Annotated in this window: 73 protein-coding genes and 1 pseudogene; 53 read left to right on the top strand and 21 right to left on the bottom strand. The window is 50.2% G+C overall.

The annotated features are described in order from the left end of the window. The 6 genes from AB4Z33_RS10840 to AB4Z33_RS10815 all read left to right on the top strand — a co-directional run. The coding region (locus AB4Z33_RS10840) for an aminoglycoside adenylyltransferase domain-containing protein (protein ID WP_442049940.1) at positions 1-546 on the top strand (546 nt) is incomplete at its 5' end. An 84-nt stretch (positions 547-630) separates the two neighbouring features. Next, positions 631-1,899, top strand: a complete 1,269-nt coding sequence (ligD, locus tag AB4Z33_RS10835; protein WP_442049939.1) for a DNA ligase D — start codon at positions 631-633, stop codon at positions 1,897-1,899. Positions 1,900-2,015: 116 nt separating this feature from the next. Then, complete coding sequence (locus tag AB4Z33_RS10830; protein WP_442049938.1) at positions 2,016-3,170, top strand: glycoside hydrolase family 88 protein; 1,155 nt, start codon at positions 2,016-2,018, stop codon at positions 3,168-3,170. A 189-nt stretch (positions 3,171-3,359) separates the two neighbouring features. Then, on the top strand, positions 3,360-6,701 hold the full coding sequence (locus AB4Z33_RS10825) for a DUF5107 domain-containing protein (protein WP_442049937.1): 3,342 nt from the start codon (positions 3,360-3,362) through the stop codon (positions 6,699-6,701). A gap of 36 nt (positions 6,702-6,737) precedes the next feature. Beyond that, entirely contained in the window at positions 6,738-8,714 is a 1,977-nt protein-coding gene (locus tag AB4Z33_RS10820) for a glycoside hydrolase family 2 protein (protein WP_442049936.1), read from the top strand. 35 nt (positions 8,715-8,749) lie between these two features. Then, entirely contained in the window at positions 8,750-11,062 is a 2,313-nt protein-coding gene (locus AB4Z33_RS10815; RefSeq protein ID WP_442049935.1) for a beta-galactosidase, read from the top strand. A 154-nt stretch (positions 11,063-11,216) separates the two neighbouring features. On the opposite strand, the gene AB4Z33_RS10810 is transcribed toward AB4Z33_RS10815, so the two are convergent. Next, the gene (locus tag AB4Z33_RS10810) at positions 11,217-12,161 is read right to left on the bottom strand and encodes a helix-turn-helix domain-containing protein (protein ID WP_442049934.1); all 945 of its coding nucleotides are present in this window, start codon (positions 12,159-12,161) and stop codon (positions 11,217-11,219) included. A 113-nt stretch (positions 12,162-12,274) separates the two neighbouring features. Between AB4Z33_RS10810 and AB4Z33_RS10805 the strand changes: the two genes are divergently transcribed. The 7 genes and pseudogenes from AB4Z33_RS10805 to AB4Z33_RS10775 all read left to right on the top strand — a co-directional run. Continuing rightward, entirely contained in the window at positions 12,275-13,561 is a 1,287-nt protein-coding gene (locus AB4Z33_RS10805) for a cellulase-like family protein (protein ID WP_442049933.1), read from the top strand. A 20-nt stretch (positions 13,562-13,581) separates the two neighbouring features. Then, positions 13,582-15,180 carry a response regulator gene (locus AB4Z33_RS10800; RefSeq protein ID WP_442049932.1) on the top strand — a complete coding sequence of 533 codons (1,599 nt, stop codon included), beginning with the start codon at positions 13,582-13,584 and terminating at the stop codon, positions 15,178-15,180. Further along, positions 15,134-16,969 (top strand): sensor histidine kinase, encoded by a 1,836-nt coding sequence (locus tag AB4Z33_RS10795; RefSeq protein ID WP_442049931.1) that lies wholly within the window; start codon positions 15,134-15,136, stop codon positions 16,967-16,969. Before AB4Z33_RS10800 ends, AB4Z33_RS10795 begins: the two co-directional genes overlap by 47 nt. 105 nt (positions 16,970-17,074) lie before the next feature. Next, on the top strand, positions 17,075-17,989 hold the full coding sequence (locus AB4Z33_RS10790) for an ABC transporter permease (RefSeq protein WP_442049930.1): 915 nt from the start codon (positions 17,075-17,077) through the stop codon (positions 17,987-17,989). Positions 17,990-18,021: 32 nt separating this feature from the next. Continuing rightward, entirely contained in the window at positions 18,022-18,906 is an 885-nt protein-coding gene (locus AB4Z33_RS10785; protein ID WP_442049929.1) for a carbohydrate ABC transporter permease, read from the top strand. A 96-nt stretch (positions 18,907-19,002) separates the two neighbouring features. Beyond that, a complete protein-coding gene (locus tag AB4Z33_RS10780) occupies positions 19,003-20,586 on the top strand; it encodes an ABC transporter substrate-binding protein (RefSeq protein WP_442049928.1) in 1,584 nt (527 codons plus the stop codon). Positions 20,587-20,731: 145 nt separating this feature from the next. Then, positions 20,732-21,427 (top strand): annotated as a pseudogene (locus AB4Z33_RS10775) (Gfo/Idh/MocA family protein); the annotation flags it as partial. Here the strand turns inward: AB4Z33_RS10775 and AB4Z33_RS10770 are convergent. Continuing rightward, complete coding sequence (locus AB4Z33_RS10770; protein WP_442049946.1) at positions 21,315-21,974, bottom strand: AraC family ligand binding domain-containing protein; 660 nt, start codon at positions 21,972-21,974, stop codon at positions 21,315-21,317. The pseudogene AB4Z33_RS10775 and the gene AB4Z33_RS10770 overlap by 113 nt on opposite strands. A gap of 196 nt (positions 21,975-22,170) precedes the next feature. Here AB4Z33_RS10770 and AB4Z33_RS10765 point away from each other — a divergent pair, with 196 nt between their 5' ends. Further along, on the top strand, positions 22,171-23,109 hold the full coding sequence (locus AB4Z33_RS10765) for a hypothetical protein (RefSeq protein ID WP_442049927.1): 939 nt from the start codon (positions 22,171-22,173) through the stop codon (positions 23,107-23,109). A gap of 74 nt (positions 23,110-23,183) precedes the next feature. Here the strand turns inward: AB4Z33_RS10765 and AB4Z33_RS10760 are convergent, their stop codons facing one another. Further along, positions 23,184-24,095, bottom strand: coding sequence for an aldo/keto reductase (locus tag AB4Z33_RS10760; protein WP_442049926.1), 912 nt, complete (start codon positions 24,093-24,095; stop codon positions 23,184-23,186). 90 nt (positions 24,096-24,185) lie between these two features. Continuing rightward, positions 24,186-24,560: a winged helix-turn-helix transcriptional regulator gene (locus tag AB4Z33_RS10755; RefSeq protein ID WP_442049925.1), complete on the bottom strand. Its 375-nt coding sequence runs from the start codon at positions 24,558-24,560 to the stop codon at positions 24,186-24,188. Between the two features lie 210 nt (positions 24,561-24,770). Here AB4Z33_RS10755 and AB4Z33_RS10750 point away from each other — a divergent pair, with 210 nt between their 5' ends. Next, positions 24,771-25,310: an NAD(P)H-dependent oxidoreductase gene (locus AB4Z33_RS10750; RefSeq protein WP_442049924.1), complete on the top strand. Its 540-nt coding sequence runs from the start codon at positions 24,771-24,773 to the stop codon at positions 25,308-25,310. Positions 25,311-25,391: 81 nt separating this feature from the next. On the opposite strand, the gene AB4Z33_RS10745 is transcribed toward AB4Z33_RS10750, so the two are convergent. After that, on the bottom strand, positions 25,392-25,829 hold the full coding sequence (locus AB4Z33_RS10745) for a MarR family transcriptional regulator (protein ID WP_442049945.1): 438 nt from the start codon (positions 25,827-25,829) through the stop codon (positions 25,392-25,394). A gap of 201 nt (positions 25,830-26,030) precedes the next feature. Here AB4Z33_RS10745 and AB4Z33_RS10740 point away from each other — a divergent pair, with 201 nt between their 5' ends. Beyond that, on the top strand, positions 26,031-28,502 hold the full coding sequence (locus tag AB4Z33_RS10740) for an ATP-binding cassette domain-containing protein (RefSeq protein ID WP_442049944.1): 2,472 nt from the start codon (positions 26,031-26,033) through the stop codon (positions 28,500-28,502). Between the two features lie 60 nt (positions 28,503-28,562). Beyond that, the gene (locus AB4Z33_RS10735) at positions 28,563-30,068 is read left to right on the top strand and encodes an MDR family MFS transporter (protein ID WP_442049943.1); all 1,506 of its coding nucleotides are present in this window, start codon (positions 28,563-28,565) and stop codon (positions 30,066-30,068) included. Between the two features lie 88 nt (positions 30,069-30,156). On the opposite strand, the gene AB4Z33_RS10730 is transcribed toward AB4Z33_RS10735, so the two are convergent. Further along, positions 30,157-30,885 carry a YceI family protein gene (locus AB4Z33_RS10730; RefSeq protein ID WP_442049923.1) on the bottom strand — a complete coding sequence of 243 codons (729 nt, stop codon included), beginning with the start codon at positions 30,883-30,885 and terminating at the stop codon, positions 30,157-30,159. Between the two features lie 171 nt (positions 30,886-31,056). Here AB4Z33_RS10730 and AB4Z33_RS10725 point away from each other — a divergent pair, with 171 nt between their 5' ends. Both AB4Z33_RS10725 and AB4Z33_RS10720 read left to right on the top strand, forming a co-directional pair. Next, a complete protein-coding gene (locus tag AB4Z33_RS10725) occupies positions 31,057-31,740 on the top strand; it encodes a response regulator transcription factor (RefSeq protein ID WP_442049922.1) in 684 nt (227 codons plus the stop codon). Beyond that, the gene (locus AB4Z33_RS10720; RefSeq protein WP_442049921.1) at positions 31,725-33,131 is read left to right on the top strand and encodes a HAMP domain-containing sensor histidine kinase; all 1,407 of its coding nucleotides are present in this window, start codon (positions 31,725-31,727) and stop codon (positions 33,129-33,131) included. Before AB4Z33_RS10725 ends, AB4Z33_RS10720 begins: the two co-directional genes overlap by 16 nt. On the opposite strand, the gene AB4Z33_RS10715 is transcribed toward AB4Z33_RS10720, so the two are convergent. After that, positions 33,128-33,973 (bottom strand): helix-turn-helix domain-containing protein, encoded by an 846-nt coding sequence (locus AB4Z33_RS10715; RefSeq protein ID WP_442049920.1) that lies wholly within the window; start codon positions 33,971-33,973, stop codon positions 33,128-33,130. The genes AB4Z33_RS10720 and AB4Z33_RS10715 overlap by 4 nt on opposite strands. Before the next feature lie 118 nt (positions 33,974-34,091). Between AB4Z33_RS10715 and AB4Z33_RS10710 the strand changes: the two genes are divergently transcribed. The 6 genes from AB4Z33_RS10710 (at position 34,092) to AB4Z33_RS10685 (ending at position 43,667) form a co-directional block, all read left to right on the top strand. Beyond that, positions 34,092-36,344 (top strand): FAD-dependent oxidoreductase, encoded by a 2,253-nt coding sequence (locus tag AB4Z33_RS10710; protein WP_442049919.1) that lies wholly within the window; start codon positions 34,092-34,094, stop codon positions 36,342-36,344. Positions 36,345-36,409: 65 nt separating this feature from the next. Then, positions 36,410-37,954, top strand: a complete 1,545-nt coding sequence (locus AB4Z33_RS10705) for a response regulator transcription factor (RefSeq protein WP_442049918.1) — start codon at positions 36,410-36,412, stop codon at positions 37,952-37,954. Continuing rightward, positions 37,912-39,771, top strand: a complete 1,860-nt coding sequence (locus AB4Z33_RS10700; protein WP_442049917.1) for a sensor histidine kinase — start codon at positions 37,912-37,914, stop codon at positions 39,769-39,771. The genes AB4Z33_RS10705 and AB4Z33_RS10700 overlap by 43 nt, the downstream gene beginning before the upstream one ends. Positions 39,772-40,339: 568 nt before the next feature. Further along, complete coding sequence (locus AB4Z33_RS10695) at positions 40,340-41,242, top strand: ABC transporter permease (RefSeq protein WP_442049942.1); 903 nt, start codon at positions 40,340-40,342, stop codon at positions 41,240-41,242. Continuing rightward, positions 41,236-42,096 (top strand): carbohydrate ABC transporter permease, encoded by an 861-nt coding sequence (locus AB4Z33_RS10690; protein ID WP_442049916.1) that lies wholly within the window; start codon positions 41,236-41,238, stop codon positions 42,094-42,096. The genes AB4Z33_RS10695 and AB4Z33_RS10690 overlap by 7 nt, the downstream gene beginning before the upstream one ends. A gap of 32 nt (positions 42,097-42,128) precedes the next feature. After that, positions 42,129-43,667, top strand: a complete 1,539-nt coding sequence (locus tag AB4Z33_RS10685) for an extracellular solute-binding protein (protein ID WP_442049915.1) — start codon at positions 42,129-42,131, stop codon at positions 43,665-43,667. 50 nt (positions 43,668-43,717) lie between these two features. Here AB4Z33_RS10685 and AB4Z33_RS10680 read toward each other — a convergent pair whose 3' ends face one another. Continuing rightward, entirely contained in the window at positions 43,718-44,515 is a 798-nt protein-coding gene (locus tag AB4Z33_RS10680; protein ID WP_442049914.1) for a helix-turn-helix domain-containing protein, read from the bottom strand. Between the two features lie 120 nt (positions 44,516-44,635). Here AB4Z33_RS10680 and AB4Z33_RS10675 point away from each other — a divergent pair, with 120 nt between their 5' ends. Beyond that, complete coding sequence (locus tag AB4Z33_RS10675; RefSeq protein ID WP_442049913.1) at positions 44,636-45,451, top strand: phytanoyl-CoA dioxygenase family protein; 816 nt, start codon at positions 44,636-44,638, stop codon at positions 45,449-45,451. Between the two features lie 36 nt (positions 45,452-45,487). Continuing rightward, positions 45,488-46,489: a glycoside hydrolase family 43 protein gene (locus tag AB4Z33_RS10670; RefSeq protein ID WP_442049912.1), complete on the top strand. Its 1,002-nt coding sequence runs from the start codon at positions 45,488-45,490 to the stop codon at positions 46,487-46,489. Between the two features lie 46 nt (positions 46,490-46,535). On the opposite strand, the gene AB4Z33_RS10665 is transcribed toward AB4Z33_RS10670, so the two are convergent. Continuing rightward, positions 46,536-47,429: a helix-turn-helix domain-containing protein gene (locus tag AB4Z33_RS10665; RefSeq protein WP_442049911.1), complete on the bottom strand. Its 894-nt coding sequence runs from the start codon at positions 47,427-47,429 to the stop codon at positions 46,536-46,538. Between the two features lie 124 nt (positions 47,430-47,553). Between AB4Z33_RS10665 and AB4Z33_RS10660 the strand changes: the two genes are divergently transcribed. Next, positions 47,554-48,333: a phytanoyl-CoA dioxygenase family protein gene (locus tag AB4Z33_RS10660; RefSeq protein WP_442049910.1), complete on the top strand. Its 780-nt coding sequence runs from the start codon at positions 47,554-47,556 to the stop codon at positions 48,331-48,333. Between the two features lie 66 nt (positions 48,334-48,399). Here the strand turns inward: AB4Z33_RS10660 and AB4Z33_RS10655 are convergent, their stop codons facing one another. Then, positions 48,400-49,200, bottom strand: a complete 801-nt coding sequence (locus AB4Z33_RS10655) for a DeoR/GlpR family DNA-binding transcription regulator (RefSeq protein WP_442049909.1) — start codon at positions 49,198-49,200, stop codon at positions 48,400-48,402. A gap of 236 nt (positions 49,201-49,436) precedes the next feature. Here AB4Z33_RS10655 and AB4Z33_RS10650 point away from each other — a divergent pair, with 236 nt between their 5' ends. Then, a complete protein-coding gene (locus AB4Z33_RS10650) occupies positions 49,437-50,198 on the top strand; it encodes an arylamine N-acetyltransferase family protein (RefSeq protein ID WP_442049908.1) in 762 nt (253 codons plus the stop codon). A 169-nt stretch (positions 50,199-50,367) separates the two neighbouring features. Here the strand turns inward: AB4Z33_RS10650 and fabI are convergent, their stop codons facing one another. From fabI to AB4Z33_RS10635, 3 genes are all read right to left on the bottom strand, one after another. Then, a complete protein-coding gene (fabI, locus tag AB4Z33_RS10645) occupies positions 50,368-51,147 on the bottom strand; it encodes an enoyl-ACP reductase FabI (RefSeq protein ID WP_442049907.1) in 780 nt (259 codons plus the stop codon). A gap of 78 nt (positions 51,148-51,225) precedes the next feature. Next, positions 51,226-52,290 (bottom strand): phosphatidylglycerol lysyltransferase domain-containing protein, encoded by a 1,065-nt coding sequence (locus AB4Z33_RS10640; protein WP_442049906.1) that lies wholly within the window; start codon positions 52,288-52,290, stop codon positions 51,226-51,228. A gap of 135 nt (positions 52,291-52,425) precedes the next feature. Continuing rightward, on the bottom strand, positions 52,426-53,967 hold the full coding sequence (locus tag AB4Z33_RS10635) for an FAD-dependent oxidoreductase (RefSeq protein ID WP_442049905.1): 1,542 nt from the start codon (positions 53,965-53,967) through the stop codon (positions 52,426-52,428). 128 nt (positions 53,968-54,095) lie between these two features. Here AB4Z33_RS10635 and AB4Z33_RS10630 point away from each other — a divergent pair, with 128 nt between their 5' ends. The 8 genes from AB4Z33_RS10630 to AB4Z33_RS10595 all read left to right on the top strand — a co-directional run bounded on the left by AB4Z33_RS10630 (position 54,096) and on the right by AB4Z33_RS10595 (position 66,510). Further along, entirely contained in the window at positions 54,096-54,950 is an 855-nt protein-coding gene (locus AB4Z33_RS10630; protein WP_442049904.1) for an MBL fold metallo-hydrolase, read from the top strand. 134 nt (positions 54,951-55,084) lie between these two features. Then, on the top strand, positions 55,085-56,641 hold the full coding sequence (locus AB4Z33_RS10625) for a response regulator transcription factor (RefSeq protein WP_442049903.1): 1,557 nt from the start codon (positions 55,085-55,087) through the stop codon (positions 56,639-56,641). 17 nt (positions 56,642-56,658) lie between these two features. Continuing rightward, entirely contained in the window at positions 56,659-58,431 is a 1,773-nt protein-coding gene (locus AB4Z33_RS10620) for a cache domain-containing sensor histidine kinase (protein WP_442049941.1), read from the top strand. 181 nt (positions 58,432-58,612) lie between these two features. Further along, positions 58,613-59,914: an ABC transporter substrate-binding protein gene (locus AB4Z33_RS10615; protein ID WP_442049902.1), complete on the top strand. Its 1,302-nt coding sequence runs from the start codon at positions 58,613-58,615 to the stop codon at positions 59,912-59,914. A 188-nt stretch (positions 59,915-60,102) separates the two neighbouring features. Next, positions 60,103-60,918: a carbohydrate ABC transporter permease gene (locus tag AB4Z33_RS10610; RefSeq protein WP_337103404.1), complete on the top strand. Its 816-nt coding sequence runs from the start codon at positions 60,103-60,105 to the stop codon at positions 60,916-60,918. After that, on the top strand, positions 60,911-61,735 hold the full coding sequence (locus AB4Z33_RS10605; RefSeq protein WP_442049901.1) for a carbohydrate ABC transporter permease: 825 nt from the start codon (positions 60,911-60,913) through the stop codon (positions 61,733-61,735). Before AB4Z33_RS10610 ends, AB4Z33_RS10605 begins: the two co-directional genes overlap by 8 nt. Before the next feature lie 59 nt (positions 61,736-61,794). Next, positions 61,795-64,842, top strand: coding sequence for a glycoside hydrolase family 2 TIM barrel-domain containing protein (locus AB4Z33_RS10600; RefSeq protein ID WP_442049900.1), 3,048 nt, complete (start codon positions 61,795-61,797; stop codon positions 64,840-64,842). A 195-nt stretch (positions 64,843-65,037) separates the two neighbouring features. Further along, positions 65,038-66,510, top strand: a complete 1,473-nt coding sequence (locus tag AB4Z33_RS10595; RefSeq protein WP_442049899.1) for a glycoside hydrolase family 5 protein — start codon at positions 65,038-65,040, stop codon at positions 66,508-66,510. Positions 66,511-66,689: 179 nt separating this feature from the next. Here the strand turns inward: AB4Z33_RS10595 and AB4Z33_RS10590 are convergent, their stop codons facing one another. Beyond that, complete coding sequence (locus tag AB4Z33_RS10590) at positions 66,690-67,043, bottom strand: winged helix-turn-helix transcriptional regulator (RefSeq protein WP_442049898.1); 354 nt, start codon at positions 67,041-67,043, stop codon at positions 66,690-66,692. A gap of 144 nt (positions 67,044-67,187) precedes the next feature. Here AB4Z33_RS10590 and AB4Z33_RS10585 point away from each other — a divergent pair, with 144 nt between their 5' ends. The 3 genes from AB4Z33_RS10585 (at position 67,188) to AB4Z33_RS10575 (ending at position 70,245) form a co-directional block, all read left to right on the top strand. After that, on the top strand, positions 67,188-68,243 hold the full coding sequence (locus AB4Z33_RS10585) for an LLM class flavin-dependent oxidoreductase (protein ID WP_442049897.1): 1,056 nt from the start codon (positions 67,188-67,190) through the stop codon (positions 68,241-68,243). Positions 68,244-68,339: 96 nt separating this feature from the next. Beyond that, the gene (locus AB4Z33_RS10580; protein ID WP_442049896.1) at positions 68,340-69,518 is read left to right on the top strand and encodes a MalY/PatB family protein; all 1,179 of its coding nucleotides are present in this window, start codon (positions 68,340-68,342) and stop codon (positions 69,516-69,518) included. 109 nt (positions 69,519-69,627) lie between these two features. Further along, a complete protein-coding gene (locus AB4Z33_RS10575; protein ID WP_442049895.1) occupies positions 69,628-70,245 on the top strand; it encodes a DNA-3-methyladenine glycosylase family protein in 618 nt (205 codons plus the stop codon). 6 nt (positions 70,246-70,251) lie between these two features. On the opposite strand, the gene AB4Z33_RS10570 is transcribed toward AB4Z33_RS10575, so the two are convergent. Genes AB4Z33_RS10570 through AB4Z33_RS10560 form a run of 3 tightly spaced genes read right to left on the bottom strand, consistent with a single transcriptional unit; the run spans position 70,252 to position 72,245 of the window. Continuing rightward, entirely contained in the window at positions 70,252-71,073 is an 822-nt protein-coding gene (locus tag AB4Z33_RS10570) for an SPL family radical SAM protein (protein WP_442049894.1), read from the bottom strand. Beyond that, positions 71,066-71,626: a methylated-DNA--[protein]-cysteine S-methyltransferase gene (locus AB4Z33_RS10565; RefSeq protein WP_442049893.1), complete on the bottom strand. Its 561-nt coding sequence runs from the start codon at positions 71,624-71,626 to the stop codon at positions 71,066-71,068. The genes AB4Z33_RS10570 and AB4Z33_RS10565 overlap by 8 nt, the downstream gene beginning before the upstream one ends. Beyond that, positions 71,616-72,245: a bifunctional transcriptional activator/DNA repair enzyme AdaA gene (locus AB4Z33_RS10560; RefSeq protein WP_442049892.1), complete on the bottom strand. Its 630-nt coding sequence runs from the start codon at positions 72,243-72,245 to the stop codon at positions 71,616-71,618. The genes AB4Z33_RS10565 and AB4Z33_RS10560 overlap by 11 nt, the downstream gene beginning before the upstream one ends. A gap of 163 nt (positions 72,246-72,408) precedes the next feature. Here AB4Z33_RS10560 and AB4Z33_RS10555 point away from each other — a divergent pair, with 163 nt between their 5' ends. Further along, the gene (locus AB4Z33_RS10555; RefSeq protein ID WP_442049891.1) at positions 72,409-74,358 is read left to right on the top strand and encodes a stalk domain-containing protein; all 1,950 of its coding nucleotides are present in this window, start codon (positions 72,409-72,411) and stop codon (positions 74,356-74,358) included. Positions 74,359-74,430: 72 nt separating this feature from the next. Here the strand turns inward: AB4Z33_RS10555 and AB4Z33_RS10550 are convergent, their stop codons facing one another. Beyond that, complete coding sequence (locus AB4Z33_RS10550) at positions 74,431-74,877, bottom strand: tellurite resistance TerB family protein (RefSeq protein WP_337098446.1); 447 nt, start codon at positions 74,875-74,877, stop codon at positions 74,431-74,433. Between the two features lie 169 nt (positions 74,878-75,046). Here AB4Z33_RS10550 and AB4Z33_RS10545 point away from each other — a divergent pair, with 169 nt between their 5' ends. From AB4Z33_RS10545 to AB4Z33_RS10520, 6 genes are all read left to right on the top strand, one after another. Then, the gene (locus AB4Z33_RS10545) at positions 75,047-75,463 is read left to right on the top strand and encodes a BlaI/MecI/CopY family transcriptional regulator (protein WP_442049890.1); all 417 of its coding nucleotides are present in this window, start codon (positions 75,047-75,049) and stop codon (positions 75,461-75,463) included. Next, the gene (locus tag AB4Z33_RS10540) at positions 75,460-76,332 is read left to right on the top strand and encodes a M56 family metallopeptidase (RefSeq protein WP_442049889.1); all 873 of its coding nucleotides are present in this window, start codon (positions 75,460-75,462) and stop codon (positions 76,330-76,332) included. Before AB4Z33_RS10545 ends, AB4Z33_RS10540 begins: the two co-directional genes overlap by 4 nt. A gap of 50 nt (positions 76,333-76,382) precedes the next feature. Continuing rightward, a complete protein-coding gene (locus AB4Z33_RS10535) occupies positions 76,383-77,099 on the top strand; it encodes a DUF3105 domain-containing protein (protein ID WP_442049888.1) in 717 nt (238 codons plus the stop codon). A gap of 167 nt (positions 77,100-77,266) precedes the next feature. After that, entirely contained in the window at positions 77,267-77,881 is a 615-nt protein-coding gene (locus AB4Z33_RS10530) for a TetR/AcrR family transcriptional regulator (RefSeq protein ID WP_442049887.1), read from the top strand. A 112-nt stretch (positions 77,882-77,993) separates the two neighbouring features. Then, positions 77,994-79,178: a YhgE/Pip domain-containing protein gene (locus AB4Z33_RS10525; RefSeq protein ID WP_442049886.1), complete on the top strand. Its 1,185-nt coding sequence runs from the start codon at positions 77,994-77,996 to the stop codon at positions 79,176-79,178. Positions 79,179-79,306: 128 nt separating this feature from the next. Beyond that, on the top strand, positions 79,307-79,564 hold the full coding sequence (locus AB4Z33_RS10520) for a hypothetical protein (RefSeq protein WP_442049885.1): 258 nt from the start codon (positions 79,307-79,309) through the stop codon (positions 79,562-79,564). 669 nt (positions 79,565-80,233) lie between these two features. Here the strand turns inward: AB4Z33_RS10520 and AB4Z33_RS10515 are convergent. Together AB4Z33_RS10515 and AB4Z33_RS10510 are read right to left on the bottom strand one after the other, a co-directional pair. Continuing rightward, complete coding sequence (locus tag AB4Z33_RS10515; RefSeq protein ID WP_442049884.1) at positions 80,234-82,153, bottom strand: eCIS core domain-containing protein; 1,920 nt, start codon at positions 82,151-82,153, stop codon at positions 80,234-80,236. A 392-nt stretch (positions 82,154-82,545) separates the two neighbouring features. Further along, on the bottom strand, positions 82,546-83,448 hold the full coding sequence (locus AB4Z33_RS10510) for a helix-turn-helix domain-containing protein (protein ID WP_442049883.1): 903 nt from the start codon (positions 83,446-83,448) through the stop codon (positions 82,546-82,548). Between the two features lie 161 nt (positions 83,449-83,609). Between AB4Z33_RS10510 and AB4Z33_RS10505 the strand changes: the two genes are divergently transcribed. Beyond that, positions 83,610-84,686 carry a Gfo/Idh/MocA family protein gene (locus AB4Z33_RS10505; RefSeq protein ID WP_442049882.1) on the top strand — a complete coding sequence of 359 codons (1,077 nt, stop codon included), beginning with the start codon at positions 83,610-83,612 and terminating at the stop codon, positions 84,684-84,686. Positions 84,687-84,716: 30 nt separating this feature from the next. Next, entirely contained in the window at positions 84,717-85,553 is an 837-nt protein-coding gene (locus AB4Z33_RS10500; protein WP_442049881.1) for a sugar phosphate isomerase/epimerase family protein, read from the top strand. A gap of 172 nt (positions 85,554-85,725) precedes the next feature. On the opposite strand, the gene pdxR is transcribed toward AB4Z33_RS10500, so the two are convergent. Further along, positions 85,726-87,171 carry a MocR-like pyridoxine biosynthesis transcription factor PdxR gene (gene pdxR, locus AB4Z33_RS10495; protein ID WP_442049880.1) on the bottom strand — a complete coding sequence of 482 codons (1,446 nt, stop codon included), beginning with the start codon at positions 87,169-87,171 and terminating at the stop codon, positions 85,726-85,728. A gap of 143 nt (positions 87,172-87,314) precedes the next feature. Between pdxR and purM the strand changes: the two genes are divergently transcribed. The 4 genes from purM to AB4Z33_RS10475 all read left to right on the top strand — a co-directional run. Beyond that, entirely contained in the window at positions 87,315-88,373 is a 1,059-nt protein-coding gene (gene purM, locus AB4Z33_RS10490) for a phosphoribosylformylglycinamidine cyclo-ligase (protein ID WP_442049879.1), read from the top strand. Between the two features lie 242 nt (positions 88,374-88,615). Further along, positions 88,616-90,997, top strand: a complete 2,382-nt coding sequence (locus tag AB4Z33_RS10485) for a glycoside hydrolase family 95 protein (protein WP_442049878.1) — start codon at positions 88,616-88,618, stop codon at positions 90,995-90,997. 42 nt (positions 90,998-91,039) lie between these two features. Then, entirely contained in the window at positions 91,040-93,883 is a 2,844-nt protein-coding gene (locus AB4Z33_RS10480) for a glycoside hydrolase family 3 C-terminal domain-containing protein (RefSeq protein WP_442049877.1), read from the top strand. Between the two features lie 259 nt (positions 93,884-94,142). Then, the coding region (locus AB4Z33_RS10475; protein ID WP_442049876.1) for a cache domain-containing protein at positions 94,143-94,902 on the top strand (760 nt) is incomplete at its 3' end.

Raw genomic sequence — 94,902 nt, 5'->3', positions numbered from 1 at the left:
GATCTAGGAAAACCACACGCTGATAGTGCTCCTTTATTAACCTACTATAATAAACAAGTGCATTCAAACGGTTATGGTTCCGATATCAATCCAATTACGTGGTGGGTTCTCAAAAATCATGGCATTAAGATGTATGGTTCGGACCAATCCTTTCATTATGATATAGCGACAGAAAATTTGGTCAGATACGTAATTGATAATTTAAATACGTATTGGATTAGCTGGATCGATCGATTAGACGAGATTTCGATTACGCAGTTGGATGAGGCCGTTGAATGGTGTACGCTTGGCATGCTTCGGCAGCTCTATACATTGAAAGAGCATCGTATAAAAAGCAAGGTTGAAGCGGGTTATTATGGAATGACAGTTATTCCGCAACAGTGGCATGGGCTGCTACACGAAGCCATCAACATAAAGCGCGGTATTCCCGATCGTTATTATCATTCGAATGAACAGCGCTTGGCCGACCTTGCGGCATTGCTTCGTTATATTCATCTAGAAGCGAATCGTGTCTTTGAAGATTGGAATGATTTGTCGCATGAATGAAAAATGTATAAATTTTGCTGTCGATGGGGATCTACTATACGTACATGGATGACTAAAACCTACTAGTCTATTAAGGAGTCGCGTATGGCAGTTGACAGGAGCAAGGCATCATTATTTCTTAAATCGAACGGACCGTATAGCGGTCTGTTTTTTATTGCCGGGTATGATGAAACGAATCAAAGCTTTATGGCAGCGCTGCAAGAGAACACGAATATTGTTGAAGTTGGATCATTCAGTTACGGACTTCGTCCAGAGGAGAAACAAACGCTTATTCAGACGATTATGGCGAACCGGATCGACGCGGGGAATAGCGGTGTGATTCGGATAAAGCCAAGCATTTGCGTTGAGCTGCAGTTTGAGTCGATGCTGAACGATCGGTTGACGCTGCCGATCTTCCGCGAATTTCGCCTATCCGCCGACTGGACCGAATGCACATGGAACAAGCTCATTATTGATAACGCTGCCGTTCATGGCGAAGTGAAGCTAACCAATCCTGCCAAGTGGTTATGGCCTGATGCTCGCATCGACAAAGAAGAGTATGTCGCTTATTTGGTTCGGATTTCTCCTTTGATGCTGCCTTTCTTGCGCAATCGGACACTAACGACGATTCGGTATCCTCATGGGGTGCCTGGGGAATCTTTTTATCAGAAAAATCGTCCGGATTACGCCCCAGACTTTGTCCGAAGCCATGTCGAAGGTGACATCGATTATATCGTATGCGATGATCTCGCAACGCTGTTGTGGCTGGGCAATCAAGCTGCGATCGAATTCCACATTCCCTTTCATACGATCGGAACGGAGCATCCCATCGATATTGTGTTCGATCTGGACCCGCCCAGCAAGGATAAGCTATCGCTTGCCGTGAAAGCGGCCTTAGAGATGAAAGCGGTATTCGATGGTTTCGGTATCGTAAGCTACCCTAAATTAACGGGTGGCAAAGGGATGCAGATCCATATCCCGCTTGGCCCACGTTCTGGTCTAACTTATGAGGATACAAGAGTGTTTACGCAGTTTGTTGCGCAGTATGTTACGGAGAAGCACGCGACAGACTTCACGACGGAACGGTTAAAGAAAAACCGCGGAAATCGGCTTTATGTCGATTATGTCCAGCATGCCCCAGGGAAGACGATGGTATGTCCATACTCCCCGAGAGGCAGCATCCAAGCAACGGTGGCAGCGCCAATGTATTGGGATGAGGTGAATGGGCGGCTTAACGCGGAGGCATTCACGCTACGCACCGTGCTGGACAGACTAACGGATAAGGCATGTCCGATGCTTGATTTCTGGAAGCAGGACAATTCTAGTGTGCTGACACAGCTCATTAGGCGGCTAAAAGAAACCGGAGGCTCATAAAAGACCGCAAGAAAACAATATTTTCGGTTAACATACCTACATTATTAGCGGATTTAGGGAGCTATAATGTGCCTATGACAGACAACTATACCTCATAGGAAAGAAGGTTAATCAAAATGTTGGTTCCAACTGAACGACAAGATTGGCTGCAAGAAGTCATCGCTAAAATTACGGCTAAGATGGATTGGGTCAGCGAGAAATCGAAACATAAGATTCCGTACACGACTATTAACGGTACGCATGACGATAGATCGGCGGATAATCCATCCGGTGCGGATGCAGACGGCATCAACTGGTGGACGAATGGTTTTTGGGGCGGCATGATGTGGCTGATGCACCATGAGACGGGCAATGAGAAATACAAGGAAATCGCGCAAATATCCGAAGTGAAGCTCGATCAATGCTTCGAGGATTATTATGGTCTTCATCATGACGTCGGTTTCATGTGGCTGCCAACGAGTGTGGCCAACTACAAAGTAACGCAGAACGCCGATTCCCGCCGAAGAGCGCTTCACGCAGCCAACCTGCTGGCAGGCCGCTTCAATCTGGCGGGAGGATTCATCCGCGCGTGGAACGATCTGAACGAAGGCGATACGAGAGGCTGGGCGATCATCGATTGTATGTTCAACATTCCGTTGCTGTATTGGGCAACAGAGGAAACGGGCGATCCGCGTTTCCAACAGATTGCCATGAGACATGCGGACACGGCAATGACGGCTTTCGTTAGACCGGACGGGTCGGTGAACCATATCGTTGAGTTCGATCCTTTCAATGGCGGTGTCGTTAAGACTTACGGCGGGCAAGGCTACGAAGAGGGTTCGTCCTGGACGAGAGGCCAGACTTGGGCGCTGTACGGCTTCATGATGAGCTATATCCATACCGGCAAAGAGGAATATTTGCATACGGCTAAGCGAATCGCTCACTACTTCATGGCTAATATTCCTGCAGACGGCGTCATTCCGGTTGACTTCAGACAGCCAGCCGAACCGAGGCTGGAGGACGATACGGCTGAGGCGATTGCCGCTTGCGGACTGATTGAGATCGCGAAGGCGGTGGGGCAATATGAGCAAGGTGTCTATCTGGATGCGGCAGTCAAGCTTCTGAAGACGCTCGAATCACGTATCGACTGGACGGAGGCATCGGATAGTTTGGTGCAGAAGGGTTCAGCGGCTTATTACGCCAAAGCGCATCACGAGCCGATTATTTACGGAGACTATTATTTCATGGAAGCGATCTTTAAGCTGAAGGGCAATGACTTGTATTTGTGGTAATGCACATCATGAAATAATAGTCATACATGTAGACGACACTCCGGAGTGTCGTCTTTTTTTCTGTTCAAAATCAAAATATAATCCATCACATTCCGAATATGGTGAATGGTTCGATGCCTCGTTATCCTGTAAAGTTATAGGTATTGAAAGTCAATCATTCAGCTGAAATGCTTATAGGGAGTGAGTTTTATGAGTCAGGAAACGGTGAATTGCCGCGTATGGGAAGAAGTCGTCGAAATACCGACTTACGGAGTTGGTAAACCCGATAAAAATCCAATGTTTCTAGAGAAACGAGTCTATCAAGGAAGCTCTGGACGCGTATATCCGCATCCAGTCATCGATAAGATCGAAGATGAGAAGCAGCTCAAGCCATATAAGATTGTCGTATTGGAAAACGAATATTTGCGAATTGAGATTATGCCGGAAATCGGCGGCAGAATTTATCGGGCTGTCGATAAGACGAACGCATACGACTTCGTGTATTACAATCAGGTTATCAAACCTGCGCTTGTAGGCCTTGCGGGACCTTGGATCTCCGGCGGCATCGAGTTTAACTGGCCGCAGCATCATCGTCCGAATACGTTCGGACCGGTGGAATACAAGATGACCGAAAATGAGGACGGCAGCGCAACCGTATGGGTGAGCGAAATTGACCGTATGTACGGCACGAAAGTGACGGCTGGCTTTACGCTTCATCCGGGTAAGGCTTATTTGGAAATTCATGCCCAGCTGTACAACCGGACGCAAGAACCGCAAACCTTCCTTTGGTGGGCTAACCCGGCTGTAGCCGTGAACGATCATACCCAGTCGGTATTCCCTCCAGACGTTCACGCGGTCTTCGACCATGGCAAACGTGACGTTTCCAAGTTTCCGATCGCTACGGGCACGTATTACAAAATGGATTATTCGGAAGGCGTCGATATTTCGCGGTATAAGAACATTCCCGTTCCTACTTCTTATATGGCCTACAAGTCGGATTACAATTTCGTAGGCGGCTACGATCATTCCGTGCAGGCGGGCTTGCTGCATGTCGCCAACCATCATATTTCACCCGGCAAGAAACAATGGACGTGGGGGAACGGCGAGTTCGGCCAAGCATGGGATCGAAGCTTGACCGACGAGGACGGACCGTACATCGAGCTCATGACAGGCGTGTATACCGACAATCAGCCTGACTTTACATGGCTTCAGGCGTTTGAAGAGAAATCGTTCAAGCAATATTTTATGCCTTACAAAAATATCGGGGTTGTCAAAAACGCGACAATAGACGCGGCGGTCAATCTGGAGATAGACGCGGCAACCGGAATAGTTACCATTCAAGCTTACACGACGTCCTCTATTGAAGGGGTGACGATTGAGCTTGTCAGCCGGAATCGAAATTACGTTAAGGAATCGGCAGATTTGTCGCCGAGCAGCACGTTTACGGCAACGGTTCCGCTGCACGCGGACGACGAGGAGCATGACCTCAGGCTGACGGTGAAGGATGCTTCAGGCAAGTTATTGGTCGGCTATCAACCGAAGAAACAACAAATCGAGGATATTCCAGAAGCGGCGAAGCCATTGTCTGAGCCGAAGGATATTCGGACGAATGAGCAGCTTTATTTGGCCGGTCTACATTTGGAACAATACCGTCACGCCACATTCGAACCGGAAGCCTATTACTTGGAGGGCTTGAAGCGAGACGAATCGGATATTCGAATCAATGTCGCGTACGGTACGCTGCTGCTCCGTAGGGGATTGTTCGCGAAGAGCGAAGAGCATTTCCGTAAGGCAGTTTCAAGCCTGACCTGGCGCAACCCGAATCCTTATGACAGTGAAGCGTATTATCAGCTTGGCGTGTCGCTCAAGGAACAAGGGCGCTTGAAGGAAGCGTTCGCCGCATTTTACAAAGCGGTGTGGTCAGCTGCTTGGCAAGATAGCGGATACTTCTCGCTGGCCCAGATCGCCGCGGAGAATGGTTCGTACGAAGAAGCGCTCGAGCTGGTCGACCGTTCCTTGGTTCGGAACGCGCGCCATTACAAGGCAAGGGATCTTAGATCGGCACTGCTGAGACGTCTTGGCCGATTGGACGAAGCGAAGGCTTCCGCAGTGGAAACGATTGGGCTCGATATCGCCGACTTCGGCGCTTATCATGAATGGTTCCTAGTTAGCAGACTTGCAGGAGATCTGAAGGGTGCCGATCATGCGCTTCGCGAGCTGTCCGCGCTCTTGCGCAATGATCCGCATAACTATATTGCGCTGGCTTCCGATTACGCTGGGGCAGGACTTTATGAAGAAGCGATAGAGGTATTGCATTTAGTCGCGCCTGATGAACAAGCAAACGCATACCCAATGATTCATTATGCGCTAAGCTACTGTTACGCTAAAATCGGGAAAAACGACCTTGCATGGAAGCACTTGAACGCGGGCGAGACCGTTTCACCCGAATATTGTTTCCCGAATACGCTGTTCGACCTTACGGTATTGGAATTCGCCGTTCGTCTTCAGCCGGACTCGGCAAAAGCTCGTTATTTCCTAGGAAATTGGTACTACGACAAGAAACGCCCTGAAGATGCGATCGAACAGTGGGAAGCATCCGTAGCCATTGATTCTTCGTTCTCTGTTGTACAGCGGAACCTCGCGCTTGCCTATTATAACAAGCAAGGCGAGCCGGAGAAGGCCAGAGTCTCGTTAGAAGCGGCATTCGCATGCGACAAGAAAGATGCTAGGGTGTTCTACGAATTGGATCAGCTGTATAAGAAGATTCAGGTGTCGCCAGAGGAAAGGCTTGCTAAGCTGAAGCTGGAGAACCGGTTGGTTGAAGCTCGCGATGATTTGTATATCGAATTCGTGTCGCTTCACAATACGCTGGGCTTCTATGAGGAGGCAGCGGAGCTGCTCGCAGCGCGCCAGTTCCACCCTTGGGAGGGCGGCGAAGGCAAGACGCTTGGTCAATATATCCAAGCTCATGTCGAGCTGGCGAAGCTGGCGCTCGGAGAGAAACAGTTCGCAGAGGCGGAACGGATACTGCGCAAGGCGCTTGAAAATCCGGTTAATCTAGGCGAAGCGAAGCTTGAAGGCGCGCAGGAAAACAATATCCATTATTATCTTGGCTGCGCGCTTGAGGCGCAAGGACGGCAGAAGGAAGCAATTGCAGCTTTCACAGCCGCGTCGCAAGGGCTCGAAGAGCCGGCGAGCGCCATGTATTATAATGACCAGCCGCCTGAGATGATCTTCTATCAAGGATTGGCGTGGTTAAAGTTGAACAATACGAAAGAAGCAAAGCTGCGCTTCAACAAGTTGATCGATTTTGCCGAGAAGCATATGTTCGATGACGTGAAGATCGATTATTTTGCCGTATCGTTGCCGGATTTCCTTGTATTCGAAGAGAATTTGAACCATAGAAACCGCATCCATTGCCGTTTCATGCTAGGGCTTGGTTTGCTTGGCTTGAATCAGAATAGCGAAGCAGCTCAGGCATTCGATGAGGCGTTGGCGTTGGATCGAAATCATCAAGGTGCAGCTATTCACCGGAAGCTGACGCTTGCTTAACATCGCATCATGAAAAGATAGAAGGAGCGAGTGACGATGTCATACCGTGAAAGTGTCCCGTTAACAGACAATTGGCGTTTCCGCGTTGATCCAGACGGCATTGGATTGCGTAATCATTGGTACGCCGATAAACTCGATTCGGCAAGAGAAGTAAAGATTCCTCATACATGGAATGTGGAGGACGGCTTAGAAGAGTACCGAGGGACGGCATGGTATTCATATCATTTGGCCGTTCCCACTGAGCTGGAAGGGAAGCTGCTTCGGCTGCAGTTCGATGCGATTTATCGGGATGCGACCGTATGGCTGAACGGAATTCGGGTCGGAGAACATAAGCATTCCGGTTATACGACGTTTATCATTGACATTACGGAAGCAGCAAAACCGGGAAACCATAATGTATTAACGGTGTCCGTTAACAACGAGAACAGTGATCAAGCGCTCCCGATGTCGAACAGCTTCGACTGGGCGGACGATGGCGGCATCATTCTTGGTGTATCCTTGATCATAACGGGTGCCGCAGCGATCGATTATGCCAAAATCATCGCGAAGCCGGAATTTGAGGGGGCAAGCGTCACCGCTTCTCGTGGTACGATCAGCGGTCAAATCAAGCTGTGGGATAACGGTCTGCCTTCCGACTTGCTTCCAACCGTTCATGTGAATGTCTTGTATCAGGACAAGCTGATTGCATCGGAAGCCTATCCGGTCCGCATCGAGAATGGCTGCTTTGCTATAAACGAAATAACGATAGATCAGATTAAGTTATGGCATTTCGATCACCCCCATTTGTATACGTTGAAATTGATGCTTGAAGCAGATGGTACGAACACGGATGAACTTTCGATCCCTGTAGGATTCAGGGAAATCAAGAATGAAGGCAGCAGACTTCTGCTGAACCGCGAACCGGTCCGATTAATGGGGGTAGAATGGATGCCGGGCTCGAATCCCCATATCGGAATGGCGGAAACGGTGGAGGACTTTATTCGATCGCTTGAACAAATCAAGAACGCGAACTGCGTCATTACAAGATTTCATTGGCAGCAGGACAGCAAGCTGCTTGACTGGTGCGACCTGAACGGGTTGCTTGTACAGGAGGAAATTCCGCATTGGCAGCAGCCTGATGAGCCTGATGATGCGCTCCTTCCCGTTGCCCTCCAGCATGCGGCGGAGATGATAACGAGACATTTTAATCATCCTTGCATCTACGCATGGGGGATCGGCAATGAAGTGAACGGGCAATCGGCGCAAACCGTCGCTTACATGAACAACCTAAGAACGCATATCGAACGAATGGACAACACGCGGTTTATTAACTATGTGTCTAATTCCATCCATACCGTCCTTTCCAAAGACGCGACGGGCATCGGCGACTTGCTGATGTGGAACGATTATATCGGCACTTGGCATGGAGAGCTGGACGAGTCCGAAGTGATTGACCGAATTAACGCCGCCTATCCGGATAAACCGTTGACGGTAGCGGAGTACGGCTTATGCGAACCGGCATTCGAGGGAGGAGATCCCCGGCGAATTCAAATCTTAATGCAGAAGACGGAAGAGTATCGCAAGCATGACCAAATTGCCGCGCTCATCTTCTTCAGCTTGAACGATTATCGCACGCAGATGGGAGAGGAAGGCGTAGGGCGATTGCGTCAGCGGGTACACGGGACGACGGATGTCTACGGGAAACCGAAGCCGTCTTATCAAGCATTGCGAGAGATCGGAGCGCCGATAACGGTTAAAGTTGAGAGGGCACAGGAGACCGAGGCTATCAGACTCACACTGTCCGTTCGTAATGACATCCCTTCCTATAGCGTTTCAGGTTATATCCTTAAGGTGATGATGGCGGGGGCTGAATGGCAATCGCTATTCATTCCTTCTCTCTCGCCTGGCGAGCAGTGGACAATAGAATGGTATGAGCAAAGTGCTGAGCAAGCGGACAATATCCGTTACGAGATATTCCGTCCTACCGGATTTAAGGTCATAGAGGGAACCCTGTCAGAGGCATTGGAATTATAAAAATAAAACATGGAAATATGGGAGGGAATATAGGTATGGCGACTTATAAGCTGAATTTGGATGTACCGAACAAGGCGATCACACCTGGAAAGCTGGCAAACCGCAACGCCGTGAATCCAAAAGGGGATACCTTCGATTTTACAAACTTTTATATGACATGGAACGGCAAGCCGATCGTGCCGGTCGTCGGCGAGTTCCACTTCTCGCGATTTTCTTACCTGCATTGGGAGGAAGAGCTGCTAAAGATGAGAGCCGGCGGAGTCAATATCATCGCCACGTACGTATTCTGGAACTACCATGAGGAGGAAGAGGGCGTATTCCGCTGGGACGAAAGCCGTAATCTGCGTCATTTTATCGATTTATGCGCCAAGCATGAATTACGCCTCATCCTGCGAATCGGACCGTTCTGTCACGGCGAAGTAAGAAACGGCGGCATACCGGACTGGGTATTCGAGAAACCTCTAGAAATTCGTTCCAACGATGAGCGTTACTTGTTCTTCACAAGACGTCTGTATCGTCAAATTGCTAAGCAAGCGCAAGGCTCGTATTTCGCCGAGGGCGGCCCGGTTATCGGCGTACAGCTCGAGAATGAATACATGCATTGCGGAGCTCCGCTGGATTCATGGGGATATAAGGCTGGCGTGTTCATGTCGTCGGGCAAAGGCGGCAACGAGCATCTGGCCGAGCTTCGCCGGCTTGCCGAGGAGGCGGGTATAAAGCCTGCGTTCTATACGGCTACGGCATGGGGAGGCGCAGCGGTGCCCGAGACGGATACGCTGCCTATGCTTGCCGGATATGCGTATACGCCATGGATACCGAATCAGCCGCCGAGCGGTGAATACATTTACCGCGATTTGCATGTGAAGCCTTCGGAAGCCGTGAATTACGAAACGCAGGACTATCCGGTCGCTTATTGCGAGATGGCAGGCGGTATGCAAGTCAGCTACACGGCAAGACCGAATGTAAGTCCCGAGAGCGTGGAAGCGATGACGCTGGTGAAGCTGGCGAGCGGCAGCAATCTGCTAGGGTATTATATGTATCACGGCGGCTCCAATCCGGTCGGCAAACATGGCTACCTGAATGAATACGGCTTGCCGAAAATCACATACGATTATCAGTCGCCTCTTGGCGAATTCGGCAGGGTTGGCAAATCGTATGATCGCATCCGTTCGCTCGCACTTTTCATGGAAACATTCGGCTCGATCATCGCGCCAATGGGAACGGTTCTTCCCGAGGGACAATCCGACATTCATCCAGAGGACAAGCAATCTCTTCGTTGGTGCGTTCGTCAGAAGGACGGTTCGGGCTTCCTGTTCCTGAACAACTTCCAGGACCATCTGGAGCTGCCCGATCGCGAAGACGTTCGGATTGAGCTGGAGACGCCGAAAGGTAAGGTTTCGTTCCCGCATCAAGGCTCGCTTACGTTGAAACAAGGAGTTAGCACGGTACTTCCATTCCATCTCGAAATGGCCGGCGTACACATTGTATCTGCGACGATACAACCGCTTACCGCTATCGAGAACGGAAATGAGCGCGTGTTAGTCTTCTATGCGCAGGATGGCTTGGAGCCCGAAATCGTATTGAACCGTGCAACGACGGCGCAAGTGTCGCAGCCATCCGCTGTGATTACGCTCGAAACGGATGTCATCGTCGTTAAGCCGCTAGTCGGCAAGCAGCATGCGCTGGAAGTTACTTTGGCCAATGATGAAACCGTTCAAATACTCGTTCTGACAAGAGAAGAAGCGCTTCAGGTTTATAAATTCAAGCTATGGGGCGAAGAGAGGCTGTTCATCAGCGAAAGCCGTCTCTATACGAAAAATGAACGGTTGATGATGACTTCTGAAGGGAAGGAACAGTGGGAGATAAACGTATTTCCTCCAGTACCCGAGGAGGTGTCCGCGGATCATGGCCTATTGTCTACAGGACAGGCGGGGGTGTTCCAGTCGTATCGGATTGAGGTTGAGGCTTACGAGCCGAGCATCCGTATCGAGCATCCGCAGGAGCGAAGCGCAATCGTTGAGATCGATCCGAACTGGCCGAGTCAAGTGTCCGATCTATTCCTGCAAGTGGAATACGACGGGGACGTTGCAGCTGCCTACTTGGACAACCGGCTCATAACGGACCATATTCACTACGGCGAAGTTTGGCCGATCGGCTTGAAGCAGTTCAAGGACGATCTCGAGAACCGTCAGCTCCATCTTGCGATCACGCCGCTGCGCAAAGGAACGGTCCATACGTTCGTGAATCAAGCGTTAGTCGAACGGTTCGAAGGCGTGGAATTGGCCGTATTCCATCAAATACAGCCAGTACCTTATTACGGCGCTGCTCTCTACCGCAAAATAAAATAGCAACCGAACAACAAGAGGGACACCCCTAAAGCCACTAGGCTTATAGGGTGTCCCTTTTATTCTATTAACCGTTCGGCTTTATAAGAAATAGAGATAGTTTGTATACCTATTCAGCTCTATTCGGTCATGCGGCTGTCAGTGGGGGCGAGGCGGCTCAACCTTTTGGTTGATTACGGTATTCGGAAGGAGAGCAGCCGTTCATTTTTTTGAACAGTCTCGAGAAGTAATACGGATCCTTAAAGCCGAGCATCGTGCTTATTTCTTTGATTGAGGCATTCGACAGATCCAGCATCTGTCCAGCCCGTTGTATCTTCATGCGCAAGTAGTAGTCGACTGGCGAATAGCCGGTGGACTGCTTGAACATAAAGTTGAGATGCTGCTTGGATACTTGGACGTGACGCCCGATATCGTCCAGCGTAACGGAAGACTCCAAGTGCTCGCTTAAATATCGGATCGCTTTCTCGATATGGCCCTGCGATTTGCTGTCTTCCCTGCGGGCAGCGATCGAAATGACGAAGCTGAGCAAATAGCGAATCGTTTGCGATACTTCCACGAGATGGACCAGCGAGTATGACTTGGACGATAGCAAATCGTAGCATTGGTGATATAGCTCGAGAAACTTCGTTTCGTCTCTTGCCGGCAGAATGACCAGTGACGGCGACGCTTCAGCATCCAGCAGAAGCAAGAAATCGGCGATCTGCGTTCCGCTTAGGTGAAACCAGTAGATGGTCCATGGATTCTCGTCATCTGCACCGTATGCATGGGGGATGCCAGCCGGAATGAAAATGAACTGCCGTTCCGTGATGCGGATTCGCTCGTTGTCTTTCGTTTGAACCCAGCCTGCTCCGCCGGCGCAATAAATGAAAATGTAGGTGTCGCATCCCGTCGGCCTTTCACGGAAATGATTATGGGCTTGGTGAAAACAGCCAATATCGGTAATATACGCCTCTCTCGTGAGCGGATGGGATTTCACTTCATCGAGAACGTAGTGAGGCAGAACGTACAGCTTCTCCCAATCAAAGCTCGTCGTCATCTGATCCATGATCCACCTGTCCTTCGTTAGACCTCTAGCATCAATAATAAGAATATAATCTATCATTAACAGTGGATTGTCAATTGTTCGGTGCCCAATCCTCCTGTAAGCTTTGAATAGAATGCGATAAGCATACATTTGCTAGATTATTTCTTTTGTTATAAAGGAGCGAAAATCATATGAACGAAATTATGAAACGCCTGCCGCGAAAGCTAACGATAACGATGTGGGATTTCTCGTGGTATACGATGACACTGCCAGGCGAACCGTATAGTGATCTTGCTGCAAGATTCGAAGAGGCCGTAGAAAGAGGCTACAATACGATCCGAATATGCGCGATGCCGTTCATGCTGTTCACGGCGGAGGGGAAGCGGCCCGGTCCGCTGAAGTTCGGCAATCTCGGCGAGGTGGGCCAGCGTACGCGCTGGTATAATTGCCGCGGCGGAGCCGAGCTGGACGGACATGCCCATCTGCTTGAGCTGTTCAAGCAGGCGAAGGCGCATAACTGCTACATTATGTTGTCTTCCTGGGAATATCAGCAAAGCCCGAGTTTCCTTGCTCATCCTGAGCTGCGCGACCAACTGGCCGCCATACCGCCGGAGGAGCGCTTCATGGCAATAGCGTCGTCTATGAATCAACTCATTCGTTATATCAAAGAGGAAGGCTATGGGGGGCAAATCGTATATGCAGAGCTTCATAACGAAGTGGAGTTCGGCCAATTGACCGCCGTCGGAACGAGCCGTGGCATCCCTGAATCGAATACGCCCGAGCTTGTCGAGGCGATGCAGCCTTATATCGAGGAGGCGGTCGGCTATTTGCGGGAGCAGCATCCCGACATCCTGATGACGGCGAGCTATACGCTGAACGAAGCCTACCCGAAAGCATACGTCGCCCGCAATATGCAGGTCGCGCACTATCATTTATATATCAAAGGCGTGCTTAACGAGCTGATGGACGCAGCGGGATTGAATGACGAATCGACGCCGTTTCCGAATCCCTTCGTCAAGTCGCTGTTAAGAGAGGATGCGCCGCCATTTGATCGATGGACTCTCCCTGAAGGACAAGAATGGCGAATGGAAGGCAATCCGGTAGGAGTGAAGCTCATCTATTTGCATGATTGGTCCGATCCTGACCAGTGGGATTTATACTTATACGATCGCTATGGCGCCCATAAGGAAGCGATGCTGCAGAAGACGGATTTCCGTTTCGAGGAAATCCACGATTGGGTGCGGCATTACGATATTCCGATCGTGATCGGCGAAGGCTATGTCGGCTATACGCCGCTTCATGCCGGCTTCGAGGAAGGGCCGGTCGGGAAGTTCATCGCTGAATATGCCCTTCGCAAAGGGATGAAGCTTGGCTTCTGGGGCATGACGTTATGCTCGAACTGTGCGCCTCATCATCCGTTTTGGAGCGATATTGCATGGCAGCGCAAGTGGAATCAGTTTATTTTGGACTCGGAATAACAGCACAGGGGGAACGGCTAATGGAAATGAAGCTTCTCATTATTGACGACGAGGTGCGGACGAGAGAATTTCTTCATCATCGCATTGGATGGGAATCGCTTGGCATAACGATGATCGAGTCGGTCAAAAACGGGATGTTGGCACTGGAGCTGGCGGAGAAATGGCTGCCGGACATCATTCTTTGCGACATTCGCATGCCGAAGATGGACGGCATCGAATTCGCGAGGCGGCTGCGGCTGCTGGATTCGGATGCCAAGCTCATTTTCCTTAGCGGGTTCTCGGACAAAGAATATTTGTTTTCCGCCATCCAATTACAAGCGTTCCAATTCATAGAGAAACCGATTAATCCGGCGCGAATTCTGGAGGTCGTCGGCGATGCCGTCCGTGCCCGCAGGGCGGATGTCGACAAGAAGACGGAGGGACTCCGATTGCAAGCCAGCTTCGACGAGAACCTGCCGATTCTGCGGCGGGAGATGGTACGGAAGCTTGTTACGGAACCGAATTCTCCGCATATACTGCCGGCTCTTATGGATCGCGATACGTTTCTCCTGCCGGCCGATGGGAGCTTCACGGTAGCGGTTGCACCTTTGTTTTGGCGCTTATCGGATATTCCGAAGGAAGCTCGGATCGTGCAGGAGGAGCTGCTTAGCGCCTTGTCCAAAAGCGGAGAAATGCTCGAATGGCGCTCGATCGCCGGCTTTGATTCGCAGAACTGGCTTATTGTCATTATGCCGGGACGATATGGATCCGCTTACACGGCAGGCAGGGAAAGGCTGGAGCAGCTGATGGATCTGCTTAGACGCTGTCTCGGTCCCGATATTTCCTTCCTTATGGGCGTCGGACAACCGGCACTGCAGTTGCTCGATATCCCGCATGCTTACCGCACGGCGGTTGATGCGGGCAATTTGCAATTTTACAGGCCTTATGGCGAGATCGCCTTTCCTTCGGAGGAGCGGCTGAACGAGCCGCTGGATACGGATTGGGATGAGCTGAAGAGGTTTCGCGAAGCGGTTCGCAAGGGCGATGCTGCCGAGGCAGGCCGCATTATTAAGGGACTGACTGAGAGAGCGAGGCAACGCAAGGATCTGGACATTATACGGGTGAAGGACGTATACTTCCAATTTCTTCTTATCGTACTGGAGATCGCGCTTCAGCAGGGACTGACCGACAAGGAGGAAGGCGGGGAAAGCCGCTATATTTGGAAGGAAATCGACGTTATACCGGATCTGGACCGACTCCATCAATACGTGCTCTCTTTCCTTGACCTGTTCGATCGGGACGAGGGTACGGGCAGCGCAGGGAAGATGAGAGAGATCGTCAAGTTCATTCATGCCAACTATCAGGAGAAGGGCTTCGGTATTCAGATGATTGCCGATCACGTTGGATTAAGCGAAACGTATTTATGCTCCTTCTTTAAGAAACAAAGCGGTCAGACAATCAAGGAATTTATGACGGGAGTACGGGTAGAGAAAGCGATGGAGCTTCTCGCCGATCAGGAGCTGAAGCTCTACGCGATCGCGCAGGCTGTTGGCTTCTCCGATCCGAACTATTTTACGACCTTCTTCAAAAAATATGCCGGCTGTACGCCAACCGAATACCGTGAAAGGCTGGGACATTGAGATGACGAGGCTGATGCGTCTATGGTCGGATCTGGGCATTCGTTACAAGCTGTTCGCAGCCGTTCTGTTCGCGGTATTCGTTCCGTTTATACTGCTGCTCTACATTCATCTAAGCATGAGCGCCAAAGAAAGCAAGGCGCAGGCCGATATATCAGCAATCAAGACAATGGACGAAACGAAGTCCTACCTCGAGTACAAAGCCAATTCGATTCATGAGGTGCTGAATTTTATTTCCTTCAACGATCTGATTCAGCGCGAAGCGGGCAAAACGACAGGCTACGCAGACGTCAACGAATGGTCGATGGATGCGAACCGCGTCGATAGGGTGCTGCATCAATTCCCATACAATCAGGATATAGAGAACGTGCGGCTTTACTTGCAGGCGGGGCTTGCCGGCGAGCCCGGGAACGACGACTACTTGAGGATGGATCATATTGCCGATCGGGTGTGGCTTCGGAAGTTCAAGGAATCGAGACAGTATTTCTCATGGGTGCCCGCATCGGTATTGGATCGGGAAGCCGATGACAATCGAATCGTAATTATGCGCAAAATTCCGGAGGAGCACAGCGTCATCAGCTTCTCCGGTCTTGCCAGCGCCCAAATTCATGTATCCTCCCTTCGAAGCGTGCTCGATCACGCGAAATTGACTCCTCATACTTCTGCTTTTCTATTCAACGAACGAGGCGATTTGTTAAGCGCAAGCACGGAAGCGAATTTAAAGGCAGAGGATGTTTTACGAATCATAAGCGATAACAAAAGCATCGGAGAAGACACGTATCGATGGGGCGAACGTGTCAGCTATCAGGGCAAAGAACTGCTAATAGGCGCTACATCCGTACAAAATACGGCGATGAGGCTAGTCGTTGTCGTACCGGAAGCGGATATATTGGCGACGATCTATCATTCCCGCAACCGTCTCCTATCGATCTTTCTGATCGTTATTCCGTTCGTCCTGCCATTATCGTTTTTTGTCGCAGGCTCGTCTACCCGCAGGATGAGGCAGTTAAGCCGCCATATGCGGAAGATCAAGGACGGCAACTTCCATGCGGCGCAGCTTCCCGAAGGTCGAGACGAAATCGGGGAATTGATTCAAACCTACAACACGATGGTGCAAAATATCGGCAAGCTGATGGACGAGACGTATCAGCTGGGCCGCGAAGTGAAGAACAAGGAGCTTAAAGCGCTTCAGGCGCAAATCAATCCTCATTTCTTATATAACACGCTGGATTTGATCAATATTATGGCGATCGAAAGCGAAGAAAAGGATATTTCCAGCGTCGTCGAGGAGCTGGCGGTGTTCTATAAGCTGAGCCTCTCCAACGGACGTGAAAAGATTACGCTCGGCAATGAAATGAAGCATGTCGAGGCTTACGTTCACATCCAAAATATGCGTTTCGGCGGAGGCATTCAGTTAATTGTGGATTTGCCTGAGTCGCTTAAGGAATGCGAAGTGCCAAAGATCATCCTTCAGCCGCTCGTGGAGAACTCAATTCTTCACGGCATTCGCGAGAAAGATTCGGAGAACGGGATCATTAAGATTCAAGCGGAAGCCAAGGACGGATTTTTACAGCTGCATATCCGTGATGATGGCATCGGAATGGACGAGACGCGAATGGCAGGAGCTCTTGCGGGCAAGAGCAGCAAGCATACCGGCGGCTTCGGCGTGCGCAATATTCAGGAGCGTATCGCCTTGTTGTTCGGAAGCGACTGCGGGCTTAGCTTCGCCAGCACAATCGGAGAGGGGACGACCGTCACGATCAGATTGCCGCTTGCGAAGACCAGCTTGTAGCAGCGCAGATTTTCGAAGATGATCGTAACTTTGTCCCGTAGGTTTCACATTCGCAGGGCGGTAAACTTAAGCCATAGCTGATAGAAACTTACGGATGGTGATTGCATGAAACAAGTTTTTGGAGAATTCCGAAGGCATTGGCCGCTATACACGATGTTCATTCCGATAGCGGTTTATTTTTTGATATTCGCTTACGCGCCTATGGCGGGCATTGTGATGGCTTTCAAAGATTTTAACTACCGCGAGGGCATATTCGGAAGCCCCTGGAACGGTTTTGAGAACTTTGAGTACTTCTTTGTTTCGGGCAAAGCGTGGATCGTTACCCGCAACACGATTTTGTACAACGTTGCTTTTCTCGGGCTGTACACGTTGTTTTCAATCGTAACGGCTATATTGCTCTCTGAAGTTGCAAAGAAGTTATTTAAGAAAATATCGCAAACGATGTTGTTCCTTCCTTATTTCATCTCCTGGGTAACCGTATCGGCATTCGTATACAACTTTCTGAACTACGAATACGGCATTGTTAACGTTTTGTTCAGGAAGTTCGGCCTGGATGCCATCGATATTTACTCGACGTCCTGGTATTGGTTCATCCTGCTGCCCTTACTGTATGTATGGAAGTGGGTAGGCTACGGCAGTATTCTTTATTTGGCGGCAATTGTAGGTATCGATCAAGAAGTATACGAGGCAGCTACGATCGACGGCGCTTCGCGATGGCAGAAAATAACGAGAATTACGATTCCGCTGCTCAAGCCAACGATGATTATTCTGATCCTGCTAGGGCTTGGCCGCATTATGCGGGGCGAATTCGATATGTTCTACCAGTTGATCGGGAACAACGGCTCGCTGATGGACGCAACGGATATTATCGATACGCTTGTCTTCCGCTCGCTAGTGAATACGCAGGATTTCGGCATGGCCTCATCCGTCGGCTTCTATCAGTCGGTTCTTACGCTGATCATTATATTAACGGCGAACTATCTCGTCAGACGGTATGACAAAGACCAAGCGTTATTCTAAGCAAAGCTATCCTAGACAAGCGGGTGATAAAAATGGAAACGAATAAGCTCAATTCTTCGCCGGTGTTTTCCTCGATTGCTTACATCGTTATCGGCGTCATTTCATTAATAACCTTTATTCCTTTCGTCGTTCTCATAGCGGGTTCGTTCTCCGCCGAGAGTACGGTTCTGAAAGAAGGCTTTTGGTTCTGGCCGCGTGACTTCTCGCTGGATGCGTACGCCTTCATCTTCCGGTATCCTGCGGAGGTACTCTCCGCTTACCGTGTTTCGATCATGATTACAGTCATCGGAACGGCAATTGGCCTCCTGTTCTCCACGATGGCAGCTTACGTGCTGTATCGCAAAGAAGTAAAGTATCGCAATGCGCTGGCCTTCTTCCTGTTCTTCACGACGCTGTTCAACGGGGGACTTGCTCCGTTCTACATTCTCGTAACGAAGTATTTGGAGCTAAAGAACACAATGGGCGTTTTGATCCTTCTTCCGATGTTCAATGTGATGTTCGTCCTTATTCTACGCAGCTTTATTCGCGGATCGATACCGGAACCGCTAATCGAGTCAGCTAAGATCGACGGAGCGGGAGAGTACAGGATCTTCTTCCAGATGGTGCTTCCGCTGTCGAAGCCGGCGCTTGCCTCCATTGGGCTGTTCACGGCACTGGCGTATTGGAACGATTGGTGGACGGCCATGATGTTTGTGGACAAGGATCAACTTATTCCATTGCAATACATGCTATACAAAATGCTGTCCTCGGTGAACATGTCCTCTCAGATGGCGCAATATGCCGGGGCGGTCGACCAGCCGAAGGAAACGTTCAAGCTGGCCATGACGGTTATCGCAACAGGCCCGATTCTGCTCGTATTCCCGTTCGTGCAGAAGTATTTCGTCAAAGGCGTAACGATCGGTGCCGTGAAGGGCTAAACCATCGGCAACGTGAGAGACCAGTTTCGTTCGGTATGAATCCGTTACGCGGATTGATATAGCTTGCCAAACAACTTTCAAGGGGGAAATAAGAAAGTGAAGAAAAAGCTGAATTTAGGAATATTGACGCTGATGATGGTTGCGCTCTTGCTGTCGGCTTGCTCCGGCAACAATGGCAATAACGCTCCAGCGACGAGCGACAATGCGGGAGGCAATGAAGCAGCAAGCGGCATCGACAATTCGAAGGAAGTTAAGCTTAGCATGTACCTGCTCGGCGATGCTCCGAAAGGGATGCCTGAAGTGCTGACGGAGCTGAACAAGAAGATGAAAGAAGATATTAACGCGACGCTTGATGTTAATTATATCGGATGGGGCGAGGTGCAGTCGAAGTATCCGCTCGTGCTCGCTTCGGGCGAAGACGTGGACATTATTTTTGCAGCCGATTGGAACTTCTATGTACAGGAAGCAATGAAAGGCGCTTATATGGAGCTTAATACGGAGCTGCTTAACAAATATATGCCTCAGCATATGGCGAAGCTGGACCCGCTTGCGCTGAAGGCGGCGGAAATCAACGGCATTCCGTATATGGTTCCTACCGCCACCCCTGACCGCAAAGCGTCGGTCGCGCTGATCCGCCGCGACTTGCGCGAGAAATACGGCATAGCCGAGGTGACGAAGCTTTCCGAACTTGGACCTTATTTGGAAGCGATCAAGAAAAACGAACCGGATATGATTCCGCTTAACTTGGACAGCCAATTCGATCTGCCAACGCCGTTCCTGTACTTGACGAACGAGAAGATGGCGTATACGCAGCCGCTTGATTCGGGCAATCCGATGGCACAAGGCATCGCTTATGATTATGAAGATACGTCAGGTGCCGTATTTACAACGGTCGAGGAGCCATTCTTGAGCGCGGGCAAGTTCGCAGCGAACATCATGAAGGATTGGTACGACAAAGGTTACGTGAACAAAAATCCGTATGCAAACAAGACGCGCTCCAAAGACAACTTCTGCGAAGGCCTGTCCGGCGTTGCGTTCGGCAACTCGCTTGACGTAGCAAGCGTAACCGAAACGTGCGCGGCTAAAGGCATCGAAGTTGATATCATTACAGCGGTGTCTCCGCAAGGACATGCGCCGCAGAACACATGGCTCAACAATGGTCTAGCGGTAGCTGCCAACTCCGACAATCCGGAACGCGCCCTTCAGGCGATGGATTTGATCATGCATGATCCGGAGTATGTATACTTGACTACCTTCGGCATCGAGGGCAAAAACTATGTCATTACGGAAGACGACAAAATTGCTTTGCCTGAAGGCGTTACGTCTGAGAACAATACGTTCCCTGCCGATTCCAGCGGCTTCTGGTTCGTCAACAAAGATCTGATCAAGCCGATGGCTAACTGGCCGCAATCATATATCGATCACCGAAATACGGTCGGCGAGAAGCTGAAGCCGCTGCTGTATGCAGGCTTTACCTTCAATAGCGAGAACGTGAAGGCACAGATCGCGAATATCGCCAACGTATCGACGCAATACGGCAGTCCGCTCTTCATCGGCGCGGTGAAAAATGTCGATGAGGCTTACGTGCAACTGACCGAGAAGCTGAATGCAGCCGGCATCGATAAAGTGAAAGCGGAAGTCGAGAAGCAGGCGCAGGAATACTTGAAAACCATTCAATAGCTAATAGACAGTCCCGGAGCAGCCGATGCAGCTCACGGGATTGTCTGCATTCCTCCGCAAAGTAGCGGTATTTTTACGCAATATGAAGTCACAATTCGGGCGGTGTCCTTGTTACGATATAAGCATCAAATCCATTGGAGGTTAATATGAAGACAAAGCATGGGCCCAAATCGAGAAGTTCGGGCTTGAGGCCAAAGGCTATAAAAACTATCAGGATTTGCTGGCGGAAGATATTGATCTCGTATCCATCTGTACGCCTCCTTACACGCATGCTTCTCTGGCGGTCGATTATATGGAAGCGAATAAGCACGTGCTCGTAGAAAAACCGATGGCCTCCTCCTTGGAGGAATGCGATGTAATGAATGATGCTGCCCGCAGAACCGGGAAAATATTGTCCGTCGTTGCGCAAAACCGTTTCAGAACGCCGATGATGAAATTAAAATCGGTTCTCGACAGCAAGCTGATGGGCGAAATCGTGCATGTTCAAGTAGACTCTTTCTGGTGGCGCGGTCATTGCTATTATGATTTGTGGTGGAGAGGCACTTGGGAGAAAGAGGGCGGAGGGCCGACGCTAAACCATGCCGTACATCATATCGACGCGATGCTTTGGATGAACGGCAGGCCGAATCAAGTGCAAGCTTTCATGAGCAACGTATCCCATGACAATGCCGAAGTAGAGGATCTGTCAATCGGTATGCTCAAGTTCGATAACGGGGCTTTGGGGCAAATTACGAGCTCCGTCGTCCACCATGGCGAAGAACAGCAGTTGATATTCCAAGGAGCCAAAGCCAGAGTGTCCGTCCCTTGGAAAGTAACGGCGTCGACTTCGCTCTCCAATGGATTATCGTGCTGCCCGTGCAATCCTTGAATAAATGAGACAAGTGATGCGGAGATAGGTGCAAATCCGTGCTCATCTTCTCCAGCCACTCCATGATCTTCTCGGCTTGGTGCGGTTGACGGGTTTGCGGCTCCGCCTGCGAATCCAAGCGCCGGCTCTCGTACAGAGTTCTGAAGGTACGGAAAAAAGCGATCAGGAAAAGAGAGAACTCCTCGAGATATTGATCCTTGGACAAGCTCTTTATCGATTCTTGCAGACTTAGCAAAATATGCGATAGCCGCTCCATCTCCTTAGGTTCGTAATACCCGGGAGTGGGCGGCTTTCCTTTGTGAAATTGCTTTAAGAAAGCATGTAGAGCAGGCCAATTCTCAAAGAAGGCTTCATATCGCGACGGCTCGAATTGAATGACGGAGCGTACGAAGGGCGTATTTTCTCCAATTACCGTTTGCACATGATGCAATTGGAAGGGCTGGAATACGCAGATCATGCCGGGCTTAATCTCGTAATTCCGCTGATTGACGATAATCGAGCCCTGGCCTTCATGGATCATCAAAATTTCGACTTCTAGATGGGCATGAAATACGCCTTGGTATTGTTCTTCGTAGCTGCTTTTGCGTTCATATGAAAAGTACAATGGCGCCATGCGCAGATCGGTTCTCACTCGGATATCTCTCCTGTGCCGCAATAAATTGTTCTATTTATAGTTTATGTTTATTATTTCAAAAAACAAGAGGCGAGGAATCACTATGACCACTACATGGAGCGAATACATAGAACAAGGCTATACGTGCTTAATCGGTGACAACGAACGGATAATCGTTCGTATCGTTCCGGAACGGGGAGGCAAAATCATCTCACTCGAGGATAAGCGCTCCGGCAAGGATTGGATTCATCATACGGATCGTCCCTGGGAGGAGCTTCGTTATGGCATGTCCTGGGGCGAAGGGGATCGGGGGGGATGGGACGAGATGTTCCCGACTATACTAGCTTGTCCCTGTCCTAACGAGCCTTGGACGGAGAAGCAATTTCCAGATCACGGCGAAGTATGGTGTATGCCATGGAACCTAGAATTTGATGGCGATCGGCTAATTCTGTCTGTCGAGGGCGTTCAAGTGCCCTATCGGCTGACGAAGACAATCGCGCTTGATGGCAATGAGCTGAAGATCGATTACCGGCTAGATAATACTACGCCGCATGTGTTCTCTTATTTGTGGGCAGCCCATCCACTATTAGCCGTTAGTCCCGGCATGAAGCTAGATACCGAGCCATCCAGCGGCAATATTCAGATCTCATACTCTCATCTTGATAGAATCGGTAAACAACTGGACGTGACGAGCTTTCCTATAGCTTCGACAAATAACGGAGCTGAAGTTAACCTGTCCGTTATGGAGGACGGCTCAACCTTGGCGGCGGAGAAATATTATTTCACGGATGCTTTGCAGGACGGATACGCAAGCTTGGCGGATCCAGTCACAGGCGATCGCATTACATTCCGCTTCTCTACGGAGGAAAATCCTTATTTGGCCATATGGGCCAACTACGGCGGCTTCGACGATTACACGTTCGCCATCGAGCCTGCTTCCGGCTATATGGACAGCGTTGATTATGCGCATCGAATCGGCAAAGTAAAGCAAGTACAAGGATATTCGACGAACCATTGGACGCTTAGTGTAGCGTTGGATTAATAGGGATTGCCTATTAAAAAAGCTCATTCCACATGGCCCATGTTGGCCTAGGAATGAGCTATTTGGGTTGTTGCTTACGCGATGGTTAATGCTTTGCGTCCGATCGCATCAAGACGCTTCTTCGCTTCCTCATACACATCGTCAGGCAATGGCCCCATCTCGGCATAGCGAATATTTTCCGCCAAATGATTAGGATTCTTCGTTCCGACGATCGTCGTCGTCATGGACGGATGAGACAAGGTGAAACGAAGCAAGAAGCCCGTTCGCTGTTCGCCATGCTCAAGCAGTTCGTCAAGCTTTGCCTCCTCCCATGCGCTCCAACGGTCTGTCGATCCGCGCCCGACTCCCGGCTCGACTTGGCCAACGCCGCCTCGGACGATGATTCCAGCTCCGGTGCCGGCAGCTTTCGTTACCCAATCTTCATGCTCTCTTTCCAAGGCTGAGTAGGGAAGCTGGAACGTATCGAATGCGTCCCATTCGACAAACGGGGGCAGGTTGGGGAGATAGGAGGACACGCCGATATAACGAACCTTGCCGCTTGCTTGAATTTCCTTCAGAACATCGACCAGTTGGCCTTCCTCGGCCTGCTGCGGTGTTGGGCCATGCAGTTGGAGGAGGTCAATATAATCCGTTTTCATTCTTGTCAAACTCGTGTCTATATTATGCAGCAGGTTGTCGCGCGTCCAAATATGAGAGGTTTCGTCATGGTCGCCGCGATCGGTGACGCAGCAGCCGCATTTCGTGGCGAGAATGTATTCATCACGGCGATGGCTGATGAAACGGCCGATTAATTCCTCGCTTCTACCATAGTCGTAAGAGGTATCGATGAAGTTGATGCCTAAGTCCAGTACGGCATTCAAGATGCGCTCCGCGTCAGTATCCTCGAAAGGCCTTCCGCTCCATACGCGTGGACCTCGAATTTCCATAGCGCCGTAGCTAAGTTTCGTTACCGGCAGTCCTGTCCGGCCAAGTAGAGCTTTCTCCATTGTCGTATACGCAGCTCCTTTTCTTCCAAATATAAGAAAGATAAGTTCGTTTTATCACAAAAACGATAGACTGGCAACTAAACTACGAAACTATTTGTTGGCGCTGTTGATTGGCGAGAGAGCAGCCTCATCATCGCTTTGGTTATTCGTCTCTTTCATATAATCGATATGGGTAAAGCCCCAACCGCACATATCGGCCAGCACCTGATGAAGCGAACGGCCATGCTCGGACAGTTCATATTCGACCTTCGGCGGAATTTCCTGATATACCCGGCGAACGACAAGACCGTCGCGTTCCATTTCGCGAAGCTGGCTCGTCAGCATGCCTTGCGTAATATTCGGCAGCAAACGCCGCAGTTCTCCGAATCGAAGCGTTCCTTCATTCAGCAATAGGAATAAGATAAGCGGCTTCCACTTGCCCCCGATGACTTGCAGCGTAGCGATGATTCCGTTCGTTAGTCCCATTACGATCCACTCCCGACTGTCTGGTGCTAAGACTGATACTTGCATTTTAACAGATGAATCCCGTTATTGTGGAGTACGATTTTCCAGCGTACTAAGTATGGTTAACCGTACCAAGTACGTAAAAACTGCGTACTTTCCTAAACTTTGCATCGAGTCCATAATGGGGGTGTAGATCGCGATTCTGCAATTATCGAACAAAGGATGGTTGTTATGAACATAATGATTATTGCCGTGCATCCCCATATTGGCGAATCTCGGGTTAACCGGGCGCTGGCAGTTGCTGCCATGGAGGAGACGAACGTTACGTATCGCGATCTAAGCGCGGAATATCCGGGCTGGGACATCGACGCGGAGAAAGAGCATCAACTGCTGCTTGCGCATGACCGTATTGTGCTGCAGTTCCCCCTATATTGGTATAGCAGCCCGCCGCTCTTGAAAAAATGGTTCGACGACGTGTTAACGTACGGATGGGCATACGGTCCTGGCGGAAATCATCTCCACGGCAAAGAGTTCGCGATCGCGACAACTGCCGGAGGCACATGGAATTCATACCGATCCGGCGGCGACAATGAATATACGCTTAGCGAGCTGTTCCGGCCGATCGAGCGGACGATCAAGAGATGCGGAGGCACCTATTTGCCGTCGTTCGAAATCTACGGTGCAATGGAGATAACGGATGATCGGCTCAAGCAGGAAGCGGCCAATTACGTTCGATTTATCCAATCTTCCGCACTTGCGCTCGCGCATTAGTATGTGATTATACTAAACAGCTCTGCTCTCCTTAATGGAGATGCAGGGCTGTTTTTGGTAGCCGTAGATAGAACGACGGGGTTAAGACGTTGATTTGCTGCGTGCGATGGAGCTGAGCGCAGTCATTTGCTCCTCTATAACGTTACTTGCTTTGTCTAGAAACTGCGTGATGAGTGTGAGTTCTTCGTCTGAATAAGTGGAGGCCAGCTCCATCATGGCATCGTTAAGCGGCATGTAAATATGGCTGACGTCTTCCTTCTCTTCGTATATCGGAACGATTATGACTTTGCGACGATCATTGGGGTCATTCTGCCTGCGGACAAAGCCGTTCTTCTCGAGCCTGTCGATTAGCGCGGTAACGCTGCCGGTGGATAGGCCGGTTAACTTGGAAAGCTCGCCTGCCGTAATGGGACCTCTTTCGCGCAAAATATCGACGGACAGAAAATCGCTATTGTATACCTTGAGCGCTGCAGCAACGTTTTGTTGATACAAGACGGTACGACTTCCGAGTCCCCGCATGCGCTGAGCGAGCTGCTCCTGCAGATGAGTTGTTGGCGTAGGTTGTTGGCTTGACAAAAGAACAAACCTCCTCTTAAGATATAAATATCTTGATAAACGAGATATTAGGTAGTAGAGATATTTGATGAACCGAACAATTAAATACATTCTATACTAAACGATCTTTAAGTGCAAAATAAAGCGAGGGAGGCTTCATTTTTGATGAAAGAAATGATCATGATCAAAGGTGCGCGGGAAAATAACTTAAAAAATATAAATGTATCGATTCCAAAGTACAAGCTTGTCGTTGTTACCGGGCCGTCAGGTTCGGGCAAGTCAACGTTAGCGATGGATACGCTCCAACGGGAATGTCAAAGGCTGTACTTGGATTCTATGGGGATGACGTCCGATTCCATCAGCAAGCCGAAGGTGGATGCGATCGAAGGTTTGTCGCCCTCTATAAGCGTTGGACAGCATGTGACCAATCGCAATCCGCGTTCGACGGTCGGGACGGTGACGGATATTTATACGTTCGTCCGCTTTATTTTCGCTAGACTAGGCGAGAGGATATGTCCACATTGCAATGAACTAATTGCGCCCTCATTCGAGCCGCAAGGAGCCATCACGGAGGAAGACGATTGGATGGAGCGTCAGACGACAGGCTGCCCGCATTGCGGAGCGCAGCTTGAGAAGTTAGGCATGTCGCACTTCTCCTTCAATAAACCGGAAGGCGCTTGCGAGTCATGCGGCGGTCTTGGTCATGTGGCCAGTATCAATGAAGCGGCGGTCTTTAGCCCAGAGCTAAGCTTGCGCGAAGGAGGCGTTGCCTCGCTGAACGGCGTTCATCGCGATATTCAGATTCGCATACTTGCAGCGGCTGCTAAACATTATGGTTTCGAGCTCGATCCCGATCAGCGATTGAAGCACTATGGTGAGGTGCAGCGGGATTTGCTCTATTACGGCGTGGAAAGCGAAGCATTCAAACGCCATTATCCGAATGTGAAGCCTGTCCAGGGTACGAAGTTCGAAGGCGTCATCCCTGGTCTATGGCGGCGCTATAAGGAGAAAGAAGCGGACGCGGGCACGCAGGAAAAGGAAGGCGGCTTCTTCCATGAACAGCAATGTCCGGCTTGCCTCGGCGCACGATTGAAACAAGAGGTGCGTCAAGTTCGCGTGGCAGACGCATCGATTACGGATGTATCGGACTGGTCGCTTGGCGAAGTATACGCATGGACGAATGCGCTGCAGCATACGATCCCGTCAGAGGGGCTGCATCTGCTCGAACCGATTCTTCACGACATGCCAATCCGGCTAAAACGGATTATGGATGTCGGTCTTGGTTACCTCTCGCTGAACCGTCAGACGGTAACGTTGTCCGGCGGTGAAGCACAGCGTCTACGGCTCGCCTCGCTGCTTGGGTCGGGTCTGACCGGAGTGCTGTATATTCTCGATGAGCCGACGACGGGGCTTCATCCCCGCGATACGGTCGGCCTTATTCGAGTACTGCAAGAGCTTCGCGATCTAGGCAATACGGTGCTCGTGATTGAGCATGACGTCGAAATGATGCGAGCGGCCGATCATATCATCGATATCGGACCGGGGGCTGGCCTGTACGGCGGCACCGTTGTAGGCGAGGGTAGCTTGGAAGACTTATTGACAAGCGAGTCTTCGGTCACGGGCGCTTATTTGAGGGAAGAGAAGCAGAGGGCAGCCGCTGCTACTTCCGCTTCTGATCGCTTGCGCAGGAAAGGCAATGGCAAGCAGATTACGATTAAGAATGCGAAGCTTCGCAATGTGAACATCCCGGAAGTCCGTTTCCCGCTGGGGCAACTGGTGTCCGTAACGGGGGTATCGGGTTCCGGGAAGTCAACGCTCGTATTCGATATTCTCGCAGAAGAACAGACGGGGAATACAATCATTTTCGATCAGACGCCAATGGGAAGAATGCAGCGTTCGAATGTCGCAACGTATACCGATGTATTCACGCATTTGCGTCAGCTGTTCGCGGCTTTGCCGGAGGCTAAGAAGCGGAAGCTCACTTCGAAGCACTTCTCGTTCAATACGCCGGGAGGGCGCTGCGAGACATGCCAAGGCTTAGGCGTGTTGACGGTAGACATGAACTTCATGCCCGATCTAGAGGTGAAGTGCCATGACTGCAAAGGCAGAAGATTTACAGACGATGTGCTGGAAGTCCAATATGCAGGGTATTCGATCTCCGATTTGCTCAATATGTCCATACAGGAAAGTCTGCCCATCTTAAGCTCGGAGACGAAGATTGCAGCGCTTATCGCTATGCTTTGCGAGGTGGGGCTCGGTTATTTGATATGGGGTCAGTCGGTCAAAACATTATCCGGCGGTGAAGGTCAACGAATCAGGTTAGCGAAGGAGCTGAGCAAACCCTCGAAAGATCATACGCTGTATTTGCTGGACGAGCCGACAACCGGTCTCCATCCTTCGGACATCAAGCGGCTGCATGTGCTGCTCAGCAAGCTCGTCGATTCGGGCAATACCGTTGTCGTCGTTGAGCATAGCTTGGAGCTGATTCGGGAAACTGACTGGGTGATCGATATTGGCCCGGAAGGCGGCTCAGCAGGCGGCATGCTTGTAGCCGAAGGCACGCCTGAGCAAGTGGCTGAAGTGAGTGCTTCTTATACGGGACGGTTTTTGAAGCAAATGCTGGCAGAAGGCATGTAAGGTAGAGATAAGACGCAAGAGTGCGTGGAGGGAGTAAGCAACGTGGTTAAAAGAAACAATATGGGGATCATCATTGCGGGTCTGCTGCTGGCCGTCCTCATGGGATCGATGGACAATACGATCGTGGCAACGGCTATGGGAACGATCGTTGGAGAACTAGGCGGTTTTGACAAATTGATGTGGGTAACTTCCGCTTATATGGTAGCGGAGATGGCCGGCATGCCAATCTTCGGCAAATTATCGGATATGTACGGCCGCAAGCGTTTCTTCATATTCGGTATCATCGTGTTCATGATAGGCTCTGCGTTATGCGGCACTGCGGAGACTATCGTGCAGCTTAGCATTTATCGCGCGATTCAAGGGATCGGCGGCGGCGCTGTATTGCCGATCGCGTTCACGATCATGTTCGATGTCGTGCCAGCAGATAAGCGCGGCAAGATGGGTGGGTTGTTCGGCGCCGTATTCGGTTTATCCAGCCTTTTCGGACCGCTGTTAGGCGCTTATATTACGGACTACATCAATTGGTCGTGGATTTTCTACATTAACTTGCCGCTCGGCCTTATTTCGTTCGGCCTGATTACGTTGTTCTACAAGGAATCTGTCGAGCATTCTAAGCAAAAAATCGACTATATGGGCGCATTTACGCTTGTAGCCGCGATCGTCTGCCTCATGTTCGCGCTTGAGCTTGGAGGCAAGGAATACGCTTGGGACTCCGGCATGATCATCGGATTGTTTTTGGCTTTTGCTGTCCTTATCGTTGGTTTCGTCTTCATCGAACGCAGTGCGCAAGAACCGATTATTACGTTCGGCATGTTCAAGAACCGTCTCTATTCGACAAGCAATATGATGGCTTTGTTCAGCGGCGCAGCTTTTATTACCGCTTCGGTCTATATTCCGATCTTCATTCAAGGCGTTATCGGCGGATCGGCAACGAATTCGGGGCTTATTTTGCTCCCTATGATGTTAGGCTCGGTCGTTACTGCCGCTGGAGGCGGTTCGTTGCTTACGAAGTTTAAGTATCGCTCCATCATGATCGCGACATTAACGCTGCTTGTCATAGGCATCGCACTTCTGACGACTCTTACGCCAGATTCGTCGCGTTTCATCCTTACGATCTTCATGATCTTGATCGGTCTCGGCATTGGCGCATCATTCTCCGTGCTGAGCAACGCGGCGATTCATGGCTTCACGGCAAGACAGCGCGGTTCTGCGAGCTCTACGCTGAACTTTACGAGGGAGCTTGGAATGACGCTGGGCATTACAGTATTCGGCATTATCCAGAGTCATATCTTTACGAATAAGCTGGCTGCCAAGTTCAGCAGCGGCGGTGAAGTGCCGGACGGCATCGATCTAGGGGATCCGAGTCAAATTCTTACTCCGGCGACACGGGAGCATATTCCGACCCAAGTTCTCGATCAGATCACGGAGGCGTTGTCCTCGTCACTCGTTCAAACGTTCGCATGGGCTATTATCCCGGCGGTCATCGCGCTTCTTGCAGCACTAGCTATGAGCAAGGAAAAGTTCGATCCGGCAACGGAACTAGAAGAGTATGTAGCTGGACATTAGAGTGCAATTAGTATTCTATACGTGAATAAGAAGCCTTTGGTACCGCTGCTGGAGCGACACTAAAGGCTTCTATTTCTATTCGGTTAAATTATGCTTGGGCCAATATTAGTTCAAGCTGAACAGATAGATCGTTTTCCGTTTCTAATACGACAGTGTGCGGGCTGGCCATTCCGAAATCAGCGAACGTGACTTTCGTAGTGCCGGACAGTAGAAGCTGACCGTTCTGATACATGGCGTTGGAATCAAAAGTAACTGCTTTCTCGACACCCTTAACCGTTAAAGTTCCTTCGATAGTTAGCGGAACGGCTGTGCCTTCCGTGAACTCGGCTGCTTGAGGCGTGATAGCCGTTGCCGTGAATGTCGCTTCCGGGTACTGGCTAACGGCGAGCAGGTCGTCGCGATCCTTGACATGACCGTCACGCTGGCTGTTGCCGGAATCAAGAGCCGTCATATCGAGGACGCCCTTACCTGCCATTTTCGACGTGTCGTTCAAGTCTACGGTCCATGAGCCGCTTACCGATTCATTAACGAAATTGACCGTTTCCTTCGATGTCGTGACTGACCAATATACTTTTGAGCCACTAGCAATGCTCCATTCTCCGTTAAGCTCGTCCACCGATACGGCGGCACCGGCCGTAACGCCTTCGCCAGAGCCCGTCTCCTCAGAAGCATTTGCATTGTTTTCCGCGGATGGAGTCATGACCGATTCGATCTCTACATTGTTGCCGAGATAGTCGTTCATTAGCGCGTATCCTCCCACGCCGATGACAATGACCGCCGCGATGACGCTTGTCCAGATGATTCCTTTTTTCTTCATGATTTCCCTCCATTTATGGACTGATGCCCTCTATTTAAGTTCATTGTAACGGACGAATAAGTCGGGAAGATGTCGGAGCATGAACGGGGAATTTCATTGTTTCGACGGCATTGCCGCATGACCCGACTGTTGCTACAATAGAGGGCAACGATCATGAGAGGGGCGTATGGTGTGCAAACGATTATGGTTGTCGAAGATGAACCGGCCATTGCCCGCGTGCTGACCGTTTATTTGCGCAAAGCCGGCTTTGCCGTTGCATTGGCCGCGGATGGGCGACAGGCTTTGGACTTATTCGCAGTGGAAGCTCCCGCGCTCATATTGCTTGATGTCATGCTGCCGCATATGGATGGCTTTGAAGTGCTTCGCAAAGTCCGCGAGACGAGCAGTTGTCCGGTAATTATGTTGACGGCGCGAGGCGGCATAGACGACAGGTTAAACGGTCTGAACGGCGGTGCCGATGATTATATGCCGAAGCCTTTCATTCCGGAGGAGGTCGTTGCCCGGGTCCAAGCGGTGCTGCGAAGGCCGGCGCATTGGACGGACGGGAGCAGACAGAGGCGCTTCGGGAGCTTAAGCATCGATTTTCTAGCACAGTCCGTATCCTTGAACGGCGCCGAAGTCATGTTTATGCCGCGTGATTTGGCGGTACTGCTATTCCTAGCGGAAAATCCGAATCGGATCTATACGAGAGAACAACTTATCGAATATGTATGGGGCGCGGACTATGAAGGAAGCGATCGTGCGGTTGACCTGTCGATCAAGCGGCTGCGTCAGTCGTTGTCCCATTGGCCGTCCGAGCAAGGCGAGATTCGGACGTTGCGCGGAACGGGGTATCAATTATGGATCGAAAAGTAAAACAAGCTTCATTGTTGTCCTACTGGACCATGCGATATTTTATTATACTGCTTGTTGGACTACTGCTTCTTGCCGCCGCCGCAATCTGGTGGACGAACCGAGAGACGCTGGACAGCCGTCTGCAGACGGTTGAGCTGCTCGCGCAGGAAATTGCCGATCGGCTGAATGGGGCGGAAGGAACGATTGAGGTACCGGACAACTTGGGACCATACATTGACAAAAGGTCGCGCTTCTTCAAGCTCGGGCCGGGCATGTGCGTTATCGTGACCGATACGGAAGGCAGGCTGCTCTATTCGAACGATCCTTTGACGCAAGAGGATTTGAGGACAAAGCTGAACGACAGGCTCGATAAGGCGAAGCAGCCAGGAATGAAAGCGATCATAGCCCCGATCGAACATGACGGAAGCAAGATTGGTCAGGTAACGCTTCTCCAGCCGACCCAATCGTTAACCCATATTCCCGAACTGAAGTGGGCAATCGGTCTTCTGCTCGTCAGCTTGACAGCGCTCGGCTGGCTGACGATCTATTTGCTATCGCGCAAGCTCGTCCGTCCGATACGCAATGTTGCGTCGGCGGCCCGAGAGATCAGCTTAGGCCATTACGACGTCCAGCTGGAGGCAAACGCGAAGGAGCAAGAGCTGAACGAAATGATAATTTCGTTCAAGGAGATGGCTGGCCGGCTCAAGCAATTGGAGCATTCCCGCAACTTCATGCTGGCCGGCTTGACGCATGAGCTGAAGACGCCCGTTACTTCGGTGAAAGGGCTTGTCCATGCCGTGAAGGAAAAGGTGGTGCAGGGCGATGATGCCGACGAATTTCTGTCTATCGCTCTCGAAGAGACAGGCAGACTGGAACGGATGGTTGCCGATCTGCTTGATTACAACGCCTTGGAAGCTGGGCTTGTACACTTGAACCGCGAAGATCTCGACGCTGCGGTGTTGATACCCGAAATTATTTACCAATGGACTCTGCATCAAGACGTGACAATTGCCGAGCCTTCATTGTCGCTGCCAGGTCAGCCTGTTCGGATCATAGGCGATCCGCTGCGCATTCAACAAATAATGGTTAATTTGCTCAATAATATCGTACAATCCCGTCATTCGGATCGTTCGCTTAGCGTTCGTGTCTCCCTAAGCGCGCGAGAGGATGGGTTCGCCGAAATCGTCGTTGCCGACAACGGCCAAGGCATCCCGCAGCCGGAGCAGGATCTCATCTTCGAGCGGTTCTTCCGCGGCGAGAACAAGAAACATACCGTACGGGGCCTCGGACTGGGCCTCACGTTCAGCAGGCTTCTAGCGCAAGCTCAGGGCGGGCAGCTTTCACTTAGAGAAAGCTCCGGAGAAGGCAGCGTATTCGTGATCATGCTTCCGATTGCCGTATATAGGGCTTAGACCCGGTTTGTTTTACGGTAAGCGGAAGGGCTGATTTTCATCATCTTCGTGAACACGCGGCTGAGGTAAAAACCATTGTTGAAGCCGCATGCCAAAGCGATTTCTTCTAAATTGAGCTCAGTATCGACGAGCAAAGATTTCGCTTGCTCCAGTCTAATATGACTTAAATAACGCGAAGGGGTCATCCCCGCGCTTCTGGTGAAACGGCGGGTGAGCTGAACGGGACTTATACCCAGCTCGTCCGCAAGCACCAGCATGCTCATATCTTCAAAGGCGTTATGCCGGATATAAAGCTGCGCTTGTTCCATCAGAGGATCGGCAGGCTGCATATCTTCGTTGACCGACCCGGCAGCTATTGATTGCAGACAAAACAGCCATATATCGTTAAGCGCATGATTTTGCCAATAGATTCGCTGATCGATCTGTGCGGCGGCTTCGTCCTGTCCCTTGAAATACCTCAAATTATCGGCAAGCCTTTCCTTATGCGTGACGGCAGGCTTGTAGGCGGAAGCCGCCAAACGAAGTCGGACATTGTGCTCATCCTCTTGTCCTTCATTACCAAGCCCTCCCGATAGTGAATCTAAAGAAAATCCGATGAAATGAAAGGACGCCGCATGGATAACCTCGCGATGAAAATCGATGCCCGGCGGGCATATTATGACGTCGCCCATCTGCGCAATCCCCTCACTGTTTCCAATCCCATAACGAAAGCTGCCACCCTCCACCGCAAATAGAACCCAATGTTCGTAAGTGTCTACGCTGTATTGAAACTTCTCTTTATGATTCCAAAAGACATGATGCAGCAGCGTTGGCGATAGGACGGAGCTTCGAAAAGTCATCATCCCTGCACTCAGCCTCCTATGTGAAATAAAGTATATGCTTATATGATAGCGCAGTGCATGTTAAATAACGACCCCCTAGGGTTAAGATGAAAGTAATTCTTGACTTGGGGGGATTCGAATGAAGCTTGAATCAGTAAAATCTGACATTACCGTTATTGGCGGAGGCTTGGCTGGCGTATGCGCTGCCGTTGCAGCCGCGCGCCTCGGACAAACCGTGTCGCTCGTGAACAACAGACCCGTACTTGGGGGCAATTCCAGCAGCGAGGTTAGGGTGTGGGTATGCGGCGCTACGGCGCATGGTACGCAGCGTTTCGCAAGAGAAACGGGCATTATGGGCGAAATGTTCGTCGAAAATCAATTCCGCAATCCCGATGGCAATCCTTATTTATGGGATCTCGTCGTATTAGAGACGGTTCGCGCCGAGCCGAATATTACCTTGTTTCTTAACACCGATGTGCACGAGGTGGAAGCGGACGGTGCGGAAGAGGAGCGCGTCATCAAGTCCGTTACGGGCTGGATGATGGGCTCCGAGCGTAGAATCCGGTTTGAGAGCGATATATACATCGATTGTACAGGGGATGGGCTTGCGGGATTTTTGGCAGGCGCCAAATACCGGATCGGCCGCGAGGCTAGAGACGAGTACAACGAGGACTGGGCACCGGAGACGCCTGACGATATTACGCTTGGCAGCACGCTCTTGTTCTATACGAAGGAGGCCGATCGGCCGGTCAAGTTCATTCCGCCGAGCTTCGCGAAGGATATTACCCAAACGACGATCCCGATGAAGCGGGTCATCCGCAGCGGCGATTCGGGCTGTCATTATTGGTGGATCGAATGGGGCGGCGAGCTGGATACGGTGCATCAAAATGAACGAATTCGGGATGAGCTCTGGTCAGTCATCTATGGAATATGGGATTACATCAAAAACTCGGGCAATTTCGATGCAGAGCGTATGACGCTGGAATGGGTGGGATCGATTCCAGGCAAACGGGAGTACCGCCGTTTCATTGGCGACTATATGCTGAACCAAAACGATATTATCAAGCAGGAACCGTTCGCCGACCGCATCGCCTTCGGAGGCTGGTCGATCGATCTGCATCCGCCGCAAGGCATGTATTCGACGGAAAGCGGTTCGAAGCATTTATTTTCGGATGGGATCTACCATATTCCATTCCGGAGCCTGTACTCCAGCAACGTCAGCAATCTGCTGTTCGCAGGCCGCGACATCAGCGCAACTCACGTCGCATTCGGAACGACGAGAGTCATGGCGACCTGCGCCGTCATCGGCGAAGCAGCCGGAAGCGGCGCCGCGCTGTGCGTTCAGAAAGGGATATCGCCGCGTGCGCTACACCGTGACCATATGAATGACCTGCAGCAGACGATGCTGCGGCAGGATGCGTCGATTATCGGGATCGCGGCAGACGATCCTTACGATCTCGCCAAGTCGGCCCGCATTACGGCTTCCAGCACGATGACCCAAGTTGCGCTAAAGGATTCGTCTTATAAGCACCCGCTGGACAAAGATCTCGGGATTCTGTTTCCCGTGAATCCATCGCTTGAATCGGTGGAGCTGCTGGTCGATGCAGCGAAGTCAGCTACCCTTGAAGCGGAGCTGTGGCATACGGGCAAAGGGGAGAACTACGTGCCGAAACAAATGGTGACTTCCGCATCGGTGACCGTATCCGAAGGCGACGGGCAGTGGGTGAAGCTGGATCTGGCTTGGAAGCCCGATGCGGCTTGCAATGCATTTCTCATTATTAAGGCGAACGAATCGATTGCGGTCCACGGATCGGATCATGCGATGACCGGCGTGCTGTGCTTTGAGAAGGGACCGAAACCGATCGTCTCCACGCTTCTTGAGGATCGTCAGCCGGATCAGCCGGTCGTACAGTGGAGCATGCGCAATTGGAACCGCCGTCCGCTATGTCTGCAGGTTACGCCGAATACGGAAGCATACGCTGCCGCAGCGGTGACTGACGGGTATATTAGGCCGTTCGCCGGTCCGCATTCGTGGATGTCCGAGCCGATGTCCTCAGGGAAGCCGGAATGGCTGCAGCTAGAGTGGGCTGAAGAGCAGTCGATCGCCGAGGTTCACGTCACGTTTAATGACGACGTTAATGAAGATTTAATCAATTTGCACCATCATCGCACAACTTTCGAAGCGATTCCCGAGCTCGTCCGAGCTTATCGGATAGAGGCGCTCATCGGCGAGGAATGGGTCACAGTGGCTGAAGAGAAGCATAACCATAAACGCAAAAAAGTGCATAAGCTGAGCCGTTCCGTAACGTCGCGAACGATTCGATTATGGATCGATGAAACGAACGGAGGACCGCGCGCGGAGGTTGCCGAAATTAGAGTCTATGCTCTATAATGGGGAAAAGTAATTGACAGCGCTTTCATTTCATAAGCATTTAAGACTTGAAAGGAGAGGATATCATGGCCGTGAAGCCGCTTGGCGTATTGATCGTCGACGATGAAATTCCTCTGCGGCAAGAGCTTCGCATCTTTCCCTGGGAAGCGTGCGGCGCCGAATGGATCGGCGAAGCGAGCAATGGTCAGGAAGCCTTGCAGCTATGCGCCGACTGTGAGCCTGATGTCGTTATAACGGATATTACAATGCCGGTTATGGATGGCATTGCTCTCATTCGTGAGCTCCGGAAGCGTCACCCGAGCGTTCAAATCATCTTGTTGACCTGTCACAGCGATTTCCATTATGTACAAGAAGCGCTCCGTCTCGGAGCGCTTGAATACATTTTGAAGGTATCGATGGAAGAAGAAGAGCTTAAGCTGGCGATGGACAAAGTGAGAGCTGCGATCATCAAGGAGCGCATGGCGCAGGGGCATGCGAGAAGGGAGCAAAGGCAGCTGCAAGCCGCTTTATTCGGCAAGCTGCTTCACGGGCAAGTGCCGTCCAGCTCCGACTGGCAGCCAATGGCGCTTAGCGCAGATCGCTCGATTCGATTGGTACGGCTTCAACTGGACATTCCTCCACTAGCCTATCTGCAAGTGAAGGAGACGGTTCAGCAGTGGCTGACCGAGCGTGAGAGTAAAGATCCGAACTGGCTGACGTGGCTTACGGTACGGGAGCGGGAATATTTTATTGTAATCGAAGGGGGGCATCGTTCTGAAACAGTAGTCGATGAGTTGCAATCGGATGTTCTGCATTTGGCAGAGCTGATAAACCGGGAATCGACGGTGCTGGAACGAAATGCAACGGCTTACGCTCTTGTAAGCGAATCGGTCACATCCAAAGAAGGACTTGCGGAAGCGCTGGCTGTCTCCAGTGAATGGAAAGATGCGCTCTTTTACGATCGATGCCCGGACGAGAGCACCGTGTTCGCTGTACAATCAAGGTCGCTGACGGAAATGACGGATAACAAAGCGAAAGGAATGGGTGAGCTGCTTAGAAAAGCGTCACGGTCGGCCGAAAGCTTGAAGGAATGCTTACAGAGTGAATTCAGAGATTGGTGTATAGCAGAACGCGTGAAGCCAAGCCAACTGAAGGAGCGGGTCATCCATTGGCAGATTGAATGGCATAGGCAACAAGATGGCGCCGAGCTGAACGCAACGCGAATTAGTCAATTGATGGATGCAGGAACGTTGACCGAGATGATCGCCAGCCTCGTACTGGACATGGAGACTGCCGAGCTTGGGAAATCGCGTTCGCGCTATGAGATTCGTTCGGCCGTGCAATGGATCAAAGACCATCTGGGAGAGCCGATCTCGCTGCCCGTCATTGCGGAGCAGGTAGGTCTAAGCTCGCATCATATCAGCAAACTGTTTCGCGAGGAAACGGGGAGTACGGTCAATCAGTATATTACCCGTCTCCGCATGGAGAAGGCGATCGAGCTTCTAAGGCATTCGAACAAGAAAGTGTACGAGGTTGCGGAAGAGGTCGGCATTCCGAGCTATCGCTATTTTACCGTTACGTTTCGGAATTGGACCGGGGTGTCGCCGACGGACTACAAACGGAATGGCTGAAGCAGGGGAGAGAGAACGGGCGCGGAGGAAGGGTGGATATGACGAAGCTGTTTCACTGGTATGCCAGCCTTGGTCTCGCTACCAAGCAGTTTATTTATTTGTTCATCGTGACGCTGCTGCTCGTTCAGGTGCTTGCATGGCGCAACCTTAACGAGGCGGAGAGCTTGCTTCAGAATCAGGTCATTCGCGATGCCGAGCTGCTCGTCAGCCGGACGAACCAATATATCGATGCAAGCCTGGACAATGTGGAAAATATGCTGCTGCTGCTCTCGACCCGCGCCGATTTGCTGGAGAGCGGGAATGAGGGGGCGGCGGTCGAGACGCTTCGCAAATTCGCGGGCATTAACAACTCGATTGCCAGAACGCTGTTCATGATTCGAGCCGATGGGCAAGTGTTCGCAAGCTCGCAGGTCGTTTACGACATCATCGGCAATCCTAGACTGAGCCAGCTTTATGAGCTGGCGCTTATGAACTACGGGGCCATTAACGTGAGCGAGCCTTACGATTCGCCGATGTCGGGCCGTACGCTTGCATACGTATTGCCGATTGCCGATGCCGGCAATAAGGTGAAGGGCGTTGTGGTCGCCGAACTTAATCTTGATTTGCTCACGGAGCGCATTGCGCCTATGATTTATCAATCTTATATTTTGTTCACGAAGGAAGGGAGCGTCATTAATCGGCTTGATTCCCGGGATAAGCTCCTTCCCTTCCAAACGGCTTCCTATCCGCCGAAGCTCGAGGAAAGCTTTCGCGGGCAGCTCGTAGGTCTCAAAGTAGGCGTTAGCGGCATCGAAGGGGATTCCTTGAATCCGCTCGTCGCCGTGAAGTCGACCAAAAACCGTCTAGGCTGGACGCTCGCGGCGTTCATCGAAGAGGATTATTTCTATCAGGACCTGCAGAAGTTGAACAACAACTATCGGACTGCAAGTATCGTATGGATTATAATGCTGCTGCTCAGCGCGTATCTGCTCAGCCGATCGTTCACGCATCCGATCCGTCGGTTCGTCGAGAAGATGGACCGACTTAACGACCTTCAGGTCGTGGCGAAGCTGCCTGTCACGAGAAGGGACGAAATCGGAAGGCTTACGCAAAGCTACAATGCCATGCTTGAGCGAATTCAAAGTTTGCTCCAGAAGACAAAGTCGGCGGAGGAGCAGAAGAAGGAATACGAGCTGAAGATGCTGCGAAGCCAGATTGCGCCCCATTTTCTGTATAACACGCTTGCCTGCATTAGCAGTTTGGCCAAGCAGCAGCGCATCGACGAGGTACGCGACACGATCCGTTCGCTGGTTAAGCTGTTAAGCTTCAGCTTTGACAAGCAATCGGAATACGTAACGCTTGCGGATGAGCTGGAAGGGCTGCGCATGTACATGCATATCCAGCAGGTGCGCTATGGAGATCAATATCAGTTTAGGATTGATATTAATCCTGACCTTCTGCAGTACCGCATTCTTAAGCTTACGCTGCAGCCGCTCGTGGAAAACGCGTTGTTTCACGGATTAACGCCGAATCACGGCGGTTTTATCGTCGTCAAAGGCGGGCTTGAGAACGGAATTCTAAGGCTATATGTTCGCGATAATGGGATAGGCATTGCGCGGGTGAAGCGGAGCAGGCTGTTACTGGAGGATCAGGACGGCGGGCAGCGTTCGGTGTACCGATTTACGGGTATCGGCTTGCGGAACGTGCATGAGCGGATTCGGATCCATCACGGTGAAACGTACGGCTTGCGGATTGGAAGCGCGGTGGGGAAAGGCACCGTCGTGCGCGTCGATATGCCCGTCCTGACGGAAAGCGACGAGCAATTAGGCATTTGGTAAATGAGAATCGATTGCGGATTTGGGAACATAAAAGGAGATGCACGTATAGCCTTTGGCTATTCGGGCATCTCCTTTTGTCTCATCTGTTGATCGTTGTCTGTATTCCATTAACGGATTACTAATTAGTCCATTTATATGGTTTTTCATCCAAGACCAGTCAAACAAGACGGGATTTGAAAAACTTATACGATATATCGTACAAAAGTGAATAGTCCATCCGCGCGGCCGATGATTTTGTGCGATTTTTCGATCAAATGCCTTGATTTAGCCTATCCGTAGCTTGGTTTATACGATAAATCGTACAACTATTGGGTAGTCGCAGTTAATCTTGAACACCTAGCCTTTTGATTGTATTGAATCCATTCAAAGCGCAGCACACCTCTAAATGATCCAAAGTGGCGTCTGAAATGCGTACATTTTTTACGTTTTTGTGCATATCGAGGAAACGCTCCGCCCTTTATACTTACCTTATTGGAAGCGCATTCACACTAGGAGGGATACGATGGAAGCCAATCATAGCCTAACGCCAGCCCCTCGGATACGGCCATCTCCGCGGACCAAGCTGCTCATGATTGCAAGATTGGCATGGCGGTTTAAAGCCTTTTACGTCATGCTTCTGCCCGGCATTATTTATTTCGTTATATTTCGGTACTTCCCGATGTACGGCGTCATTATCGCCTTCAAGGATTTTGCGATCCTGGACGGCATAACGGGCAGCTCGTGGGTTGATCCGTGGTATAAGCATTTTCAGAGCTTTTACGAGTCGCCTTATTTCAGCCAACTCTTGAGCAATACGCTGTTGATCAGCCTCTACAAGCTGGTATGGGGGACGCTTCCTCCGATCGTGCTGGCCGTGCTGCTGAACGAATGCCGCGTTCGCTGGCTGAAGTCGATCGTTCAGACGCTGACTTACATGCCGCACTTCTTGTCTTGGGTCATTATATTCGGCATTCTTCTGACGCTCTTCTCCCAGAACGGCGGCCTCATAAACCGCTGGATCGTGGAAGCGGGCGGAACCTCGATTCCGTTCCTGACCTCGACAGAATATTTCCGCAGTATACTGGTTGGTTCGGAGGTATGGCAAAATCTCGGCTGGGGTGCCATTATTTACTTAGCCGCGATGGCAGGCATCGATCCAACCCTCTACGAAGCGGCGAAAGTGGACGGCGCGAGCCGGCTGCGCATGATCTGGCATATTACGCTGCCGGGCATTAGAAGCATTATCGTCCTTCTGTTCGTTCTGAAGCTTGGCCATCTGCTTGACGCCGGCTTCGACCAAATCTACATCCTGTACAATATACAGGTGTACCCGGTCGCGGACATTATCGATACATGGGTTTACCGAACCGGTCTGCAGCAGCTTAATTTCAGTTTGGCATCGGCAGTCGGATTGTTCAAATCGGTCATCGGGCTCATCCTCGTACTGGGCGCTAACCGCGTGGCGAAGAAATGGGGTGAGGGCATATGGTAAGGAGCCTCGACGATAAAATTTTCAACACGATCATATATGTTATTCTCGGACTATGCGGACTTGGCGCCATTCTGCCGATCCTGTATGTCGTATCGGTATCCATTACGCCTTTCGGGGAAGTGCTGCGCAACGGCGGTTTCATATTGTTCCCGAAGGAAATTACGTTTTCCGCTTACCGCACGCTGCTGACGGAGTCCAACATTCCGAAGGCATTCCAAATAACCGTCCTCATTACGGTCATCGGAACGGCGGTCAATCTCGTCTTGACGGGGCTGATGGCATATCCGCTTAGCCGCCGGAATTTGCCGGGAAGAAACTTTTTTCTGCTCATGATCGTATTCACGTTGTTGTTCAGCGGTGGACTTATTCCGACCTATCTGGTCGTGAAGTCGATGGGGCTGCTCGATTCCATCTGGGCGATGATTTTGCCAAATGCGGTGTGGAGCTTCAACGTTCTTATTATGAAAAGCTTTTTTGAAGGGCTGCCGGAGGAACTGTTCGAGTCGGCCCGAATGGATGGAGCCAAGGAGTTCCGCATCCTGCTGCAAATCGTTACGCCGCTTTCCGTTCCCGTCTTGCTGACGGTTGGATTGTTTTACTTGGTTGGTCACTGGAACGAGTTTTTTCAAGCGATTTTTTATGTGACCGATCGCACGCTGTATCCGCTGCAGGTCGTCGTCCGAGAAATTCTGATGCAAAGTCAGCAGCCGCTGGAGAACGCGGAAAATATGATGCCGACGCAGACGATGCAGATGGCATCCGTCATGATTGCCAGCTTGCCGGTCATCGTGATCTACCCGTTTCTTCAGAAGCATTTTACAAAAGGGATGCTGCTTGGTTCTATAAAAGGTTGACCGATGAAACCATTCAGAGAGGGGTTAAAATCATGAAGAAATTAGGGACTTTGCTAGTAGCCGTTTCATTAGCGGGAGCTTTGCTTACGGCTTGTTCGGGGGGGAACGGCAGCGATAATCCGGGAAATAATTCGGGCGGCGTTACCGCCAAGCCAGGAGCGGAAACGGAGCAGCCGAGCAGCAAGCCGGTTAAGCTCGATATTATCGAGACGGGGAACAATCTGCCGTCGCCGGATAAAGACATGATTAAGCAAGCACTGGATAAGGCGCTGAATATCGACCTGAATCTGACGGTGTACCCAGCTGCAGACGATTATAATAATCAATTGAACGTTCGGATGTCCTCGGGCAACTTTCCCGATCTGTTCATGGTCAATCGCCAGCAGCTCATACAGTTCTCCAAACAAGGGCTGCTTCTCGATCTTACGCCATACATGGATAAGTTGGAGCAAACGGTAGCGTTCATCGGGGAGGATAGCGTCAAGAAGGGGACAGTCGACGGAAAAGTATACGGCATCTCCAAATCTCCTCAAATCCCTTATAACACCTTATGGATCCGCAAGGATTGGCTCGATAAGCTGAAGCTGGAAGTGCCGACGACCGTGGAGCAATTGGCCACCGTAGCGGAAGCGTTCACGAAAAACGATCCGGACGGAAACGGCAAACCGGACACCTTCGGACTAACGGGAAGCAAGCTGTTCGCGTTCTCGACCGTCTTCGGCGCATTCGGCGTCGGCATGCCGGGCAACTTCTACGAGAAGGACGGCAAAGTCGTCAATTCGCTGCATGAGCCGGCAATGAAGGATGCTTTGGCCTTTATTAAGGAAATGATCGCGTCTGGCTCCGTCGATCCCGAGCTGCTCGCGAATAGCGGCTTGCAACATCAAGAGAAGGCGATCAAAGGGCAGGCGGGCATCGTTTATCTCGACTGGCCGAACATGACGAAGGAGCAGTTCGTGGAACAGATCAAAACCGTTAATCCGAATGCGGAATGGCTGCAAATCGCCGCTCCGTCAGGTGCAGGCGGACAATTCGACGGTTCATGGGACATCGGCGCGGCGCCTGGCCGTTACGCCATACCGAAAGCGCTCGAGAAGGATCCGGAGAAGCTTCAGCGGGTGCTCGATCTGCTCAACTATATTTCGAATCCGGACGGGGGCTCGCTGCTCGTGCAGTTCGGGGTGAAGGATACTCACTTCACGCTGGAGGACGGCAAGCCGAAGATGACGGACAAAGCGGGCGAGGTCGGCCATTCCTGGCTGTACCAATTCACCGGCAGACCGGAAATGGAATATTTGCAGGCGAAGTTCGCCGCGCAATCGGCTGCAATCGAATTCGCGAACGATCAGCCTCGCATCGAAGCGTTGAACGGATTCATCGACAATCCGGAGGGGTATAACCCAGCCGATGCGGACCGGTATATGGAAGAGGAGATCGCGAAGTTTATTTACGATAAGCGTCCATTGACCGAATACGATGACTTTATCAAGACGCTGGAAACTTCCATGAACTACAAAGCGTTCGTGGACAGCGCCATGGAGCAGCTAAAAGCACTCGGTTACGGGAGCTAAATAGCGAGAACGAAAGCCGACCTCATTCGATGCAGGTCGGCTTGTTTTTTTCATATGTTATGTGTTTTTCGGTACGATGAAGGATTGACGCCGCACAGCTTTTTGAAGCTTTTGCTCAAATGATGTTCGTCGGTAAATCCGCAATGCTCGGCGATTTGGGCAAGGGTAAGCGTAGAGTGTACAAGGAGCTGCTTCACCTTGTCCATTCTAAGATTAGCCGCGTAAGCGCCTGGCGTTATACGGAATTCGCGTGTGAACAGTCTTGTCAGCTGCACCTGGGTGAGGCCAAGCTCCACAGCAATTGACTTTAGCGAAATGCCGAATTCGGCTTGCTGCTGAAGCAGATGCAGGGCTCGTCCAAGCGTCGGATCCTCGCTGAACAATGACTTCGCAAGCTGCTCGGATTGCTCGATCTGAAGCAAGTAGAGAAGATCCTTAAGTAAGTGTTTCTTGTACGTACGACCAATTCCAGCTTGCAAGTATTGGGCTTCGCGAAATTGGGAGAGGGTGGACAGGAATCGTTTGTTGTTCATGAGCCGCAGCTTGCCGATAGTTGGGAAATCCACCGCATGCTGCGGTGCTTCTGGGGAAGCGATCCATTGAAACCCCATGAGATGGAACGATAAACCGTTCGTTTGCCGGTAGAAGGTTAGATCGGGCGGGCATAATACGAGGTCATCCTTAACCGCCCTTCCGCTTTGGCTGCCCATTCTGTAATCAAAGGCGCCTTCTTCGACGACAAACAACGCCCAGTGATCATACGTATCATGCGTTTTCTGAAATTGAGGCGTATCCTTCACGTAGACATGGTATTGCAGATCGGGCTCCAGAAATCGGCTGAACTCCATAGCGTGACAACACCTTTTCGCAAAGTGAAATTATTTACAAGTAAAAGTAATTTTTCTTACATTATAACATGATCGTTGGACATATATAATTAAATTAAATACAAGTAGGAGGTATGAAGGATGAAAACAGCCCAATTGGAATTACCCAAATTAATGGAGCAATTTCACGAACAAGGGTATTTGGTTATCCCGGATATTTTGTCTCAGGAACAGGTGAATCGGCTGAATGCCGCCATCGACGAAATTGTCTTGACGGAACCGGAAGCGCTTTCGCATAATATCTATAACAGCGTAGAACGCCATGCCGAGATCGCAGCATTAATCGATCAGCCTGCCATTCTTCCGTTAATCGTTAATTTGCTTGGCCATAACATTCAGCTTCACATTTCGCACCTCACGATCAGACAACCGAATCCAAGCGAAGCCCAAACGGCGACGCACAGCTTCATCGATTGGCATCAAGACGGCCCGCATCCGCAGTTTCCCGTCATTAACGGCTTGACGGCAACCTATTATATTAAGGTTTGCTATATTTTGAGCGATATGTCGGAGCCGGATCGCGGCAATACGAAGGTGATTCCGGGCAGTCACAAACAGCCGTATAATCCGAATCATAAGGATGTGCGCCAGCAGCTTGACGGCGAGCTTCAGGTATGCGGCAAACCGGGCGACGTCTTCGTGTTTGCCCAAAACCTGTGGCATGCAGGCTCGCCGAACCACTCCGCGTTCACGAGAAGGCAGCTGTTCCTCGGCTACAGCCCGATCTGGATGCGTCCTATCGACTATCATTCGGCGTCGGAAGAGCTGCTGAAGGACGCCGATCCGATCCGCCGCCAGCTGCTTGGACAGATCAGCGACAACAAATTCAAGTATTACGTTCCTGAGGATTCGATGGTACCTCTCAAATCTATGCGGATCCATCCATCCTCGCAGTAGCGATCACAATCCATTCGAATGGGAAGGATGAACGAGATGACCGTATTCAATGCCGCTTCCGATACAGCAAATCCGCAATCAGGCCATAAGCTGGCCGATATTCCGGCCCATGATCCGTTCGTCGTTGCCGATGACCAGACAGGCACTTATTACTTGTACACCGGGGGAAGTCCGCGCTTGCATGGGATGAATCGTTACGGCGTCCTTGCTTACAAAAGCCGGAATCTTACCGAGTGGGAGGGACCGTACGTCGTCTTCACCATTCCCGACGGCGCGTGGGCGCATCCGCAGCATGGCGCGTGGGCGCCTGAGGTACATGCTTATAACGGGCGCTACTATTTGTTCGTTACGCTTCACCATAATGACAAGATGCTCGAAGGCGAGGGACATGGCGGTTATCCGCTCCAACGGCGAGGAACCGTGGTTGCGGTATCCGATTCCTTGGAAGGTCCGTTCGAATTAATGGATTCCGATGAACCGATCGCGCCTTCCGAGCATATGACGCTGGACGGATCGCTGTATATCGACGAAGAAGGCAGCCCTTGGATGGTCTATTGCCATGAATGGGTACAGACGGCCGACGGCACGATCGAAGCGGTCCGGCTGCGTGACGATCTATCGGGCCGCTCGTCAGAACCGATCCATCTGTTCGATGGTTCCGCTGCCCCTTGGGACAATGGCGATCATCCGGCAGACCGCTCGCAGCGCTCCATGTATGTGACGGACGGCTGCCAATTGTACCGCACGTCTGGCAATCGGCTCGTGATGTTGTGGTCTACGTACGAAGCGGGAAGCTACGTCCAGACGATCGCGCGTTCCGTCAGCGGCAAGCTGGAAGGACCTTGGGAGCAGCTGGAGCCTCTCGTTCGCGATGATAGCGGACACGGCATGCTGTTCCGCAATTTCGAGGGCAATTGGATGCTTATCGTTCATTCTCCGTTCAAAATGCCGGATTCCCGGTGCAAGCTGTACGAGATGACGGATACCGGCGAAACGTTTGTCGTGAAATCGCCGATACACGCCGCCAGATTCGAGTAAACGGTCAAACGGTTGAGCAGTTCGAGGTTCTCAGTCCAACAGAACATTAAGGTTGAACGAATAAGGCGTTTCTCCGGCTTGCTTCGCGATAGGCGGCCGGGGGGACGCCTTTGGCTTGCGAGAATGTCCTTGTAAAGTAATGGACGGTAGAAAATCCGACCTGATCGGCGATTTCCTTGATCGGTATTTCGGTATCGCCGAGTAGCTTCTCCGCGGCGCGAATCCGCTCCAACCGAACGGTTGCCGTGAACGATTCGTGGATGCCCGAAGCGAACAACCGGGACAGATGCCGCTCCGAAATGCTCAGGTAACGGGCAATTTCCGGCAGCGATAAGCTGCTTGCCAGATTGTCGCGAATGTACAGCTTGGCCCGCCGGATCAAATGCGCGGCGTTGGTGCGAGGTGACGGCATCTCGGCCTCATGCTCCACGGGACTGAACAAATTCGGGAAAGAGGCAAGCAAGGAGCTGGCAAGCGGAGGAAGCACGGATGAGGGAAGCATTCCGTCCGATTCGCTCTGTGCAAGCATCGATTTCCATAACTGAATGATCGGCGAACGTTCCTTCTTATCCAGCCATACGGCGCCGCGTTCCAACCTTTCATAATAACGGCTGAATTTCTCTGCGCTGGAATGCTCTTCGATCGGCTCGAAGGTTACGAACAGCAGGTCGAGGCCGTTCACGTCTTTGATTTGATGATAGATTCCCGGCCTGGAGCAGAAGGCCACCCCTTCGTACAAAGGATACGTTTGGCCTTCCTCTGTGTAAACGCCGGAGCCGCCGTCGACATAGCATATTTCGAAAAAAGAATGTTTATGGACGACGTTCGCCGGCAACTGCTGCTCCGCTCCCCAATAATAAGTATGAAACGTCAGTTGATCGCCTTCCAGCACTCTTGGAATCCGGTTCAATCGATCGACGCTGACTTGCCAATTTATCATATTCAGGTTTTCTCCTTTGGCGTAATATTGCAAAAAGATGTCCTTCGGCTGCAAATACGTTTTGACTATAGAATACCTATAATAAAGACAGATTAGCAACCTTCACTCACAAAGGAGAATGAATATGATTACGAGCCAAGATGTACAATTTTACAAAGAAAATGGTTATTTGCTAGTGAAGGGAGTATTCTCTCAGCCGGAGGTTCTGCAGATGCGAGAATCCGTTGAACGGATTATCCAGCGTGCCGCGCGAGCCAAGGCGGATGCCAACCATGCTTGGCAGGGAGACTTCTTGCCGCCGGAGCAGCTGAAGAAGCTTGTATTGAAAGGGTTCCATGACGTGCATTATCATGATGCGGCGTTTACCCGTGCTGCGACCCATCCTAATATGGTAAGCGTATTGAACGGAATTATCGGGCCTAACGTGCAGCTGCACCATTCGAAAATGCTCGTGAAGCCGCCGGCGAACGGCGCGGCATTCCCGATGCATCAGGATTATCCGTACTTCCCGCACAGCAATCATTCCATGCTGGCAGCAAGCGTTCATCTTGATGATGCCGATATGGAGAACGGCTGCTTGTGCGTCGTTCCCGGTTCGCATAAGCAGGGTGTTCTCCCGCATATCGGAGTTCATTACCTGAATCATAAGGAGCATCCGATCTCGTCGGGAACGCCATGCCCGGCCGAGGCGGGGGACGTGCTGTTCTTCAACTACTTGACGATTCACGGCTCCGATGTCAACCGCAGCGAGCGGACCCGCAGAAACGTACTGTTCCAGTACCGCGACGCGGCCGATCTGCCGACGGAGAATGTGCACTTCGATTGGGGCATGGGCTTAATGGTAAGCGGCGAAAATCCGGACTTCAACAATGTGAAGCCGAACTATCGGATCGTCGAAGAGTAATTAAAAACGGCAGTGCGGGAAAGTCATCCTGCACTGCCGTTTAGATGTTCTACGGCATAATTCATCTCATTGATTGATTTCATCAGAAGCCTTGTCGGCGTAGACGACAGTTGCGACCTTCTTCTCGATCTCCTTCACGGCCGTTTCTGATGAGGCAACATCGGTTAGAACGATGTCGATTTCCTCGATTGGTATAGAGGAGATGAACATCCGATGTCCTACTTTCTCATGCGGGGCCAAGCAGATATTTCTGCGAGAGACTCGCGCGACTGCTCGGGCGAATGCCGCTCCTTCAGGCGTAGCCGTGCTTAATCCGACGGCGTCCAAGCTGCCGCCGGTCACGAAGCCGATGTCCAGCGTGAACTTGCTGATCATTTCGATAGCGATCGTGTCGATGATGCTGCCTGCCGACTCGGCTCTTAATCTGCCCCCGATGAGGTAAGCGGCGATGTTCTCCTTCTTACGAATCGCCTCTGCGATCTTGATCGAATTCGTAACGACAGTGAATGGGATATCATCGCGCAAATATTTCAACATGCCATATTGAATGCCGGCACCGCCGATAAATACGGTGTCGTTCTCGTGAATATACGAGGCAGCCAGCTTGGATATCGCGTTCTGATGCGCTTCGCCTTCGCCGTAACGTCTGGCTTCCCCTTGCGGGAGAGTGCGAACTTTAGGTGATTCGGCGAGAGGGATCGCCCCGCCGTACGTTTTCTGAAGCGTGCCTTGATCTTCCATAATCGTTAAGTCTCTTCGTATGGAATCGATGGACATCTGGAACTGCTCCGATAGATCTTTGGCGATAACGCGTCCTTCCGCTTGCAGCAGTTCCAAAATTTTTTGTCGGCGTTGTTCTGCTAACATGGCTGAACCCTCCCGTAATATCCTCTAATATTTACCATCTTTCAGGATAATGATATTCCTGTTCTATCTGTTTTGTCAACAAATAACTTCATGTTCATTCGGTTTCATTAATGTTTATTCAGTTTTCGGTGATGAGCCGTCATGAAGTCATCGATCAAACAATCAACCAACTTCGAATTGAGCTGTGGTAATATATAGTTGCGAACAGTCGACGATGAAAGGTGGAGGACATGCAAATGGAGTCAAACGTGATTGCTTATTTGAATCGGATCGGCATCGAAGGTCCTGCAGCACCAACGCTTGATATGCTTAGCCGACTTCAATACGCTCATCTTCATCACATCCCTTACGAGAACTTGGATGTAATGAATGGCATACCAATATCGCTAGAAATCGAACGTTTATTCGATAAAATCGTTACCCGCGGTCGGGGCGGTTATTGTTTCGAGCTTAATGCCTTGTTCGGCTGGTTGCTTGACAGGCTAGGGTACCGTGTGACGAACTATTTTGGTCGATTTTGGAGAGACGAGGAGGTCGTGCCCTCGAAGCGTAGACATCATATCCTGCAGGTAGAGATAGATGGGGAGAAATATATCGTGGATGTGGGCGCAGGGGCAGCTGCACCTCGCTGGCCGCTCATGCTGGTTACCGATACACCGCAAGTACAGCAGGATGAAAGCTATCGATTAATGAGAGATTCCATTTACGGATGGATGCTGGAAGAGAAGAAAGGCGAGGAGTGGAGGGGGATCTATTCGTTTACCGAAGAGCCTACTTTGGCGATTGACTTCGAGACCACTTCCTATTGGTGCTCGACTAGCCCGGACTCGAAATTCAAGAAGGCTTCCATGGTTGCGATTCGAACGGAGAGTGGTCGCAACACGATTGCAGGCGATGAATTCCGTATTTTCAAAGCGGAGAGCTTTAACTCATTTGTACCCGATTCGCAGGAGCAATACAAGTTGAGCTTGAAACAATATTTCGGAATAGAACTATAATCGGTCGTGGGCTACAAATTCCAATCAAACGGTCAAACGTAAGTCGAAACCCTAATTAGGGTGGATGAAATCCAGCCAAATGGACTACGGATCGATTGGCAGGAGAGAATGAGGTAAGCGCATCAAAACAGGCTGTCGCAAAATTAGCGACAGCCTGTGTCATGTGAGCTTAATAACCGAGAATGTGATATCCCGAATCGACGTGAAGAACCTCGCCTGTAATGCCTCGCGACAGCTTGCTTAACAGGAACATGGTCGCATCGCCAACTTCATCCTGATCGACGTTCTTGCGGAGCGGCGATTTGTCTTGAATCGTCGAGAACAGATCGGTGAATCCAGCTACGCCGCCTTTGGCAGAGAGTGTGCGAATCGGTCCGGACGAGATCGCATTGACGCGGATATTGTATTTGCCGAGATCGTCTGCCAAGTATCTTACGCTTGCTTCCAGCGCAGCCTTCGCAACGCCCATAACATTATAGTTTTTTACGACGCGCTCCGCGCCGAGATAAGATTGAGTAACGATGCTGCCGCCCTCTGTCATGAGCTTCTTGCATTCCTTAGCCATCGCGACGAGCGAATAGGCGCTAATATCTTGAGACAAGTGATAGCCCTCGCGAGTTGTATCGACATACTCGCCTTGCAAATCTTCCTTCTCAGCGAATGCGACAGAGTGGGCAAGACCGTGAATAACGGGTACTTTCGCCTCAATCTCGCGGAATGCCGCAGCGATACTCGCATCGTCTGCCACATCGCAAGACACGCATAGCAGCGGCTCGATTCCGTTGGCCGCGAGCAATTGCGTCAATTTGTTAAAGGAACGTTCCTTCCTATATGTGAAAATCAAGTTAGCCCCCGCCTCGTGCAGCGACTTCGTAATTCCCCAAGCAATGCTTCGTTCGTTGGCGATACCCATGACGATAATATTTTTTCCGGTAAGTAATCCTGACATTGAATAAAACCTCCAAGTGCTGATGATCTGATCGCAATATGCGCTGCAATGAGTATAACACATGATTAGTACCTAGTATTAATCAAGATTATAGTTTCTGGATCTTCGTGATACGAGACGTTTGAACGGGGACTCGAGCGAAAACAGCTTGTCAGGGCAAGGCGAATGTACGAGAAGCGTCAGCAGCAAAGCAGAATAGGGCAAGGTTGCAGGAGCTCCGACGAGGTAGACATCCTTCCATTGCGGTTCAAATTTATTTTTGTACTCATACAGTCCTTTAAAGTTGTATAGCTTGTTGCCGTACCTATAAATGAGTTTAGCGATTGCGGAATCGCACACGTTCGCCAGTGGCGCTGCTCCTAAGCTGCAGACTGCGTATTTATTCTCCTTAGCCCATAGCAGAACCGACAGAAATAGGAAATCCATCGTTCCATGCGGACAAGCTTGCGAATAACGCATCAGATCCAGCGTAATTTGACCTTTGGCAGAAACGTCCATGGTGGAAACGGCTTCTGCCAATGGAGGGTCGCCAGGCAGTGTAACAAACGCGGTCATGTTTCCGTCAGGGTCAATCAGAACGGCTACCGGGAAGCGACCCACATATTCCGGAGTAAAAGCGCTGACCGAGAAACTCTTTTCTTTCCGTTTGCGAAGCCATTCATCCGATATTGCTTGGAGCTTGGACAGGAATTCCTCCGTATACGGAGGCTGCAGCACCTTCAGCCTATAGCCGCTGCGATGAAATTTATTAAGCCGATTGCGCAGCTTGAGCCAGGCTTTGCCGTTCAAGTGAAAAGCGCCAAGCTCGACCCGCGCCTCCTGTCCAATCTTCTTGCAAGACAAGCCCAAGTCGTTAAAGAGAGGGAGATACGTTGAACTCGTCTGATAGAATACCGGCGTTCGCCGCCGTGCGAGGCAGTAAACAATGAATTGCTCAATGACTCGGCGATGCGCTTGCGGGTCGCCAGCAGGATCCCCCAGCACGATATCCCGATTGCCTATCGATCGGTAAGCGATGAACGCTCTTTGATCCGAATCATGAAACCATTGTTTGTCGCCAAGAAAATAAAGATGAGTATGCCAATTATGGCCAAAGCCATCGAGAAGCGCGATAAGCTTGGGTTCTGTCTGAGTAAAAGGCAAAAGAAAACCTCCGGGATGCAATTTCTGAGTTGGTAATCGAAAGATTACAATCGTCATCTACAATACATCGGAGATTTTCAGCTCATTTTAAAGACAATGAATATGGATACTTAGGAAAATGCAGGATGCGGAAGGTTATTGCGACAATTGTGGCAGCGGCTGTTCAGCAGGCCCTTCGATCACATCGCCATTAACTGAAAATCGAGAGCCGTGGCAAGGACAATCCCAGGTGCGGTCGCCGTTGTTCCACTCCACCTCACAGCCCATATGCGTACAGGTCGTGTCTACGATATATAGCTTTCCAGACTTATCCCTATATGCGCCTGCTCTCTTGCCATTATGCCTTACGACACCACCTTCATCATTTTGCATATCCGTGGGATGCTTATGAACAATATCCAGTTTGCCTTCGATTAAATGTTTCGCCACATCCAAGTTGTCGACAACTACATTTTTGATGGCAGTTAACGAATACGATCGCGAAGGCGAATACAGCTCCTCATACGGGTTAGCGCGTTCCATGATCAAATCGCGAATGAGCAGAGCCGCGGCTGTGCCGCCTGTCATTCCCCATTTGCGATAACCGGTGGCGACATAAACGTTCGGGGACGATTCGGTTATGCGACCGATATAAGGAACTTTGTCACCCGTTACAAGGTCCTGCGCCGACCAGCGGTAACTAATCTCCTCCAGCCCAAAATGTTCTACAGCGAATTTGCGCAATTCTTCATAATGATTGATAGTGCATATGCCTTGACCGGTCTTATGGCTTTGTCCGCCAATAATGAGGAGTTTGTCGCCGCTTGCGGTATCGGTATACCGAATAGAGCGTTTCGGATCCTCCGCACTTAGGTACATACCGCCTGGATAGTTGTCCTTGCTTTTAACTCCAAGCACATAAGAGCGATCTGCATGCATTCTAGCAAAATAAAAGCCCATTCCGTCATAAAAGGGGAAATGGGAACAAGAGACCACATGCTTGCATGAAATACGATGTCCGTTGCTCGTTATGACTTGAGGCATCATGCCGCTCTCCACATCGACAGCCGTCGTATGCTCGTAAATCTCTGCACCTTCCTTGACAAGCTCGGATAAAAGGGTGCTTAGGTAGTGCAAGGGGTGAAATTGAGCTTGATTATGAAGGACCAGCGCCGCCTTAGAAGGAATGTGAAGCGGAATGCGATCTTGGAGCTCACCAGGCATGCCAAGCTTCGAGTAGGCTGCGATTTCCTTCTCCAGCTTGGCTAAGTATGGCTCGGAATTCGTATACACATAAGCAGACTGCTTGGTAAATCCACAGTCGATTTTATACTTCTCGACATTCTTTTCGATGAATTGGAGTGCGTCTTCGCAAGCTTTATAGTACAAGGCCGCTTTCTCCACACCTTCCTTCGTGACCAGTTCATCGTAAATAAGATCATGCTGAGCTGTAATCTTCGCGGTTGTATGTCCGGTTGTTCCGTTAAGGAGGACGCCTGCTTCTAGCAGCACGACTTTCAAACCTTCTTTTGCTAGCAAATAGGCCGTTGTTATGCCCGAAATTCCTCCGCCAACAACAACCGCATCGGTGCTAAGGTCTTGCTCAAGCTTTGGAAAGGTTGGGAGTTTGTCTGTTGAATGGATCCAATAGGAATCGGGAAATTGGGGCAACGCTTCTGATTTATTTGATTTATTCATGAATGGACTCCTTATGCTGCTTCATAGTTTCATCTATTTTGCTCAGTGGATTTGTATTTAATTCCAAATCATTTTTTTGAACAGGTTGGAGAGGTTATAGGAAGGAGCGTATACATGAGGAAGAGGGAATGGTTGAGGTGGAAAATGAATTCGAGCACAAGCTCATGCCGCTTACGTCCATGGCAAGCGGCAATGGATTGGCCTATCGGCCGGATATTTATTGTTATTCGGTTCAAATCGTTAACGTTTGCTTTATTGGAGACCCGAAGCAGGGCGATGAGGGCTGGGTGCTCGTCGATGCCGGAATGCCGCGTTCCGCGAAAAAGATCATTAAGGAAGCGGAGAAGAGGTTCGAAACAGGGCCAAGCGCAATCGTGCTGACGCATGGACACTTTGACCATGTCGGCGCTATTGTTGAATTGATTGAGCATTGGAAGGCACCGGTCTACGCACATCCATTGGAGCTCCCTTACTTAACGGGGATTGCGGATTATCCGCCAGCTGATCCCACTGTAGACGGAGGGATGATATCGGAGCTTTCTCCTTATTTTCCGCATGAGGGAATTAATCTTGACGATCATGTGAAGGCGCTGCCGGAAGACGGCAGCATACCAGGACTGAAGGGCTGGAGCTGGGTGCATACGCCGGGCCATACGCCGGGTCATATTTCATTATTTCGACAAGAAGACGGCACGCTTATAGCGGGTGATGCATTTGTAACCGTCAAGCAAGAATCACTGTATAAAGTGATTACTCAGGAGCAGGAAATTAGCGGCCCGCCCAAATATTTTACGACGGACTGGGCACAAGCGGAGCAATCGGTAAAGAAGCTTGCCGCACTTAAGCCGAGCTTAGCCATAACCGGTCATGGTGAGCCGATGTTCGGTCAGGTGCTTGAGGATAATCTTACGCTGCTCGTCAGTCACTTTAATCAAATAGCCGTACCCGTAAACGGTATCTATGTGAATACGATATTGCATTAACGAAGCAGAACAATGAACCATGAACGTGCTGTAGACGCGCTCTTGGTTCATTGTTCTGCCTTTTTTCGAATAGACACATAATCATAATCGGTTATAATGGCTGTACAAATATGTGTAGGCCTGGAGGCGTCATTATGACCGCGTTCAATTATTGCAAAGTATTAATCGTCGATGACGAACAACTCATAAGGCAAGGGATTAAGCATTTCATGAATTGGGAGCAGGAAGGCTTCCAAATCGTCGGCGAAGCATCGAATGGCAGTGAAGCGCTCGCGCTGATCGAGGAGCTGCGGCCGCATATCGTGATAACGGATATCGTCATGCCAGTCATGGATGGCGAGGAACTGACGAGAATCATCAAGCAGCGTTATCCGGAAATCGAGGTTATTATCCTAAGCAGCTTCGGTGAATTCAACTATGTGCGTTCGACGTTCCAGAGCGGCGTTGCGGACTATATTCTGAAGCCGAAGCTTGATATGCGCCATCTGCTTAGCGTGCTTAAGCTAGCCGCAGACAAAATTCCGGGTCTGGGCAGTGAACAGTTGGAGTCCGATAACAGACTGTCGCTAGACTCGTTGTTGGAGAAGATTTTATCCGGCTATGACATTGAGGACGGCCTTCCGGCTGCTAAAGACTATTTGCCGCATTCGTATTATGTTCTAGTAGGATCGAAAGTAGTGGAGGGAGCGGGTACACGGTTCGTACAGGAAACACGAAAGGCGCTGGAGCAGCTAATTGCTGAACAATCGATCGTCCAGCAGCTTCCAATAGGCTCCGAATGTACCGTGCTGCTCGTTAATACGAATGAAAGCGGATGTGACAGAATTCTGCGGCAAGCCGGGCAATTATTTGCACAGGTTGCCGAATTCACTGCCGGCAAGGCGATTGTAATTGGAGAGCCTTTCGAAGAGTTGACGCTTCTGCGTGAACGATATGAAGAAAATATGCGGAAGCTAATGGATTACGGCTTCTTCCTGCCTGAGGTTCAGTTATTCATATATAATGATCTGCCTAAGCTACCGACAACGACGATTGAGCCATTCAACTTGAACCGGTTCACCGATGAATTCAAGCGCGAGCGATTCAACGAGGCTTTCGACTATTTAAGCGGACATGTGCTTGCCTTATCGTCGAATTACAAGATGAACGTGTTCGAATTCAAGTCCATTCTAGGCAATCTTATTTTCAATATGACGGTACTGCTCGGCAATATGAAGTATGACAATAAGGAGCTGGACAACAACAAGTTCACTTATTTCAAAGCGATAGAAGACGCGGCTACTGCGAATGAAGCGATTGCGGCATTAGAGCAATTCATCGTACTTGCGAAGGCATGTATTGCGGACAAGTCCGAACAGTCCCAGACCGGCAACGTCAATATGAAGCGGCTGCTAGATTATATCGATGAACATTATGCCGAGCCGCTTAACCTGACGGAGATGGCGAAGCATTTTCATTTCAACCCCTCTTACCTATCGAGCTACTTCTCGACGCATAACGAGGAAGGGTTCATCGAATATTTGCACAAAGTAAGGACAGATAAGGCAGCTTCGCTGCTGCGCAAGGGAGAGGCGATGATCTCCGAGATAAGCGGCTTGGTCGGCTATTCGGATCATAGCTACTTCTGCAAGGTATTCAAGCGTCATACCGGACATTCGCCTAGCAGCTACCGTCGACAATACATGAAATAAGGAATGAACCGATAATGATTAGAAGGGTAAATGATCGATTCCGCAACAACAGATTGTTTGTGAAAATGTTTCTTGTCATGCTCCTCAGTATCGTTGCAGTCGCGATTGCCATTACATGGGTTACGCTCAATACGTCTGAGCGTCTCTTCATGCAGACGTTCAGCATAACGAATTCGAAGGTGCTGACCCAGATCGAGAAGAGCTTCAGCTCGCTTAACTATTCGATCGTTCTAGCGTCCAACACGATGCTTCAAAGCGGTTCGATCAAGAACTTCCTGACGGAGAGCGAAGGCAATTCGAATTCGATCGCCAAAACGTATTACAACATGAATCAGCAAATGAAACGAATCACCTCTATTGTGGATTCGTATGAGGTAGGGCTTACAATTACGGGCAATAACGGCCGAAGCTATGCTACCGACCGTTCGATATGGCCGCTGACCGACAACCAAATTCAAGCTCATCCCATTACCCAGCAGACGCTCAAGGAGCCGAAGAAGCTGCTTTATCAATTCGATTATGTCGAGCCCTCCGAAACAGCGACCGGGCAGGCTTCTATCGTCGCTTCAAAGGCATTCATGGAGAGGACGACAGGCTATGTCTACGGGGCGATGTATTTCTCCATTCGCGAACGTGAATTCAAGCAACTCTACGAATCGTATACGAGCTTAGGCAATGATGTCGTTATCTTGAATGGCAAAGGCATGATTATTTCTTCTAACCGCACGGATTGGATTGGCCAATCCGATCCCGATCTGTTAGATAAAGCCCATGAGATTGTCGAACAATCGCTGGAATACAAGAGCGTGGATCGATTAGGCAAGGATGAATTGCTAATCGCGAAATATTTGGAATCGCAGGATCTTTATCTCGTGAACGTCATCGACAAGGAGACGGCGATTGGGCAACTGATGGATACGCGTGCAATTGTGCTTATCGTTACGGCAATCGTGTCTATAGCGCTTCTGATCGTGTTCCTCATATCCGGCCGAATGACGAAGTCTTTGTCCAGACTAGTGAAACAAATATCGACGATATCCAAATACGAGTTCGATCATTATGTCACCGTTGGCGGCAGCTATGAGACGAGACAGCTGGGGCAGGCGTTTAATGCGATGCTCGACGAGCTACACGATTACGTGGACGAACTGGTCGAGACGCAGCGGAGGCAGCGGAACGCGGAGCTTGAAGCGCTGCAGCAGCAGATTAATCCGCACTTTCTATACAACACACTGGCTTCTGTGAAATTTATGGTGCAGCAAGGGAGCAAGGATAAGGCGGCCGATACGATCAACGCGCTTATTTCACTGCTGCAAAATTCGATCGGCAACGTCAGCGAGACGATTACGATCAGTCAAGAGCTAGTCAACATGCGGAACTATGTGTTCATTAATCATGTGCGCTACGGGGAGAAGATCAAGGTTAATTATTTCGTCTCGCCTGACTGCATGGGTTATATGGTACCGAAGCTAATTATACAGCCGTTTATCGAGAACGCCTTTTTCCACGGCTTCAACAAGAAGTCCGAGGGGCATATTTACATCCTGGTCGCCCAAGAGCTGAACGCACTCGTCTGCGAGATCGTCGACAATGGCGATGGCATGGTCATTACCGCCGAGCAATTACCAGATCAATCGAAAGGCACCAGGCAGCTGTTCACCGGCATTGGCGTAAGAAACGTTCATGATCGTATTAAGCTGCTGTATGGAGATGAATACGGCGTATCGATTTCAAGCGAGTTAGGGGAAGGGACGAAGGTGAAAGTTCGCCTTCCGCTGCTCAAAGGATAAAAATTGTCCAAGTTTCTAAAAATCGTGCAAACGACTTAGAGGCTCGGACTTTTTTTTATAATAATTTCACTAAACGAAGCAAAGATTATCCTAACGGGCACGATAATCAAGATGCTACGATAAAGCAGTAAACGGGAAACCGCTTACAGCATTTTACAAAGAGAGACGGAGGTCTTCAAAAGTGAAAAAATTATTGCCATTGCTGGTTGTGTGCATCATGATCTTCACAGCCTGCTCGTCCAACACGGACAACACGAACAACAATACAGGTACTGACAATGCTGCAGGTGAAACAAGCAAAGTAACAGTCTGGGCTTGGGATCCGAACTTCAACATCAAAGCGATGAACCTCGCGAAAGATGCTTATGCAGCCGATCACTCGGATGTAACGATCGACATTATCGAGAACGCTCAGAACGATATCGTTCAAAAGCTGAATACGGGTCTTAGCTCCGGCACGACCAAAGGTCTTCCAAACATCGTATTGATCGAGGACTACCGCGCACAAAGCTTCTTGCAAGCTTATCCTGATGCATTCTACCCGTTGACGGATTCGTTCAAAACAGAAGACTTCGCTGATTACAAAATCGGCCCGACAAGCTTCGACGGCAAACAATACGGTCTTCCATTCGACTCCGGCGTAACTGGCGTTTATGTAAGAACGGACTATCTCGAGCAAGCTGGCTACACGGTAGCTGACATGCAAGACATTACTTGGGACAAGTACATCGAGATCGGCAAAGCGGTAAAAGAGAAAACAGGAAAATACTGGATTTCCCTTGACCCGAACGATCTAGGCATCATCCGCGTTATGGCGCAATCCGCTGGCTCGTGGTACCTGAAAGAAGACGGCAAAACAGCTGACATCGCAGGAAATGTGGCTTTGAAAGAAGCTATGGAAACATACAAAAAAATGATGGACGCAAACATTGTTAAAATTCATGCGGACTGGAGCCAATTCGTTGCTAACTACAACAACGGCGACGCTGCCTCCGTACCAACAGGCAACTGGTTCACGCCATCCATTACGGCTGCCGCTGATCAATCCGGCAAATGGGCGATCGTTCCGCTTCCTAAGCTGACAAACAACGACAAATCGGTTCATGCTTCCAACCTTGGCGGCAGCTCGTGGTATGTCCTTAACGTTCCAGGCAAAGAAAAGGCGGCTGAATTCCTCGGCGCTACATTCGGTTCGAATGTTGATCTGTACCAAAAGCTTGTTACGGAAATCGGCGCAATCGGAACGTACAAGCCTGCTGCAGAAGGCGAAGCTTACAAAGCGGCTAACGAGTTCTTCGGCGGACAACATATCGTAACGGACTTTGCTGCTTGGACAGCTCAAATTCCTAATGTCAACTACGGCATGCACACTTACGCAGTTGAAGACATTATGGTTGTGGAAATGCAAAATTACCTGAACGGCAAAGCAATCGATCAAGTGCTTGCCGACGCTCAGAAACAAGCAGACTCCCAATTGAAATAGAGTAGTATGTGGTACGGCCTTGGACATCGGCTGCCGGCGGATAAGCGGGCGGCAGGTGTCCAAGGTTATTTTAGAGATAAAAACGAATGCTGGAAGGAGATGACAGTAAAGTGAGAGAAGCCAAATCTGTAAATTTACGCAACAAAACAAATGTCATTGGCTGGTCATTTATCGCTATTGCGGTAATTATGATATGTGCCTTTTATTTCTATCCGATGATACGAGCATTATTAATGTCATTCCAATCGGGTACTGGAACGAATCTGTCATATGTCGGTTTGGACAACTATACGCGGCTGTTCAGTGATTCCACGTTTATAACGACACTGACGAATACATTCCTGTATCTGATTGTGCAAGTGCCGATCATGATCGTGCTTGCGCTGTTTATATCCGTACTGTTGAATGACAAGGACTTGAAGCTAAAAGGTTTTTTCCGGACGGCTATTTTTCTGCCGGCGGTAACGTCGCTCGTTGCCTATTCAGTTATATTCAAATATTTGTTCGGCGCAGATGGACTCATCAATGAGATGCTGCTCAAACTTCATCTGATTTCCGTGCCTATCCAATGGATCACAGATCCGTTCTGGGCAAAGATTACGATCATAATCGCGATTACATGGCGCTGGACCGGTTACAACATGATTTTCTACTTATCGGCGCTGCAAAATATAGACGGCTCCATCTACGAAGCTGCGCGCATCGATGGCGCGTCCTCTTTCAAGCAGTTTACGAAAATAACGGTACCGCTTCTGAAACCAATCATTTTGTTCACATCCATTACGTCAACGATTGGTACGCTGCAATTGTTCGACGAGGTTATGAACATTACGAAGGGCGGACCGGGCAATGCGACGATGACGCTCTCGCAATACATTTACAACCTGTCGTTCAAGTACACGCCCGACTTCGGTTACGCGGCGACTGTATCGTATGCCATCGTTATCTTGATCGTTATCTTCTCGATTCTTCAGTTCAAATTGGCAGGTGATCGCAATGACTAAGCTCAAGCGGATATTTATATATGTATTTCTAAGCGCGTCGGCGATCGTATCGATTTTCCCATTCCTATGGATGATTACCAGCACAACGAATCGTTCCATCGACATTACAAAGGGAAAGCTGCTGCCGGGCAAATATTTGTTCGAGAACTTGGACAAAGCGTTTAACGACGTGGACATCCTGCCGTCGCTAATTAATTCGGCGAAAATCTCGATTTTGACTACATTGCTTGCGATGCTGATTGCTTCGCTTGCCGGATACGGCTTTGAAATTTTCAAAAGCAAAGCGAAGGATGTCGTGTTCAGCATCTTGCTGCTCTCGATGATGATCCCGTTCGCGGCGCTTATGGTACCGTTGTACCGCATGTTCGGAACGATATCGCAAACCGTGCCGTTCATCGGCATTGACACGATTTCTTCCGTTATTTTGCCTACGGTAACGACTGCGTTCTTAATTTTCTTCTTCCGTCAGAGCACGAAAATGTTCCCTAAGGACATGCTTGAAGCGGGAAGAATTGACGGCTTGAACGAGCTTGGCGTGTTCTTCCGCATCTATATGCCGACGATGAAGACGACTTATGCGGCAGCGGCGATCATTACGTTCATGTCGAGCTGGAACAACTACTTGTGGCCGCTCGTCGTGCTGCAATCGCCGGAGAAAAGGACGATTCCGCTTCTGATTTCCAATATGGGCTCCAGCTACGCGCCGGATTACGGGGTAATCATGACCGTTATTCTGATCGCGACGCTCCCAACGGCTATTGTATTCTTCTTGATGCAGAAGCATTTTGTGGCTGGTATGACAGGATCGGTTAAGTAAGCGACAGAGATTGATTGCAACTACAGACAGAGTAAGCACGATAGGAGAGGTTTGTCGATATGAGAGCAATAAACGCAAGCTTGGACTGGCTGAGCGATCCGGCGGTATTTGCCGTGAATCGGCTGCCAGCCCATTCCGATCATAAGTATTACGCATCTCTTGCAGAAGCTCAGCGCAAGGAAGCGATGCCTTGGAGGCATTCCTTGAATGGAGCGTGGAAGTTTAATTACGCAGTAAACCCGGCCAGCAGGCCTGTTGATTTCTATAAGACCTCATTCAGCGTATCGGGATGGAATGAAATTATGGTTCCCGGACATATTCAGCTGCAAGGCTACGGCCAGCCGCAATATGTGAATACGATGTATCCATGGGATGGACATGAGGACTTACGCCCGCCGCAAATCTCCTCGGATCATAATCCGGTAGGCAGCTATGCAAGAAGCTTCTTCGTACCGGAGCACATGGCAGGCGGGCCGTTGTTTATTTCGTTCCAAGGCGTGGAGACTGCATTCTACGTGTGGCTGAATGGCGAATTCATCGGATATGGGGAAGACAGCTTCACGCCATCCGAGTTCGAATTGACGCCTTTCCTGAAAGAAGGCGACAACAAGCTTGCTGTAGAGGTGTACCAGCGCAGTACGGGTAGCTGGCTGGAGGATCAGGATTTCTGGCGTTTCTCCGGCATCTTCCGTGACGTGTATCTCTATACCGTACCTGAGGTGCATGTGCAGGACGTGTCCTTGCGGACGGAGCTTAACGATCGTTATGACAGCGGTTCGTTGAACGTAGCGCTCGCATTTCGCTCGGTTGTGCCAGCTGGAACGAAAGCGGTTCTGGATTTGTGCGATGTCGATGGCTTGTTGATCGTATCAGAAGAGATTGTCCTGGACGATTTGGAGTCAGAACGTACTTCGCTTCGAGTGAAAAATCCTTCGTTGTGGAGTGCCGAGCAGCCGAATTTGTACAGCTTGTATGTTCGAATTATTGGTGCGAACGGCAATGAGATCGAAGTCATCCCGGTGCGCGTCGGCTTCCGCCGCTTCGAGATGGAAGATAAGATTATGAAGCTGAACGGCAAGCGCATTGTGTTCAAAGGGGTTAATCGCCATGAATTCAACAGCCGCCGCGGACGTGCGATTACGAACGAGGATATGCTGTGGGACATCAAGGCGCTGAAGCGCAACAATATGAACGCCGTACGGACATCCCACTATCCGAATCAGAGCTATTGGTATGAGCTTTGCGACGAATACGGCATTTACGTCATCGACGAAATGAATTTGGAGACACATGGCTCTTGGCAGAAGATGGGCGCCGTTGAGCCATCGTGGAACATTCCTAGAAGCAATCCGGAATGGCAGGACATCGTGATGGATCGCGCGATTTCGCTCTACGAGCGGGACAAGAACCATCCGTCCGTTATTATTTGGTCGCTTGGCAACGAATCGTACGTGGGCGATGTGCTTGTGAACGTTGCAAGGTACTTCCGTACGGTTGATCCGGGCCGTCTCGTTCATTACGAGGGCGTATTCTATGACCGCGCATTCACCGAAGCAAGCGATATGGAAAGCCGGATGTATGCGAAACCTGCGGATATCGAGGAGTATTTGGACAATAATCCGGACAAGCCTTATATCAGCTGCGAGTACATGCACGCAATGGGCAACTCCCTTGGCGGCATGCGCAAGTATACGGATCTCGAGCAGAAGTACCCGATGTACCAAGGCGGCTTCATCTGGGATTACATCGATCAAGTTATCGTGAAGGAGAACCGTTACGGTGACGAGTTCCTCGCTTACGGCGGCGACTTCGATGATCGGGCGACCGATTACAACTTCTGCACGAACGGCATCGTTTATGCGAACCGCGAGCTGTCGCCGAAGATGCAGGACGTGAAGTTCCTGTATCAGAACGTGAAGCTTGTTCCGGAGCGCGACAGCGTGTTTATTCGCAACGAGAACTTGTTCGTGAATACGGAGGCATTCTCGCTTGAAATAGCTTTGTTCCGCGAAGGTCATGAAGTACACCGCTTCCCATTGGAAGCGGCTGTTGCGGCAGGCGAAGAAGCACGGATAAGCTTTAATATCGAGGAGCAGGTTGCTCTGCCAGGCGAATATGCGGTTCATGCTCTACTTACGCTGAAGGAGCAGACGCTTTGGGCGGAAGAAGGTTATGAGATCGCGTTCGGTGAGCATATCTTCAAGGTTGCCGGTGAGGCTGCACGTACAGCATCGTCTAATGGCAAGCTAAGAGTTGCGAACGGGGATGTGAACATCGGCGTGCATGGTACTGATTTCCGCATTATGTTCTCGAAGCAGGCCCATACGATGACGTCGATCGTATTCGAGGGACGCGAGATGATCGCTATGCCGCCTGCGCCGCTATTCTGGCGGGCGACGACGGACAATGACAAAGGGTACGCTCAGGGTTATGATTCCGGTCTATGGTATGCAGCAAGTCTTACTCGCAAATGTGTAGGAATCGACGTGTCGGAGGCAGAGGACGGAAGCTCTATAACAGTAGCTTATCGATTCCGCTTCTCGATCAGCGAGACGGCTGAAGCTAAGATTGCGTATACCGTAAGCGCGAACGGTTCGATTCGAGTGCAAGCGGAATACAAAGGTGCTCAAGGGCTGCCTCGTCTGCCGATCTTCGCCGTGTCGTTCAAGGTGAAGGCCGATTACGATCAGTTGGAATGGTATGCAATGGGGCCCGAGGAGAACTATGCTGACCGTGCGAACGGCGCGCGGTTATGCATTTTCGAGAATACGGCGGCAGACAATGTTGCTGCATATGCCGTGCCTCAGGAGTCAGGCAACCGTATGGGCGTTAGACGTCTAAGCGTACGCAATCGTGATGGACAAGGCATTCGTATCGTCTCGAGCGGTGAGCCGGTGGAATGTAATGTATCGCCTTATACGGCGTTCGAGCTGGAGAACGCGCAGCATCATTACGAGCTGCCGGAGGTGCACTACACGGTTATCACGGTAGCAGGGCGCCAGATGGGCGTCGGCGGCGACGACAGCTGGGGTGCTCCGGTGCATGAGGAATATACGATCTCGGGCGAGCAGGATCTTGCTTTCGAGTTCACGATAGAACGAGCGTAAATACGGTAAAAGCGGTGCAAGGATGATCCTTGCGCCGCTTTTTTTTATGTACAGCTAACCTCGCCTGAAACCTTCTCGCATTAAGCCATATAAACAGTAGCATCATGACATTTATTATGGGTTGGCCGTGAAGTTATACTTCTCATATGGACGGCGGTTGTCGTTCCTAACCATAAGAGGAGGGATTTAGTAAAAATGTTGATGATCACTCGCAGGTGGAAGCTAACGTTTATGTTTACCGTATTACTCGCTTTAACCATACCTTTCGTCGCACCGCAGCCGACACATGCCGCTAACGGATTTTATGTAAGCGGAACCAATCTGAAGGATGCCAACGGGAATAACTTCGTAATTCGCGGCGTCAATAACCCGCATATTTGGTTCGACACACAAGCTTATTCGGCATTGACGACTATTGCGAATAACAAAGCGAATGCTGTGCGTATCGTATGGCAGACGAGCGGTTCGGCAACGCGTCTCCAACAAATAATCGACCGTTGCAAGGAGCTTGGGATGATCGCCATCGTGGAGCTTCACGATGCAACGGGTTCGAACAGCGCCACGCTGCTTAATCAAATGGCGCAGTACTTTACCCAAAGCGCTGTAAAGACGATACTTAACAATAACGAGAAATACGTCCTCGTGAATATCGCCAATGAATGGGGCGGCAACGACTTGGCCGATACTGCCTGGCGAGATGCATACAAGACTGCTATATCGACGATTCGGAATGCGGGCATCCACAATACGATCGTTGTCGACGGATCGGGATGGGGACAGAATGCATCGCCGATCAAAGCGTACGGCAATGCTTTGCTGACGCATGACCCGGATCATAACGTGATGTTCTCCATCCATATGTACGGCTCGTGGAACAATGCAAGCAGCATCGGCACGGAGCTGCAAAATATTAAAAACCTGGGACTCGCTGTGATGATCGGGGAATTCGGCTACAATTACAATAACGGCAACAACAACCTAGGCAGCCAAGTGAATGCGCAAGAGGTGTTGAACCAATCTCAGGCCAAAGGAATTGGATATATGGCTTGGTCTTGGACGGGGAATGATTCCTCCAATTCATGGCTCGATATGACGACAAGCGATTGGCAGACGCTCACTTCGTGGGGGAACCTCGTCGTTAATGGTACGAACGGCATTCAGGCGACTTCCGTGAAGGCTACGGTGTTCAACAGCGGAGGTGGCGGCAGCAGCTCGACGTTATATGATTTTGAAAGCGGCAATATTCAAGGATGGTCAGCACTTAATGCAGGCGGCGGACCATGGTCAGTAACGGAATGGGCGACAAGCGGCAGCAGCTCCTTGAAGGCGGATGTCACGCTTGGCAGCGGCGGCCAATTCACGCTCAAGTATACAGGCGCGAATAACTTTAGCGGCAAAAGCTCCGTCACCGCCAAAGTGAAGCATGCAGCTTGGGGGACCTTCGGAAGCGGCCTGCAGGCGAAGTTGTTCATCAAGACCGGATCAAGCTATACTTGGTATGAATCGCCAACCGTAAACATCAATTCGTCCTCGGCGACAACCGTTACGCTAAGCCTTAGCGGGGTCGCTAATCTCGGCGATGTAAGGGAAATCGGTATTCTATATATGTCGCCGAGCAACTCGAGCGGAGCAACTTCCGTCTATGTAGACAGCGTCGTTCTGCAATAGCAGCAAGCATCAAGAAGAGCCATCCCAATAGCCAGTAGGCTGTTGGGATGGCTTCCCCATCTTACTATGTCTGCAACCCCGCCTACTCCAAACACAACCGCCGTCTATTGCCGCTCTCAAGAAGGCTTGTTTATCCGAAACAGATATACTTTCTAGCCCAATTAGGTCATGAGGCTCCATCATTGATTTGTAGTCTGTGTAGAGTTTGTCCTGGCTTTGTGCGACGGATGCGCTGCGCTCCAATTATGAAGAGCTGTCAATATCGGCTCAAGAGTCATGCCGTATTCCGTCATCGAGTACTCAACCTTAGGCGGTACCTGAGGAAAGACGACGCGCTGGATGATTCCTTCTTCCTCGAGTTCTTTTAGTTGGGTGGTTAGCATTTTGGGCGTTATAGTGCCCATGGCTTTCTTGATTTCGCCATAGCGCATCGTGCCTGTGGAGATGAGATGCAGCAAAATGCTCGTCTTCCACTTGCCTACGATTATCGAAAGTGCGTCTTCCACTTTGCAGAGCTCGGGCTGGATCTTCATAGGGCCTCCATTAGTATCTTTTTGGATACTATAACACTTATAAGTGCATACTTACAATTTGAATAGCAATGGTATAAGATTAGCCCATGAGAAAAGCAGCAAGATTATACTCATGCAACCAAGAAGAAAGAAGGGCTAATCAGCATGGAATCATATCGATTGAATAAGAGCAAAGGCCTGGAATTTGGTTTATATACGCTCGGAGACCATATTCCGGATCCTCATACGGGCAAACGGATATCCGCAGAGCAACGGATTCACGAGATTATTGAATTGGCGAAGCTGGCTGATGAGGCCGGACTTGATTTCTTTAGCGTTGGCGAGAGCCACCAGGAGTACTTCACTACCCAGGCGCATTCTGTCGTGCTTGGCGCAATCGCTCAAGCAACGAACAATATTAAGATCGGAAGCTCGTCCACGATTATAAGCACGTCTGACCCTGTCCGCGTCTATGAGGACTTCGCGACAATCGATCTGATCTCGAAGGGGCGTGCAGAAATTATTGCCGGCCGCGCTTCCCGTATCGGGTTGTTCGAGTTGTTAGGCTATAACGTGCGCGATTACGAAGCTTTATTCGAAGAGAAGTTCGATCTGCTTGTAAAGATTAACAACGAAGAGCAATCAGTTACGTGGAAAGGCCAGTTCCGAGCTCCGCTCAACGATGCCAACGTATATCCCCGCCCTCGCGGCGGTAAGCTGCCGATCTGGCGAGCGGTAGGGGGACCGCCGGAAAGCGCGATTAAGGCTGGTGCCGCAGGCGTTCCGATGATGTTGGCTACACTCGGCGGTCCCGCGACGAGCTTCAAGCGATCGATCGATGCTTATCGGGAGGCCGCTTCACGGAGCGGACATGACGCTGCGGGGCTGCCGGTAGCGACCGCGGGCTTATTCCACGTCGCTGATACGACGCAGCAGGCGCTTAGCGAGGCCTATCCTCATGTGAACAAAGGAATGGAGCTTATTAACGGAAGAAGCTACCCGATGCAGCATTTTGCCCAAGGCTCAGATGTAAAGGATGCTATGATGGTGGGCAGTCCACAGCAAATTATTGAGAAAATATTGTATCAGCATGAGCTGTTCGGCCATCAACGGTATATCGCGCAAATGGATTTTGGCGGCGTATCCTTTGAAGTGTTGACTCGTAATCTTGAGCTGATTGCAACGGTTATATTGCCAGCGGTTCGCAAATATACGGTATAATTCATTAGGGAGCGGCGCTGCTGCTCTCTATTTTCTTTTACGGCAAGAAGCACTATGATTAAGACATACTTTATGAAGAAAGACTGGTGAAGCTACATGGCAGCCAACAATCAATTTGACCAAATCGTGAATCGTAAAAATACGCGTTCTTTTAAATGGGATCATGCGGAAGCGATGTTCGGCGCGAAGGATCTCCTTCCTTTATGGGTTGCGGATATGGATTTCTTAACTGTACCTGCGATCACAAAACGTCTCGTGGAACGTGCCCAGTTAGGGTCTTACGGCTATTCCGTTCGAACAGACAGCTATCATGAAGCGATCGTTAGCTGGTACAGCCGCCGGCATGAATGGACCATTCAGAATGACTGGATCGTCGACTCGCCAAGCGTTGTCACTTCGCTAAGCTTAGCCGTTCAGCTGTTCAGCGAGCCAGGCGATACGGTTGTCATTCAGACGCCGGTGTACTACCCGTTCTATGAAGTGATTCGGGGCAACGACCGTGTGGTTGGGGCAAGCTCGCTGCGCGTCGTCAAAAATCGGTATGAAATGGACTTCGACGGCATGGAAGCAATGTTCCAAGCCGGTGCAAAGCTGCTTCTGCTTTGCAGTCCTCATAATCCGGGCGGGCGCGTCTGGAACGAGGATGAATTGCGCCGATTAGGCGATCTTTGTCTGCGTTATGGGGTTACGGTCGTATCCGACGAAATACATGCCGACCTCGTTCATTCGGGGAATCGTCATACTGCATTCGCATCGTTGTCTCCAGAGCTCGCAGACATTACGATTACTTGTCTTTCGGCTACAAAGACGTTCAATCTCCCAGGTCTTCACACGTCATTCATGGTTATTTCGAATGCCTCCTCCAGGCGTAGAATGGATCAGCGCTTGAAGCTGCTTGGCCTCCGGAATGCGAACCATTTCGCCGAAGACGCAGTAGAGACGGCGTTTAATGAAGGAGAGGCATGGCTGGATGAGCTTCTCGTATATATCGAGGGGAATATCGAATTTGCTAATCAATATTTAGCCGAGCATCTTCCGCAAGTGAAGACGATGATGCCTGACGCGACATACTTGCTCTGGGTGGATTGCCGATCGCTTGGTCTAGATTCGCGCGGCTTGAAGGAGCTTATGTTCCATCAGGCGAAGGTAGCTTTCAACGAAGGCTCCGGCTTCGGCGAGGATGGAGCGGGCTGGCTGCGGATTAACCTGGCTTGCCCAAGATCGCTGCTCACCCAGGCGCTGGAGCAATTCTGCGAAGCGGCTCGGAAGCTGTAGCGTTCGATTACAAAATGTTGCTATTCTATTCGAATAGCCGCACAACAAGCCTCCGAAGCGTTATAGTGTAGTCATATTCGGTATACTTGTGATGAGGAGGCAGATACCATTGGAGACTGCTAATAAAAAAAACTTTGATTACGGACAGCGCGAGCTGGATTACTTAAGGAAAGCCGATCCTGTATTAGGTGCGGCGATTGATCGATTAGGCTTGCCGCAGCGCGAGGTTACTCCTGATTTATTCGCATCCCTCGTGGAAGCGATGGTCGGTCAGCTGATATCGGTTAAGGCTGCTGATACGATTTGGGCCAGAATGCAGGAGCGCCTCGGTGCGATGACCCCAAACAATCTGGCACAGCATACGGTAGAAGCGATCAAGAGCTGCGGGTTGTCCATGAGGAAGGCTGAGAATATCCATGCGATTGCGAGCGCGATTGTGCACGGCGAATTGCAATTGGAAGAGCTTAATGACATGCCGGATGCCGAGGTTGCAGCGAGGCTTACGTCCCTTAAAGGTGTCGGGCAATGGACGGCAGAGATGCTGCTTATTCATGCCTTGGAGCGGCCGGATATCGTAAGCTGGGGCGATGCGGCGATCCGCAAGGGAATGATGAGGTTATACGGCTTAAGCGAGCTGTCCAAAAAGCAGTTCGACGAGTATCGTACGTTCTATTCGCCCTTCGGTACAGTCGCATCGATCTATTTGTGGAAGCTATCTTCCGAATAAGCTTTTTTAAGGCTCAAAGCCTCTTTGGCTTATATATACTTGTTCGGCGGGAAATATTTCGATGAAGCGATCATAGACGAACCGATAGGCGTCCGGTTTGTACCAATTCTCGAGTCCTAATCGGGCATAGATCGATTCCATACCGATAGACTTCGTTCGTTTGCCTCCGCTTCCGTCGCCCATATAGTAGTCGTCGATACATACGCGATTAACGAGCGGCTTTAGCAGCTTGGGGAACATCTCGCTGCTTGGGAGAATTGGCGCGATGGTCGCTTGCGCAGGAATGCCGGCGTCTCGGAGGAGCTGCAGCGTCTTCAGCCTCGCCGCAATCGGCGGAGCTTCCGGCGTAAATTGCTTGCGGATATCCTCGATATCCGTCTCTATCGTCATGCTGATCCGCACGCGATCTCCAAGCTGAGCGAACAAATCAATATCGCGGCGCACAAGCGGACTCCGCGTCTGCACGAACAAGAAATCAGGCGGTTCATCGACCATTGCTTCCAGCAAGGATCGGGTGACGCCTTCTTTGTGCTCGACGGGCTGATAAGGATCGGTGCTCGTGGACATGAAGATCGTCACAGGCCCTTTGCGCTTCGCAATCGCTAGCTCCTTGCGGAGCAGCTTCGCCGCGTCCTGCTTAATATCTACCCATGATCCCCATGCTTCCTGCCGGAAGAGGGAGATCGGCATTTGGCGTACATAACAGTATGAGCAGCTGAAAGAGCAGCCTGCATACGGATTAAGCGTATGGCTGTATCCCGATAGATAACCGGTTCCTTTGTTCAAAATGGTTTTCGGATGCGTGCGCTTGTAAGTCTCGTTAGCCATGTACGATGTGTTCCTTCGTATTGTTATCGATGCCGGAACGACTCTGCTCTAGTTCGAGCAACGCTGACTTCATGCTAAGGCCGCCACGGAAACCGGTTAGCGAGCCGTTCTTGCCAATTACCCGATGACAAGGGACAGTAATGAGGACGGGATTAGCTCCGATCGCGGTGCCCACGGCCCGTACGGCAGAAGGCTTGTTGATGCGGCTGGCGATTTCCGAATACGACGAAGTTTGTCCATACGGTATTTCGCATAACGCTTTCCACACGTCCAATTGGAAAGCAGTTCCTCGCAGGTCGAGCGGCATGTCGACGCTGTCCACCGTACCTCGCAGATAACCAATTAATATCGTTTTGTATGACTCCAGCATTTTATCATCTTGTACGAGCGCGCTGCCGGGGAACTTCTTGCTAGCCCAAAGGGATATCTCATCCAGCGATTGATTTTGCGAGCCAATATAGCAAAGTCCTATGGGTGTAGCTGCTAGATGAAGCTTCCAATCGTCTACTGATAATAGCGACCAATAGATAGATGAATGGTTGTCAGCTTTCATGAATGTTATCCCCTTTCTTGTACTGTCGCCGATAAACTGCAGGCGTACAGCCGACCTTCTGTTTGAATAAGGTGACGAAATATGGCGTATTGGTCATTCCAACCTGCAAGCCGATGTCGGCAATTTTAAGATCGGATTCGGCAAGCCATCTTTTGGCATGCTCCATTCGCAACTGCTGCATATGCTCAGTGGGAGTTATGCCGCAAAGACGCTTGAACGTACGCTGCAAATGAAAGGGGCTGCTATGGCTAATCTCGGCCAACAGCTCCAACGTGATGTTTTCATTATAATGGCTGTTCATATATTCCGAGACAAGGCTGATCCACTCGTCGTCCGGCAGCTTCTCGCCTGTGGGCTTGCATCTCTTGCACGGGCGGAATCGTGCCGCTAACGCTTGCTCGGGTGCCATGAAGATGCGGACATTTTCTTTCTTAGGGGGCCGAGATTTGCAAGATGGACGGCAGAAGATGGACGTTGTCTTGACAGCGTACCAGAACTTGCCGTCATAGGTGATATCGTTCTGCAGGATTGCCTGCCATTTCTCTTCGCTTAAGTCTACCCGTGATACCCCTGTCTCTTGAATAGGACGTCTCTCAAATTGATCATTCCACGTTTCCATATGCTGCTCACCTCTTGCTTTAGTATACCCTCCAAGAGTGCATTCTGTACGCCATTTTCAATAAAAAAGCAAGATATCGAAATTATAGATTCCGAAATTTTCCTTACTTGTACGCTACATACATGGTACAATATTCCTACTACATAAGTGAGGAGAGATAGATTTGAAGAGATATTTATCAATATTGGTCGTTTTTTGCTTAACTGTATTGTCCGTTGCTTCGCTCGGAACTGTAGCGTTAGCAGCTAGTACTGGTACGAAAGTAATAGGCGTGGCTTACGACAACTTTTTATTGGATGACGGTTCGATCTGGGTGAAAAACTCGAATGGCCCAATCCGTAAAAATTTGGATATCGCGCAGATCGTAGGATATGGCAAAGAGGGCTTTGGTGTAACGAAAAAGGGAGAGCTTGTTTCTTGGGATTACATTACTGAACCGACAGTAGACACCAAACAAACAGGCATCAGCCAGTTAGTGTATGGTTCATATCTGAAGACTGATGGCACATTATGGTCAACCGATGGTTACAAAATGACTTCTAATGTTCGCCTAATCGGCGGAAGCGGAGGAAGTCTTGCTTACCTTACAAAGTCAGGGGTACTATCAGCAGCAGGCGTGGAAGAAAACTATACTCTAAGTGACGCTGCATCTATTATTGCTATTGATGCTACTGTCATGGAATACAATAAAGGGCGGACCGCAACTTTAAGTTCCAGCGGTGAAGTCATGATTTATGATGAGAGAAATATCGATTACGAGAACGGATGGAAGATCATACCTGAGAAGGTGACATCAGATGCATCGGGTATCGTATTTGCCGACAACGGACAGCTTCTCGTAACTCTTAAGGATGGAACTGTGTGGGTAACAGGTGATTATGAATACCGATATAAACTAGAGAAGCAACTTACGGGTATAAAAAATGTGAAGCAGATTTCGGCTTTAAAAGATGATGAATCTTTTTACTTCTTAACTAATAGCGGAGATTGGAAATTGTACAAATATGGATTGGAGAAGCCGATTGAGATTCCAAAAGTAGCTGATCTAACTTTTGATCTATCTAATCTAACTCCGAATGTAGGAGATAGCATTAAAGCGGAAATTTCCGAGACGTATTCTACAGGTGAAACGAAGAAAGTGCCTTTGAGCCAAGCCACTGTACAAATCGACAAACCGCATTTATTGAAAGTTATTGGCAATGGTACGTTTAAAGCACTCGGCGTCGGAGTATCCAAAGTTACCGTTACATCCGGGACTGCAGCGAAGACGCTTACTGTAACGACAAGTCTGAGCGCGAACCTTAAAAATGCAGCGCAGATTAAGAATGTAACTTATGTGCCTATCCAATCTGTCTTCAAATCGCTCGGCGGTACAGTTGTGTATACAGCAGCGTCGAAGACATTCGATATCAAGGTTGGAAGCACGGCGATCAAGCTGAAGTCAGGCGAAGCCAAAGCCACCGTGAATGACAAGGAGGTAGTGCTCGGAGGTCCGATTCAAACGGCAAACGGAACAGCCGTGTTCCCGGCAGCCTTGTTGACGAAAGTATTCGGTGCTAAGCTGCAATGGGATGCCAAGTACAAGACGATCACGATCTTGTTCGGCGCAGCCAAAATGAAAATCGAAACGCCTGAAACAGCGAACGTGCTGAAGAGAGAGGCGCTTGGCACTTTAACGAAGTACATTGGGAAGTCTTATTGGTCTAATCATGTTCCAGGTGCAGACCGATTCATTAAACTAACGATTATTGATATCATTCCCGATGCATCAAAAGATTTCGTAATTGTTTTCCAAACGACGAAAGGCGTTAAAGTCAAGTCAAGCGTATTGTATGGCAGCAGTGCCGTAGAATCGTATCTAGCTACAGATTACTATCTGTTGACGTATGATCCGTACAAAAAATATAACTGGTCCACGAAAATATGGACAGCGGTCAAAGCCGAGAAAATCGGCGTCGGCATGACGAAGGATCAAGTCTTACTGTCGTGGGGAAATCCGAGTTCCTCTAGTGTTGTAAGCGGCAGCGGAATTACGATCGAAACGTGGGGTTACGGCTTAAGTCAATACGTAACGTTCACGAATGGCAAAGTATCTCAAATTTATACGCTCTAATCCCATAAATATCAACCAAAAGAGCCCCGTACGCTTTATCTAGCGTAAGGGCTCTTCTTCATTCCATAACGATTACAAGCTGAATTCGCTAGGGTTCAAACCAAGCGCGTTGCAAATATCGGTAACCGCTGCTTTCTCATGCGGATCGAAGTTGCCGTCCGCTGCGCCGATCGCGCTGCATACGCCAACGATGACGCGTGCGACATCAGGCTTGCTGCGGAACTTCGCAATCGCCTTAAGCGCTTCTTGTTTGCCGATCATGCCGTCAAATTCGATATTGCTGGCGAAATGGTTGAAACGGTTAATGACATCGCTCATATCGAATACTTTTAATTCTTCGCTGCGGCTTATGTAGCCGGTCATTTTTTGTTTCTCGGCGGAATCAATAGAGCCGTCAGCTCCAGCTACAATCGCGCATCCTGCCACGACTGCGTCCAGAAATTCTTTATTTTTAAACTTTTTAACTTGATCGGTCAGCCCTTGCTTGCTGCTCTGCAGCCAAGATTTAAATGTGCTCATAGTGGGAAGCCTCCTTAGATTTGTTAATTACTATTGTAGTAGTATTGGAGGACGTTTTGCAAATATGGCGATATTTTGTCGGATTATTAGAGGTGAGATGTTATTAAAAGGAAGCAGCTTGAACTGGCGCAGGTCGTTGCACTATAATGTGTAGTGGAGGGGGAGCGGAATGAAAATCAATCATTTTAAATATGATGAAATCGGTTTGAACCGGTTTTTTGGCTCCTTGGAAGCGAAAGTGATGGAGCTGCTGTGGGATGCGGAGGAGCTGTGCATCAAAGACGTTCAGCACAAGCTTGCACAAGACAAGCCCGTTAACTTCAATACGGTTATGACCGTGATGAATCGGTTAGTCGAGAAGGGCATACTGCAGAGGAGACTGCAAGGAAGGCTTTCCTTGTATCGTCCGACCCAGTCGAAGGAGATTTTCATCGAAGAGCAATCAAGGAAGCTGACCGAGAACTTGATTGACGAGTTCGGAGGCGTCGTCATTAACCACATGCTCGATGCGATTAAAGACGTTGACGAGTCGTTGATTCAGCAGCTGGAGGCCAAGTTAAGACAGCTTAAGAAGGACAGCCAATGACAAGTTGGAAAACGAAGTCGAATATCGTCCTGTCGTTAAGCGTACTTATCGCTCTGGTCGTGCTTGGACAGATCGGCATGTATGCGGCTCATCTTATGTTCGGAATGAATGTGCATCTGAATATTTTCAAGTTGTGTCTTAGCTTATTCAAGCAGCAATCGTGGTATTATAACCTGATTACTTACGCAATGAATGCGTTCATTATCCATATGCTGCTCATAGCACTCATTCGAATAATCCAGCAATACGTACGCTTAACACGCTTCAAAGCAGCAATGATTTCGCTTCACATGCACCAGTATACGGAGGAATTGAAGCATAGATTTCATGTTTCGTCGCGTGCATCAATGATCGTCATCGACCGAGCGGAGCCGCTTGCGTTCACAATGGGATTTCGTAAGCCGATGATCGTCTTATCGAGTGGACTTGTAGGACTGCTGGACGAGCAGGAGCTCGAGGCCGTCATTGCGCATGAGGCGTTCCATCGTCACAACTATGACGCATTGAAGCTATTTGTGCTCCAGCTTATCGCGCAGTCGCTTTGGTTCATTCCGTTAACGCGATGGTCGCATGCGAATTACAAAATCATGTGCGAGCTGCAAGCGGACGAGCATGCCATCAAGGCAACGGGTTCGGAGCTTGGGCTTGGAGGCGCGTTGTTGAAAATGGTGCAAAGCAGCGGCATCATCCGCAGCGCTTCGACTAGTCCCGTTCTCGCCTCGTTCTCTGATGAAGCTATCAACTATAGGCTGCGCCAGCTTATTGAACCGCAGCGAGCGATTCCGGTTAAGCTGGAGACGCCTGCAATCGTCATTTCCGTTTATGCGCTGCTGCTTCTTATGGCGCTGACCGTATTAGCAATGACATAATTATCGAAAGAAAGGTCGTGTTGTAACCGATTATGGAAACTCATATTAATATGCACAATCAAGGCTCGGAATCGGCAATTTGGTTATATGCTGCAGGACTTATCCTTATCATTGCCATCATAAGTTATATTTTGGCCGCCCGCAAAAATAAATTAAATGTCAACCGAATGAAGAAGGAAGAGCGGAATTTGTTGAAGCAGACCGTGAAGAAGTGGCGTCTATCAGGCCATTTGCTCATTGTCGTCGCGCTTATTCTCGTGTTTGTACATTACTTGCCAAAGTGGATGCAGACATATGATGTCGCAGAGTTGAATTACGATATGAAGATAGTGGTAAAAACCGACGAATATTTCGGTGCGGATCATACCGACAGCAAAGTCGATTACGAGATGAGCATCCCGACTTCGGGACCGCATAGCCCGCATGACATTAAATTCGGCTTCTATAGCGAACGGCCGGACTTCGAGCTGCTTGTTCACAATCTGGAGCATGGCGACATTATTATCCATTACCGTCCATCCGCTACTCACGATCAAGTAAACCTGCTGCAATATTTAGCGAAGTTCCGTGAGGCAGGGGCTGGCGTACTAGCCGTTCCTAACGATGAGCTGCCAGAAGGCACAGAGCTTGTCGTGACGGCATGGACGAAGACGATGGTGCTGGACGGCTTCAACGAACGGGCAGTCGCCCAGTTTATTTATGACAATATAAATCGTGGTCCTGAGCAGATTCCAGCTAATATCCGCCGAGGCGGAGGAACAATGTAAGCAGGAATCAGGTTCCGGGCAAAGCAATCTTGATTAAATTCAGACGTCCGCCAATGTGGCGGGCGTCTGTTGTCATAAATAAAGGATGGATTACGAGTTGACATTATAACTGGTTTGACGTAATATTTCGTTAAACGAACGTTGAATGAAAGGAGGACGTGATCAGCATGGCTCGTAACACACGCAAGGAACAGGCAGCCGAAACAAGAGAGAAGCTGCTTGAGACAGCTAAAGCGCTGTTCGCCGAGAAAGGCTATCACGGCACTCCCGTACGTGCAATTAATCGGAAGTTAAACATGGGGGATGGTATTCTTTATCATTATTTTCCTGGGGGCAAACGTGAAATATTATCGGTGCTGCTTCAAGAAAGCTTCGAACGGAGATTCACGGAAATATCGTTAGTCAATAAACATATCGAGCAATTACCGCTCCGTGAAGCACTTGTCGCGTTGATCAGACGTATGTACGAGCTGTTCATGGAAGATATGGATTCGGCTCGGATATTGATTCGCGAGAGCGATGTGCTCGAGAAGGAAGAGCGAGAGAAGCTAAGCGGATTTATACAAGTACAGAAGCAATTTTTCAGAGAGTTCCTGCAAGCGCGGCATGAGAAGGGCGAGATTCGAGAGCTTAATTACGATCTTGCTTCGAGGCAAGTTGTCGGCGCCGGCATGCAGCTTATCCTTAGCGAAATTATCGGTATCGAATTCGTGCAGGAGCAGGACAAAGGAAAGTATATTAAAGAGATGATCGATTTTACCGTCACCTTATGGGAGCAATAGAATCCTTGAACCGCCTAGCAACAACCGGCGTTCAAGGATTTATTTGGGCCATTTAATTGAACGTACGTTCAATCAATGAAAAGTTTTGAGATAAGAGAGGGAGAGGCTTACCATGAATTTATTCAAAAACAAACTGACATTATTACTGCCGATTATCGTTATTGCTGTATTATTTATATTTAGCCTGACGTCTATTCCTTCCATTAATCCGGCACCGAAGCAATTGCCGATCGCGATTGTGAACGAGGATGAAGGAGTCGACATCCCGAATCAAGGCAATGTGAACATGGGCGAGCTTATTATTCAGAATGCGCAAGCCGCGGCTAGCGCTACAGATGAAGAGGCGCCGATCAAGTGGGTAGCCGTTGGTAGTGACGAAGAGGTTCAAGCAGGCCTTAACGATCAGCAATATTACGCAGCGCTCGTTATTCCTGCCGACTTCAGCCGCAATCAAGCTTCACTGCGCTCACCTGACCCGACGCAAGCTCATATTAGCATATACGTCAATCAAGGGATGAGCACGATGGCTTCAACAATGGCAAGCCAAGCGCTGAATCAGATGGTAGACGGCGTTAATGCGAAGCTGCAAAGCGAGCTGATAGCGTTCTTCGATGAGCAGGGAGGAACGGTGTCAACGAAACAAGCAGCAGCGCTGGCAGCGCCGATTGTCAAAGACGTAACGAATGTGAACGTGACAGGTACGCATAGTGCGGGCGGCAACGCGCCTTTCGCATTGTTCCAGCCGCTATGGATGGCAAGTATTGTAGGCAGCATTATTTTCTTGTTCGTAAAACAAAGCTTGAAGCTCACATCCCCTATAGCGAAGCTAAAGGTAAATGCTATGCAAGTCATCTGCGGCATTGTACTCGCCTTAATAGCAGGCTATAGCTTCACATGGTTCGCTGACAGCTGGGGTCTTAACATTCCGCAGTTCAATGAAACGGCCATATTCCTTGCGATCAGCTACATTGCTTTCTTCCTAATGATTTCTGCCGTATTTTCGTTGATCGGCATCAAAGGGATGGCAATCTTCGTGATCTTTTTATTCTTCGGGGGACCGCTGCTTAATATGCCGGCTGAGTTCCTGCCTTCGTTCTATCAGGATTATGTGCTGACATGGCTTCCGATGCGTTTCATGATCGACGGATTGCGCGAAATCTTCTTCTTCGGCCAAGGCTTGTCGATGAACCATGCGACCACTGTGCTGGTATGGCTTGGCGCCGTGAGCATGCTTGTCCTGCTTGCATCGGCTTTCATTCCATCCCGTCAGCGGGGAACGGTTAGCGAATTGAAATAAATGACTTTTATTGGCAGAAAACCAACCAAACAAGTTGTTTTTCGACGTCGTTCTTCGACAGTGTTTTTGGCAGAGGATCGTTATACTGATTAATGTAAGCTTCATGACATTCATCGGAGGGCTGATCGTTGAAAAATTCTTCTTTAAAACAGCGTGTCGTATGGTTCATTAATGCCGAGACGGAGAAAGTTCTAAGTAATTTAAGGAATGGCGCAGTCAACAGGGACCACGCGCTAGGCTGTCTCCACACCTTGTATCAAGCCGCCTCGACCACGAGGGATGCCGATATGATGGGTAATCTGTGCCGGCTGATTCATCGGATTCGCGAGACCGATCAAAGGCTAGGCGTCTATCATTTTGCTGAAAGAAAAAGCGAGCCTATATAAGTAATAAAGGCTAAAAACTAGAGAAGGGCATTCCGATGAAACGATCGGTTGCCCTTTTTCTTCGTTTTCTAAAATATAAGAATTTTATAAGTTTCAGGCTTATAAACGGACTTATATTTCATCCGCGAAACGTTAGCTAACGCCGCCAAAGGACGGCACAGAACCGAGCTGCGTATAGACGCAGCTAACGGTTCGTGCGTAGCGATAGCCGTTTACGCTTGACCCGAATGGATTATCGTTTGGAACGTTTTTGTTTTTTTCTCGATTTCGTTCTGGAAATAGTAGATGTTCCGTTACTGCTATCTTCCCCACTTTGGGAGAGCCCTTCATCGTGGTAACAATATTCATAGATATGTTTTTCACACGGCACGCAGTGGTGACGGGTAACGACATTCACTTGATGAACGACTTCCACGATTTGTGGGTGAAATACGTCGTTTACAACCGTGACAGGAGGATCGAATACGCGAACAGTAGGGCAAAATGGTTTGCAACACATTATTCTGTCAGCTCCTTTCCTAGTAGTCTAATATAAGATATGCTCATCCCATTGGAATGGCTTGTGCGATAGCCTTACGAGACAAATGAGGATCATAGACAGCTGGTTGGTAGAGTAGAATGTACCCGTAAAAAAAGAAAACAAGCAGGACTGCCGCGCAGTCCTGCTTGTTATGTCTTGGAGAGCTTCCAATTGAAGGTGTTCAAATAGTTTGTTTTCTCTTCCAGCTGGTCGTCCGATGTCTGCTTGTTCCAGTCGCCGGCGTCGAGCAGCTTGCCATCGCTTTTCAGCTTCTTCAGATGCGCCTTCAGCAAGCTTAGCCGCGTAAGCAATGCCTTCACCTCGGCGGCAGACAGTAGATCAGCGACAATGAAGATGAGATCGTCGTCTTGAAGCGCGATGATGCGCTCCGCCAAGTCTTTGTCGACGAAACGACTCAGGCCCGGATATTCCTGTGAGCCCTTATGCACCTCAGTCCGCTCACCGAACGACATATCATTATCGATGCCGGTAATGCCAAGAACGTTGCCGCTATCGTCTGTCTGGACGAAAAAGTTGCCCGTATGGCGATCGACCTGCATACACAGCGCATCCATAAGCTGTAAGCGAGAGAGACTCCGCTGCAGCACCGGGTCGGCGAAGTCGATAGTCGTCGTCTCGAACTTGCCCGCTTGCTGCCCTTTGGCTTTCTCCATGAAAGACCCGGATTTGACTGTGCCGCCGCTCTCGTGTAGCGCGAATTCAGCGTGTGCGATGACCCCTGCTCCCAGCCATTTGTCTAGCCTTGAGGCCGCTACGTTACGCGCTGCCATATGAGCATCATTCGTATTGATCTTGGCCATCGTGCCCGCTACCCAATGCTCTGTATCCGCAGCGCGCTTCTCGTCTTCGGAAGCGCCCTGCAGCTCGCTTCCTTCCACGATCCTCTGCTTGTCGCCCTTAAATACGCCTTCGCGATCACCGAGATTGACGAAGTCAACGGAGTTGAGCGCTCCGCTGCCGCTCTCGCCGGTTTTGTTAATATCTTTAATTGTCGTCGGGTCCATGCCGCGCAGGCTGGTCATGACAATGAACCATTTTGGCGGGAGATCGGGAGGGGAGTCGACAAAGTTCTGCGCCTTCAAAAGCATAAGCGCTCGTTCTCGCTTCAATCGCTCAACGAATTGAGCCATCGCATCCTGCTTGCCGCCCTCCTCCTTGGTTTCTATATATTGAAGCGCGGATTGCTCGATGCTGCCGTACAGCGACTTGAGTACGACCATCTGTTTCTTGATCGCGTCGGCTGTTCGTCCAACATCCGTCCCGTCCACATAGTTATTGAACTTGTCGAGGAGGGAGAGGAATGACTTCACCCGCGTACTGTTCTTAATGAAAAGAAAGTTCGACTTAGGATTTAATTCCTTCTCCATTTGCCTGCGGGTAGGCAGCCGCTGAATAGGCGCCTTTGCATGCGAGCCTCCTCCTGAAGAAGCGGAGGCTGCGGCAGTCGGATCGGCAGAGCGCTGGACCGGGCTGCTGGCCGCGGCAGTGCGCCTGCCCATACTCTCTGCTTCGCGTTCGAGCTTCGGGTCGTCGTTGACGGGCATGCCGCCGATCTCCGTCGTCGGCTTCACTTTGCCAGCGCGCTGCTGTACGACATGGGTCATTTCGTGGCCGATCAGCTCTTGTCCTTGCGAGGATTCGGGATTATATTGACCCGGCGCGAAGTGGATATCGTTTCCTTGTGTATATGCAAGCGCGCCGACCTTCGAAGCTTCGGATGAATTCGCGTGAATGTTCACGCTGGATGCGTCGACATTGAATGCGGCTTGTATTTTGTCATACATAGGCAACGGAAGCTTGCCGCCCCCTAAACCGCCAGAGGCTGCACCGCCTTCGGCTGGGCCTCCGTCAGCTTTCCGCTGAGCGGCTTGTCCGCGCTGCAATTGCAATGCAGCCTGATTGCCGCCTGCTTGCTGTAATTGCAGCTGCTGCTGCTGTGAGGAGGACATGGAAGCTTGACTCGCCGCGCTCCCGGCTGATGCCGTCGTATCGCTGGATTTGGAAGCAGTATGCTTGCTCGCCGCCTTCTGTTGATGCTCGAATGACATATGCGTACCTCTCTTCGAATCAGTATTCAGCTTAAGCGATTCATGACGAATGATGTCGGTCTATTGATTACGTCTATTGTAATACAATTACTGGTAAGTGAGAACATGCAAATAGCCCCGGTTGCGGAAATAAAGAAATAGCACGGACAATCTCCGCATTTGTCACGGTCTGCATAGTATGGCATAGGAAAGAGGCATAGCCTATTATGACGCAGAAGGGAAGCGGAGCTGTGAGTAGGCGACAGTTGATGATTATTTCTTTTATCGTTTACGGCTGTCTCGTTGTGGCAGGGGTTGTAAGCGCCGTTATTCATTATACCAATTGAACGGGAAAAGCCGAGCCAGCTTAACAAGCGGGCCCGGCTTTCGTTCGATAATGATCATTACGAGATCTAATGAGCATCGGTTATTACAGTAGCTGCCGTGCTTGCGCTGAACCTTTTCAATTTGCGATAATCCTTCGGCACGACGCCTTTTTTCTCATGGAAAATACGCGAGAACGTCTTGTACGAGCCATAGCCGACCTCGAACGCGATCTCCGACACGCTCATCTCCGTCGATACAAGCAGGCTGCAAGCATGGCGAAGCCGCAAATCGTGCAGGAAGTGTACGAATGTCTGGCCTGTCGTCTCCTTAATAACCTCGCTAATGCGGGATATGCTCATTGAGAACTTGGCAGATAGGTCGGTTAGCGACAGATCCTCTTGGTAATGCAGATGGATATAGTGAATGATCGGCCATACCGAGTAACTCTTCTTACTGGCGGGCTGGGCATCCATATGCTGCGGAGCTGCAATACGCCGCTCGCGATCGAAGTGGATCAATATTTCCTTAAGCTTTAATTGAAGCAACGTTAATCTCCAAGGCTTTGCGCTCTTATATTCGGCGTACATTTCTTCTACGAGGGCGCGCATCTTCTCGCTTGCTTGCCCTTCTAGCTGGACGAAGGACGGAAGCGCGGATTGTTCGATGAAATCATTGAGCGATTCATCACGCCCTGGTCCCATCAGCAAGTCCATGCTGAAATTGCAATTATAAAGGACAAGCGTGCTGTCCTGCTCCGTGAATATTTCATGCACTTGATAAGGAAGCACGAAGGTGAACGTGCCGGGCTTCATAACATGAGTGACATCATTGATGGCTTCTGCGCCTGCGCCGTCGATCACATAGGAGAATTCCAAGAAATCATGCCGATGAGGGCGGAAGCCGCTATCCAAGCGATTCAAATTAATATGAAGCGGTGAAGAGGTGTCCATATTTGGAAACGATTTCAAGTAATCGGGAAAATAGGTCATCTTCTATAGCTACCTCCGAAAAACTGAGACTTTTATCGAAGAAAGAGCGCGCTTTCTTTATCTTTTTATTTTACCATAAAGTACGTAGGGTGAATGGATTTAAGTTAGCTGAAATGCAGCACAAATAACAATGACTGAAACTTTCGGGAGGACTAATTATTATGGCAAGCAACAATAAAATTAGAATTGGCATCATTGGCGCAGGCAATATCGGTCGTGTGCATGCGACGGAATTTACTAAACTAGCAGACCAGTGTGAGATTACAGCGATCACAGATGCTTACTTGCCGCTCGCGCAAGAGCGTGCGAAGGAATTCGGCATAGCGAACGTAGCTGCTTCCCCGGAGGAGCTTATCGCCCGCTCGGACGTGGACGCGGTTATTGTAGGCGTTCCGAATCAATTCCACGCTCCGCTTGCGCTTCAAGCGCTGGAAGCAGGCAAACATGTTCTGCTTGAGAAGCCGATGGGGATCAATAGCGACGCTGCCCGTCAAATCTTGAAAGCAAGCCAGGCGTCTGACAAAGTCGTAATGGTCGGACACCAGATGCGCTGGGAATCGGTTCCGATGCAGATTAAGGAGCAGGTTGAGCGCGGCGAGTTAGGCAAGATTTATACGGCCAAAACAGGCTGGTTCCGCCGCAAAGGCATTCCGGGCTGGGGCACTTGGTTCACGAAAATGGACGAAGCCGGCGGCGGCCCGTTGATCGATATCGGCGTACACATGCTCGACCTTGCATTGTATCTAATGGGCAATCCAAAACCGGTATCGGTATACGGCGCAACGTATGCGGAGTTTGGTCCTAAGCGCAAGGGCATCGGCACATGGGGCAAGCCGAACTGGGACGGCAGCTACGACGTGGAAGACTTGGCAACGGCGCTTATCAAAATGGAAGACGGCAGCACGCTGTCGCTCGAAGTAAGCTGGGCGGTTCATATGGATACCGACAATACGCCGTTCATTCACTTGATGGGCTCCGAGGGCGGCGCAAGCTACCGCGGTGGGAAGGGCAAGCTGCTGACCGAGAAATTCGATCGTCCGATCGAAACCGAGCTGTCCAAAGCGGACAATGACGAAGGCGAGAGACAACGTCTAAGCCGTCACTTCCTCGAATGCATTCGCGAGGGCAAACAGCCGATCACTTCGGCGCTTACCGGCTTTACGAACAACCTGATTCTAGATGCGATTTACGAATCGTCCCGGACGGGCAACGAAGTGAAGCTGAACTGGGATATTTAATAACTTATTAATGAGGGGAGAAGTGACAACATGTTAAGAGGATTGTCAGGCGCAGGTCTAGGCAAGCTGGACAGCGACGAGCAGCTCATTGAGCTTGCGGCGAAATACGGCTTCCAAGCCGTCGATATCGACGCTCGCGGCCTTATTGAGCGCCATGGTTTGGAACAAGCACGCGAATTGCTCGCATCGAACGGTGTCGTGATCGGCTCGATCGGACTACCGGTGGAATGGCGCGGGACGGAAGATGCATTTCGCGAGGGCTTGAAGGGTCTGGCTGCCACGGCTGCGGCGGCGGCATCGCTTGGCTGCACGAGCTGCTGTACGTATATTTTGCCGTCAACGGATTTGCCTGCTGCGCACTTCATGGCGCTGGCAACACGCCGCTTGCGAACTTGCGCGCAAGTGCTTGGCGCTTACGGCATCCGTCTCGGCCTGGAGTTCGTAGGCCCGCATCACTTGCGTACGCGCTGGGCGAATCCGTTCATCTGGACGCTGCAAGAAACGCTTGATTGGATCGATACAATTGGTGAGAGCAACGTCGGCTTGCTGTTCGACGCTTACCACTGGTACACGAATGAGCTTGGCACCGCAGATATTGAGGCACTTCGTCCGGAGCAGATCGTTCATGTTCATATCAACGACGCGCCAAACGTACCGGTCGCGGAAGCGCTTGATAATGGCAGGGTATACCCGGGCGAAGGCGTTATCGACTTGGCCGGATTCCTTAGCTCGCTTCACAAAATCGGTTACAAAGGCGCGATCGTGCAGGAAATATTGAGCGCAGAAGCGCCGCAAGGCACGACGGAAAGCCTCGTCGAGCGCTCCAAAGCCGGCTTTGACAAAGTGTACGCAGCAGCTGGTTTATAATATTTAGTTAGTCCGTCGCTGCACATTATGCAACGGCAATCAATGAAGAGCCGTTTAAAAGCCTTATCTGTTGCAAAGAGTGCAACGAAGCGAGTTTATGACAAGCATTAAGCGACCCAAATGAAAACGGGATGGAGCAGAATAAACCCTGCTCTATCCCGTTTTCGTTTATTCAACTTTCAAGCCAAACTTCGGCGAGCTTCGCCACGCCAAGCGTAATCTGCTCGGCAGTTAATCCGCCGTACCCGAGCACAAATTGTGAAGCTGCGGTTGTTTCTGAGGCAGCAGTGAAAACATTTCGTCCGGCAACATGATAGTAAGACACCGGGTGAACCCTGATTCCTTGGCTTTCTGCTAGCTGGACAAGCTGTTCGGTGCTGTAGGTGCTATGGAAAGCAAGAATAAGATGAAGGCCGGAAGCCGAACCAAGCACATTCGCATGATTGCCGAAGGAGGCATGTATGGCGCGAATGAGCTGATCCCTTTTTTCACGATACAATATCCTCATTCTGCGTACATGTCTGCCAAGATGGCCTTGTTCCATGAACAGCTCCATCGTTTTCTGAGTCAGCCTCGACGCGGTTTGATCGTAATGGACATATTCGCGTTCGAAGTCTTCCATCAGCGTTTGCGGCAAGATGAGGTAGCTAAGCCGAATGGCGGGCGCAAGCGCCTTGGAGAACGTCCCCAAGTAGATAACACGCCCATTATTGTCCATGCCCTGTAAGGCGGGCAGCGGGCTTCCTTCGTACAAAAATTCATTGTCGTAATCGTCTTCGATAATATACCCGTCCGTGTGGATTGCCCAATTCAGCAGTTGAATTCTTTTCGCGGCTGGCAGCACCATTCCGTATGGGAACTGATGTGAAGGCGTTACGTAGATGCTTTTTAATGGAATGGAATCCGAAGATGTTGCCTCGCTGCAGGAAAGGCCGTCTCTATCCAGCGGTAAGTGAACGGGGTTCAGCAGCTGCTTGAACATATGATAGATTCCGGGATGCATAGCGGCTTCCACGCCAATCGCACCTTCCTTGTTACGGAGCAGCGAGCTCAATATATACACGGATTGCTGTGTGCCTGAAGTGATGATGACTTGCCGAGGCTCGCAGACTACACCTCTGTTCTGACGCAAATATTCACTGATGAGGGAGCGAAGCTTGGGCTCTCCTTTGTTGTCTCCATAGTTGAACAAGTTAAGATCGGTTGAGCGTAAAATGTTCAGCGTCATCTTTTTCCATAAAGGAAGCGGGAAATGCTCCGTACTCATCTTGTCATGGCTGAAATCGATGTCAACGGCTGGCGTTGCAAGCCGAACAGGAGGAGTAATCGGAAGCGAGCGTGTAAACTTGCCGTTTTCGGCAGTAGTAAGCTGCTCAATGACGGCTGAGTAATAGCCGCTTTTTGCTTTGTTGACAATATAACCTTCAGCGACGAGGTGAGCATATGCGGTTTCTACGGGATTGCGGCTAATTCCCAAATGCTGTGCAAGCGCTCGTATCGAAGGGAGTCTCGAGTTCGGCGACAAAGAGCCTGTTAGAATGTTTTCTTTATAAAAACGGTAAATCCTAACATAGATCGGTTCCGAAGACGTATCGCTCCACTGCGGCGGTATGAGCATGGTCGGTTAGATTCCTTTCGTCCGGCATTGATCGAGATTGTAATCTGTCATCCATTTTATTATTTTTCTGTACATTTGGAAATGACAATTAATCTTTATAATGAGTTTCATGGACAGTATGAATACAGACTGGAGTGGACGTTATGAAGAAAAAGTTTACGTACAAGGACGCAGGTGTCAACATTGATCAAGCAGATGTCGCAAAAACGGAGATGGCTGATATCATGTCGCTTTCGCAAGAGGATCGCCGAGTAATAAATAAACCAGGTGCATTCGCATCGTTATTCGAAGCTGACTTTAAGGGAATTCAACATCCCATCCTCGTATTAAAGGCGGAAGAGCCGGGGTCGAAGCAGCAATTGGCGTTCAAGTATGGCAAAGTAGCGGGCATATGCTTCGATCTGATCAATCATCTAGTGAATGACATTGTTGTGATGGGGGCAAAACCGGAGGCGGTTCTGGATACGATATTATGCGGGAAGATCGAGAAGGACACTGTTGTCGAGCTGGTCAAACATTTAGCGCAAGCATGCCGTGAGCAGGATTGTACCTTAATCGGGGGAGAAACCTCGGAGCAGCCGGGCGTATTGCCCGAAGGTCAATATATGCTGAACGCTTCCGTGCTAGGCGTTGTCGATCGCGACAAAGTGATTGACGGCAGCCGCATTCAAATCGGAGATTCGGTGCTCGCGATCACCTCGAACGGCGTGCATACGAACGGCTATTCACTTATCCGCAAGCTGATCGACGATAAGCCGGATGTTCTTGACCTGACCATCGAAGGCTCAAGTTTCCTGGATGTGATTATGGAGCCGCACAAATGCTATTACCAGCCCCTCAAAGGATTGATATCTAGAAGCGTGAACGATGTAGAAATTCATGGTATGGCGCATATTACCGGCGGAGGCATCGCGGGAAATCTGAACAGAATACTCCCTGGGGGGACCAGCGCGCGAATCGACCTGAGCCGAATCGAGGTATTGCCCGTATTCAGAACGATTCAAGCGGAAGGTCAAGTGCCTATGGAGGATATGCTGCGGACGTTCAATATGGGCGTAGGTCTCACTTTGGTCGCTGATTCGGCATCGATACCTCATATAAAGGCTCATATAAAGTCATTTGATTGCCATTCCTATGAGATAGGGGAAATCGTGAGCGGCTCGGAGCAGGTACAATTTATTAATCAAATAAAATTAGGATAAGTAGAAGAGCAGGGAGAGCATGAGCACTCCTTGCTCTTTCTTTGCCGCTTCGAAAAGTTTATTATCAAACAAAAATCGGACTGTAAATGTCATCCTGCAATGCTATGATGTGGACAGGGTCAACGCTAATTTTTATATGATTTTTCATGAGATCTTACGGGTGTTGCAGCAGATACATTGTAGCTATGATGAATAATAACCTTCTTTCACAGTTGATGAAAGCGGTAACAGGAGCGAAGCACATGGACAAACAAACAAATAACGAGCAACCGTGGTCGTTATGGTATAAGCAACCGGCCTCATGTTGGGAAGAGGCGCTTCCGGTCGGCAACGGCCGAATCGGCGGCATGGTGTTCGGAGATATCAATCAAGAGCGCATTCAATTGAACGAAGATACGTTATGGTCGGGGTTTCCCCGCGATACGAACAACTACGAGGCGCTTCGCTATTTGAAGCGTGTGCGAGAGCTACTAGCAGACCATAAATATGTGGAAGCGGAGCAGCTCGTCCAGTCGAAGATGCAAGGGCGCAATACGGAATCATACCAGCCGCTGGGCGATCTGTGGCTGAAGCAAACGTTTGACGGCGGCGGTGAGCAAGAGGCCGCCGAATATATAAGGTCGCTTGATCTCGACCAAGCGATTCAGTCAGTTCGCTTCCGCATTGGCGATACGTTCTATCGCCGCGAGCTGTTCGTCAGCGCCGTCGATCAGGTGCTGTGCGTCAAGTATGAGGCGGAGGGTGAGGGCGGCTTAACGATCGAGGCATCGCTCACATCCCCGCAGCCGAATGAGCTAGGCAGCGAGAAGGACCGCTCGCTGACGCTTGACGGTCGTTGTCCGACGCATGTAGCGGACAACTACTGGGGCGATCATCCAAGAGCGGTGCAATACGAAAGCGACCGAGGCGTTATTTTTCAAGCGCGTCTTGCCGTCCTGCAGGGTGAGAGCGCGATATCGACTGATCAGCACAATCAACATTGCATGAAGGTGACGCATGCGAGTTCAATCACGCTGATCTTCTCAGCTTCAACGAGCTTCAAGCGGTTCGACAAGCAGCCGGAGGGCTCAGTGGACGAGCTGAGCGAAGAGAATGATCGCATCTTGGCGGCAGCAGCTGCACTCGGTTACGAGAAGTTTCGCGAGCGGCATATCGCGGAGCATCAGAAGATGTTCCGCCGCGTACAGCTTCATCTAGGTGAAACGGAGAATGGTGAACTGCCGACGGACGAACGTCTTGCCGCTTATAAGCGAAGCGAGAGGGATCCAGGGCTGGAGGCACTTTATTTCCAATATGGCCGCTACTTGCTGATGGCAAGCTCAAGACCGGGAACACAGCCTGCGAACTTGCAGGGGATATGGAATCATCGCATTCAACCGCCGTGGAACAGCGATTACACGACGAACATTAATACACAAATGAACTATTGGCCAGCCGAGCTAGCGAATTTAAGCGAATGCCATGAGCCGTTGCTGACGATGATCGAGGAGCTAAGCGAAAGCGGCTCGCGGACAGCGGCCATTCATTATGGCGCAGAGGGCTGGGTTGCGCACCACAACGTCGATCTATGGCGTGCTTCTACTCCGACCGAGGGTCATCCGAGCTGGGCGTTCTGGCCGTTGGGCGGCGTATGGCTGACGCAGCATTTGTGGGAGCATTATTTGTATAATCCAGAGCTGGCGTTTCTGCGTGACAAAGCGTACCCGATCATGCGCGGAGCGGCATTGTTCTGCCTCGATTGGCTGATTGAGACGGAAGACGGATACGTGATGACCTCGCCATCGACCTCGCCGGAGAACAAGTTCCTGACGGCCGAGGGCGAAGCATGCAGCGTAGCGGTTTCCTCCGCTATGGACATTACGCTGATCCGCGAGCTGTTCGAGCATATGCTTCAAGCGGCCAAGCTGCTTCGTACAGATGAGCAATTGAGTGTAAGAATTGAATCGGCTCTAGGCATGCTGCCGCCGCTTCAGATTGGTGCTAGCGGCATGTTGCAAGAATGGCATCATGCTCTCGAAGAGCAAGAGCCTGGTCATCGTCATGTTTCACATCTTTACGGGATTTATCCAGGGACGGCTATTAACCGCGAGCATACACCGGAGCTGTTAGAAGCAGGCAAACTGTCGCTGGCGAGCCGTATTTCGAATGGCGGCGGGCATACGGGCTGGAGCTGTGCTTGGCTTATTAATTTGTACGCACGCCTGGGCGAGCCGGAGCAAGCCTATCGGTTCATTCATACGCTGCTAGCCCGGTCAACGCATCCGAATCTGTTCGACGATCACCCGCCGTTCCAAATCGATGGCAACTTCGGCGGAACAGCGGGGATAGCTGAGCTGCTGCTCCAAAGTCACTTGGACAACATCGAGCTATTGCCTGCCTTGCCAGAGGCTTGGCCGACTGGTTATATTCGAGGATTGAAGGCAAGAGGCGGCTTCGAGATCGACCTTAACTGGGCAGACGGCAAGCTGATTGATGCGCTTGTTCGCTCAACGCATGGTCAGAATTGCGTGTTGTCTTATGGAGATATGGCTCTTGTCGTTCGCTCAGCGGGCGGAGCAGTACTGGATACGAGCAAGCCTTTCCCTACTGTGGCAGGAGAGTCGTATACCGTTACATTGAAATAAAGAAACATCTAGTCACACGAAATAGACGAGGAGAGTGTCTTAATGACGAATCAAACACGTTACCCCTATGAGAATTCGGCTTTGCCCGCGCATGAGCGCGCGGTAGATCTTGTATCCCGCTTTACGCTGGAAGAGAAGGTCGAGTCCATGGTGCAATATCAGCCGGCGATTGAACGGCTTGGCGTGAAAGCGTACAAGCACGGCACGGAGGCCGCTCATGGCATGGCATGGTTAGGCGAAGCGACGACGTTCCCGCAGCCAATCGGACTCGGCTGCACATGGAATCCGGATATTATGAAGGAGATTGGTTCTGCTATAGGGGACGAAGCGCGCGTCTTTTATCAGCGCAATCCGGCAATTAACGGCCTTACGCTGTGGGCGCCGACTGTCGATATGGAGCGTGATCCGCGTTGGGGACGCACAGAGGAAGCATACGGTGAAGACCCGAAGCTGACGGGCGAGCTTACCGCTGGTCTTGTACAGGGCATTCAAGGCGATCATCCGAAATACTTCAAGGCCGTTGCGACGCTGAAGCATTTTATCGGCAACAATAATGAAATCAATCGCGGAAGCTGCTCGGCGAGCATCGACCCGCGCAATATGAAGGAATATTATCAAGCCGCATTCAAGCCTGCATTCGTTAAGGGCGGCGCTCATTCGATGATGACCTCCTACAATTCCGTCAACGGTACGCCGACGATTCTTCATGACGATGTAAACAAGGTCGTGAAGGAAGAGTGGGGCATGAACGGCTTTATCGTGAGCGACGCCGGCGATTTGCTGGGTATCGTGAACGATCACCACTATTATGACAACTACAAGGAAGCGGTCGCACACTCGATCAAAGCCGGCATCGACAGTATTACCGACGACAAGGACAAGTCGTGTGCAGCTATCCGCGAGGCGCTTGCAGATGGGTTGTTAGCGGAGAGTGATCTCGATAAGGCTCTCGTCAATACGTTTCGCGTTCGTTTCATGCTTGGCGAGTTCGATACAGAGGAAGAAGTACCGTATGCGAATACGCCAGAGTCGAAGCTATGCGCGCCAGAGCATGCCGAGCTGTCGCTGCGAGCGGCACGCGAGTCGATCGTATTGCTTAAGAACGAGAACAACGCGCTTCCGCTGAGCAAGGATAAACTTAGCAGTGTAGCCGTTATTGGACCGCTTGCGGATGTTGTGTACCGTGACTGGTATTCCGGCTCGCTCCCTTACAAAGTTACTCCGCTGCAAGGGATTGCAAGCAAGCTGGAAGGGAAGAGCGTCTCCTACAACAGCGGCAATGACCGTATCGTATTGCAATCGGCAGCAAGCGGTGAAGAGCTGCGAATTGCGGCGGACAACGAGAATCGTCTGCAAGGCGCAGGCAAGGGCAGCGCTGGTGATATCTTTGAACTGACCGATTGGGGCTGGGGCAGCTATACGCTGCAGAGCACCGAGAATGGCAAGCTGCTTACGAGCGCCGATGATACGAACATTGCAGCTAACGCGGACGAAGCGTTTGGCTGGTTCGTGAAGGAAGTATTCAAGCTGGATTCGCAAGAGCAAGAAAACGGGAAGTTCGCTCTCCGTACTTGGAATGGCAAAGCCGTCGTTGCTTCGGAAGACGGAAAGGGCTCGCTCGTTGTATCTGAAAAGGACAGTGAAGGCGTGACCGGTCAAGCCGGATTGTTCACTAAAAAAATCGTAAGCGACGGCATTGCGGAAGCTGTCGCAGCTGCCAAAACATCAGAAACGGCTATCGTCTTCGTCGGCAACAATCCGTTGATTAACGGTAAAGAAGAGATTGATCGACCGGGCCTTGAGCTTGCCGCATCGCAGAACGAGCTGATTAGCGCTGTGCATGCCGTGAACCCGAATACGATCGTTGTCGTTATCGGCAGTTATCCATTCGCGCTGAACGAAGTAAACAGCAGCATTCCGGCAGTCGTATACTTGTCCCATGCGGGGCAAGAGCTCGGCAACGCGGTTGCTGATGTGCTGTTCGGCGACTACTCGCCGGCAGGACGTCTGAACATGACTTGGTATAAGTCGGAGGAGCAGTTGACTGACTTAATGGACTACGACATTCGCAAAGGGAAGCGGACATACTTGTACTTTGACGGCGAGCCGCTCTACCCATTCGGTCATGGACTTAGCTACGCTCAATTCTCGTACAGCGGCTTAGAGGTTGCCGATCGCACGAAAGGGCTGGACGGCGAAGTTCAAGTACAGCTTACCGTAATGAATGAATCTTCAGTCCAAGCGGATGAAGTCGTTCAGCTGTATGTTCGCGTCCAAGGCTCGAGAGTGGAACGTCCGCTTAAGAAGCTTGTTGGTTTCACTCGAATTGCGCTGCAGCCGGGCGAATCGAAGCATGTCCAGCTAGCCGTACCGGCTGAAGAGCTAGCGGTTTGGGATGTCACGCGCGACGTATTCTGCCTGGAAACAGCTGAATATACGTTTGTAGCAGGCGGCTCGTCTTCCGACGTTAAGGCAACCACAACCGTTACCATTGCTGGCGAGAGCATTCCAGCCCGCAACGTGTCGCTAGCGACACGCGCGGACAACTATGACGAGTATGCAGGCGTGTACTTGGATGAGAGCAAGGAAGGCGGCTCTTGCGTTCGTCTATCCGGCGATGCAGGTTGGATCGCTTTCAATGACATCGATTGGAGCAATGGTGCAGCGGTAATCGAGGCAAGAGCATCAGGCGGTCAAGCAGGCGGTTCCATTACCGTTCGATCTGGCAGAGAGAACGGCGCCGTTGCGGCTATCCTCGAGGTACCAGCTGGTGAAGAGCAAGCTTGGATTACGGTTTCAGCGGAGCTTAGCGGAGTTGATGCATCGAACGACTTGTATCTGGAGCTAAGCGGCAGCTTAAAGCTGAGCAACTTTCGTATTTACTAAAACAGGAAATTAACCTAATCCTATTGTCAAAGAGATCCTATGGAGTGAACAGCGATACGGCTGCCAGCTCCGGCAGGTCTCTTTTTTTGCGTACATCTCTAATTTACATCTGATAAAATAACTAATAATGAAGGTATGCTCTGAGCAAACATTGTTATATTATATAGGATGCTTCATTTAATAAGCGATGTAACTTCTTGAAATGTGCAATTAAGTAAACGCTTTCCTTGCCGAGGAGGCAGTCCGAACGATGTTCAGCATGAAATCTTTAACAAAGAAAATGAATAATGTCCGCATCAAAAATAAACTCATCTTTTCCTTCGTCCTCGTTGTATTTGTGCCGGTGCTAATCGTTGGCGTGTGTCTTACCGTTGCGTTCAGGCAGAATGTGCTTGATCAGGCGACCCAGCAAATAACGAATAATGTGGAGCGTATTAAGAAGCAGACAACGGATGTTATTGGAATGCCGATTGAAATTTCTGATAAGCTGCTCGTTGACAGCCGTTTGACGAATGTCGTTAATACGCATTACGATTCTACCTTCGAGGTCGTGAAGGCGTTCTGGGATTACCGCGACTTCCGCGATTACATTAAGCTGTACAGCGAGGTTTACAATATTCGTTTCTATACGACCAATATGACGATACTAGACAATTGGGAGTTCTTGAAGGTAGATGACACGATTAAGGCGATGCCGTGGTACAATGCTGCGCTTGCGCAAGAAAACATCATTTGGGCGTATATTAAGGATGAGACAAAAAACAACAATAAATATTTAAGCCTTATTCGTAAAATATCATTCCCGACGTACCGCACGAGCGGCGTGCTCGTCATCGATGTCAATCAACAGGAATTAAATGGAATGATCAGTCAAGAACCGTTCGATACGATGATATTCGATGACAACGGATATATTATTGCTGCCAAAAACACCGATTGGGTCGGACTGAAAATATCCGATCTCGACTTCGCCAGCGAATTAACGGACAAGCCGGAGGGAACGTACGAGTTCAAGTTCG

Source organism: Paenibacillus sp. 2TAB19, from assembly GCF_052115185.1.
Classification (GTDB): domain Bacteria; phylum Bacillota; class Bacilli; order Paenibacillales; family Paenibacillaceae; genus Pristimantibacillus.
Note: the sequence above shows the minus strand (reverse complement) of the source record. Positions and strands in the feature narration are given on the sequence as shown.

Excerpts from the sequence above, each read along its gene's own strand:
- ligD (WP_442049939.1), top strand. The coding sequence starts at position 631 with ATGGCAGTTGACAGGAGCAAGGCATCATTATTTCTTAAATCGAACGGA.
- AB4Z33_RS10830 (WP_442049938.1), top strand. The coding sequence starts at position 2,016 with ATGTTGGTTCCAACTGAACGACAAGATTGGCTGCAAGAAGTCATCGCT.
- AB4Z33_RS10825 (WP_442049937.1), top strand. The coding sequence starts at position 3,360 with ATGAGTCAGGAAACGGTGAATTGCCGCGTATGGGAAGAAGTCGTCGAA.
- AB4Z33_RS10820 (WP_442049936.1), top strand. The coding sequence starts at position 6,738 with ATGTCATACCGTGAAAGTGTCCCGTTAACAGACAATTGGCGTTTCCGC.
- AB4Z33_RS10815 (WP_442049935.1), top strand. The coding sequence starts at position 8,750 with ATGGCGACTTATAAGCTGAATTTGGATGTACCGAACAAGGCGATCACA.
- AB4Z33_RS10810 (WP_442049934.1), bottom strand. The coding sequence starts at position 12,161 with ATGATAGATTATATTCTTATTATTGATGCTAGAGGTCTAACGAAGGAC.
- AB4Z33_RS10805 (WP_442049933.1), top strand. The coding sequence starts at position 12,275 with ATGAACGAAATTATGAAACGCCTGCCGCGAAAGCTAACGATAACGATG.
- AB4Z33_RS10800 (WP_442049932.1), top strand. The coding sequence starts at position 13,582 with ATGGAAATGAAGCTTCTCATTATTGACGACGAGGTGCGGACGAGAGAA.
- AB4Z33_RS10795 (WP_442049931.1), top strand. The coding sequence starts at position 15,134 with ATGCCGGCTGTACGCCAACCGAATACCGTGAAAGGCTGGGACATTGAG.
- AB4Z33_RS10790 (WP_442049930.1), top strand. The coding sequence starts at position 17,075 with ATGAAACAAGTTTTTGGAGAATTCCGAAGGCATTGGCCGCTATACACG.
- AB4Z33_RS10785 (WP_442049929.1), top strand. The coding sequence starts at position 18,022 with ATGGAAACGAATAAGCTCAATTCTTCGCCGGTGTTTTCCTCGATTGCT.
- AB4Z33_RS10770 (WP_442049946.1), bottom strand. The coding sequence starts at position 21,974 with ATGATCCATGAAGGCCAGGGCTCGATTATCGTCAATCAGCGGAATTAC.
- AB4Z33_RS10765 (WP_442049927.1), top strand. The coding sequence starts at position 22,171 with ATGACCACTACATGGAGCGAATACATAGAACAAGGCTATACGTGCTTA.
- AB4Z33_RS10760 (WP_442049926.1), bottom strand. The coding sequence starts at position 24,095 with ATGGAGAAAGCTCTACTTGGCCGGACAGGACTGCCGGTAACGAAACTT.
- AB4Z33_RS10755 (WP_442049925.1), bottom strand. The coding sequence starts at position 24,560 with ATGGGACTAACGAACGGAATCATCGCTACGCTGCAAGTCATCGGGGGC.
- AB4Z33_RS10750 (WP_442049924.1), top strand. The coding sequence starts at position 24,771 with ATGAACATAATGATTATTGCCGTGCATCCCCATATTGGCGAATCTCGG.
- AB4Z33_RS10745 (WP_442049945.1), bottom strand. The coding sequence starts at position 25,829 with ATGCGGGGACTCGGAAGTCGTACCGTCTTGTATCAACAAAACGTTGCT.
- AB4Z33_RS10740 (WP_442049944.1), top strand. The coding sequence starts at position 26,031 with ATGAAAGAAATGATCATGATCAAAGGTGCGCGGGAAAATAACTTAAAA.
- AB4Z33_RS10735 (WP_442049943.1), top strand. The coding sequence starts at position 28,563 with ATGGGGATCATCATTGCGGGTCTGCTGCTGGCCGTCCTCATGGGATCG.
- AB4Z33_RS10730 (WP_442049923.1), bottom strand. The coding sequence starts at position 30,885 with ATGAAGAAAAAAGGAATCATCTGGACAAGCGTCATCGCGGCGGTCATT.
- AB4Z33_RS10720 (WP_442049921.1), top strand. The coding sequence starts at position 31,725 with ATGGATCGAAAAGTAAAACAAGCTTCATTGTTGTCCTACTGGACCATG.
- AB4Z33_RS10715 (WP_442049920.1), bottom strand. The coding sequence starts at position 33,973 with ATGATGACTTTTCGAAGCTCCGTCCTATCGCCAACGCTGCTGCATCAT.
- AB4Z33_RS10710 (WP_442049919.1), top strand. The coding sequence starts at position 34,092 with ATGAAGCTTGAATCAGTAAAATCTGACATTACCGTTATTGGCGGAGGC.
- AB4Z33_RS10705 (WP_442049918.1), top strand. The coding sequence starts at position 36,410 with ATGGCCGTGAAGCCGCTTGGCGTATTGATCGTCGACGATGAAATTCCT.
- AB4Z33_RS10695 (WP_442049942.1), top strand. The coding sequence starts at position 40,340 with ATGATTGCAAGATTGGCATGGCGGTTTAAAGCCTTTTACGTCATGCTT.
- AB4Z33_RS10690 (WP_442049916.1), top strand. The coding sequence starts at position 41,236 with ATGGTAAGGAGCCTCGACGATAAAATTTTCAACACGATCATATATGTT.
- AB4Z33_RS10685 (WP_442049915.1), top strand. The coding sequence starts at position 42,129 with ATGAAGAAATTAGGGACTTTGCTAGTAGCCGTTTCATTAGCGGGAGCT.
- AB4Z33_RS10680 (WP_442049914.1), bottom strand. The coding sequence starts at position 44,515 with ATGGAGTTCAGCCGATTTCTGGAGCCCGATCTGCAATACCATGTCTAC.
- AB4Z33_RS10675 (WP_442049913.1), top strand. The coding sequence starts at position 44,636 with ATGAAAACAGCCCAATTGGAATTACCCAAATTAATGGAGCAATTTCAC.
- AB4Z33_RS10670 (WP_442049912.1), top strand. The coding sequence starts at position 45,488 with ATGACCGTATTCAATGCCGCTTCCGATACAGCAAATCCGCAATCAGGC.
- AB4Z33_RS10665 (WP_442049911.1), bottom strand. The coding sequence starts at position 47,429 with ATGATAAATTGGCAAGTCAGCGTCGATCGATTGAACCGGATTCCAAGA.
- AB4Z33_RS10660 (WP_442049910.1), top strand. The coding sequence starts at position 47,554 with ATGATTACGAGCCAAGATGTACAATTTTACAAAGAAAATGGTTATTTG.
- AB4Z33_RS10655 (WP_442049909.1), bottom strand. The coding sequence starts at position 49,200 with ATGTTAGCAGAACAACGCCGACAAAAAATTTTGGAACTGCTGCAAGCG.
- AB4Z33_RS10650 (WP_442049908.1), top strand. The coding sequence starts at position 49,437 with ATGGAGTCAAACGTGATTGCTTATTTGAATCGGATCGGCATCGAAGGT.
- fabI (WP_442049907.1), bottom strand. The coding sequence starts at position 51,147 with ATGTCAGGATTACTTACCGGAAAAAATATTATCGTCATGGGTATCGCC.
- AB4Z33_RS10635 (WP_442049905.1), bottom strand. The coding sequence starts at position 53,967 with ATGAATAAATCAAATAAATCAGAAGCGTTGCCCCAATTTCCCGATTCC.
- AB4Z33_RS10630 (WP_442049904.1), top strand. The coding sequence starts at position 54,096 with ATGGTTGAGGTGGAAAATGAATTCGAGCACAAGCTCATGCCGCTTACG.
- AB4Z33_RS10625 (WP_442049903.1), top strand. The coding sequence starts at position 55,085 with ATGACCGCGTTCAATTATTGCAAAGTATTAATCGTCGATGACGAACAA.
- AB4Z33_RS10610 (WP_337103404.1), top strand. The coding sequence starts at position 60,103 with ATGATATGTGCCTTTTATTTCTATCCGATGATACGAGCATTATTAATG.
- AB4Z33_RS10605 (WP_442049901.1), top strand. The coding sequence starts at position 60,911 with ATGACTAAGCTCAAGCGGATATTTATATATGTATTTCTAAGCGCGTCG.
- AB4Z33_RS10600 (WP_442049900.1), top strand. The coding sequence starts at position 61,795 with ATGAGAGCAATAAACGCAAGCTTGGACTGGCTGAGCGATCCGGCGGTA.
- AB4Z33_RS10595 (WP_442049899.1), top strand. The coding sequence starts at position 65,038 with ATGTTGATGATCACTCGCAGGTGGAAGCTAACGTTTATGTTTACCGTA.
- AB4Z33_RS10590 (WP_442049898.1), bottom strand. The coding sequence starts at position 67,043 with ATGAAGATCCAGCCCGAGCTCTGCAAAGTGGAAGACGCACTTTCGATA.
- AB4Z33_RS10585 (WP_442049897.1), top strand. The coding sequence starts at position 67,188 with ATGGAATCATATCGATTGAATAAGAGCAAAGGCCTGGAATTTGGTTTA.
- AB4Z33_RS10580 (WP_442049896.1), top strand. The coding sequence starts at position 68,340 with ATGGCAGCCAACAATCAATTTGACCAAATCGTGAATCGTAAAAATACG.
- AB4Z33_RS10570 (WP_442049894.1), bottom strand. The coding sequence starts at position 71,073 with ATGGCTAACGAGACTTACAAGCGCACGCATCCGAAAACCATTTTGAAC.
- AB4Z33_RS10565 (WP_442049893.1), bottom strand. The coding sequence starts at position 71,626 with ATGAAAGCTGACAACCATTCATCTATCTATTGGTCGCTATTATCAGTA.
- AB4Z33_RS10560 (WP_442049892.1), bottom strand. The coding sequence starts at position 72,245 with ATGGAAACGTGGAATGATCAATTTGAGAGACGTCCTATTCAAGAGACA.
- AB4Z33_RS10550 (WP_337098446.1), bottom strand. The coding sequence starts at position 74,877 with ATGAGCACATTTAAATCTTGGCTGCAGAGCAGCAAGCAAGGGCTGACC.
- AB4Z33_RS10545 (WP_442049890.1), top strand. The coding sequence starts at position 75,047 with ATGAAAATCAATCATTTTAAATATGATGAAATCGGTTTGAACCGGTTT.
- AB4Z33_RS10540 (WP_442049889.1), top strand. The coding sequence starts at position 75,460 with ATGACAAGTTGGAAAACGAAGTCGAATATCGTCCTGTCGTTAAGCGTA.
- AB4Z33_RS10535 (WP_442049888.1), top strand. The coding sequence starts at position 76,383 with ATGCACAATCAAGGCTCGGAATCGGCAATTTGGTTATATGCTGCAGGA.
- AB4Z33_RS10530 (WP_442049887.1), top strand. The coding sequence starts at position 77,267 with ATGGCTCGTAACACACGCAAGGAACAGGCAGCCGAAACAAGAGAGAAG.
- AB4Z33_RS10525 (WP_442049886.1), top strand. The coding sequence starts at position 77,994 with ATGAATTTATTCAAAAACAAACTGACATTATTACTGCCGATTATCGTT.
- AB4Z33_RS10515 (WP_442049884.1), bottom strand. The coding sequence starts at position 82,153 with ATGTCATTCGAGCATCAACAGAAGGCGGCGAGCAAGCATACTGCTTCC.
- AB4Z33_RS10510 (WP_442049883.1), bottom strand. The coding sequence starts at position 83,448 with ATGACCTATTTTCCCGATTACTTGAAATCGTTTCCAAATATGGACACC.
- AB4Z33_RS10505 (WP_442049882.1), top strand. The coding sequence starts at position 83,610 with ATGGCAAGCAACAATAAAATTAGAATTGGCATCATTGGCGCAGGCAAT.
- AB4Z33_RS10500 (WP_442049881.1), top strand. The coding sequence starts at position 84,717 with ATGTTAAGAGGATTGTCAGGCGCAGGTCTAGGCAAGCTGGACAGCGAC.
- pdxR (WP_442049880.1), bottom strand. The coding sequence starts at position 87,171 with ATGCTCATACCGCCGCAGTGGAGCGATACGTCTTCGGAACCGATCTAT.
- purM (WP_442049879.1), top strand. The coding sequence starts at position 87,315 with ATGAAGAAAAAGTTTACGTACAAGGACGCAGGTGTCAACATTGATCAA.
- AB4Z33_RS10485 (WP_442049878.1), top strand. The coding sequence starts at position 88,616 with ATGGACAAACAAACAAATAACGAGCAACCGTGGTCGTTATGGTATAAG.
- AB4Z33_RS10480 (WP_442049877.1), top strand. The coding sequence starts at position 91,040 with ATGACGAATCAAACACGTTACCCCTATGAGAATTCGGCTTTGCCCGCG.